Raw genomic sequence first — 115,343 nt, forward strand, 5'->3', positions numbered from 1 at the left:
GCTCCCGCCCCGCCCGCTCCCCGCCCGTTCTCGGCCGGCCCGCCCACGGCCCGTCGCCCACGGCCCGTCGCCCACGGCCCGTCGCCCACGGCCCGTCGCCCACGGCCCGTCGCCCTCAGCCGTCACCCTCAGCCGTCACCCTCGGCCGTCGCCCTCGGCCCGTTCCCCCGCCCGGCCTCGGCCCATCGCCCCGGCTCGTTGGTGCGGTCACCCGTCTGCGAGGCGGTTGGCGAAGGCCATGAGGTCTCTTCGTTCGATTGCGGCGGCCATGAGATCCGGGAACGCGTCGGGCGTACATGCGAAAGCCGGCACTCCCAGGGCCGCCAGCGCAGCGGCGTTCTCATGGTCGTAAGCGGGTGCTCCCTCGTCGGAGAGCGCGAGCAACACCACCACCTGGACACCAGCGGCGGTCATCTCGGCGACGCGGCGCAGCATCTGGTCGCGGACGCCGCCTTCGTACAGGTCGCTGATCAGGATGAAGATGCTGTCGCGGGGGCGGGTGATGAGCTGGCGGCTGTAGCCGATGGCGCGGTTGATGTCGGTGCCGCCGCCGAGCTGGGTGCCGAAGAGGACCTCGACCGGGTCGGTGAGCTGGTCGGTGAGGTCGACGACGGCGGTGTCGAAGACGACGAGGGAGGTTTTCAGGGAGCGCATCGAGGCCAGGACCGCGGCGAAGACGCCGGAGAAGACCACCGAGGCGGCCATCGAGCCGGACTGGTCGACGCAGAGGACGACGTCGCGTTGGATTGCCGTTGTGCGGCGGCCGTAGCCGATGAGGCGTTCCGGGATCACCGTATGGTGCTCGGCCTGGTAGTGCTTGAGGTTCGCGCGGATCGTACGGTCCCAGTCGATGTCGGTGAGTTTCGGGCGGTTGATCCGGGCTGCGCGGTTCAGGGCGCCGCTCACCGCCGTGCGTGTTTTCTGGCTGATGCGCTTCTCGAGTTCGTCGACGACCTTGCGGACGACCTGGCGGGCTGCGTCTTTGGTCTTCTCGGGCATCACGCGGTTCAGAGAGAGCAGCGTGCCGACCAGGTTGACGTCGGGTTCGACGGCGTCGAGCATCTCGGGTTCGAGGAGGAGGCGGGTCAGGTCGAGGCGTTCGATGGCGTCGGACTGCATGACCTGGACGACGGTGCTGGGGAAGTATTCGCGGATGTCGCCGAGCCAGCGGGCCACCTTGGGCGCCGAGCCACCGAGACCGGCCGAGCGGGATCTGCTCTGGCCCTCGGTCTCGCCGCCGCCGTCGTAGAGCGCCGCGAGCGCCGCGTCCATGCGTCCGTCGCGCCCGTCGGCCGTACCCAGCGAAGTCTCTGCCGGACCGCCCAGAACGAGCCGCCACCGGCGCAGGCGTTCGCGCCTCGAAGGATCTGTGTTGTCCGTCATCCGACCTCCCGGCCGAGCAGGGCACGCAGCGTGGGCAGCACCCGCGCGGCGCGTTCGTGGTCCAGCACCAGCGGTTCGCCACCGGAGCGGCTCGCACCACCCGCGACCCGCTCACCGATCGCGCGGCGTTCCCCGGTGGCAAAAGCACCGAACGTACGCCGGAGCAGCGGCAGCACGTCGTCGAAAGCATCCGCCGGAATGTCGGCGAGCCACTGGTCGAGCAGCTCCAGCAGCGCCTCGTCGTGCACGAGCAGCAGCCCGCCGCCGGAGAGGAATCCCTCCACCCAGGCAGCACCGTGCGCGGGCGGCGTACCGATGGTGAGCGACAGCCCGAGCCGGCGCCGCACCTCCGCGCCGTCGACCCGCCCCGCGTCGAGCAGCAACCGCGCCAGGCGCCCGGCAAGCAACCCGTGCAGGTCGCTCCGCCCCGCCGCCGAGGTGAGCGCGTTCAGCCACTGCTCGCGGGTAGCGTCGTCGTCGAGCAACCCGACCGCCTGATGCACGCCGTCGATATGCTCGCGCAACTCCTTCGCCGCGTCATCGGACAACGACCCAGCCGCCGCGGGCAACCCCACACAGACCCGGGTGAGCAGGCTCGAGGTGACAGTCTCCAACCCCGCCACATCGGTACGCCGGACATCGCCGTACCGCAGCGTCCGAGCCAGCGCCGGAATCGCCGCCATCAGGTGATTGAGGTCCGCATCGAGCGCGGCACGCGTGTCGAGCGCGGCGAGCACCGCCGGGAAAGCGTCACCCAGCTCGGCGAGCAGGCACACCTCAACCAGCGCGGTCACCTCACCGAGCGTCGCGGCCTCCCGCGCTGCTCCGGTCACCTTCGCGGTCGCCGCGCCGGCCACGGTCGTACCGTGCATGCTGCCCTCGACCAGCTGAACCTCGAAGTCCGGCAACCATCGCAACCGCCACTGCTCCCGGAAAGTCCCGGTGCCCCGCCGAGCGGCCTCAGCCTCACCCCACGGCACCCCGATCGCCCGCATCCGGTGCAGCAACCGGCTGCGCCCCAGATCAAGATCCTTCCGAAGGTCCAGCTCGAGAACCCGTTCCAAAGCCTCAGGCTTGAGCCGTACGGCCCGCTGCTGCACCGCAAGATCTTTCGCCAACGGTACGGTCGGCATGTCCTCAGGCACACCCCCGAGCCGCTCCCCGACAACCATCCGCCGCCCGATGAGCTCCACCCGCAACGGCTCCCCGTCACACATGACCGCCTCAGCCGCCTCGGTCACCTCAGCCAGCCCCGCAAGCGGCCGCCCCCGAACCGTCGCCAGCGCCTCCGCCAACCGCGTCGCCTCGATCACGTGCGCCGACGACGTCGGCACCCCTTCCGCCCGGAGCACCCCGGCAGCATCGACCAGCCACCGTGGAACGACCTCGTCCGCGGTGGTGAAAAGGTGGTGATACCACCCCGGTGACTGCACCCCCGCCCCATAACCGGACCACGCCGCCAGCCGCCCGTAGGTCCACGGAACCCAGGTAAAACTCACCTTGGTCTTCTTGCGCCCCCTGAGTAACGCCGCATCATCCTTGGCCGAGACTTTGCGGCTCAGCGCCGGCACATGCCAGGCCCCACACACCACAGCCACATTCTCATGGGTACGCCGAACCTCCCGAAGCACCGTCCGCATGTAGGCCTCCCGAACCAGATCCTCAGGATCCTCGGGCGACACCTCCCGGATAGCAGCCATAGCCTCCGCAATAGCCACGAACGCCGGCATCCCCCGATGCTCCACGACGTCCTCCCACCACCGCTCAGGATCGTCATACCCCGCCGCAGCCGCCAACTCCCCGATCGGATCAACCGGCCGAACCCGTCCGGACCGCTCCGGCGGCACCTCTCCATCTACATCGGACGGTGCTGTGGTGACCACCTCGCGCATGGCGGTGGACGTAACCACGGCTGAGGGCAGAACAGTCACCGGGCATGCGGACTGCCATGGCGCCAGCCCACCGACGCCACCGGAAGGCTCGCCAGGGGAAGGCTCGCCAGGGGAAGGCTCGCCAGCGAAGGAGCCGTCGGGGGAAGGCCTCCCAGCGAAGGAGCCGTCGGGGGAAGGCTTGCCCGCGGAAGGACCGTCAGGGGAAGGCTTGCCAGTGGAGGAACCGTCAGGGAAAGGCTTCCCAGAGGAGGAACCGTCAGGGGAAGAACCGCTAGGTGGAGCAGTCCCGAGGGAAGGACCGGCAGCAGAAAGTCGGCCGGCCGAAGGTTCGCAAGCGAACTGACCGTCAGCGAAAAGTCCGTCAGCAGAGAGCCCGTCAGCGGTAAGGACGCCGGCCGAAGAGACAGCGGAAGTGGCAGCAGCCGGGCCGACAACGGGAGAAGCAGCAGCAAAAGGATCGGCAGCAGCGGAAGCGAAAGGAGCAGGCTCACCAGCAGCGGAAGTGGTAGCAGCAAGCTCGGTAGCAGCGGAAGTGACAGCGGCCGGGCCCACAGCGGCCGGGCCCACAGCGGCCGGGCCCACAGCGGCCGGGCCCACAGCGGCCGGGCCCACAGCGGCCGGGCCCACAGCGGCCGGGCCCACAGCGGCCGGGCCCACAGCGGCCGGGCCCACAGCCACCAGGGCAGCAGCTGACGAGACGGCAGTGGGCGAGACAACAGCAGACGAGACAGCTGCAGGGCCGGGGGCAGGGGAGTCGTCGGTGGCGAGATCGCCGGCGGGAGGGGAAGCGGTGGCCGGAGCGTCCGCAGGGGAGTCGTCGGTGAGAGGTGTGGCGGGGGCGGGAGGGGTGTTGGTCAGGCGGTAGGCGTAGGGGAGGTCGAAGAAGCGGACCGGGATGTTGTTGGTGACGGCCCAGCGGATGGCTTGCCATTCGGGGGAGAAGATGGCGAAGGGCCAGAAGGCGGAGCGGCGGGGGTCGTCGGTTGCGTAGCCGAGGAGGGCTACGGGGGGTTGGAGGGCGGGGTCGGCTGCCCAGCGGACAAGGTCGTCGGCTTCGGGGGGGCCTTCGACCAGGAGGATGGTGGGTTGCTGGCGGTTCAGCTCGGTGACCACGGCGCGGGCTGAGCCGGGGCCGTGGTGGCGGATGCCGTAGTGGTGTTCAGGCATTGCGGGCTGCTCGGTAGAAGTCGCGCCAGTCGGGGCGTTCGCGGAGGACGGTTTCCAGGTATTCGCGCCAGACCACGGTGTCGGAGACGGGGTCTTTGATGACGGCGCCGACGATGCCTGAGGCGAGGTCGGCGGGCTGGAGGGTGCCGTCGCCGAAGTGGGCGGCGAGGGCGAGGCCGTTGGTGAGGACGGAGATGGCTTCCGCGGTGGACAGGGTGGCCGTGGGGGATTTGAGTTTGGTGCGGCCGTCCTCGGTCATGCCGCTGCGGAGCTCGCGGAAGACGGTGACGACGCGGCGGATCTCTTCGAGGGCGGCGGGGATCTCGGGGAGGTCGAGGGAGCGGCCCATCTGGGCGACGCGCCGGGCCACGATCTCGACCTCGTCGTCGGCGGAGGCGGGCATCGGGAGGACCACCGTGTTGAAGCGGCGGCGCAGGGCGCTGGAGAGCTCGTTGACGCCGCGGTCGCGGTCGTTGGCGGTGGCGATGAGGTTGAAGCCGCGCTGGGCCTGGACCTCGGTGTTGAGCTCGGGGACGGGCAGGGTCTTCTCGGACAGGACGGTGATCAGGGCGTCCTGGACGTCGGAGGGGACGCGGGTGAGCTCCTCGAGGCGGGCGATCGTGCCGGTCTGCATCGCGCGCATGATCGGGCTGGGGGTCAGCGCCGCCTCGGAAGGGCCTTCGGAGAGCAGGCGCGCGTAGTTCCAGCCGTAGCGGATGGACTCCTCGGCGGTGCCGGCCGTGCCCTGCACCAGCAGCGTGGAGTCGCCGCTGATGGCCGCGGCGAGGTGCTCGGACACCCAGGTCTTGGCGGTGCCGGGGACGCCGAGCAGCAGCAGGGCGCGATCGGTGACCAGGGTGGAGACGGCGACCTCCATGAGCCGGCGGGGGCCGACGTATTTCGGGCTGATCTTGGCGCCGTCGCCGAGCAGGTAGGTCACCACGGCCTGCGGGGAGAGCCGCCAGCCCGGCGGGCGCGGGCGATCATCGGAGGCGGCGAGCAGGGCCAGCTCGTCGGAATACTGGTCCTCGGCGTGCGGGCGCAGAGCGGTCACTCGAACTCCTGGAGCATCTCGTGGCGGAAGGTGAGGGTGCGGGCCAGCTCGGCCACCGGGCGAACCCGCGAGGGATCGGCGGCGGCCTCGTCCAGCTGGACCGCGAGCTTGGACAGGTGGGGCGCGTAGCGGGGTGGCATGGCGAGCGCCGCGGCCCGGCACAGCTCGGCGAGCTGCCAGCTGTGTTTGTCGGTACGGGCGCGGTGGGCGACGGTCTCGATGACGGCGACGGCCAGCTCGTCGGGCCACGCGCCGGGGTGCACGGCGAGCAGCCGATGGGCGAGGTGGTCCTCGCGCCGGAGGAAGTCGGCGGCTATCCGGGCCAGCTCGGCGGGTGGCAGCAGCAGGTGCAGGTCCCAGCGGACGGCCTCGCGCAGGCCTTCGTCGCGGACCAGCTCCGTGGCCCATTCCGGGGCCTGCTGGACGATGGCGGCCTTGGCGAACCCGTGCAGGAGCGGCGTCTCCCAGTCGTGGCCGCGGGCCAGGGCGATCACCTCGGCGGGGCTCCGCCCGAAGGCGAATGTCCAGGTCGTCAGCGGCGTCCCGGCGATGACCTCTTCCAGTAACCAGGCCTGCACGCCGGTGCCGCGCGCCGGTTGTGCGGCGAGCCCGTCACGGCGTAGCTCCGGGGTCAGCTCCGCGGGCGGGGCCACCACGAGCCGGTCACCTCGGAGAGCGACCGCTGCGAGGGCCCGCTCGGCCATCCGCCGGCCCAGCCCCGAATCGGGCAGGCGTTGCAGCAGCTCGAGGGCGGCCTCGCGGACCTCCTTGCGCCGGTCGTCGAGCGCGGCGTCGAGGAATGCGTCGTCGGCGGTGGAGAGCCCGTGTGTCAGCGCCGCAACGAACCGGGCCCGATCCTCGGCCGCCTCGGATCTCCACGTGCCCCGGAGCAGGGACAGCGCGGCGCCCGGGTCGGTCCTCCGGAGCCGGGTGAGGTGCTCGAGGCGCTCTCCGGGCGTACCCGTGTCCCAGGTCAGAGGGTCCGTCTCGCCCGGGGACTCGTCGCGCAACCAGCGCCAGTCGGGCCTCATCGCGGCCAGCCATTGACCGCGCCGGCCGCCCACCCGGCCGATCGCGGGACGGATCACGCTGTTGCGCCGGCCCGCGTCGAGCAGCGCGGGAAGCGTGTCGGGCGGCACGTGCCCGCCGTGGGACGCGGCCGCGGTCAGCCACTGGCTGAGCAGCTCCTGGGCCTGCTGGGTGCCGCCGGGTGTGCCGCCGTCGGAAAGCAGGCGCCGCAGTCGGATGCCCGCCGCACCCGGCAACGGACGGTCGGTCTCGGCGGGCGCGGGTGGCACGCCGGGCCGGTCGGTGGCGGCAGTGACGCCCGCCCGGGCGTAGATGAGGGCGGTCGCAGCGGCTTCCAGCAGCGACAACCGGGAGACCGGCAGGGACCGGTCGCCGACGTCGATGCCGGCCGCCGCGAACGGGCGGCGGGCCGTGCCGACCAGCGCCGCGGCGAGCAGGTCGGGGGGAAGCTCGGGGGAGCGTGCCACCCCCGCACCCGGCATGGGCGGGCCGGCCGGGATGAAGCGGCCGTTGACCCAGGCGGCGAGGGGACGCAGGCCGCCGGGGGTCCACTCGCCGGCGACGGTCGCCGGGGCGCCGCCGGAGAAGGCGAGCAGCCACCAGGGCTCGCGGTAACCGGCCGCGAGCGGTAGGGACGCACCGGCCGCGTCGGTGAGGTAGCCATCGGCGCTGGGCACGACGGCCGCGAGCAGCATCGGGGCGTCGGTGCGCCAGGGCTCGGCGGCCACGACATCGGTCCACCCGGCCAGGGCCGCGCCGATCCCGACCGCGCCCACCGGCTCAGGCAGCGGCCGCACCGGGCTGAGCCGGTCCTTGAGCAGGGCCCGCAGCGGGACGGCGCCGGGATAGAAGCAGAGCTCGCCGTCGAAGGACGTGCCTGGCACCAGGTCGGCGGCGAGGGACTGGCCGGGCGCGGCGAACGACAGGTGCAGCGCGAACCGGCCGGTGCCCGCACCGAGCAGCCAGCTGCGCCGGGTGGTGATCGTGCCGTCGTCGCTGTCGTGCTGACCGAGCACCTGCCAGTGATCGCGGACCGCCTCCCCGGCGAGCACCTCCTCGGTCGGGACCACAAAACCGATCCGGGACCGGACGGTGGCGGCCAGCGCGGGGGAGAGTTCGTCGAGCCGGTCGTGCCCGTCGACCAGCAACCGGAGCATCGCCAGGTCACCGAGGAGCCGGTCACCCCAGTGCGGCCCGATGCCCGCGACGCTGCCGAGGCGGCGCACCGCGGACGCGGCGCCCGGGGCCTGCGCGTCGACGAGGCGCGCGGCCATCGTCTCGTAGGGCTGGTGCCCGGCGCGCTCGGCGGTGGCGAGCCCCTGCTGCACCTGGTCGTCCAGCCAGCGGCTCAGCTCGGCCATGCCACCGGCGACCCGCTCGGCGCGCTGCTGGGCCCGTTTCTCCACGGCCGCGGGATCGGCGCTGCCGGTCGTCCTGGGGGCGGCGGCCCGGGTGGCCCGCGCCGACCGGCTCGCCTGCCACTCGGCGACGAAGGCGGGAGCCTCGGCGGCCTCCTCGATCGTGGCGCCCTCGGCCCAGACGAGCAGCAGGCCGAGTGCGTGTTTGCACGGAAACTTGCGGCTCGGGCAGGAACACTTGTAGGCGGGACCGGAAAGATCGACACAGACCTGGTAGGGATTCTTGCCGCTGCCCTTGCACAAGCCCCAGAGCACGTCGTCGAGCAGGCCGGACTCCTGCCACTTGGCAGGCGTGCCGACGCCCCGGGCGCCCTTCAGCGAGCTGGCATCGGGGGCGACGGCGTCGACCTGAGCGGGGGTCCATCGTTCAACGGGCACGGAGAGGACAGTAGGAGCGGGGTACGACAATTTCGCGGAGGTACGGCGGATGAAAGTGATCGTTTTCGGGGCGTCCGGCATGGTCGGCCAGGGCGTACTGCGGGAGAGCCTGCTGGCCGACGACGTCGAGGAAGTTCTGGTGATCGGCCGGCGCGCTCTGGGCGTACACCACCCGAAGTTGACCGAAGTCACCGTGACCGACCTCGGTGATCTTGCGCCGCTGGAAGATCGGCTCGACGGCTACGACGCGTGTTTCTACTGCCTGGGCATCTCGTCGTCGGGCGTGAGCGAGCAGCAGTACACCAAGATCTCCTACGACTACCCCGTCGCCGCCGCCCGGCTCCTCGCGAAACACAACCCCGAGATGGCCTTTGTGTACGTCTCCGGCGCGGGCACCGACGTCGACGGCCGCGCCGCCTGGGCCAGGATCAAGGGCCGGACCGAGGTCGAGATCATCAAAATCTTCCCCCATGGGTACGCGTTCCGCCCCGGATTCATCCAGCCGACCTACGGCGCACAGTCGAAAACCCGCAGCTACCGGCTCCTCTACACGCTCATGGCACCGGTCACGCCGCTGCTGGTTCGCTACGTCCCGAAATACACGACGACGACCGACCGGCTCGGGCGGGCGATGTTGCGGGCCGCCCGCCTCGGCTTCCCGGATCACGTCGTGGAGAACGCCGACCTGCGCTGATCAGGCCCGGGCACCGTGCTCCGCGGGCACAACCTCCGCCGGCACGGGCGGGGGCGGCGGGGTGCCGTCGCCGAACGGACGCCCGCCCAGTTTCTCCCGCCCGTGCTCGGTGAGCCAGTTGGCGAGATCCGGCCCGACCGGCACGATTCCGGTCGGATTGATGTCGCGCTGCACCTCGTAGTAGTGCTTCTTGATGTGCACGAAATCGATGGTGTCGCCGAACCCGGGCGTCTGGAAGAGATCCCGCGCGTACGCCCAGAGCACCGGCATCTCCGACAGTTTCGACCGGTTGCACTTGAAGTGGCTGTGATACACGGGATCGAAGCGCGCCAGCGTCGTGAAGAGGCGCACGTCCGCCTCGGTGATCGTGTCGCCGGCGAGGTATCGCTGCCCCGTGAGCAGGTCGGACAGGGCATCAAGCCGATCGAAGAGCCGGTGGTACGCCTTCTCGTACGCCTCCTGCGACCCCGCGAACCCGGCCCGGTAGACCCCGTTGTTGACGTCCGCGAAAACGAACTTGTTCACCTTGTCGATCTGCTCCCGCAACGCCTCGGGATAGAGCTCGGGGGCGCCCTCGCGGTGATACTGCCGCCATTCCAGCGACAGGTCGAGGGTGATCTGAGCGAAGTCGTTCGTCACCACCTGCCCAGTCGGGATGTCGACCATCGCCGGCACGGTGATGCCCTTGTCGTAGTCGGGGAAGCGCTTGAAGAACGCCTCCTGCAGCCGTTCGATGCCGAGCACGGGATCCTTTGCCCCGGGATCCAGGTCGAACGTCCAGCTCCGCTCGTCATGGGTCGGCCCGGCGATCCCCATCGACAGCACGTCCTCGAGGCCCAGCAGCCGCCGCACGATGATCGCCCGGTTGGCCCACGGGCACGCGCGGCTCACGATCAGCCGGTATCGCCCGGGCTCGACGGGGTATCCGTCCCGCCCGTCGGCGGTGATCCGGGTGGCGATGTAACGCTGGTCACGGGTGAACTCACCGGCTGTTGACACGTAAGGCATCCACCCATCTTGCTCCCAACTCCGCGTGCTGATCACGACACTTTCTGGCAGGGTTGTTTGATGGCTGCCAAAATCAGTTCGTATTTATCCCATTGGACGACCTACGTCCCAGTGATCGCTGTGGCGACCCTCATCCTCACCTGGGGCCGCGATCTTCCGCCGCCGCTGGTGATCATCAGCGCGCTGTTTCTCGCCGGTGCCGTGCTGGCCGCGGTACACCACGCCGAGGTCGTCGCACACCGCGTCGGTGAGCCGTTCGGCTCGCTCGTGCTCGCGGTCGCCGTCACGATCATCGAGGTCGCGCTCATCGTCACGCTGATGATCAGCGGCGGCGAGAAGGCCCAGGCCCTGGCCCGCGACACCGTCTTCGCCGCCGTGATGATCACCTGTAACGGCATTCTCGGCCTGTCCCTGCTGGTCGGAGCGTTGCGCCGGCGGGTCGCGGTGTTCAACCCCGAAGGCACCGGCGGCGCCCTGGCCGCGGTCGCCACGATCGCCGCACTCAGCCTGGTCCTGCCGAGCTTCACCACGAGCCGGCCCGGCCCGCAGTTCTCGCCCGCCCAGCTCGGCTTCGCCGCCGTCGCCTCACTCGGGCTCTACCTGCTGTTCGTGCTCGTCCAGACCCGCCGGCACCGCGACTACTTCCTGCCGATCACCACGGCCGGCAAAGTGATCGACGCCGAGGAACACCTCGAACCGCCCTCGACCCGCGCCGCGCAGGTCAGCCTCGGCCTGCTCCTGGTCGCGCTGATCGCCGTCGTCGGCCTGGCCAAGGGCGTCTCCCCGGCGATCGAGGACGCCGTCGCCGGCGCCGGCCTGCCACAGGCCGTGGTCGGTGTGGTGATCGCGCTGCTGGTGCTGCTCCCCGAGACGATCGCCGCCGTCCGCGCCGCCGCCCGCGACCGGATCCAGACCAGCCTCAACCTGGCCCTCGGCTCCGCCATGGCCAGCATCGGCCTCACCATCCCGGCCATCGCCATCGCCATGATCTGGCTGGACGGCCCGCTCCTGCTCGGCCTCGGCGGCACCCAGATGGTCCTGCTCGCGCTGACCGTGGCAGTCGGCACACTCACGGTGGTCCCCGGCCGCGCCAACGTCCTGCAAGGCGGCATCCACCTGGGGTTGCTGGCCGTCTTCCTGTTCCTTGCCGCCAGTCCCTAGGAGAGGAGCAGCCAGTCTCTGGAAACGGCTCAGCCCGGCCCCTTCCAACCGGGGGCCGGGCTGAGATAAGGCCTACTTGGCGGCCTGGAGCTGGTCGTGGGGGGCGGCGCAGGCGCCGGGTGGGACGACCGGGCTGCCGAGGATCGAGAGGGACTGGTTGACCTCGGTCGGGGTGGCGAGCTGGCGGTACAGGGTGCCGACGACCAGGTTGACCGTGGCGTCCGTACGCTTCGGGTCGTATTCGGATTTTGATTCGTTGAGGAAGAATGCCTGGATCAGCCAGGCCGAGGACAGGCCTTTCGGGCCGTACTGGACGAGCGCGACGCCGGTGAAGCGCTTCTTGCTCTCCGCGGGCTTCTGGGTCGTGAAGCCGCGGTTCTTCATGTCCTGCGTGAGAGCGGCAGCGAGCCCCGGCCGTCCCGTGCCGTTGAGCACCTTCACCGTGACGTCGGACGTGCCGCGGGGGAGGGTTACGTTGACCAGGACGGCGCCCTTGCAGGCGTCGGCGACCGGTCCGTTCTGGGTGTCCTTCGTGACGGCGACGATGACGACGACGAGTGCGGACACCATCAGCACACCGAGCACGAGAAACGCTCGGACGCGCGTAAGACTCATCTTGTTCACTCCGGGGGATCGTCCGGCACAACGCCGGTACCGGCGACGCTAACAACCGCCACCAAATCGATCCCCGTCTCAGGCTGAGCGGCGGGTGACCAGGATGGGCTCGTAGATGACCGCGGAGACCCGCATGCCGGGGTCCTCGATCCGGGCGAGCAGGAGTTTTGCGGCCTCCGCTGCCATGTCCTCGAGGGGGTGGCGGATGGTGGTCAGGGGTGGGCTGGCCGAGGTTGCCGCGCTGCTGTCGTCAAAGCCGACCAGGGACACGTCGGCGGGGACGTCGCGGCCGGCTTCGCGCAGGGCGAGCAGGGCGCCCAGGGCCATGACGTCGTTGGCGACGAAGACGCCGTCGAGGGCGGGGTTGCCGGCCAGGAGCGTACGCATGGCTGCCTCACCGCTCTCCTGGGTGAAGTTGCCGGCCGCGACCGGGACCCAGCCGTGGCCGTGGCGGGCCATGGCGTTGCGGAAGCCGGCGGTGCGGTCGTTGCTGGCGGGGACCTCGGGTGGGCCGGCGATCATGACGATCGTGCGTCGGCCCGTGGCGACGAGGTGGTCGGCGGCGAGGGCGGCGCCGCTGTCGTTGGCCAGGTCGACGTAGTTGATGGGGACCGGGTCGGCGGGGCGGCCGATCATCACCGCGGGGACGCCGGCGTCGGTGAGCATGCGGGGCAGGGGGTCGCGGCCGGGCAGCGACAGGACGATCGCGCCGTCCGCCTGGCCGTGGCGCAGGTCGCCGACGAGGCGGGTGCGCTGGTCGTCGGTGCCGGCGATCTGCAGGGCGAGCTGGATGCCGGCAGTGCGCAGGACGCTCATCAGGCCGCCGACGACCCGGCCGAAGTAGGGGTCGGCGAAGAAGCGGCCCATGAACGGGTCGTCGTCGTGCGCCTCGGAGTCGGAGACGACCAGGGCGATCGTGCCGGTGCGCCGGGTGACCAGGGACCGGGCGAGGCGGTTGGGGACGTAGCCGGTGCGGCCCACGGCGTCCCAGACGAGCTCGTGCAGCTGCGGGTCGACGTTGCGGATGCCGTTGACGACCCGGGACACGGTCGCGCGGGAGACGCCGGCGACCCGGGCGACGTCCTCCAGGGTCGGGAGGCGTTCGATGCGCCCGGTCTGCATACCAGACTTTATAGCACACCCCGGAGAGCGCTCTCCGGCATCGCGCTCCAAGGCCACGAAAACAGCGGGAAGTTCCGGAACCAGTGCGAGATATTGACGTACGTGCAATCGGGGCGTAACACTTCGGAAAGCGCTCTCCAAAGCCTCCGACGCCGGACCCCGAACCCGGCCCGGAGGCGACCCCTCCCGTGCACCGCGCGGGAACATCCCCGGGAGATCCCATGAGAACGAAGCTCAGACGTCTCGTCGCCCCGATCGGTGCCGCCGCGCTCGCGGGTGCGGCGCTGCTGGTCGGCATCCCGCAAGCACACGCCGCCGACACCCTGTTGTCGCAGGGCAGACCCGCTATCGCCTCGTCACTGGAGAACGGCGAGTCACCCGCCTCCGCCGCCGTCGACGGCCGCGCCGAGACCCGCTGGGGCAGCCAGTGGGCCGATCCCCAGTGGCTGCGCGTCGACCTCGGCAGCACCGCCACGATCACGCAGGTGGTGCTGCAGTGGGAGACCGCGTACGGGAAGGCGTACAAACTCCAGACCAGCCCGGACGGCACCGCCTGGACCGACATCTTCAGCACGACCACCGGCACCGGCGGCACCGAGACCCGCAACGTCACCGGCTCCGGGCGCTACCTGCGGATGTACGGCACCCAGCGCGGCACGACCTACGGCTACTCGCTCATCGAGTTCAAGGTCTACGGCTCCGTCGCCGGCACGCCGCCCTCCGAAGGACCGGGCTATGTGTACGCGAACCCGCCCGTAACCGGCGTCACCCCGTCAACGGCCACCCCACCCGCGACGAACCCGCCCACGACCCATCACGAGTTCCAGGCGAACTGCTCGGTGAGCCGCTCGAACCTGCCCGACGACCCGATCGTGTTCCCGAACATGCCGGGCGCCTCGCACTCGCACACGTTCATGGGCAACACGACGACCAACGCGGCGACCACGCTGACCAGCCTGCAGTCCGGCCAGACGTCCTGCATCACGCCCGGTGACAAGACCGGCTACTGGATGCCGACGCTGCTCAACGGCGACACCGCGGTGCAGCCGGTCGGCCGGCAGGTCATCTACTACAAGAGCGGCGTCATCGACTACCGCAGCGTGCGACCCTCCCCGCCCGGCCTGCGCTACGTCGTGGGCAGCCCGGCGGCGACGCTCGACGAGTTCCGTAACTCGCCCGGCGCGGTCGAGGGCTGGGAGTGCGGGGACAGCGTCCGCAACTGGGACTTCCCGGCCAGCTGTGTCGCGGGCAGCCAGCTCAACATCCGCTACCAGGCGCCGAGCTGCTGGGACGGCATCCACCTGGACACGCCCGACCACAAGAGCCACATGGCGTACCCGACGGTCGGGGTCTGCCCCGCCGACCACCCGGTCGCGGTCCCGATGATCGAGTTCAAGATGGCGTTCCCGGTCAGTGGCAACATGTCCGCGGTACGGCTGTCCAGCGGCCGGGCGTACTCGTTCCACTACGACTTCTACAACGCGTGGGACGCCCCGACGCTCGCGGCACTCGTCAGCCACTGCATCGACGGCGGGCTGCAGTGTGACCCGCGCGGCTTCGACCAGTACAAGCCGGATCGTGGCGCCGCGCTCAACGAGAACTACGTTCTCCCGTAATGCCGAGAAACGTCCGGGTCCCTCGCAATAGGGGCCCGGACGTTTTATCGGGACGCGGATAACAGAAACTCAGCCGAGATCTTCGAGATATTTCTGGCGCGTGGAGATCACCTTTACGGCGAGTTCTTTGGTACGCGGTTCAAGGCCCGCTTTCCCCTCGGAGCCGGCGAGACTCACGCCCTGCTCGAAGTGGGCCTTCAGTGCCTCGGTGAGGAGCTTGTCGAACGCCGTCCCCCGCACCTGGGCCGCCGCGGTGACCTGCTCGGGCGTCACCATCCCCGGCATCGGCATGCCCTTGTGCGGGTTCTCGGACGGCAGTTTGGCCTCGTCGTGCAGCGCCCTGAGCTGGGAGAGCTCGTCCTGGTGAAACGTCGTGAGCTCGGCGGCCAGCGCCTTGACCTGCGGACTCGAGCCGTTGGCGGGCGCGAGGGCGAGCAGCGGGAGCAACTCCTCGTCCATCGCGATGTTGATCTCGATCCAGGCGAGGTCGGTGCCGCCGAAGAAGCCCACGCCGCCCGCCGACGGCGCGGGTGTGGCGGCGGCGGAAGCGGGCGGCGCCGGGGTGTCACCGCTCCCGCACGCGGCTGTGCCGAGCGCGGCGGTAAGCGCCCATGCGGTCACAAAAGCGAGGGAGGAATGCCGATTCACACAGCGAGTCTCCGTGTCACCGACTGTTGTGTCAATTGGGCAAAGGCTTAGCCAGGTATTGACGGTCGGCAACATGGTTGTAACACTGCCCGCATGCTTCGGAGAGCGCTTTCCAAGCACCAGCGTCAGGAGTCCCCCGTGCTTCCATCCAAGATCCCCCTGTTGATAGCGCTCATGGTCGCCGCCCTCGTCGGCGTGCCGAGCCCGGCGCAGGCCGCCGATCCGTTGATCTCCCAGGGCCGCCCCGCCACCGCGTCCTCGCAGGAGGGCGCCGACGTGACCCCCGGCAACGCCGTGGACGGCAACACCGGCACGCGCTGGTCCAGCCAGTTCACCGACGCGCAGTGGCTGCAGGTCGACCTCGGCTCCACGTTCACCGTCTCCCAGGTCGTGCTGCAGTGGGAGGGCGCGTACGGGAAGGCGTACAAGATCCAGACCAGTGCCGATGGCAGCGCCTGGACCGACATCTACAGCACGACCACCGGCGCGGGCGGCACCGAAACGCTCGGGGTGACCGGCTCCGGGCGATATGTGCGGATGCAGGGTGTGCAGCGCAGCAGCGGCTACGGCTACTCGCTGTGGGAGTTCAAGGTCTACGGCTCAGCCACCGGTGGCGGTGGCGGCGACTGGTCGACCGTCTGGACCGATGACTTCACCGGTACGGCGGGCACCTCGCCGAGCGCCGCGAACTGGATCCTGCGCACCGGCACGCAGTATCCGGGTGGCGCGGCCAACTGGGGGACCGGCGAGGTGGAGACCGCGAGCGCCTTGACCGCGAACGTGTCCCTCGACGGCGCCGGCAAGCTGAACATCAAGGCGATCCGGGACGGCGCCGGCGCCTGGACCTCGGGCCGGATCGAGACGCAGCGCACCGACTTCGAGCCGCGGGCCGGCGAGCAGACCCGCTTCACCGCCGTGCTCAAGCAGCCCGATGTGGCGAACGGCGCCGGGTACTGGCCAGGGTTCCGCGCGACCGGGGCCGCCTACCGCGGCAACTACACGAACTGGCCGGGCGTGGGCGAGACGGACATCATGACCGACGTCAACGGTCGCAGCCAGCTGTCGCAGACGCTGCACTGCGGGTCCGCGCCCGACGGTCCGTGCGCCGAGTACAACGGCCGGGCCAGCGGATTCGCGAGCTGCAGCGGATGCCAGACGGGGTTCCACGAGTACTCACAGGTCGTCGACCGGACGCTGACCGACGAGGAGATCCGCTTCTCGCTCGACGGACGGCAGACCTGGGTGGTCAAGGAATCACAGGTCGGGGTCGCCGCCTGGCAGGCCGCGATCCACCACGGCTTCTTCCTGCGGCTCGACCTGGCCATCGGCGGGTCACTGCCGAACGCGGTCGCGGGTTACACCACGCCGACCGCGGCCACGACCTCCGGCGGGGTGCTCTCCGTCGACTCGGTGAGCGTTGCCCGCAAGACCGGGACCACCCCGGCGGCGATGACCGATCCGGCTACTCCGGCCGGGCCCAGCGTCGTACGCGTCACGGGCTCGCAGGGGAACTGGCAGCTCAACGTCAACGGGTCCGCGTACACACTCAAGGGTTTGACCTATGGCCCGCCGCAGGCAGCCGCGGATGGCTACCTGCGGGATCTGAAGAGCATGGGCGTCAACACGATCCGGATCTGGGGCGTGGATGATGCCAACACGCCGGGGCTGCTGGACAAGGCGGCGCAGCAGGGGCTGAAGGTCGTCGTCGGGCACTGGCTCAACCAGGGTGCCGACTATGCCAACGACACCGCATACAAGAATTCGGTGAAGGCCGAGATCGTCGCCCGGGTCAACGCGCTGAAGAACCGGCAGGGCGTGCTGCTGTGGGACGTCGGCAACGAGGTGATCCTGACGATGCAGGACCACGGGCTGTCCGCGGCCGAGGTCGAGGCCCGGCGCATCGGGTACGCGAAATTCGTCAACGAGCTCGCCCAGGCCATCCACGCGGCCGACCCGAACCACCCCGTGACCTCCACCGACGCGTACACGGGGGCGTGGCCGTACTACAAGCAGTACGCCCCCGACCTGGACCTGCTCGCCGTGAACTCCTACGGCGCGATCGGCAACGTCAAGCAGGACTGGATCAACGGCGGGTACACGAAGCCGTACATCGTCACGGAGGGTGGTCCGGCGGGCGAGTGGGAGGTGCCCAATGACGTGAACGGGGTGCCGACCGAGCCCACCGACCTGCAGAAACGCGCCGGATACACGGCGAGCTGGAACGCGATCAAGGCGCACCCGGGCGTGGCGCTGGGGGCGACCGAGTTCCACTACGGGCTGGAGAACGACTTCGGCGGCGTGTGGCTGAACACCTTCACCGGCGGGTGGCGGCGGCTCGGATATCACGCGCTGAAGCAGGCGTACACCGGGACGGCCTCGGCGAACACACCGCCCGAGATCACCGCGATGACGGTCGGTAACCAAACGGCGGTGCCGGCGGGTGGCACGTTCACCGTGAACGCCTCAGCCAGCGATCCGAACGGCGACCTGATCCGCTACAACCTGATGTTCTCGGACAAGCACATCACCGGAAACACCGGGCTGACCAATGTGGTCTTCACGGACAACGGCAACGGCGCTTTCACCGTACGCGCACCCGAGCAGCTCGGCGTCTGGAAGGTCTACGTCTACGCGTACGACGGCCAGGGCAACGTCGGCATCGAACAGCGCTCGTTCAAGGTCGTCCCGCCCACGATCCCGGGCACCAACCTGGCCCGGGGCAGAACGGTCACCGCGTCGTCGTACCAGCCGACCGGGACGAACGGGCCGCAGCTCCCGGCGTACGCCGTGGACGGCGACTACGGCACCCGCTGGGCCAGCGAATGGGTCGACACCGCGTGGGCCCAGGTGGATCTCGGCTCGGTCCAGTCCTTCAACCACGTGCAGCTCGCGTGGGAGGCGGCGTACGCCAAGGGCTACACCGTGCAGGTCTCCAACGACGGTTCGTCCTGGTCCACGCTCTACACGACGACGACCGGTAACGGCGGCTTCGACGACCTGGACCTCAACGGCTCCGGCCGCTACGTGCGCGTGAACGCGACAGGGCGCGCCACGGCGTACGGATATTCGTTGTGGGAGTTCGGGGTCTATCGCAGTTAGGAGTGGGTGCCGCCCTCGGCTGAGGGCGGCACCCACCCTCAGAACGCGTAGGGCCACGCCGAGGAGTCGAAGCCCAGCAGGTTGATGCCGAGCCGGGCGTCACCCGCGGCGGTGTAGTAGTGGTAGACCAGCACCGAGTCGGTGCCGTCCGCGAACACCGCCGGGTGGCCGGGGCCGTAGACGCTGCCGTGGCTCGCCAGGATCTCGGTGCCGCCGCCGGCCGTCATCGCCGTGCCCGCGCGGTCGACGTACGGTCCGGTGATGCTCTTGGAACGGCCGACCATCGTGCGGTACGTGCTCGCCGCACCCCTGCAGCACGCGTCGAACGCCACGAACAGGTAGAAGTAGCCGCCGTGCTCGTAGACGTACGGTGCTTCGATCGCCTTGTCCGTGGTGAACCGCTCGGCGATGGACCGGATGGTGGTGTCCGCCCGCTTGCCCGACGACGGGTTGAGCTTGACCATCTTGATGCCGCTCCAGAACGAGCCGAACGTCATCCACCACTCACCGGACGACGTCACGACGAGGTTCGGGTCGATGGCGTTGAAGCCGCTGGCCGCCGTGCTCTCGACGACGAGCCCCTGGTTGGTCCAGCTCCCGGCCGCGCCGGTCGTGCTGGTCGCCATGAAGATGCCCGAGACGCTCTTCCCGAAGGTCGACGCGGAGTAGTACATGATGTACTTCCCGCCCCGGTATGAGATGTCCGGCGCCCACAGGTTCGTGTCACCGCCGGTGTACTTGTCCGCCCACGGCGTGCCGTTGGGGAACGCCTTCCCGGCGTCGGCGAAGGCCGTGCGGTCGGCCGAGGTCTTCAAACCGATACCGGGCGCTGTGTACGCCAGCAGGTAACCGCCCGCCGGCCGTTTCACCATCGACGGGTCGTGCGCGAACGTCGACCCGGTCACGACACCCGGGTTCGGGTAGGTCGCCGCGTCGGCGTTCTCGAGGCCGTAGACGCCGGCCGCCACCGCCACCAGGCCGGTCGCCACGGTCAGCAGGATCTTGCGCAGAGGGGATTGGCTCACGCGCTCAAGTTGCCGCCCGGGCCGCAAAGGTTGCCCGGGCGGCACCGGAAAATTACAGGTCGCGGGCCCAGGCCAGGACCTTCTCCACGTCGTCGCGGGTCCAGCCCACCTCGGAGTCGATCGGCACGAGCAGGGTCGGCGCCGCGCGCTCGGCCGCCCAGCGGCGACCCGCCTCGGTGTGGTTGTCGTCGATCCAGGCGGCCGGCCGGTCCTGGACGACCTCGGCGATCGCCGGGACCTTCTGCTCGGGCAGGAACGGCAGTGGCGGGAACGGCACGAACGGCAACGGCTCGATGCCCAGCATCGGCGCGAACAGCGTATTGGCGTCGTCACCCCAGGCGGTCGCCCAGCGCAACTCCCCGGCGGTGGCCAGCTCACTGATCCACTCGCCGTGCGCGGGACAATATCGCAGGGGGCCCTCACCCGGGTAGAACTCGTGCTCCACGTAGCCCTCCGGGCAGGTGGACGCACCGAACGGGTTCAGCACGCCGTCAAGATCCAGCAGCATCACGGGTCGGTTCACCCATCTATGAAACACCCGACCCCTGACACTTTTGAACACACCCGGCCCGTACGTTCCCCGAACATCGCGCCGGTTGATTTCTGGGCACAATGATCGGGTGAGTGACAAGGGGCTGGTCCTGGTCGTGGAAGATGAGCGGCCCATCGCCGACCTGGTCAGGCTCTATCTGAGCCGGGACGGGTACGGCGTGCACGTCGAGCACGACGGTGCCGCCGGGCTGGCCGCCGCGCGTCGCATGCGCCCGGTCGTGTGCGTGCTGGACATCGCGCTGCCAAGCATGGAGGGCACCGAGATCTGCCGGCGGCTGCGCGAGGCCGGTGACTGGACCCCCGTGGTGTTCCTGACCGCCCGCGACGACGAGGTCGACCGGATTCTCGGCCTGGAGCTGGGTGGCGACGACTACCTGACCAAGCCGTTCAGCCCGCGCGAGCTGGTCGCCCGGGTGCGGGCACTGCTTCGCCGCGCGGCCGGGCCCGGCGAGGGTGAGCGGGTGAAGACGCTCGGGCCGCTGACCCTCGACCCGGGGCGGCGCCGGGTCACCGTTGAGGGCGATCCGCTGACCCTCACCCCCACCGAGTTCGACCTGCTGGGGCATCTGCTGGGCCGCCCGGGCCGGGTCTTCACCCGCGAGGAGCTGCTGGCGGCGGTCTGGGGGTACGCCTCCCACGCCGGCACCCGCACGGTCGACGTCCACGTGGCCCAGGTCCGCGCCAAGCTCGGCGCCGCCGCCGGTCTGATCCGCACGGTTCGCGGAGTCGGCTACACCGCCGATGCCTAGGACTTTTGCCGGGCGGGCTGTGCTCGTCACCGCGGCCACCGCCGTCATCTCCGTGATCATCACGGCGCTGGTGGCGCTGCCGATCGCCGTACGCTCGGCGAACAACGCGGCCCGCGCCGACCTGGTGGAGAAGTCCGCGATCGCCGTCGAGCTGCTCGCCACCGAGCGCCCGGCTGCCCGCGAGCGGATCGTCGCCCGGCTCCGCGACGACGGCATCGCCCTCTACCTGGTCCGGCGGGGCGTCCCCGATCACCCCGGGCTGCCCGCCCGGGTCGTCGCGCAGATCGCGGCAGGTCAGGTCGTCAACACCCGCGGCGTCGTCGGCGGTAAGGCGGTGCTGATCGCAGGAAGCCCCCTCAGCGGCAACAACGCCGGTGTGGTGCTGACCCGGAGCGCCGTCTCCGGCACCGCCGGCAAGGTGCTGGGCGGGGTCTGGATCGCGCTGCTCGCGGGCCTGCTCGGCGGGGTCGGCGCGGGGGCGCTGCTGGCCCACTTCATCGCCCGTCCGCTGCGTCAGGCCGCCTTCGCCGCGGGCCGGTTGTCGGCGGGGGACCGCACGGTGCGCCTGGCTGTCCGTCCACCTGTCGAGGCCGCCGAGCTCGCCACCGCGCTCAACCAGTTGGGCGCGGCGTTGCAGGTCAGTGAGGGCCGGGAACGCGAATTCCTGCTGTCGGTCTCGCATGAGTTGCGTACGCCGCTGGCCACGATCCGCGGGTACGCCGAGGCCCTCGCCGACGGTGTGGTCGAAGCGGACGGCGCGGCGAAGGCAGGCGAGACGATGCTGAACGAGGCGGATCGGCTCGACCGGCTCATCTCGGATCTGCTGGTGCTGTCCCGGCTCGAAGCTGCTGACCTGCCCGTACACATAGTCGCGGTTGATCTTGCAGACCTGACAGGCGCGGCGGGCGAGGCGTGGGCGCCGAGATGTACGCCGGACGGCCCGTCCCTCACCGTCGATCTGCCGGCCTCGCCGGTCCTGGTCGACACCGATCCCGGCCGGATCCGCCAGGTGATCGACGGACTCTGCGAGAACGCGCTGCGGGTGCTGTCACCCGGCACACCCCTGATCCTCGCCGTGCGAGCGGGGGAGCGCGGCGGCGTCATCGAGGTCCGTGACGGTGGCCCGGGTTTCACCGACGAGGACCTGGCCGTGGCGTTCGAGCGCGGCGCGTTGCAGCAGCGCTACCGGCACGTACGCAAAACCGGCAGCGGCCTCGGTCTTGCCCTCGCCGCCCGGCTCGTCACGCGGCTCGGCGGCACCATCGAAGCCGGCCATGCCCCGGAAGGCGGAGCGATGTTCTCGATCACGCTCCCTTACACAACCCGAACACAACGCTGATCGCCTCCGTGCAGGCGAGCCCGAAGCTGGCCGCATGACACGTTCCCGCATCGCATTCTCTCTGGGACTCGCCGGCCTGCTCGCGCTCGCGGGCTGCGGCGCCGCACCCACCACCGCGGATGTCGCCGCGGAGACCTACGCCCTCACCGCGATGGACGCCCCCTCGGCCTCGCCGTCGGAGGCGGCGGCCGCGAAGCCGCGACGGGCGTACCTGCGTAAGAACACCCTGCACGGCGAGATCACCGTGCAGGTCAAGGAGGGAACCAGGACGGTGGTGGTCCAGCGCGGCACGGTCACGGCGACCGACGCGAAGACCCTCAGCGTCAAGTCGAGCGACGGGTTCACCCAGACCTGGACGCTGGGCGACAAGGCCAAGGTGCAGGGGACGCTGAAGACCGGCGCCGAGGTCGGGGTCGCGGGCCGCAAGGACGGCGATGCCACCGTTGCGCGCCTGGTCAGGGTGAAGTAAATGGTGCAGGGCCCGCGCTCGGACGACCGAACGCGGGCCCTGCCCCGCCCCCTCAGTGAAGTCGTTACTGCAGGATCGCGCCCATCGGCGAGAGCAGCAGCTTGCCGAGCGACTCGGCGGCCCGGTCGAGGCGGGTGCGCTCCTGGGAGACGGCCTGCAGGTCGTGGCGTACGGCCCAGAGACGCTGGGCGTTGCGCCAAGCGACGTTGCGGGTGTACTCGACGACCTCGCCCTGCCACCAGTCGTCGAGGTCGCCGTTCATCATGTCGATGAGGAGCTGCCACTTTTCGAGGAAACCGCGCCGCAGACCGGGGATCTGCTCGGCGAAGATGTCGTTGATCTGCAGGTAGTCGCGGTGCTGGTCGCTGTCGTCGACCGGGTCGCAGCCCTGGAAGTCGAGCGTGGTGACCAGGGCGAACGGCAGGTCGTAGTTGATGTGCGCGTTGATGCCGGCGGCGGCGGACGGGAGTGGACGGGCGTCCGGGCCGGGGATGCGGTGGAACAGCACCATCCAGGAACGGGGGCAGCCGGCGCTCATGTCGGACCACTGGCGCAGGGCGTCGAAGTAGCGGGCCGCGAACTCGACGTCGAGGCGGGAGAGGAACGCGGGGTCGGCGAACTGGCCGGCGTAGAGCCGCTCCAGCACACTCGTGGTGATCGTGAGATACAGCTTGTTGAAGTCGGCGAGCGGGTTGCTGCCCATCAGCGGCGGCACGTGGGTGAGTACGTCCTGCAGGCGGGTCAGCTGGTCGACGACCGAGGGCACGTCGTCAGGGTGACCGGCGAGCACATCGGCCATGTCCCGTTGCACGGGTCCCCACACGGACGACTCGGTGATCATCGATCCCTCCACGGCGGACTGCGGGGCGGAGTGTTCCAGCACCGCCCGGCGACCCATGGCCCCCGTGGTGCGGGGCGGTCCGCCGGGCGGTGCTCCCCCGAACGGACCTCAGCTTTTCACCGCTCACCTACGCGCGGATCGGTAGAACTACGTATCCCTGCTACGTAGATAACGAATGAGTAACGGGAGGGCGGGTCACGCCGCACCCAGGTAGACCCGGCTGGCCTGGACCCGGGTGCGCACCTGGAGCTTGTCGAATATGTGACCGACGTGGACGCCGACGGTGCGTTCGCTGATGAACAACGCCTGGCCGATCTCGCGGTTGGTGAGACCCTCGGCGACCGCGGCCAGCACCTCGCGCTCCCGCTCGGTCAGCAGGGAGAGCTCGTCGGTGCCGCGCTCGGGCGCGACGGCCGAGCCGGGCGCCTCGACCAGGGTGACGCGGGCCCGGCCGGCGATCTGGACGATCTCGGCGGCGAAGGGTTTCGCGCCCATGGCCTGGGCTGTCGCGTACGCCTCGCGGATGGCCATCGTCGCGGCCGCCTTACGGACCCGCCGGGCGAACGAGGCCTCGGCCTGACGCAGCCGCGAGTAGGCCGCCGGATAGGGCTGTCCGCGCCGGTCCCACGCGCTCGCGGAGCGGGCCCACAGCTCGGGGTCGCTGCGCTGCTCGATGCGGCTGATCTCGGCGGTGCACAGGTCGAGATAGGCGTCGACGACCGCCCGGACCTGCGGGGCAGCGTCGCCGACCCCGCGGGCCATCCGCTCGACGATGCTGCGCAGCCGCCGGACGGCGGCCGGGTCGACCGGCACCTCGCCGCCGGCCTGGGCCTCCGCCTCGGCGCGCAGCCCGTGCCAGGCGAGCACGCCGAGCAGCACGAGGTCGTCGGAGCGGGTCTCGGTGAGGCCGCGCTGCACGGCGGCGCGGGCATCGGCGTGCCGGCCCTGCCACATGGCGAGCCCGGCGCGCAGCGTCAGCATCGGCAGCACGTGCCGGGCACCACCGCCGGCCAGGATGGTGGCGACGGCGTCCAGGTCGCGGTTGGCGGCCTCGATGTCGCCGAAGCCGACCCAGAGCCGGCAACGCGCGAGCAGGATGTCGACCGCGTCGGCGCCGGACGGGCGGTGCCGCATCGCGTCGTCGAGCACCTTGCGGGCCTCACCCCACTGGCCGACCCGGAAGAGACCGTTGGCGGCGATCGCGAGCAGCCGGGTCTGGTAGCTGCGGCCCTGCCCGATGGCGGCGAGTTTCTCCGCGCCGCGCCGGGCCACGAGGACACCCTCCTCCACGCTGCTGAGCGGGTTGGTGAGCAGCTCGGCGAGGTGCTGGTAGGCCACGCCGATGTCCTCGGGGTGCCCGGAGCGCTCGGCGATCTCCACCGCCTGCCGGACGATCGCGAGCCCGGCGTCGGGGTCCTGCAGGAAGGCGAGGCTGAACCCGAGCGCGGCGCTGGCCCGGACCAGGTCGGCGGTCGAGTCCTCGGTGCCGTCGGCCAGCTCCAGGGCCTCGCGGGCCCGGTCACCGGCGTCGGCGTACCGCCCGAGGTGCACGAGCAGCTCGGCCAGGTTGGCGGCGGCGGTGGCCTTCTCGCGAGGGGTGCACTCGTCGGCGGCGAGAACGAGCTCGTATTCGGTCTCGGCGGTCGCCGCCCGGCCCGCCGCGGCCAGATAGCGGGCCCGCCGCAGGTGGAGCTGGCACTCGCCGGGGGCGTCCGGGCGGGCCGCGAGCTGCTCCAGCGTGGTCAGCGCGCGCTGGTGCTCGCCGCACCGGTGGGCCGACTCGGCGGTGTATCCGAGCAGGGCGGTGCGCGCGGAGTCGTCCTCGGGGGTGAGGCTCAGCGCGAGCGCCCAGTAGCGGTAGGCCTCGGTGAAGCCGTACAGCTCCTCCGCGGCGCGGGCGGCGGCGATCACCGAAGGCAGCGCGCGGACCGGTTCACCGGCCTGCTGCCAGTGCCGGACCAGCCGGGCGTGGTCGTTGTCGCCGGGCGCGGCCTCGATCGCCTCGGCGTAACGGCGGTGCCGGGCGGCGTGCTCGGCGGGCAGCACCTCGTGCTCCAGCACCTCGGCCACGACCCGGTGCCGCAGCCGGTAGCCGTCGTTCGCGCTGGTCACGAAGCGGTGCGCGACCGCGGCACGGATGGCCTCGATCAGTTCCGTCTCGCCCAGCGGCAGCACCCGGGCCAACAGCGCGTGCTCGACCGGCTCCACCCCGGCGGCCACCGCGTGCACCACCTCGTGCGCGTGCGGGGGCAGCTCGTCGACGCGGGACAGGAAGATCTCGCGCAGGGTGTCGGACAGCTCCACGCGGCCGTCACGCAGGTCACGGGCCAGCTCCTCGGCGACGAACGGGTTGCCCCCGCTGCGCTTGAAGACCCGGTCGGCGTCCTCGGAGACGACGTCGTTGCCGGCGATCGCGGCGACCAGCTCGGCGGTGGCCTCACGGTCGAGGGGTGCCAGGTCCAGCACCCGTACGCTGCGCAGCCGCCGCAGCTCGGCCAGCACCCGCCGCAGGGGATGGGAGCCGTGCAGCGACTCCGAGCGGACCGCGGCCAGCACCGACAGGTTGATCTCGCCAAGCCCGGCGAGCAGGTAGAGCAGCAGCTGGCGGGTGCTGCGATCGGCCCACTGGAGATCGTCGAGCACCAGCAGGAGCTGACGGCCCTGCGCGAGGGTCTGCAGCTGATGCGAGACGCGTTCGAGCAGAGCGCCGGCGCCGTCGGAGGCGGCCGCGTCGGGCGAGCCCGGGCCGGGGTGCGCGCCGGCCTGGCGCAGCGCCTGCAGGACCGGGTGCAGCGGCGAGGCGTCACCGATATCCAGACACGCTCCGTAGAGCACGGCGGCTCCGGCCTCGCGCATCGCTTCTGCTGTTTCCCGCAACAGCCGGGTCTTGCCGACGCCGCTCTCGCCGGTGACGAAAACCGCCGCCGTCCCACCGGGACCGATGGCGGCCAGGTCGGCCTGAATCGACGTCAGTGTGCCGGTACGTCCGACAAGTGGCGCGTCGTCCCCCTCGCTGGCCATGCGTGGCAGCCTAGTGGGAAGCACCGCGGTGCTCTCTCGGCGGTTCGGACTGTTCTGCGTCACAAATGACAGGACGCCGGGGCGCCTGTCGCAGATACGTCATTCTGACGATCCGTTGTCCGCGAGCCGCTGGCACCGTTCTCTTCGCCTACCGGGAAGGGAGCGGATGACATGAACGCGACGTCCGCCGACGTTATCTGCCGACGACAGACAGTAACTATTCTCTTCGTCGACATCGTCGGATTCACCAGTCTCGTCGACCAGCTCGACTGCGCCGACGTGCGAGACCTGCAACGCGATTACTTCGGGACCGTCTCGGCCGTGGTGCGGGCCGCCGGCGGCATCGTGGAGAAGTTCATCGGCGACGCCGTCATGGCCGTCTTCGGGACCGCCGGTCCGGATGCTGGGACGCCGGCCGAGGTGCAGTGCGCGGCCGCGGCCGCGGTGCGTGCGGGGCTGCTGGTGCAGGAGTCGCTGCGGGGGCGCCTCCTGTCCGGCCGGTACGCCGTCAAGACCCGGGTCGGGCTCGCGACCGGCACGGCGATGGTCGATCTGGAGGCCGCCCGTGACGGCGGGTACGGCATGGTCAGCGGTAGCGTTGTGGCCACGGCTTCACGGCTGCAGGCGTACGCTCCGCACGACACCGTCGTTGTCTGTGCCGCCACTCAGCAGGCGAGCGCCGACGCGGTGGACTACCAGGAGCTACCGCCGGTTTCCGTACACGGCAAGCAATCCCCGGTGGAGCTCTGGCGTGCCCTGCACCCGCGCAACGCGGCAGTAAGTGCCCTCACGTTGCAGGCCTGCGGCTGACAATTCCTACAGCGAGCCCCGGACGCGCCGATAAAGGCGTCGTGGGTGCTTCGCCTTCCGTACCGGCAGAGCCGGCAGCGGTCCAGTGGGAGCTCGGCGACGTCGCCGAGCTTGAAGTGCTGGGCGAAATCGGGCGGGGCGCCCAGGCGGTCGTATACCGGGTCCGCCGGGACGGCACCGAGTACGCGCTGAAGTCGCTGCTGCAGGACGACCTCAGGCCCGAGCGGCTCCGCGAGTTCCGGCGCCAGGCCGCGCTGCTGGCGTCGTTCGCGAGCCCGAACCTGCCGAGGGTGCACAAAGCCGGCGAGTCGGGTGGCCGCCCCTACGTGATCATGGATCTGATCGACGGCGAGCCGCTCGCCCGGCGGTTGCTGCGCGGCCCGCTCGACGAGCGCGACGCGATCACGATCGGCGCCGACCTGGCCACGGCCCTGCGTACCGCCCACGCCCACGACCTGATCCACCGCGACATCAAGCCCGAGAACGTCCTGGTCACCGCCGCGGGCACGGCGTTCCTGGTCGACTTCGGCCTGGCCTCCGGCGCCACCGGCAGCGCGATCGGCCCCGACGACGCGATCGCCGGCACGCTGACGTACTGCTCGCCCGAGCAGGCCGGCATGCTCAACCGCCCGGTCGACGCCCGCTCCGACCTGTACGCCCTCGGCGCGGTCCTGTTCGAGTGCGTCACCGGTGCCCCGCCGTTCGCGGCCGACGACGTCGGTGAGCTGCTGCACCTGCACGCGACCGCCCCGGTGCCGGACCCCCGCGCCCTGGCACCCGGGCTCGGCGCGACCTTCGCCGCGGTCCTCGTCCGGCTGCTCGCCAAGGACCCGGACGACCGCTACCAGAGCGCCGCCGGTCTGCTCGCCGATCTGCGCCGGCTCGCCGGTGACCCCGCCACCGTCTTCGCACTCGGCGACGATGACGCTCCGGAATTGCCGCACGACGCCCCGATGACCGGCCGTGACGCCGAGTTCGAGACGCTGCGTGAGCACTGGGACAGGACCATCGCGGGCAGTGGCGGGTTCGTGCTGCTGCACGGGCCCACCGGCGCCGGTAAGACCCGGCTCGCCACCGAGCTGGGCAGACACGTCCGCGATTCCGGCGGCGTCGTGCTGCGTGGCGGCGCGTCGTCCAGTGACCGGCGCCCGATGGGGCCGCTGCGGGCTGCTGTGGACGCGTACGTGAAGGACCTGCTGCGTGCCCCGGGCGGCCGCGAGAGCGCCGCCGAGACCCTGCGTGCCGCGGCGGGGGAGAGCGCCGCCCTGGTCACCAGCCTGTCCCCGGCCCTGGCCGAGCTCCTCGAGGTTCCGCAGGTCAGCGGCGAGGTCGGCTTCGGCCGGCACGCCGCGGCGGTCGCCGACCTGTTCGCCGGTCTGGCCGCCACCGCGGGCCCGGTCCTGCTGCACCTCGACGACGCCCAGTGGTACGACGAGGGCACCGTGCGGGTCCTGGAACAGCTTGCCGCCCGTGCGGGTGAGCTGCCGCTGCTGATCGTGGCGACGGCCCGGCAGGACGACGCGAAGCCGTCCCCGGTGCTGTCCCGGCTCGCCGCCGCCCAGGTCCTGGAGATCACCCTGGCGCCGTTCGGCCCGCGGGAGGTCGCCGACCTGATCGCCATGCTGTCCGGCGGCATCCGGATCAACGAGCGCAGCGGCGAAGCGGTCGCCATGCTCACGGGCGGAAACCCGTTCGTGACCATCGGGTACGCCCGGGCCGTGATGGACGCCGGCCTGCTCACCCCCGACTGGGGCGTGTGGCAGATCGACCCGGACGGCATCCAGGACCTGGCGCTGCCCTCCGACTCCGCCGAACTCGTGCTGCGCCGCCTCGGCGGGCTCGACGTGGAGGCCCGGCGCCTGCTCGCCGTCGCCGCGGTGGTCGGCACGACCTTCGACGACGCGATCGTGGCCCAGGCGGCCGGGGTCGAGCCACGCGTCCTGGCCGACTCGCTCGCCGACGCCGCCCGCCAGGGCATCGTCGAGGCCCGCGACGGCATGTACCGCTTCCTGCACGAGAGCATCCGCACCACGCTGCTCGCGGGCCTCTCCGCGCAGGACACCCGCGAGCTGCACGGCAAGGTGGCCGACGCGCTGGACGCCACGGCCAGTTCCGACGTGTACGCGCTGGCCCGGCACTGCTCGCTGGGCGACCCGGCGAGCAACCCGCAACGGATGCTGCGCGCCTGCACCGAGGCGGGTGCCCGGGCCCTCGACGAGCACGCCCCGGACACCGCGCTGACGTACCTGGAGTTCGCCCGGGACGCCGCCGAGTCCGATGAGGTCCGGCTGGGCAGCCGGTTCAAGCAGCTGCTCGGCACGGCGTACCACCAGAACGGCCGGCTCGACGAAGCGGCCGCGACCCTGACCGAGGCGCTCGGGGAGACCACCGACCACATCGAGCGGGCCGGCATCCAGCTGCTGCTCGCCCGGGTGCACGAGAGCAACTGGAACGGCGCCGCGCAGCTCGAAGCCGTCGAGCTGGGCCTGGCCGAGCTGGGCCGCACCATGCCCGCCAGCCGGGCGATGCGGGTCTTCACCAGTTTCTGGATCCTGATCATCGGCGGTCTGTGCCGGTTCACCGGCCTGGGCTACGGCACGGCCAGGGGCAAGCACCGTGACCTGCTGCGGCTGGAGACCACCCTGCACCACTACGGCGTCTCGGGCAGCCTGCGGGACCTGCGCCCGAACCATGCCCTGCTGCACGGGATGCGGACCATCTACCCCATCAACCGGCTCGGCCGCTCCCCGGAACGGGCCCGTGACCTGGTCATGCTCGCCGTGACGCTGCGCATGGCGGGCCTGCGCCGCTTCGCCGACCGGATCACCACCAACTCGCTGAAGCTCGCCGCTGAGCTGGGCGACCCCACGATGACCGCCCGGATCGAGTTCCTGCACGCGATGGGCCTGCACGGCGCCGGCGCCGACTCGGGCGAACGGATCCGCCGGGTGCTGCACGAGCGCGAGCGCTTCCTCGACGTCGGCCTCGTGCTGGACTGCTACGCCGTACTCGGCTGGGACTGGCTGCTGCGCGGCGAGCTGGTCGAGGCCGAGGCCGCCGCTGCCGCCCGGCGCCCGTGGCTCGACGCGGTCGGGCACGCCGACCGGCCCACGATGGTCGCCCTCGACGCCGGGGTGCTCGCCCTGCGGGGGCGCGCCGGCGAGGCGATCGCCGAGCTCGGCCGGGCCGCCGAAGGGCCCAAGGGCGTCAACGAGGTCGTCGACACCATCATCGTGCGGATGCTGAGCGCGCTCGAACGCGACGACCTGGGCACGCCGTTCGACGACGCGGTGGCCGAGTTCGAGGGCCTCGGGCTGAACCAGCGCGACCTGCTGCCCGCGCACCACGGTTTCTACGTCTACCTGGCGTACGGCCGGCTCGAACAGGCCCGTCGTGCCGCGCCCGCCGAGCAGGACCGGGCGATGAAGGCCGCGCACGCCGCCGTCGCCGCCCTCGGCAGGATGACCCGCCGTCCGCTGATCACAGCACATCACCACATCGCCCGCGCGATGCTCACGGTGCTCACGCCGGGTGGCGCACCCAAGGCGCTGGCCATCCTGGCCGAGGCCGAGGACCTGCTGCGTGCGGTGGATGCGCCGCTCCCGGCCTTCGAAGCAGCACTGGTACGCGCCAGAGCGCTCGCCGCCACCGGAGTGTCCGGAGAAGCGGAGCGGCAGGCCCGTCTCGCCGCGGGGATCGCCGAGGACCGGGGCTGGCCGCACCGCGCCCGGCGCGCCGCCGCCGAGTTCCGCATCGACGCGGGGCGCCGCAACCGCGTACCCGTGGCTGCCGCCCGGGGCCGTGAAGGACAACGGTGGGCCGCGCTGGAGCAGCTCAGCAACGCCGCGTCGCGGGTCATCGACCCCGAACGGCTCACCCGGGTCGCGCTCGACGAGACCGTACGCCTGCTCGGCGCCGAACGGGCCATGCTGTTCCTCGTCGACTCGGCGAAGGGCCGGCTCACGCCGTACGTCGGGCGGGACGCCTCCGGCCGTGACCTGGCCGAACTCAGCGGGTACAGCACCACCGTCGTCACCAAGGTCCGCAAGAGCCGCGAGCCCCTCGTGGTCACCGGCACCGAGGAGGGCGCCGCGCTCGGCGCCGAGAGCGTCGTCCAGTACGGACTGCGCAGCATGCTCGTCGCCCCGCTCGAGCTGGACGACCGGCTGCTCGGCGTCGTCTACCTGGACAGCCGGGTCGCCAAGGGCGTCTTCACCGTCGACGACGTGGACGTCCTCACCGCGATCACCCACCACATCGCCGTCGGCCTGGAGACCGCGCGGGCCGCCCAGCTCGAGGTCGCGGTCGCCGCGGCCAACCGCCAGCGCGACCTCGCGGAGACGCTGCGCCGCGCGATGGCCCGCCTCACCGGCACGCTCGACCCCGAGCTCGTGCTGCGCCGGCTGCTGCTGACCGCCCGGCAGACCCCCGGCGGCGAACGCGGCTGGCTGCTGCTCGGCACCGCCGAATCGGACGAGGTCACCGTGCTCGGCGGCTCCGCGGGCCCGTCCAGCGTGGTCCTCGACGAGCACCCCGAGCTGCGCAAGCTGTTCGAGAACCGGCAGGCCGACCTCACCGCCGGGGTGCCCACCTGGGCGTCCGCGCTGGGCGACTACACCGGTGCCAGCTGGCTCACCGTGACGCTCGACGACCGCGAGGGCATGGTCGGTGTCCTCGTGCTCGCCTCCGAGCAGGCCGGCATCTACACCGCCGCGGAGCTCGGCGTCGCCGCCGCCCTCGTCGGCCAGGGCATGGTCGCCTATGACAACGCCCGCCTGTTCAGCCGGATCAACGAGCTGGCGACCACGGACAGCCTCACGGGAGTGGCCAACCGGCGGCGGTTCTTCGAGCTGGCCGAACGCTCCGTGACGGCGGCGCTGGACGCGCGCCGCCCGATCACCGCACTGATGATCGACATCGACCACTTCAAGCGGATCAACGACTCGCACGGCCACCAGACCGGTGACGACGTCATCAAGGGCGTGGTCGCGCGGGTGCTGAGCTGCGTACCGTCCGACGGGCTGGTGGCACGCTACGGCGGCGAGGAGTTCGCCGTGCTGCTTCCCGGCGTCGCCGACGACGGCTTCGCGATCGCCGAGAAGGTGCGCGCCGCGGTCGACGGCTCGCCGATCGAGACCCGGACAGGCAACATTCCGGTGACGATCAGTGTCGGGCTCTCCCGGTTGCGTCAGCAGGACAACACGCCGGATGCCCTGCTCGGACGGGCCGATGCGGGCCTCTACGAGGCAAAACAGGGTGGCCGCAACCGTGTCGTGGCTCACGACGAGTGACCTTGACGGTCCTCCCTCGCGGAATCTGTCGTACCAGCCCGGTAGGCTCGCCGCGTCGTTGACGGCTGTGACTGCTCGGGAGTAGTACCTAGTGACTGCGCAACAAGAGATCCTCTACGGGGCCGATGACCTCACGCATCTCGAGGGTCTCGACGCGGTGCGCAAGCGGCCCGGCATGTATATCGGCTCGACCGACAGCCGGGGCGTCAACCACCTCGCCAACGAGATCATCGACAACGCGACCGACGAGGGCGTTGCCGGCCACGCCGAGAACGTCGCGGTCTGCCTGCACGCCGACGGATCGGTGCAGGTCGACGATGACGGCCGCGGCATCCCCACCGACATCAACGCCAAGTCGGGGCTCTCCGGCGTGGAGCTGGTGCTCACCCGGCTGCACGCGGGCGGCAAGTTCGGCGGTTCGGGCTACAAGACCTCCGGCGGCCTGCACGGCGTCGGCGCGTCCGCGGTCAACGCGCTGTCGCTGCGCTACGACGTCACCGTCAAGCGCGAGGGCAAGGTCCACGAGATCTCGTTCCAGCGCGGCGTGCCCGGTGTCTTCGCCGGCGACGGCCCCAACGCCAAGTTCACCCCCGAGCCCGGCCTGCGGGTGGTGCGCCGGATGAAGCGCGGCGAGCGTTCCGGCACCTCGACCCGCTACTGGTACGACGCCCGCTACTTCGAGACCGGCGCGAAGCTCGACGTGGACGTGGTGCGCGCCAAGCTGCGCAACACCGCGTTCCTGGTGCCCGGCGTCGCGTACACGCTCGCCGACCTCACCGGTGAGGAGCCGGTCGAGGAGACGTTCGTCTTCCCGCACGGCCTCGCCGACATGGTCGAGTTCCTGACCCCCGCCTCGGACAAGCCGGTCTCCGGCATCCTGATCGTCAACGGCGAGGGTAAGTACAAGGAGAACGCCGCCGACGCCAACGGCGTGATGCAGTCCAATGTCGAGCGCATCGCCGAGATCGAGATCGCGTTCCGCTGGGGTACCGGCTACGAACGCACCGTCGAGAGCTTCACCAACACGATCCGCAACGCGCACGGCGGCACCCACCGCAAGGGCTTCGAGCGGGCGATGGTCCGCGCCCTGTCCGACGCGGTGCGCAACACCCGCGGGCTGCTCAAGGCCAAGGAGGAGCCGCCGGTCCTCGACGACTACCTCGAGGGCCTCACCGCCGTCATCCACGTCCGTGTCCCCGAGCCGCAGTTCACCTCGCAGACCAAGGACGAGCTCTCCACCGCCGGCATCACCCGCGTGGTGCAGGGCCTGGTCGAGCAGCATCTCAAGGCCTGGATCGACGACAAGCGCACCAAGGCCGAGGCCCGCACCATCCTGCAGAAGGTGGTCGACGCCGCGCGCGTCCGGCTCACCCAGAAGCAGCAGAAGGACGCGGCCCGGCGCAAGACCGCCCTCGAGGGCGCGTCGATGCCGCCCAAGCTGGTCGACTGCCGCTCGACCGGCATCGGCCGCAGCGAGCTCTACATCGTCGAGGGTGACAGCGCCCTCGGCACCGCCCGGATGGCCCGCAGCTCCGAGTACCAGGCGCTCCTCCCGATCCGGGGCAAGATCCTCAACGTGCAGAAGGCGAGTCTGCAGCAGGTCCTCGACAACGCCGAGTGCTCGGCCATCGTCCAGGTCCTCGGCGCCGGCTCCGGCCGCACGTTCGACATGACCACGATGCGCTACGGCCGCGTCATGATCATGGCTGACGCCGACGTCGACGGCTCGCACATCCGCACGCTGCTGATCACGCTGTTCGCCAAGTACATGCGCCCCGTCATCGAGGACGGCCGGCTCTTCGCGGCCATGCCCCCGCTGCACAAGGTCAGCACCAAGGGACGCAACGGCGAGGTCATCTACACCTACACCCAGCAGGAGATGGAGACCACGGTCGGCCGCTTCGAGAAGGCGGGCAAGTCCGTCAACAAACCGGTGCCCCGTTTCAAGGGCCTCGGCGAGATGGACGCCGACGAGCTGTGGGACACCACGATGAACCCCGCCACGCGTACGGTGCGGCGCATCACCCTCGACGACGCCGAACGCGCCGAGGCCACACTGGAGCTCCTGATGGGTGAGCGGGTCGAGCCACGCAAGAACTGGCTCATCGAGGCCGCCGGCCGCATCGACCAGGACACGATCGACGCCTGAGGAACGGGTCAACAGACATGGCACGCCGCAAAACCGAGCAAACCCGGGTGGACCTGTCGGCCTTCGACCAGGCCGGTGCCCGGGTCATCGACAACCCCCTCACCACCGAGGTCGAAGACTCCTACCTGGAGTACGCCTACTCGGTCATCCACTCCCGAGCCCTCCCGGACGCCCGCGACGGCCTCAAGCCCGTCCACCGCCGCATCCTGTTCTCTATGCACGAGCAGGGCCACCGCCCCGACCGCCCCTACGTGAAGTCCGCCCGGGTCGTCGGCGACGTCATGGGCCGCTACCACCCGCACGGCGATGTGGCGATCTACGACGCGATGGTGCGCCTCGCGCAGGACTTCTCCCTCAACGTCCCGCTGGTCGACGGGCACGGCAACTTCGGGTCCCCGGACGACGGACCGGCAGCGAGCCGTTACACGGAGTCCCGGATGTCGCGCGAAGCGATGCTGCTCGTGGGGGAGCTCGGCGAGGGCACCGTCGACTTCAAGGGCAACTACGACGGCTCCGAGCTGGAGCCCACGGTGCTGCCGGCGGCGTTCCCCAACCTCCTGGTCAACGGGACGTCGGGCATCGCGGTCGGCATGGCCACCAACATGATTCCGCACAACCTCGGTGAAGTCGTCGCGGCGGCGCGGCACCTGATCACGAACCCCGAGGCGGACCTCGACGAGCTCATGCGGTTCGTGCCCGGGCCGGACCTGCCCACCGGTGGGCAGCTGCTCGGGCTGGACGAGGTGCGGCGGGCGTACGAGACGGGTCGTGGTGTGGTCCGGATGCGGGCGCGCGCGCAGACCGGGCTGCTGGAGGGTGGCCGGGGCCGGCAGGCGATCACGGTTGTCGAGCTGCCCTACGGCATCGGCACCGAGAAGATCATCGAGGCCATCACCGAAGAGGTGAAGGGCAAGCTGTACGTCTCCGGACCGAAGAAGGGCCAGCGTCAGGCCGCCCGGCTGCAGGGCATCTCGGACGTCAAGGACCTCACCGACCGCGAGCACGGCACCCGGCTGGTCATCGAGTGCAAGGTCGGCGTCAACCCGCAGGCCCTGCTCGCCGATCTCTACCGGCTGACCCCGCTGGAGACGTCGTTCGGCATCAACAACCTGGTCCTGGTCGACGGGCAGCCGCGTACGCTCGGCCTCAAGGCTCTCCTCGAGGTCTTCCTGGCCCACCGCTACGAGGTGGTCACCCGGCGCACCACGCACCGCCGCACCAAGCGCCAGGACCGCCTGCACCTGGTCGACGGCCTGCTCATCGCCCTGATCGACATCGACCGGGTGGTCGCGATCATCCGGGGCAGCGACGACGCGGCCGCCGCCAAGGCCGGTCTGATGAGCGAGTTCGGGCTCTCCGACATCCAGGCGACGTACATCCTGGACACCCCGCTGCGCCGGCTCACCCGCTTCGACCGCATCGAGCTGGAGACCGAGCAGCAGCGGCTCAACGAGGAGATCGCCGAGCTGAGCCGGATCCTCGACAACGACGACGTCCTCAAGAAGCTGGTCTCCGACGAGCTGGCCGAGGTGGTCTCCGAGTTCGGGGCCCCGCGGCGCACCACGCTCATCGACGGCGACCTCAAGGAGGTCCTCGCGGCGTCGGCCCCGGCCGGCCCGCTCGAGGTCGCGGACGACCCGTGCCAGATCATCCTCTCCGCCACCGGCCTGATCGCACGCACCGCGGCGGAGAGCGAGGAGGCCACGGAAGGCCGTCGCCGCAGCGGCCGCGTCAAGCACGACGCCGTACGGTCCATCGTGCACGCGACCGCCCGCGGCCGCATCCTGCTGGTGACCAGCCACGGCCGCGCGTTCAAGACCGACGTCCTGCCATTGCCGGTCCTGCCCGAGCAGAGCGGCACGGTCTCCATCCGCGGCGGCATGTCCGCCTCGGAACTCATCCCGCTGGAAAAGGGCGAACGCGTCGTCGGCCTCGCACCCCTCAACCCGGAGGGCTCACCCGGCCTGGCGCTGGGCACCCGCCAGGGCGTCGTGAAGGTCTGCGCCCCCGAGTGGCCGGTCCGCTCCGACGAGTTCGAGGTCATCACGCTCAAGGACGGTGACGAGGTCCTGCAGGCCACCTGGCTCACCGACGGCGACGAGAGCCTGGTGTTCGTCACCTCCGACGCATCGCTGCTGCGCTTCCCCGCCAAACTCGTGCGCCCGCAGGGCCTCAAGGGCGGCGGCATGGCCGGCATCAACGTCACCAAGGACTCTCGGGTGCTCTCGTTCAACGCGGTCGACACCAAGGACGACCAGCACGGCGAGCCCATGGTGGTCACCTCGACCGGCACCCAGGTGAAGGTCACGCCGTTCGAGCTCTACCCGGCCAAGGGCCGAGCCACCGGTGGCGTCCGGGTCCAGCGCTTCCTCAAGGGCGAAACCCAGCTCGAGGTCGCCTGGGTCGGCCCCCGCCCCGTCGCCGCCGGCACCAACGGCGACCCGATCGAACTCCCCGCCACGGACCCCCGCCGCGACGGCTCCGGCGAACCCATGCCCATGGGCCCGCAACTCGTCGGCCACTTGATCGAACGCGGCTGACCACCACCCGGGCCCGGCCGATCAGGCCGGGCCCGGGTGCGGCCGGCTCCTCCCGGTGTCAGCTCAGCCGGTCGACGCGCGCGTGACCGCCAGCCCGGCCCGGTGATGCGAGCATGACCGTCAGCTCGGCCCGGTGATGCGAGTGCGGGCGTCGGTCAGCAGGATCGTCAGGAGATACAGGATGTTGCGGGGCAGGTCCCAGGATCGTTGGTCGGGGCCGGTGATCCGCAGGCTCCATCGACTGGTGGGCTCGTCCGGGTTGAGCACGTAGGCCACGGTTGAACCGTCCACCATGGTGGCCACCGTCAGCGTTGGCGGTGTGAGGTAACGCAGCATGCCGACCGTTGGGCCCGGCATCGGTGCGGGGAGCGCCGCGGGCGGGGTCAACGTCAGGTGATCGGCGAAGTGGGCGGGGTCGTAGTGCTCCATCAGCCAGCGGTAGTCCGCGGGCAGGTCGACGGCCACCGTGCCCCAGTCCACCGGCTCCGGGTGGTCGCGCGGGGTGGCGAGTTGCGCCAGTCGCCCGCACAGATCGGCACCGTACGTGAAGTCGACCTCCACCAGCAGCGGAAGGTCGGCGTCGTACTGGCCGCCGGTCACCGTCACGGCCCAGTGCCCCGCTCGCAGCCTGATCCGGCTCCCGTAGTCGACGAGTTCGTCGACGGCGAACTCGTCGGCCGGGGCGAGGCCGAGCCCTGCGGCTACCTCCTCGGCAAGCGTCTCGGCGGCACTGTGGAGCCGCTCGCGGAAGTCGTCCTCAGGGCAGCCGAGGTCAGCTACCAGGACCGTCATGCAGGTGGTGGCCCGGTCCGCGTTGATCCAGGCCATGAGGTCGCCCACCGTGTAGGTGTGCTCACGGACCGGGTGTGGCCCCCAGCCGAGCTCGGTCAGGAGTTCCGCCAGGTCCGAAGCGGCCGGGAGGTCGATCGCCTGGTTCAGCCGCTGGGCGAGGGCCGCGATATGCATCGCGGGATCGTAGCGGGAGCGCGTAAAGTCGCCCGCGGAACCCGAATTCTGTGCTCTGGATCGGCGTCGCAAGTGGGCACGGAGCCTCGTCGTGATCGGGGAGGGGTGGCGACAGTGATGGTTGCTGCCCACTTCACGGAGATGACATGGATCTCGGCCTCGGATTGCCCATCAGCGACGCCGGCCGGCTGGTCGATTGGGCCCGCCGCGCGGAAGCGCTGAATTTCGACACGATCGGCCTGCTCGACCGGCTCGTCTACGACAACCCTGAACCCCTCGTCGCGCTGTCGGTGCTGGCTGGGGCGACCAGCCGGATCCGGTTGCAGACCGAGGTGCTGCTCGGGCCGCTGCGGGCCACGCCGTTGCTGGCCAAGCAGGTCGCCACGCTCGACCGGATGTCCGGGGGACGGTTTGTTCTCGGCATCGGGGTCGGCGGTCGCGAGGATGACTTCGCCGCGGCCGGGGTGCCGCTGACCGCGCGGGGGCGCCTGCTGGACGAGCAGCTTGCCGGGTTGCGCGACATCTGGGCCGGTGAGTACATCGGGCCGCGGCCCAGCACGCCGGGCGGGCCGAAGATCCTCATCGGGGCGTTCGCGCCGGTCGCGCTGCGGCGGGTCGCGCGGCACGGGGACGGTTTCCTCTGTGCCGCGCCGCTCAGATGGGCAGGACCTCTGGTGCGTACGGTCCAGGATGAATGGGCCGCAGTGGGCCGGAGCGGCAGTCCGCGGTTGGTTTGCCAGGTGAATGTCGCCGTCGGCTCGGCCGAGACCGTCGAACGTGCGCGGCGGGCGATCGGCGGTTACTACGCCTTCACCGGGCGGACAGACTGGGGCGAACCGCTCAGCGATCCGGCGCAGATCACCGATGTCGTGGCCGCCTATCGGGACTTCGGCGCGGATGAGCTGATCATGTACTGCTACGGGGATGATCCGGCGCAGGTGGATGAGCTTTACGAATTGACGAAGTAGCATTCCTGCTCGTGCTGGAACCGTTGTCACCCACCGACCCGGCCGCCCTCGGCAAGTACCGGTTGCTGGGGCGTCTCGGTGCCGGTGGGATGGGCACGGTCCATCTCGCCGAGGCGCCCGACGGGGAGCCGGTCGCCGTGAAGTGTGTGCGGCCCGAGTTCTCCGCCGAGCCTGAGTTCCGGGGGCGGTTCCGGCAGGAGATCGAGCGTGCCAGGCAGGTGCCCGCTTTCTGCACGGCCGAGGTGCTCGACGCCGACGTCCGCGGTGAGCGGCCCTACCTGGTCACGGAGTACGTCGACGGGCCCGCGCTCGGTCAGGTCGTGCGGAACGGCGGGCCGCTGCGCCGCGGGAACCTGCACGCGCTGGCGCTGGGGGTTGCCGGTGCGCTGACCGCGATCCACGGGGCCGGGGTGGTGCACCGTGATCTCAAGCCGGGCAACGTGCTGCTCGGGCTGGGCAGTCCCAAGGTCATCGATTTCGGGATCGCGCGGGCGTTCGAGGCGACGACGCGGCACACCCGTACCGGTCAGATGATCGGCACCGTCGATTACATGGCGCCCGAGCGGTTCGACGAGCGTGCCGACGACGCGGGTGCGCCGGCCGATGTGTTCGCCTGGGGGGCCGTCATCGCGTACGCGGCCAACGGGAGCTCGCCGTTCGGTGGGGGCTCGCCGACGGTGACGGCCGCGCGGATTCTCACGGTGGAACCGGATCTCGGCTCGCTGAGCGGCCCGCTGCGTGACCTGGTCGCGTGGGCTCTGCGTAAGGAACCCGGCGACCGGCCGACCGCCGCGCAACTCGTGCAGGCACTGCTGACCGCACCCGGTGCCGCCCCGGTGCCGGCGTCGGACGATGACCGGGAGGGGGCCGCGCGGGTGTTGCAGCAGGCGGTCCATGACGGGCATCTCGGGCTCGACGAGTTCGACGGAAGGTTGCAACAGGCACTTGGTGCGCGTACCCATCGGACTTTGGGTAAGGCTGTCGCCGATCTGCCGATGGTCCCCCCGCCGGAGTTTCAGCCCGTGGAGATCCGGCGGGGGCCGATCGAGCGGAGTCTGCTCGCGGCCGGGCGGGGGTTGCGGTCCACCGCGCTGTTCCTCGCGCCCTCGGTCGCGGCCGGGGTGGGGGCGGAGATCGTCATCCCGGAGTACACGCCGGGTGTGGTGCTGGCCGCGCTGGTGGTCACGGGGCTGCGGAAGATCGTCCGCGCGGAACGCCGCCGCTACAACAAGCCGGTCACCGACCCCGTCACCAGGTCGGGCGAAGGCGGCCGGGGGTAGCCAGGCCGGTCAGGTCGGCGCGTAACGCTGCGAGCCGTTGTGGGCCGAGGCGGGCGGCCCAGGGTTCGAGGACCTCGGTGGCTGCTTCCTCGGCGGCGCGGGTGCAGGCGACGCCCCGGGCGGTCAGGGTGATGAGTTTGGCGCGGGCGTCGTCGGGGTGGGGGCGGCGTTCGACGTAGCCCTTGCGCACCAGTTCGTCGACCATCTGGCTGGCGGCCTGCTTGGTCACGTCGAGGTGCTCGGCGAGCTGGACGACCGTCGCGCCTGAGCCGGAGAGGCGGGCGAAGGCGTAGCCGTGGGCCGGGCGGAGGTCGGTGAAGCCGCGGGCGCGCACCCCCGCGTCGATGCCGTCCACCAGGGCCCGGGCCGCGCTGAGCAGCAGGAACGGTACGTCGAGGAGCTCACGGTTCACGAGCAGGAGTTTGACACATCCGACAAGCTGGTTGACTATATAGTCAAGCTGCTTGACTAAAACTGCTCTACTGAAACTGGAGGTGTCGTGGAAGTTCATCGGATGCACGGGGCGACGTTCCACTCGTACTTCTCGCCGTCGAGCGGGAGCCGGGAGCTGTGCGCGTGGCGGCTCGAGGTCGCGCCCGGGACGACCGGGGTGCCGCACCGGGTCAGCCGGGAGGAAGTGCTGCTCCTGTTGGACGGCGAGCTGACCGCAACCATCGACGGGGTGGCGGCCACGTTGCGGGCGGGGGAGGCGGCGATGGTGCCGGCGGGCTCGACGTTCGGCATCGACAACGTGTCCGGGCGGCCGGCGAGCGTGTGGGTGACGACCAGCGTCGGATTGGAGGCCACATTGGACAGCGGCGAGGTGATCCGGCCGGCGTGGACCCGGTGAAAAGAGGGCTGCCCGGCCGCCGTGAGGCGACCGGGCAGCCCCGGGGCGGGGGTGAAGGTCTACTTGGAGGGCTCGGGGATGTCGCAGGTGATCTTCGGGTTGACGCCGAGCCAGTTGAGCGGGCCCGCCACCACGGTGACGAGGACCGTGCCGGCCTCCGCGCAGCTGGTGTCGCCGCTGTCCTTGAAGTAACCGCGCTCGAACGCGGCCACACCGCCGAGCACGAGCCAGATGAGGAGAATGACTCCGCCAATAGATCCTGCGCGCATCGGGGCTCCTAAAGCTGGGTGGGCTGAGCATCATGTACCCCGCCTGCGGCGATCTCTAAACGGCGTTGCGTACGGCCTGCAGGGTGTAACTGTGCGGAAGGCGCCGCGGCCGATCGGTGACCTGCCACTCACCGTTCGCCACCTTCGTCATCTTGCCCGGCAGCGCGAGCCACGGGACCGTGTCGTGCTCGACGAGGCCGGTGATCGTCATCCCGGCCTCGAGCAGTGCGGTCACGATCTCGCCCATGCCGTGGTTCCACGAGTGGGTGACCGTGTGGACGAACTCGTGGTCGGTGGCGACGTAGGTGCCGCCCTCGTCCCAGACGAGCGGGTCCTTGTGTTCGAAGTAGTCGAAGTCGAGAGCCAGCACGTCGTCGTCGCGGCCGTCCTGCAACGACCACAGCACGGGGTGGCCCTCGCGGATGAAGAGCCGCCCGCCCGGGCGCAGCAGCGTCGCGACGACCTTCGCCCAGCGCCGGATGTCGGGCAGCCAGCCGATCGCGCCGATGCCCGTGAAGACGAGATCGAAGGCGGCGTTCTCCAGGACGTCCGGTGCGCTGTACAGATCCGACTCGACGAACTCGATGTCGGCCTTCGCCAGCGTGGCGAGCCGGCGCGCCTCGGTCAGGGAGACGGCAGAGAAGTCGAGGCCGGTCATGGTGGCGCCGAGGCGTGCGAGCGACACGGTGTCCGTACCGATATGGCATTGCAGATGGACCGCCCGCAGACCGGTGATGTCCCCGAGCAGCGGCCGGTCGAACGTGACCCCATCGCTGATGTGCTGGGGGTCGGCCGCGAAGGCGTCGAAGTTGTAGTCGGCCGATGCTGCGTGCGCCGGGGCTCGTTCGTCCCAGTTGGCCCGGTTGACGTCGAGATAGTCGTTCACGGCGCGACGGTAGCCCATGCGGGGCGCCCGCGTCGCACTGTTAACCCGGGATAGCGTTGAATGAGGAGATCGATGATCGAGAGGCTGGTGCGGGTTGGAGAAGAGGCGTACGACAGTGCGGGACGTGCGCCGCGCGAACCGGGCCAGCCTGCTGACGGATCTCTTCCACGGCGGCAGGCAGAGCCGGCAGCAGCTCGGTGACACCACCGCGCTCAGCCAGGCCAGCGTCAGCAACCTGATCGGCGAGATGATCGACGAAGGCCTCGTCGAGGAGGCCGGCCTGGTCGGCTCGGACGGCGGCCGGCCACGAGCGCTGCTGCGGGTCGCCCCGGGCTTCGGGTACGTTGCCGGCGCTGACGTCGGCGAGACTCGCGTGACGGTCGAGTTGTACGACCTCGCCATGTCCCGCCTCGGCTTCGCGCAGTACTCCCTCGGCAGCGACGGCATGGCCCCGGAGGCCGCCGCCGCGAAACTGCTCGAGGGCCTCGACGCCGTGATCGCCGAGGCCGGGGTCAGCGCCACCGAGGTGCTGGGCTTCGGTGTGGGCGTCCCCGGGATCGTCGACCGCAGCGGCCCCGACGCGGTCGTCCACTCGCAGACCACCGGCTGGGACGGCGCCGCGCTCGGCGAGATGCTGCGCGCCGGCACCCAGATCCCGATCCACGTGGAGAACGGCGCCAAGGCCGTCGGCCAGGCCGAGATGTGGTTCGGCGCGGGCCGTGGCGCGCGCGACGCCGTCATCGTCATGGTCGGCACGGGCGTCGGCGCTGCCGTGGTGATGGACGGGCGCGGATATCAGGGCGCCGCCAACAACGCCGGCGAGTGGGGCCACACCACCATTGTGTACGGCGGGGACGTCTGCCGCTGCGGGGCGCGAGGCTGTCTCGAGGCGTACATCGGGGCGGGCCGGATCACCGCTCGCCTCGCAGCCGTCACCGGTGCGGAGCCCGCCCGGGATCTGCTCGTCCGGGTGCTGAACGGGGACGGGCCGCTCGCCCCGGAGGTGACCGAGGTGATCACGCAGACGGTCGGCTACCTGGGCGCGGGGATCGCGAACCTCATCAACCTGTTCTCCCCGGAGCGCATCGTGCTCGGCGGGCCGGCTGGCTTGGCGCTGGGAGAGCGCTTTCTTCCTGACATTCGCGACGCAGCGTCGCAAAACGCTTTGCGGCAGCCGTACGCGCGAACCCGGATCGACCTGTGCCAGCTCGGGCCGGACGCCGTCGCGATGGGCGCGGCCACCCTGCCGATCGCCCAGTTGCTCGCCGAGGGTGGACTGCCGCCCGCCTCGGGGCCGGCGCCGCTCTCCCGCGCCGCCAGCCGCCGCTCCCTGAGCCGAAACCGCAGCTAGGCCCGGCTTGCTGAGCTGGAACCGCAGCCCGGCGTGGTCTCAGGCGGTGGCTGCTGCTTCCTGGAAGTCGGTGACCGCGGCGCCGTGGCGGACGGACCACGCGGTGAGGACCGTGATGGGCTCGATGAGGGTGCGGCCCAGGTCGGTGAGGCGGTAGTCCGAGTCGTGCGCGACGAGGCCGTAGTTCTGCAGGCGGCGCAGGGTCTGGGTGAGGACCTTGCGGGAGATGCCGCCGATGGCGCTGACGAGTTCGCCGTGGCGGCTGGGCCGGCGGTGCAGGGCCCAGAGGGTGACGATGGCCCATTTGTCGGTCATGATCTCGACCGCGAGCCGGGCGGGACAGTCGGAGACGAAGCCGGTCGGGCACAAGTCGTTCATGGTTCGAAGGTACCTATCGGTACCCGCGGCCGTCCTAGCGTCGTGATCATGGAAACGATTCTTGTGATCGGCGGCACCGGTGCGATGGGTGGCGCTGTGGTGCGCCGCCTGGTGCGGGACGAGGCCGTCGTCAAAGTTCTCACCCGCAGTCCCGGACAGCGGGAGAACGCCGTCAAGGGTGACCTCAACGATCCGGAAAGCCTGCGGGAAGCCCTGAGTGGCGTCGACCACGTCTTCGCCAACACCGACTTCTTCAATACGGGCAGTGTGCTCGGCGAGTTCCGGCAGGGGATCGCGGTGCTCGAGGCGGCGCGAGACGCGGGCGTGAAGCGCTTCATCTGGTCGTCACTCGACGGGGCGGCGGCGCTGACCGGGGGAAAGATCCCGGTTCCGCACTATGACGCCAAGGCCGCTGTCGCTGCGCACATCAACACGATGCGGTCCGAGGAGTTCATGCGTCAGGAGGAGGACGGCTGGTTCTCCGAGCACGTCCGGATCCTGACGACGGCGCCGTACTTCGAGAATCTCTACACGCTGGCGCCGCAGGACGGGCACATTTTCGCGCTGCCGCTGGGTGAGGGTAAGTGGCCGTTGATCGCTCTCGACGACATCGCCTGGTTCGCCGATCACCTGTTCGCGAACTGGGAAATCGGGGATCTGGCGGTTGTCGGTGAGAGTCTGAGCGGGGCGGAGATCGCGGCTGCTTTCGAGCGGGTGACGGGTACGCCGTCGCGGTACCAGCCGGTGACTGTTGAAGCTTTCCCCAGAGACCTCGCCGCCATGTTCCGGTTCTTCCAGGAGCGCGAGCTGGACCGGGATGTCAGCGCGTTGCGGGAGATCCATCCCAGCCTGATGACGTTCGAAGCGTGGCTCCGGGCAACAGGCTGGGATGGGTCACCGCGTTAGGAACGCAGGCGGGCGATGTTGTCGCGGAACCACAGCGCGGACTGCTTGGGCGTACGTTTCTGGGTCTGGTAGTCGACGTGGACGATGCCGAAGCGTTTGGCGTAGCCCTCGGCCCACTCGAAGTTGTCCATGAGCGACCAGGCGAAGTAACCGCGGATGTCGGCGCCCTGATCGCGGGCGGCCGCCACCGCGGCGATGTGCTCGGCGAGGTACGAGGTGCGGTTGTCGTCGGCGACGAAGCCGTCCGGGGTGGGCTGGTCGTCGAAGGCGGCGCCGTTCTCCGTGATGACCAGGGGGAGGCCGGGGTAGTCGCGGTGCAGGCGGACGAGGAGCTGGGTGAAGCGCTCCGGGGTGATCGGCCAGTCCATCGCCGTACGCGGACGGTCCAGCGGGATCGCGCGTACGACCGGGTGGCCGTCCTCGTCGAGCGGGTTGCCCGCCTCGTCCGTACCCGAGAAGTCCTGTCCGAAGTAGAAGTTGACGCCGAGGACCTCGAACGGGGTGGAGATGATGTCGAGGTCGCCGTCCTGGACCGGGAAGGCCGAGCCCCGGGCGGTCAGGTCGTCGACCATGTCCTGCGGGTAGGCGCCCTTGCGCAGCGGGTCGAGGTAGATGCGCAGGCCCATGCCGTCGGCCCGGCGGGCGGCGTCGCGGTCGGCTTCGGTGTCGGTGGCCGGGTCCGCCGTACCCATGTTGAGGGTGATCCCGAAGGTGTGCCCGGGTGAGGCGGCGGCCTTCATCCGCTGGGTGGCCAGGCCGTGGCCGAGCAGCAGGTGGTGGACCGCCGCGATCGCCGCGTCGAAGTCCTTGCGGCCGGGGGCGTGGACGCCGACGTTGTAGCCCAGCCACGCCGAGCACCACGGCTCGTTGAGGGTGGTCCAGTTCGTGACGCGATCGCTGAGCTTGTCGAAGACCAGCATCGAGTAGTCGGCGAACCGGTACGCGGTGTCGCGGTTGGGCCAGCCGCCGGCGTCCTCGAGCTCCTGCGGGAGGTCCCAGTGGTAGAGCGTGACCCACGGGTCGATGCCGGCCGCGAGCAGTTCGTCGGTGAGCCGGTCGTAGAACGCCAGCCCGGCCGGGTTCACCGGGCCGCGGCCGTGCGGCTGGACCCGGGGCCACGCCACCGAGAATCGGTACGTGTCCACGCCCAGGCTCTTGATCAGCGCGACGTCCTGTGGCATCCGGTGGTAGTGGTCGCAGGCCACGTCACCGTTGTCGGCACCCACCACGGCGCCGGGTACGCGGCAGAACGTGTCCCAGATGGACGGTGTCCGGCCGTCCTCCGCGGCAGCGCCCTCGATCTGGTAGGACGAGGTCGCGACGCCCCACTTGAACGACGGGGGGAAGTCGGCGGTGGGCAGCAGCAGGCCGGGCGCCGGGTTGGATGTCAAGAGACCTGCTCCTTAGCGGAAGCCAGAGCGGCGGCGGATCCGGCTGCGGGGTGCAGCCAGCAGGCCACGGTCCGGACGGACCCGTCCGGGGTCTCGGGGTGGCCGAGGATCGGGATGGTGTCCGCGCACGGGTCGAACGCCTTCGGGCAGCGCGGGTGGAACGAGCAGCCCGACGGCATGCCCTTGAGGTCGGGCGGGGAGCCGGGGATGCCGGTGAGCTCGCGACGCGGGCCGCGCAGGGCCGGGAACGAGCCGAGCAGCCCGGCGCTGTACGGGTGCAGCGAATCCTTGTACAGGGTGGCCGCCTGGGCCTCCTCGACGATCCGGCCGCCGTACATGATGGCGATCCGGTTGGAGAATTCCACCAGCAGCGACAGGTCGTGGGTGATGAAGATGACCGAGAAGCCGAGCCGCTCGCGCAGCTCGATGAGCTGGCCCAGGATCTGGCGCTGCATGACGACGTCCAGCGCGGTGGTGGGCTCGTCCATGATGACGACCTGCGGCTGCAGGATCAGCGCCATGCCGATCATCACGCGCTGACGCATGCCGCCGGAGAGCTGATGCGGGTACGCGTCCATCCGGTCCGCCGAGATCCCGACGAGCTTGAGCATCTCGCGGGCCCGGGCGGTGCGGCTGTGCGCGGACATCTTCGGCTCGTGGGCGGCGAGCACGTCGGTGAGCTGGGTCGAGATCTTGTGCACGGGGTTCAGGGAGTTCATCGCGCCCTGGAACACGATCGCGGTCTCGGCCCACCGGAAGTCGCGCAGTCCCCGGTCGGAGAGGCCGAGGACGTCGTACGCGTCGCCCTTCTCCGGGTGGTAGATCACCTCGCCGCCGGTGATGACACCGGGCGGGGGGAGGAGCCGGGTCAGGCCGTACGCCAGGGTGGATTTGCCGGAGCCGGACTCGCCGGCCAGGCCGAGCACCTCCCCGCGGTGCAAGGTCAGGCTGACGTCACGGACCGCGCGCACGGCCTGGTCGCCGAGGCCGTAATCCACATTCAAATTCTTGATCTCGAGTACGGGCTCAGCGCTCACTTCGCCGCCTCCTTGCTTCGCACTACCGGGGTGCTCTTGAGCACCGGCGTGAATCCGACCCGCATGCGTACCGTGTGGCCGGAAGCGGTTTTGATCTTGGTCTTGCCGGCACTGCGCAGGCGGGGGCTGACGAACTCGTCGATGCCGAAGTTGATCAGCGAGAGGGCGGTGCCCAGGAACGCGATCGCGAGACCGGCCGGGACGAACCACCACCACGCACCCTGCGCGAGGGCCTGCTGGCTCTGCGCCCAGAACAGGATCGTGCCCCAGTTCCAGCCGGTGTCGGCGCCGATGCCGATGAACGCGAGCGTGATCTCGGAGGTCACCGCGAAGATGACCGTGCCGACGAAACCGGACGCGATGATCGCCGTGAGGTTCGGCATGATCTCGAACAGGATGATCCGCCAGGTTTTCTCCCCGGTGGCCCGCGCCGCCTCGATGTAGTCCCGGCGCCGCAGCGACAACGTCTGTGCCCGCAGCACCCGTGCGTTCCAGGCCCACGACGTGGCACCGATGATCAGGGCGACCAGCACCGCGCCGCCGCCGGGTGCCGCGGCGGTCACGATGATGACCAGCGGCAGGGCCGGGATGACCAGGAAGACGTTGGACAGCGCCGACAGGCTCTCGTCGAGGCCGCCACCGAGGTATCCGGCGGTGACACCGATCAGCACCGACAGGATCGTGGCCATCGCGCCGGCGGCGAGACCGACGACCATGACCGTCCGGGTGCCGTCGAGGAGCTGGCTCAGGACGTCCTGACCGAGGTGGGTGGTGCCCAGCCAGTGCGCGCCCGACGGCGGCGACACCAGGTCCTTGCTGCGGGCGTCCGGGGCGTACGGCGCGACCCACGGTCCGATGATCGCGAAGAGGATGTAGATGCCCAGGATGACGATGCCGGTCAGGGCCTTGCCGCTGGAGACGAACCGGAACCGGCTGCGCTTCGCCTTGCCCGGCGGGGTGGCATCCGGCTGCGCCATCGCCCCCTGCTCGGGGATCACCTGCTCGATGCTGGAGGTCGGAATGGTCATCGCTCAGCCCTCCTTGCGGGTGCGCGGGTCGAGCAGCAGGTACGCGATGTCCGCGATCAGGTTCGCCACCAGCACCGAGATGGTGATGACCAGGAAGATGCCCTGCATCAGCGGATAGTCCTTGGCGGTGACCGCCCGGAAGAGCAGGAAGCCCAGCCCCGGGTACGAGAAGACGATCTCCACCAGCAGCGTGCCGCCGACGATGAAACCGAGCGACAACGCGAACCCGGAAACGTTCGGCAGCAGGGCGTTGCGCGCCGCGTAGCTCAGCGCCACCCGCTTCTCCGACAGGCCCTTGGCGTGCGCGACCGTGATGTAGTCCTCGGCCGCCACGGTCACCATCATGTTGCGCATGCTCAGGATCCAGCCGCTCACCGACGAGATGAGGATCGTCAGGGCGGGCAGCAGGCTGTGCTGGATGGCGCTCGGGATGAAGTACTGGTCCCACGCCGGGATCAGGCCGGGCGTGTAGCCGCCGCCCGACGGGAAGATGCTGTTCGGCCCGGCGAGCAGGAAGATCGCGAGCAGGCCCAGCCAGAAGTACGGCACCGACGACAGGAACGTCGTGGCCGGCAGCAGCCCGTCGACCCAGGAGCCGCGGCGCCAGCCGGCGAGCACGCCGAGCCCGGTGCCGAGGAAGAAGCTGATGATCGTGGTGATGCCGACCAGCGCGAGGGTCCACGGCAGCGCGCTGCCGATCACCTCGGACACCGGCGACGGGAACGCTGTGAACGACAGCCCCAGGTCACCGTGGAAGAGCTGCTTCCAGTAGTCGAAGTACTGCTCCCAGATGCTGGCGTTCTTGTCGAGGCCGAACAGCACGTAGAGCGAGTCGATCGCCTGGCTGCTCATCTGCCCCTGGAAGCGGGAGAGCAGGGACTTCACCGGGTCGCCGGGGATCATGCGGGGGATGAAGAAGTTGAGCGTGATCGCGGCCCACGCGGTGAACAGGTAGAACGCGATCCGCTGCAGGAGGTATTTCACTTTGCGGCCTCCGGCTCGGTGTCATACAGCCAGCACGCTGCCCAGTGGCCCGGCTTGTCGTTGATTTCGAGGCGTACGGGCAGATCGGTGCTGCACCGCGGCATGGCGACCGGGCAGCGTGGGTGGAACCGGCAGCCCGTCGGCGGATGGATCAGGCTCGGTGGCTCGCCGTCGCCACGGTCCGCGGTGTCCGCCGTCATGTTCGCGATGCGGTCCGGGTCGGGCGCCGAATCGATCAGCAGCCGGGTGTACGGGTGCGCGGGGTTCTGGGTGACCGTCTCGCTGTCGCCGCCCTCGACCATGCGGCCGGCGTACATCACCAGGGTCTCGTCGGCGAAGTAGCGCGCCGAGGCGATGTCGTGGGTGATGTAGAGGATCGCGAGGTTGAGCCGCTCCTTCAGGTCACGCAGCAGGTTCAGCACGCCGAGCCGGATGGAGACGTCCAGCATGGACACCGGCTCGTCGGCGAGCAGCGCCTCCGGGTTCGCGCCGAGGGCCCGGGCGATGGCCACGCGCTGGCGCTGGCCGCCGGAGAGCTCGTGGGGGAACTTGTCGAGGTACCGCTCGGGTGGCGTCAGGCTGACCCGGTTCAGGAGCTCGGTCAGGGCCTGCTCCAGCTCCTGCGCGTTGCCGCCGGCGTTGCCGTGGATCTTCAGCGCGCGGGTCAGGTGGTAGCGGATCGTGTGGACGGGGTTCAGCGAGGCGAAGGGGTCCTGGAAGATCATTTGGACCTTTTTGGCGTACGCGCGGAACTGCCTGCCGCCCTTGACCCTGCTCGATTCCCCGTGCAGCTGGATGTCGCCGTCCGTGCGCGGGTAGAGCTGCGCGAGCAGGCGCGCCACCGTGGACTTGCCGGAGCCGGACTCACCGACCAGGGCGACCACCTGGCCACGCCGCAGCGTGAGGTGGACGTCGTCGACGGCGTGCACGGCTTCGTGGGTGCGCTTGAAGATGTCGCGCAGGCTCCGGCGGACCGGGAAGTGCTTGGTCAGGCCGGTCGCCTCGAGCACCACCGCGGTAGGGGGCGCCGGCGCGTCGGGGGTCAACGTCATGCCGTGGTTCCTTCTGCTTCGGTAAACAGGGGGAGCCGCCCCGGGGACCAGGTCCCCAGGGCGGCGCGACGGATCAGGAGTTGGCGGGCTTGAGGTGCAGGATGACGTCGAGCGCGTTGGCCTGCGTGGGCTGACCGGCACCGTAGGGGTTGGTGTCGTCGGGCCAGCCGACCCAGTTCTTCGTGCTGTACGCCATGCCGACGTTGTCCGCGCCGACCGGGATCATCGGGACCTGCTCGACGAAGATCTTCTGGATCGTGGCGAGCGCGGTGGTCCGGGCGGCGTCGTCGGACGCGTTGGCGTACGCCTTGAGCGCCGCGGTCGCCTCGGGGCTGTTGAAGCGGCCGAAGTTGCCACCCGGGGAGGCGGTGCCGACCGGCTTGAGCGCCGTACCGTCCATGATCGTCTGGTAGATGTCGTACGGCGTGGAGCCACCGTTGGTCCAGCGGAACGTGGCGTCGAACTTGCCCTCTTCGACGTTGCGCGTCCAGGCGTCCTGGTTGGCCTTGTCGACCGTCGCCGTGATGCCGATCTCGGCGAGGTTGCTCTTCACGATCTCCAGCGAGGTCTGGTAGTCCGACCAGCCGGAGGGGTCGGTCAGGGTGAGCTTGACCGGCTTGCCGCTCGGGTCGTTCAGCGTGGTGCCGTTGAGCTTGTAGCCCGCCGACTCCAGCAGCGCCTTGGCGCCGGGCACGTCGACCGTGAGGTTCTTGCCCTTGTACGCCTCGGTCACGAACGCGTCACCGGCCGGCGAGGGCAGACCTGTCACGTTGGTGACCTGCGGGTGGAAGTAGCCCGCCTCGGCCTGGTTGAAGATGTCCTCGCGGTTGACGACCATGTTCATCGCCTGGCGCAGCTTCGGGTCGTCGAACGGCTTGATCGTGGTGTTGATGTAGACACCGTGGATGCCGAGCACCGGGGGAGCCCAGACCTTGTAGTGCGCCGGGTCCTTGTCGAGGAAGACCGTCTTGTAGTTCGGGATGAACACGAACGCCCACTCGTTGGAGCCGTCCGCGAGCGCGGTGGTCTGCGCGTTGTTGTCGGTGTACGACGTGTAGCGCAGCTCCTTGACCTGCGGGAGGTCCTGCCAGTAACCCGAGTCCTTCACGCTGAGCGTGATGGTCTGCGGGGTGAACGACTTCAGCTTGTACGGGCCGGAGCCGATCGGGTCCTTGATCGGGTCCTTGCTCGGGTCCGCGATGGACTCCCACTGGTGCTTGGGCACGATCGGGGTCTGGCCGAGGAACTTGTCCTTCAGCACGAACATCGACGCGGTGAAGTTCACGGTCACCACGTTGCCCGCGGCGGTGGCGTCCCCGATCGGGGCGGCGAGGGTGTTGAACGCCTCGACCTTCTTCAGCAGGTTCATGGTGAACGCGACGTCGTCACCGGTGACCTTCTGGCCGTCCGTCCAGGTCGCGTTGTCGCGGACCGTGATCGTGGCCTTCTTGAAGTCCGGGGTCCACTCGACGCCGGAGGCCAGCCACGGCTTCGACGGGTCGGCGGGCTTGACCGGGTTCCACATCAGCAGCGGCTCGTAGAGCGCCCAGCGGTAGCCCAGCGAGTTGGCGGCCGACGTGGAGACGAACGGGTTGTGGTTCTCGGTCTGCGGGCCGTTGGGCATGCCGACGGAGAGGAAGGTGCTGCCGCCGGAGCCGTTCTTGCTATTCGCGTTCGGCGAGTCGCTGCTGCAGGCAGCGAGACCGCCCGTGGCGAGCACGCCCGCGAGCGCGGCCGCGAACAGTTTCCTTCTCTGCATCTCTGAACTCCTTGAGGTGAAGCGAAATCGGGTGAGAGGGGTGCCCAGGGTGCAGGCGGGTAACGGCCGGTCGCTTTCGCGGCCGGGCCGAAGGTCTGTGTGTGTTTGTGCTACGAGCCCGTGGAGGCGCGGGCGGTGAAGGTCGCGGGGATTATGGTCGGCCGGTTGGGCAGGGGTGAGCCCTCGAAGTGCGCGAGCAGCGTGCGGGCCGCGGCCTCGCCCATCTCCCGCAACGGCTGGTGCACTGTGGTCAGTGGTGGCTGGGTGTGCGCCGCCATCGGGATATCGTCGAACCCGACGACCGCCACGTCCTGCGGGATGCGCCGCCCGCTGTCGAGCAGGGCCTGCATCGCACCCGTCGCGGACAGGTCGTTGTGCGCGAAGACCGCGTCGAATTCGAGCCCGGCGTCGATCGCCGAGTTCACCGCGTCGAAGCCGGAAGCGATGGTGAAGTCGCCGGGCAGGACGTGGTCGGCCGCGATCGCGTGCCCGGCCTCCGCGAACTCGGTGCCGAACCCGTCGAGGCGCTGCTGCGTGCACCCGAAACGCTCCGGGCCGGCGACCACGAGCGGCTTGGTGCGCCCGATCTCCAGCAGGTGCTTCGCCGCCGAGCCCGCGCCGGTGAAGTTGGTGGTGCCGACGCTCGGGATCTGCTCGGTCTTGACGTCCCGGTCGTCGATCAGCACCACCGGCAGGCCCCGGGCATGCAGGCCGGCGATGTAGTCGAGGGTGCCCTCGGGCTCGATCACTAGCAGCCCATCGAAGCTCTTGGCCGAAACCTGCGCCCCGAACTGCCGCATCGACTCGTCCCCACGGTTACAGGTGAAGAGCAGCAGCCCGTAACGCTCGGTCTCCAGCACGTCGACCGCACCCTGCAAGACCTCACCGATCCAAGGCCAGGTCAGCGACGGCACCAGCATGCCGACAACCCGGGTCCGCCCGCGAGCCAGCCCGACCGCCCGCGAGCTCGGCACGTAACCGAGCTCATCGATGACCGCCCGAACCCGGGCGGCGGTGGACTCGTCCAGCTCACCCTTGCCGTTGAGCACCCGGGACACAGTGGTCTTACTGACCTTCGCCCTGGCCGCAACGTCGGCGATGGTGATTGGCACGCGTCCTCCGACTGTGTCCACGCGGTAACACCGCAGTTTCGGAACCGGTTTCGGGACCGGTTCCGGCAGTTAACCCCCGTGAGCCGGGTCACGTCAACGCGTCGGAGTCTTTATTTAGGTTTCGGGTCTATAACCAAGCCACACCTGAAACGGTTAATGGCTTCGCGCTTCAGCCCAGACCGTGCAAAACGGTCCTACCCCCTGCTGGGTACGCCTGCCATGCCCGCCGAGCCTCGATCACGGCCCGTCTTCCCCTCGGGGCAGGTGCTTCCGGCACTGGTCTCGAGCGCTGGACCTGGCGGCGTTGGTCGAGCCGAGCACCGCGCCGACGCCGAGTTGCCGATACCGTCACCGTCTCGACGTGGCATGGGCACACCTGGCGGACGGCACCAGCGCAGGCAACGCCAAGGCCGGTGCGGTGCTGCTCGAACTCGGCAAGACCGCGCCGTCATGGATGCGGCAGCAGCGGTACGCCCGGGACCTGGTCGACACGATCGCGTCGTCACGGCGTCGGGCAATGGGCCAGGACCTCACGGAGCTCACTGCCCTGGTCGGCGCGAGCGGCGCAGGAAGCAGCCCCCACCCGATCAGTCTTTGATCCGTTTGCAGTGGTGGCGATGGCAGCTGTTGAGCGCAACCATTCAGCCTCGCGACGGGGCCCGCGGCCGACGGGCCGCGACAAGCTCCGGGTCGTCGTCTCGTCAGCCTTCTCCCGCCTGCCACAGCGATCTCAACTGCTGATGGGTACGCCTTCCACGTGCCGAACCAACGCCGGAAGCACTTGTCCGAGGGCGGCGTCCACAGTCAACTGTGCATACGGCTCGCCCCGGGTCACGCCCTGGTTGACGATGGCGACCCGGATCCCGTCCTTGGCGGCGCGGAGCACGAAGCGCCGCCCCGACATGACCGTCAGCGATGAGCCGAGCACGAGAAGGGTGCGGGCGCCGGCGACGAGGTCGAAGCTGCGGCTGACCCGGGCGGCGGGCACCGTTTCGCCGAAGTAGACGACGTCGGGCTTGAGCATGCCGCCGCAGCCGGTGCAGTCGACCACCGTGAAGCCGTCCAGCTCGGCGTCGTCGAGGTCCACGTCGCCGTCCGGGTTGACCGTCTCGATTGTCCTCGTCTCGGCGAATCCGGGGTTGGCGGCGTTGAGTCGGTCCTCCAGCTCGGCGCGCCCGGTGACCTCGCCGCAGGCCAGGCAGATGACGCGGGCGAGGTTGCCGTGCAGCTCGACCACGCCGTGGGCGCCGCCGGCCTGGTGGAGCCCGTCGACGTTCTGGGTGATGATGCCGTCGAGGCGGCCCAGCTCCTGCAGGCGTGCGACAGCCCGGTGCCCGTCGTTGGCGCGTGCGTCGCCGATCGTCCGCCAGCCGAGGTGGCTGCGCGCCCAGTAACGGCGCCGGGCGATCGGGTCCCGGGTGAAGACCTGGTAGGTCATCGGGGTCGCGCCACGCGCCACGCCCGACGGCCCTCGGTAGTCCGGGATCCCTGACTCGGTCGACAGGCCGGCGCCGCTGAGCACGACCACTCCGCCATCGGACACCCACTCGGCCAACTCACCCACTGATTCCACCCTTCCATGGTCCCTCACCAGGCCCTCTTCAGCCCAAGGGCAGTCGGTCACCCGGCTGAGTGGGACGAAGGACTCAGTCGATACCATCTGTGCATAGAGGCGCCGACCACGGTAAGTTAGGCATGTGGCCGCCGTTGCACGCCTACTTCCCCGTTACTGGGACGGGCGTCGCCTGCTGCAGTTTTTAGCCGGGATAGCGCTCATCGCGCTGGCATTCGCCATCCCGACGCTGACCGCGCCCGCGACGGTCCCCGAGCCGCCGGCGGTCGTCACGGTGGTCGACGCGCCCACGGCCACCACGGATCTCGCCGACCGGGTCGTGCAGCCGGAGCCGCTCGCGGACACGCTCGACGAGGACGTTCTCGAGGTCTCTCCGATCGACGCCGGCTCGGTCATCCCCGGTGGGCTGCGGCCGAACGCATTTGCCGGTCGCGCGCCGCCACTCGCCTGATCCTTCGCACTGCCCGTTTTCGCGACGCTCACGGCGTACTCAAATCGGGCCGGTCCTTAATCACAGCGAGTGACTTCCGACGTATGAGAGAAGCCGGTGCCAACCGTGGAACCCGCCGTCCTGATCTGGATGATCCTCCTGCTCGTCTTCGCGGGCGCGACAGCGATCTTCGCCGTGCCCCGCCGCGACCCCAACATCGACGGCCCGGCTCCGAGCGGCCGGCCGCGCAAGCTGGTGGCCCGTCCTGAAGCCGACAGGTACGCCGAAGAGGTGGCCGTTGCCGCCGAGCGGGCCGCCGTTACCGCGCGTAGCCGCCGCGAGGTCTGGGAACGGGCGCAGGAAGCGGCCGAAACGGCGTGGGCGGCGTTCGACGAGGCCGACCGGATCGCCCGGCGCAGCGCGGCCGCGGCCGTCTTTCCCGTCTTCAAGCAGCGCCGCACCCGCGCCGAGATCGCCGACCGCGAGCGTTTCCTGCACCGCAAGGCCCTCGCCGCAACCCGCCGCCGGGAGCTGTCGATGGACCAGCTCAACGTCGTGCTGGCGCATCGCGACGGCTGGAACCCCCGCAAACACCCGGTCGCCCAGGAAACCGCCCTGCGCGCCGCCGTCCGCGAGCACCGGTTCGCGGGCTACCGGGCTGCTACTGAGCGTGAGCGTTTGGCGTGGCAGGAATCGGAGAAAGCCGCCGCCACCCTCCGTGGTCTGCGCGCCGAGGCCCTGGCCGCGAAGATTCGTGCAGGCTCCGGCGTCGTCGCCGAACGCCGCCCCGCCCCGGTCCCCGCCGCCCGCGCGTCCCAGCCTCGCCTGGCCGTCCACTGAGTGCAGAGGTTGCACAGCAAGTTCCAGGTAGGCCAGGTACCGTCTTGAGGGCGCAGCTGGTGGATCACGACGGCCTGCGCCGGGCCCCAGCGTTGACGAGTAACGGCAGGAGGCCGACGTGTCAGTGACCCCGGCGGGCCGCACGCCCGCCGTGCGGCTGCATCGCGCCGCGCGCATCGAGGACGCCGTGCACGAGGTCATCGAGCGGAGGCTGCGGCAACGCGGCTGGCAGCCGGTGATCACCGCGTACACCGGGTACGGAGCCCCTGGCTGGGCCCGTGTGATGGCTCGGGTGGTGCTCACCCGGCGTAATCAGGTGAGCAAACGGCTGGAGAAGGTACGCGGCTGGCGCAGCTTCACCACCTCACCGGTGAACAACGCGGCCGTGCAGATCCAGATCGGCGACCGGATCCACGAGACCCGCACCGACCGCAGCGGATACGTCGACACCCGCGTGAAGGGCGACCTCGAACCGGGATGGGGCAGCGTCCGGCTCAGCACCGACGGTGCGGCCCCCGTGGAGGCCCCGATCCGGGTGGTGGACCCCGCCATGAAGTTCGGGGTGATCAGCGACATCGACGACACGGTCATGGTGACCGCGCTGCCCCGGCCGTTGCTGGCGGCGTGGAACACGTTCGTGCTGGACGAGCACGCGCGCAACGCCGTGCCCGGCATGGCGGTGCTCTACGAGCGGCTCGTCACGGCCAACCCCGGCTCCCCGGTCTTCTACCTGTCGACCGGCGCGTGGAACGTCGCCCCGACCCTGAGCCGGTTCCTGTCGCGCCACCTCTACCCGGCCGGCCCACTGCTGCTGACCGACTGGGGTCCGACCCCGGACAGGTGGTTCCGCAGCGGCCGGGAGCATAAACGCAACACCCTGGCCCGGCTCTCCAACGAGTTCCCGCACATCCGCTGGCTGCTCATCGGCGACGACGGGCAGCACGACCAGGAGATCTACTCGGAGTTCGCCAACGCGCACCCGGACAACGTCGCCGCCATCGCGATCCGCCGCCTGTCCGCGACGGAGTCGGTGCTGGCCGGTGCCATTCCTGGCCCGGCCGGCACCCCCGAGACGGTAGGTTCCGGAGGCAAGACCTGGTTCTCCGCGCCGGACGGCGCGGGCCTGTGGTCCCTGATCCGGGATTCCGATGTCGCCTAGTTACGGGCCTCAGTCGTCGTCGACGCTGACCGAGTCCCTCGACGTCTCCGACTCGGCGACCCGGGCATGCAGCCGGTCCCGGATCTCATCGGGCGTGTACGCCCGTCGTTTGCGCTCCTGTCGTGCCAGCACCGCACCCGTGGCGGCGACTCCCGCCAGCCCTGCCAATCCCGCTACTTTCCACCAACGCATCTGCCGAGGATAGACAAGTGGTTGCCGACATCAGCCTCGAAGAGGCCATCGACCTGACCCGCACGGGCGATATCTGGATATTCCGGGGGCGATCCGGGCCGGACCGCGCCATCCAGACCATGACGAACAGCCCCGTCAACCACGTAGGCATGTCGATCGTGATCGAGGACATGCCCCCGCTGATGTGGCACGCCGAGCTGGGCCGCTCCCTGCCCGACATGTGGTCCGGCACGTTCCAGCGCGGGGTGCAGCTGCACGACCTGCGCGACGCGGTGACGGTCTGGGCGCACCGCTACGGCCAGCGCGGCTGGCTGCGCCAGCTCGAACAGCCGGTCACCAAGGAGATGGAGGACCGCGCCCTCAAGACGGTCGCCCGCCTCGACGGCACACCGTTCCCGTCGAGCGCCCAGCTCGCATGGCGCTGGGCCCGCGGCCGGGTGCCGCAGCTGCGCCTGCCGTGGCAGGAGACCGAGGCGCCCGAGGGTGACCTCGAAACGGCCTACTGCGCCGAGGTGGTCGCGGTCACCTACGAGGACATGGGCCTGCTGCCCCGGGACCGCAAGGCCAGCTGGTACGACCCCGGCCGCTTCTGGAGCGGCGACGACCTCGAACTGCGCGACGGCTACCGCCTCGCCACGGAGCTCGCCGTCCGTACCCCCTGACCGGGGTCCGCGCTCCTGACCGGGGTCCGCAACCCCGATTGGGGTCCGCGCTCCCTGATCGTCAGGCAAAAAATCGGCGGTGCCCGCCCGGGCACCGCCGATCTGTCGTTTCAAGGGCCGGCCGTGGGAAAGGCCGGGTCGCTGAGCCCCGGCGGCCGCCGAAACGGCTGCCGGAGTTCGCTGGGGTCAGCGACCCCGGCGACCGCCGACGCGGGAGCCGGAGGAGAACGCCGCTGCGCCGCCGGTGCTGCTGCCGCCGCCGGTCTGGGTGCTGTGCACCGGCGTGGAGCCCGTGCCGCCACCCGTGCCACGCCGGCCGCGTGCCTGGCCGCCCGTGCCGCCACCGGCGGTCGTGGCCCGGGCGCCCTGCGCCCCGCCCCGGGAGCCGCCGCCCTGTGCGCCGCGGGTGCCGCCCTGCGAGCGTGCACCGCCCTGGCCGCCGGCAGCGCCACCCTCGTGGGCAGCACCGGTCGTCGGGCGGCTGGCGCCACGGCGACGTCCGCCGCCGGTGCCACCGCCGCCACCCGAGCCACCACGTCGTGCGCGCGGCGCGGCGTTCTCGCCGTCGCCGCCGTCGCGGCCCGCGGCGGGCTGTGCAGCGGCCATGGCAGCGTCGAACGCGGCGGGTTCGGTGTAGGTGCGCTCGCCCGGGGCCAGCTCGGCGAGCAGCGCGTCGCCCGGGCGGGTGCGCGTGGTCGTCGGCTTGATGCCGGCCTTGCGGGTGAGGTCGCGGACGTCGCCCTGCTGGTCGTCGGTCATCAGGGTGATGACCGTGCCCTGGGCGCCGGCCCGTGCCGTGCGGCCCGAGCGGTGCAGGTAGGCCTTGTGCTCGACCGGCGGGTCGGCGTGGATGACCAGTGCGACGTCGTCGACGTGGATGCCACGGGCGGCGATGTCGGTGGCGACCAGGGTCGCCGCGCTGCCGTCCGAGAACGCCGAGAGGTTGCGGTTACGCGCGTTCTGCGCCAGGTTGCCGTGCAGCTCGACCGCGGGCACGCCGGCCTGGATGAGCTGACGGGTCAGGGTTTTGGCGCGGCGCTTGGTGCGGGTGAACACGACCGTACGGCCGGGGGCCGCGACCAGGTCGACCAGCACCGGGAAGCGGTCGTCGTGCCGCACGTGCAGGACGTGGTGCGACATCTGGATCGGCGCCTCGGAGGCCGAGTCGACGTGGTGCGTGACCGGCTTGTGCATGAACCGCTTGACCAGGATGTCGACGCCGCCGTCGAGCGTGGCGGAGAAGAGCATCCGCTGGCCCTCGCGCGGGGTGAGGTCCATCAGCCGCCGGACCACCGGCAGGAAGCCGAGGTCGGCCATGTGGTCGGCCTCGTCCAGCACGGTGATCTCGATCGAGTCGAGGCTCGCGTGGCCGTTGCGCAGGTGGTCGTCGAGCCGGCCGGGGCAGGCGACGAGGATGTCGACGCCGTTCTTGAGCCCGCGGATCTGGGGGTTCGCGCCGACGCCGCCGAAGACGGTGAGGGTGCGCAGGCCGAGCTTGGTCGCCAGCGGCGAGAGCGCAGCCTCGATCTGGGTGGCGAGCTCGCGGGTGGGCGCCAGGATCAGCGCGCGGGGACGGCCCGGCTTGCGGGGAGCGCCGGAGGCGGCGAGACGGGCGACGACCGGGAGGACGAACGCATACGTCTTGCCGGAGCCGGTGCGGCCGCGGCCGAGCACGTCGCGCCCGGCGAGGGAGTCGGGCAGGGTCGCGGTCTGGATCGGGAACGGCTCGTTGATGCCGAAGCCGGACAGGACCGTTGCGAGCTCAGCGGGCACGCCGAGATCGGTGAACGAGGTCATCAGGTGGAAACTCCGTATGTCTGAGGGGTCGGTTCCTCCCGGCGCGGACCGCGCTTGAGGATGTGGCGCGTGAGTCGCTGCTCGTGGTGGCCGACCCTGAAGGCTGAGATCAAGTGTACGCGCCTACTCACCGCAACCCCGCTGCACCCGAACGTGACCCGTTCTGCACTCGACGGACCTCACCGTTCTCCTCAGCGCCGGAATTCTCCCCCCGATCCGGCTGGTACCCGAGGAGAAGCTTCCATGAGCGGTGTTGTCGAGACCGATCGCCGTCTAGGTGCGAGGGCTGTCGAGACCGATCGTCGTCGCGAGGACGTCGTCCGGTCGCACATGCCTCTCGTCGGCCACCTGGTGCGCGAGATGCTGGCCCGGGTACCCGCCCACGTGAACCGCGACGACCTGCTCTCCGCCGGTTACGCGGCGCTGGTGGCGGCGGCCCGTGGGTTCGACGACACCCGGGGTGTGCCGTTCGCACGGTTCGCCGCGGCCCGGGTCCGTGGTGCCCTGCTCGACGAGCTGCGCGGCCTGGACTGGGCGAGCCGTTCGGTGCGCCAGCGGGCCCGCCGCACCGACACCGCCCGCCAGGAGCTGACCGCCGAGCTGGGCCGTACGCCCACCATCGCCGAGGTCGCCGAGCGGCTCGGCTGTTCGCCCGAGGACATCGAGTCGGCCGACGACGACGTGCAGCGTGCCGTGGTCTTCAGCCTGCAGGGCTTCGCGACGGCCGGCGCCGACGACATGGTGACGGAGCCGAGTGCCGGGCCCGAGGAGATGCTGATCCGCCGCGAGCGCACGGGTTACCTGCGTCACGCGGTCGACGTGCTGCCGGACCGGCTGCGCGCGGTGATCACCGGCTACTTCTTCGAGGAGCGCCCGATGGCGGCCATCGCCGCCGAGCTCGGGGTCACCGAGTCGCGGGTGTCGCAGCTGCGGGCGGAGGCCTTGTCACTGCTCAAGGACGGTCTCAACACCCACCTCGAGCCGTCGCTGGCGGGCAACTCGAAGGACGGCTGTGTGGCTCGCCGCCGGTCGGCGTACTACGAGCAGATCGCGACCCACGGCACCCTGCGCGACCGGCTCGCGGTGACCGGAGTGGACGGTCTGACGGTCCCCGTCGCCGCCTGATCCGCTAACAGGTTCCGGCCTTCTTCTGCAGGGCGATGGCTTTGTCCGCACCCTTCGCGTACAAGGCCAGACCCTGTTTGGCCGGTGCGAGTTTCCAGGCGTTGTGCTCGTAGCGCATCGTGTACGACTGCGCGGCGCCCTTTTGCCTGGCGATTACGACGGCCTTGCCGGGGCCGTCCAGCCGGGCGCTGGTCAGCTCGATGGGCAGGCCGTGCCGGGCACAGGTCTCGTTGAGCTTGATGTAGTCCGCCCTGGTGATCGCGGCCTTGCCGGCGGCGGTGTAGAGCTCCCACGCGCCGCCGAAGTCACCGCCGCTGAACCGGTCGAAGACGGTCTGTGCCGCGGCCTTGGCGCCGTCGAGTGTTTTCGGCTCGCCGGAGGGTGTGGCCGCGGCGGCCGGTCCGGGCTGGTCATCGCCCGAACAGGCAGAGCTCGTGACGAGGGCGGCGACCAGAAGGGCCGCGGCGCCGAGCCGACGTCGCAACTGCTGGCTGTGCGTCATAACAGTGTTAATCAGCACGGCGGGCGTGGCGTAACGGGCACGCCCATGATGACGGATTGCGGACACCGGCCGGGAGAACGTCGTAACTTCGCTCACGGAGTCGCCGCGGGGAACGCGGGTCGGCTACTCTTTTCGTTTCTGCACAAACGAAAAAAGCGACCACAAATGGCCGCTGACCTGGCGAATGTTACCACAACAGGGAGCACTTTTGTCAAGCTCCGCCGACGGTAGGAACACGATGCGGAACGACGCCGATCTCCTCACCGACGAGCAGGCCTATCTCACGGCTCTCTATGAGCGCCTTGACCTGCTGCGCGACCAGGCCGCCGAGAGGCTGCGGGCAATTCTGCTCGAGGCCGGCGGCACCCCGCAGGGCCGCTCGCAGCGCGAGGCCACCCGCAGCCACTGGGCCGAGCAGGTCGCGCAGATGAATGCGGTCGAGAACGGCCTCTGCTTCGGCCGGCTCGACTTCGCCGCGGACAACCCCCGCTACATCGGCCGCCTCGGGCTCTTCGCCGAGGACCGGGACCAGGATCCTCTGCTCGTCGACTGGCGTGCCCCGGCCGCGCGCCCGTTCTACCTGGCGACCGCCGTCTCGCCGGAGGGTGTGACCCGCCGGCGCCACCTGCGCACCAGGGGCCGCGAGCTGACCGGCATCGACGACGAGGTCCTCGATCTCGCCGCCGCCGGTGCCGGTGGCCGGGAGGACGTGACCGGCGAGGCCGCCCTGCTCTCCGCGCTGACCGCGGGGCGCACCGGCCGGATGCGCGACATCGTCGAGACGATCCAGTCCGAGCAGGACGAGGTGATCCGCTCCGGGCTCGCCGGCGTGATGGTGGTCCAGGGTGGACCCGGGACCGGCAAGACGGCTGTCGCGCTGCACCGCGCCGCCTACCTTCTCTACACACATCGCGCCCAGTTGACCCGGCAGGGCGTGCTGATCCTCGGTCCTAACGCGACGTTCCTGCGCTACATCTCGCAGGTTCTCCCGTCCCTGGCCGAGACCGGTGTGCTGCTCGCGACGCTCGGTGACATGTTCCCCGGGGTGACCGCCCGCGCCGACGAGGCCCCCGCGGCCGCCGCGGTCAAGGGCGGTCTCGGCATCCTCGACGTGCTCGCGCAGGCGGTCGCCGACCGGCAGACCGTGCCTGACGACTACATCGAGGTCGACCACGACGGCTACCCGCTGCGCATCGAGCGCGGCGTCTGCGAGGACGCCCGCGAGGTCGCCCGGCGCTCCGGCCGCCCGCACAACGTGGCCCGGCAGCTCTTCGTCACCGAGGCGATCCACGCGCTGTCGCAGCAGATCGCCGATCGCATCGGCGCCGACCCGCTCGGCGGCGAGAACCTGCTCGAGGAGTCGGACCTCGCCGAGACCCGCCGCGAGCTGCGCGAGGACATCGACGTGCAGCAGGCACTCTTCGACCTGTGGCCGGTGCTGACGCCGCGCCAGGTCCTGCGGGACCTGCTCAGCGACGCCGACCGGCTGGAGTCGGCCGGGCTCGGCGAGGAGGATCGCGGCCTGCTGCTGCGCGCCCACGACGCGCGCTGGACCCCGGCCGACGTGCCGCTGCTCGACGAGCTCGCCGAACTGCTCGGTGTCGACGACACGCTGCGGGCCCGGGCGGTCGCGCAGGAGCGGCGCGAGGCGATCGAGTATGCCGAGGGTGTGCTCGAGATCGTCCAGGGTTCCCGCTCGCTCGACTTCGAGGACGACCGCGAGGAGGAGGTGCTCTCCGCGATCGATGTCGTCGATGCCAGCGCTTTCGTCGAGCGCCACGAGGTGCTCGACACGCGGACGGCGTCCGAGCGTGCGGCGGCCGACCGCACCTGGGTCTTCGGCCACGTGATCGTGGACGAGGCGCAGGAGTTGTCGCCGATGGCGTGGCGCCTGCTGATGCGCCGCTGCCCGAGCCGGTCGATGACCGTGGTCGGCGACGTCGCGCAGACCGGTGACCTGGCCGGCACGACGAGCTGGGACCAGGCGTTCGAGCCCTACGTCGCGCAGCGCTGGCGGCTGGCCGAGCTGACCGTCAACTACCGCACCCCCGCCGAGATCATGGCGGTCGCGGGGGACGTGCTGGCCGGCGTCGACCCGTCACTCCAGCCGCCCCGCTCGGTCCGGGAGGCCGGCGTCGAGCCGTGGGCGCGCCGGGTGCCGCCCGCCGAGCTCGCCGATCAACTGATTTCGACGGTACGCACGGAGTCCGCCCAGGTTTCCGACGGCCGGGTCGGCGTACTCGTACCCGATGCTCTTGAAGAGTCCCTGGGCGCCGAGCTGACCGCCGCTGTCCCCGGCGCGGCCGTGGGGGAGCAGCCCGACCTGCTGAACCACATCGTGCTGATGACGGTGAAACAGGCGAAGGGCCTCGAGTTCGACAGCGTCGTGGTCGTGCAGCCCGACGAGATCATCGCCGAGAGCCCGCGCGGGCTCAGTGATCTCTACGTCGCGGTGACCCGGGCCACCCGGCGCCTCGGTGTTCTGCACACCGCCGAGCTGCCCAAGGAGCTCGCCGCCCTGGCGTGACCGTTGCAGTTCCGGACACACGAAAAAGACCGGCGTGGGACGACGCCGGTCTTTTTCGTGTCAGGTAATCAGGCGACCTTCAAGGTCGAGTGACCGTGCGCGTTGGTCAGCGCGAGCCGCGAGTGCAGGTTCGTGTTGCCGGCGATCGTGGAGTAGTAGGACGCGCGGCGACGTGCCGTGATGCTGGCCGGGTTCTCCGGGGCCGGGGCGAGGTCGGGGTCGAGGTGGGTGTTCATGCCGTCCTTGAGCAGCGACAGCGCCTCGGCGCGCAGCTGCGACACCCGCGACTCGGTGACACCCAGGTCGGCGGCGATGTCCGCCATCGGGCGCTCCTTGAGGAAGTACTCGGTGATGACGAGCTGCAGGCGCTCGGGCAGCGACTCGATCGCGTGGTGCAGGTAGCCGATCTGCTCACGGCGGATCAGCATGTCCTCGGGGCCCGGGGCGGCCTCGGTGACCAGGTCGTCGGCGCTGCTGGTGGTGAAGCCCTGCAGCGACAGCACGGTGGCGCGCTGCACGTCGTTGTCGCGCTGGGTCAGGTCGGTCGTCGTGGTGCCGAGCGCCTGTGCGAGCTCCTCGTTGGTGGGCGTACGGCCCAGCGTCGTGGTCAGGCTCTGCCGCGTCGTGTCGGTGGTCCGCGCCTTCGAGCGCACCGAGCGGGTGGCCCAGTCGAGCGAACGCAGCTCGTCGAGGATCGCGCCGCGGATGCGGGTGGTGGCGAAGCGGTGGAACGGGATGCCGCGGTTCGGGTCCCAGCCGCGGCTCGCGGTCACCAGCGCGTGCAGGCCGGCGCTGGTGAGGTCGTCGCGGTGGATGTGGTTGGGGATGCGGGTGAGCATGTCGCGCACCAGGTGACCGACGAGCGGCATGTGCGAGCGGATCAGCTCTTCCTGCTCGGCGGCGGTCAGGGCCGGCACGGCGGTCACGGCGGCGGCGTCGGCGGTGAGGTCGGCAGCGGTCGTCATGGTGCTCGTCATGTCTTTTCCCCCGGATGTTGTCGGTAGCCCGCGGCAGTGGGCGGTACCGGCTGACAGGGAGAACTTTCCGTGACGTGGGGTATGCGTTCCGGTCGCACAGAGTTGCGTACCGGTTGCTTCGACTCTTTTCCTCAAGCCTCCTGAGGCGGATGATTTCCCTTGCGATTGAAGGGGTCTCAGCGACGGATGAGGTCCCATACGAAGCGGTCCGGAGCGAACGCCTCGGCGTAGCGGACCCGGGCCTGGGCGCCGAAGTGCCGGGCCGTCGCACTGGTCAGCTCCGGGTCGGTGGACACCTCGAGCTTGTCCTTGAGGTACGCCGTGATGTCGACGTACAGCGAAGGGTCGAACCGCAGCGTCGACTCCCCGGCGTAGTGCAGCACCCGGCTGCTGTGCCGCGCCGCGACGACCGTGGCCTCGGCGGCCTGCTGGCGATCGTCGTTCGCGTCCTCGGGTGCGTGCACGTAGATGACATCGGCGTCGACCCCGGTGAGCACGTTCTCGATCGCGGCGGTCGCGGGCGGGCGGCCGACCCCGGCCCGGCGGTCCTCGGCACCGCGGTCCCGGCGGCGCCGATCCGTGGCCTGCCGGCGCTCGGCGGCCTCGGGGCCCCAGAGCAGCAGACAGTCCAGCGCCTTGGCGGCGGCCTCCGTACGTTTGATCGACGGATGGTCGGGCCCGTCACAATTGAGCACGAGCATCGTGACGAAATCACCGGCGGCCCGGTGCGCGGCGAGCGTGCCGGCACAGCCGAGCTCGAGATCACCAGGATTCGCACCAACGGCGAGAACGCTGCGCGGGGTCACAGCTCACCCTCCAGAGACTCACGGCCCGGTCGGCGCATGTGGGTACCTCCGCGACTGACTCAGGGCGCCGCATCGGGGGTGGCGGCGCTGAGTGTCCATCGGTCGCGGGGCTCTCCGGTTGAGGACTTGTGCGCGACTACGGCAGTGTTGACACATGGACCTCAGCGACAGTGGTACGACGGTCAACCTCATCGCCGGCATAGCGATGGTGGTGGGCGTGCTCGGCGTGGTGATCCCGGTCCTGCCCGGACTGCTCCTCTGCTGGGGTGCGGTCCTGCTCTGGTCCCTGCTCGGCGACGCCGGCTCCGGCCGCTGGGTCGTCCTCGCCCTGGCCACGGTCATCGCCCTGGCCGGCACCGTCGTCAAATACCTCTGGCCGGGCAAACGCCTGAAGAGCACCGGCGTACCGACCACATCCCTGCTCGCGGGTGGCGTGCTCGGCCTGATCGGCTTCTTCGTGATCCCACTCGTCGGCCTGGTCCTCGGCTTCATCCTGGGCGTCTTCCTGGCCGAACAGCTCCGCCTCGGCTCGGGTCAGGCCTGGCCCTCCACGAAACGGGCCCTGGCCGCGGTCGGCCTCTCCCTCCTCGTCGAATTCACCGCGGCCCTGGGCGTCGCCGTCATCTGGCTATTCGGCCTGGTCTTCGCCTGATCCGGGCCCAGAGCGCGTCCAGGACAGCGACCCGAAGGAGAACCTCCTGGCTGTAAGGCATCACGACCTTGCGGCCGTGGGTGTCCCGAAGCGGAGAGTCACGTCTTGCGAGACGAAACCTGGACCTCGCCGCAGACTCGCCGTGATCCACCAGATGTGCCCTAGTAGAAAGCCTGCGGGTCGCTGGTGCCGCTGGTGCGGGAGCGGCGGCGGCGCACCCGGCGGCGGCGCTGGGTGAGGAGCAGCAGGAGTGGGGTGGCTGCCAGGACGATGGCCACGCCGGCCGCTGCCAGGAGCGGGAAGCCGTTGTCGTCGGCCGGACGGGCCGCGGCGGGGGCGGGTCTGGTGGCATCCGGCGAGGCGGGGGCGCCGCTTTCCCCGGTGGCCGTGCCGGTCGCTGTGCCGGTGTCGTCGGGGGTGACGAGTTTGCCGACCGAGGCGTCCTTGGGCAGGGAGAAGCCCCAGTCGAGCAGTGCCTCGCCCTGTTCGTACCCGCGCAGGGGGTTGTTCTCGGCGCCGAGCAGGGTGGCGACGAGGCGGCGGCCGCCGCGCTGGGCCGCGCCGACGTAGCTGTGCCGGGCCAGCTTGGTGAAGCCGGTTTTGCCGCCGAGGGCACCCTTGTAGTCGAAGATCAGGCGGTTTTCGTTCTGGATCTGAAAACCGCCTTTCTTCAGCTGCTTCTGCGCCGGGATCTGGGTGTTCTTCGTCAGGGCATACCTGCCGAAGTCGGCGGTGGCGAAGCAGTCGCGGGCGATCAGCGCCAGATCGTAGGCACTGGTGAACTGCCCCGGCCCGTCCAGGCCGGAAGGGGTCACGGCATGGGTTTGGTACGCACCCAGCCGTTTCGCTTCCGCATTCATCGCGGTCACCGTGCCTTGCACGCCGTCCGCGCCGCCGCCGAGGCGGGCCAGCGTATTCGCGGCCTCGTTGCCCGAGTTGAGCAGCAGGCCCAGCCAGAGCGTGGCAATGGTGTACTTCCCGCCCTTGAGCAGGCCGACCGCCGAGCTGCCGGGCTCGATGTTCAGGTCTTCCTGGGTGACCGTGATCGTCTTCTTGGGGTCGAGCTTGTCCATCACCGTCGCGGCGAGCAGCAGCTTCTGCACGCTGGCCGGGGTGCCGTAGACGTGCGGCCCGCAGCCGCCCAGCACCTCGCCGGTGTCCAGATCGGCGACCAGCCAGCTCGTGGCGGTCAGGGCCGGGGGCTGCTTGGCGCCCTGCGGGACGATCAGCCCGTCGGTTGCGAGGTCGTCGCCGCCGACCGCGCGCAGGACCGGGTCGTCCGCGGGCGGGACGGGCCGGGCAGGTCGCCCGGCGGGCGGCTTCACGTCGGGCTTCGGGCACGGCACCTCGGCCTTGGCCGAAGCAGCTCGCAGAACGCCCGTCGGAGCCCCTGCTGAGGGAGACGCCGAGGCGGGCGTGGGGATGGACAGGGCGCCGGCGCCGAGGGCGAGGGCGCAGAACGTCGCCAGGGTGCGGCGCCGGGTCGTGGGTGTGGTGTCGCCAGGGATCACGGCCAGACGGCTCCTGCGGTGAGGCGGCGCTCGAGCAGCTGCGCCAGGGGGATGGTTTCGCCGTCGCCGCCGCCCGCGCCGACCACCAGCCGGGGGGAGCTGGGTGACACGGTCGCGCCTGTGAAGCGTGCGCGAAGGGAGGTCGGGACGGTCAGGACGTAGTAGCCGCCGTCTGCGCCGACAGCCACCGAGCGGTTCGATTTCAGATACCAGCCGCGCAGCGCAGTGCGGAACGTGGACCGGCCGTCGAAGGCCACCGCGCGCAGGGCGTGCGGTGCCAGGCCCTGCTCGGCGGCCCGGCGCACGAAGCTCGCGAGCAGCGCGCCGGCCTTCTCCGCCTCGGCGGCCCGGTCGGCGGCCAGCGCCGCCGCGTGCCCGTCGACGGCCTGCCGGCGCTGCTCGCGCCAGGTGGCACGGTCGTCGCCTGCGTCCATGGACCCGACCCTAACGGCATCTCCTGGCCGCTGCCCACCCGGGTTTTGCGCGCCTCGTGCGGATCGGCGCGCACCGGCCACCGATTCGCCGACAATAGTGGTGGCGCAATTAGTGGCCCCGCTCGCCGTTAATTGCCCGGCCTCGGCGATATTCTGTGAAATCCTGCGAAACTGTTGCGCGTGCAGCGGTTCACAGTCCATGCTTAAGCCCGTTATTCGGATTCTTCTCAGGAGTCGTTATGGCGCGGCAGGTAATCACCACCCTCATCGACGACCTCGATGGAAAGCCAGCCGATCGCACGGTCGAGTTCAGCCTCGACGGCACGGCATACACCATCGACCTTTCCGAGGCCAATGCCGGCAAGTTGCGCAAGGCCCTGGATCCGTTCATCAACGCGGGCACGCGAATCGGCCGCGCGGGTGCGGCCCGGGCAGCGGGCCGGCCGGCACCGGTGCGCACTGCTGGGAGCCGCGACGAGAATCGGCTGATCCGCGAGTGGGCGGCCGAGCACGGGCACCAGATCTCCGAGCGTGGCCGCATCCCGCAGGGCGTCAGTAGCGCCTACCGGGCCGCGCACGGTCGCTGATCCCCCTTCGAACCGCATTGCCGCGGCCGACCGGTGACCCGGTCGGCCGCAATGCTGTGTGCTGCGGGGGCAGGCTTGTCGGCGGCGGAGGCTGCACGAGCCAGGCTGTTTAGCTCTTTGTGGTGACGTGGATGCTGAAAGTGATCAGCAGGCGGGTGGCAATGGCGATCGGGCCAGGGCCGGCGCGGATCCCGGCACCGCCCGTAAATGGTGATCAAGGCGGCCCGCAAGCGATGTCCGTGGGCTCCGGGCTATGCCCAAGTGATGACTAAAGGGGCGGCCGGCCCAGGAAAGGCCGCCGAAGCGCATGCCTAAAGGCGGGGATCGGCCCGCGCCGAAAGTTGCCGGCGCGATCGCAGGGTACTACGCGAAAAGGCTAGGACTTTCCCGAGATACGCATCGCTCATCGTCGCTGCGTGCCGGAAAGATTGCGGTGCGTCGCGGGCGGTGGCTCAGGATTCGCGGAGCGCGGGCAGCGCGGCGGCGACCGTTTCGAGAACCTTCTCATCACCGGCATACCAGCTCGATGCCCGCGGCCAGTGCGCGAGAACGTCGGTGAAACCCAGTTCGCGGGCCCGGCCGATCGCGTCCTCGAATGCCTGCGGGCTGCTCAGCGAGAAGACCGGCGACGAGTCGAGGTTGAGGTAACGGTCGACACCGCTGCGGCCGGCCTGCTCCAGCGCCGCGCCGAAACGCTCGCTGACCTCGGCCACCGAGCGCCACCACGCGTTCTCGTCGTCGACCGCCTGGGCGCCGGTGGTCACCCAGCCGTCGCCGTGCCGCGCCGCGAGGCGCAGTGCCCGGGGCCCGTTCGCCGCCACGATCAGCGGGGGATGGGGCTGCTGGAGCGGGCCGGGGAGCGTACGCGCATCCACCGCCTGGTAGTAGGTGCCGGAATACGAGACGTGGTCCTCGGTCAGCAGCCGCCCGAACAGGTCGAGGAACTCGGCGAATCGGTCCACCCGCTCACGCGGCGTCAGCGCGGGCCCGCCGAGCACGTCGGAGTCGAAGCCGAGGCCACCCGCGCCGACCCCGAGCAGCAGCCGGCCGCCCGAGATGTCGTCGACGGCGAGGGTCTCGCGGGCGAAATGCACGGGGTGCCGGAAGTTCGGCGAGGCGACGAAAGTGCCCAGCCCGATCCGGCTGGTCACGCCCGCAGCTGCGGTGAGCGTCGGCACGGCGTCGAACCATGGGCCGTCGACGAGGTCGCGCCAGCCGAGGTGGTCGTAGGTCCAGGCGTGGTCGAAACCGTACTCCTCCGCGCGCCGCCAGCGGTGGCTCGCTTCGGACCAGCGCTGGTCGGGGAGGATGACGATGCCGATACGCATCGGGGGAACCTATCGCACCGCCGGCCCAGCACGGCGGGCACCGGGCTGATCAGGCCGTACGTAGCCCGTCGCTGTCATCCTCGGCGGCCGAGCCCGCGGCGATCGAGCCCGCGGCGGCGTCGAAGGCCGCGAGGGCCCGCACCAGTTCGGCGCGCCGGGCCGGTGGCATCCGTTCCAGGACCTCCGCGAGCGCCGACTGCCGCCTGCCGCGGAGCTCGTCCAGCAGCCTGCGGGCCGCGGGGGTGGGCAGCAGGCGCACCTCGCGACGGTCCCGGGGGTCGGGCACGCGGCGCAGCAGGCCGGTCGCCTCGAGGCGGTCGCAGAGCCGGCTCGCGGAGGACGGCACGACGTCGAGAGTCTCGGCCAGCCGGCTCATGTTGACGTGCTCGTTACGCGAGATGATCGTGAGGACACGTAGCTGGGCCGGGGGGACAGCCGGGGACTGGGCGAGCCGGGCGCTCTCAAAGACGCCCAGCATCGACTCCACCGTCGACTCCACAGCCGCGGCGACGTCAGTGACGCGCTCCATGCCGGTCCTCTGCACTCGGGGACTGGGGGTTTCTCTTGCGGTGCCTGCGTACCCGATCGCCCCGGGTTTGAAGCGTCATCGCCGCCAGTCGAGGCAGACGGTGACCGCGTCGTCGTCGGGGTCCGAACCCGCGTGGTAATCCCGGAGGCCGCGCATCACCGTACCCACTGCCTCGGTCGCGGGCTGCAGCCGCGTCCTCCGCAGTGCGGTCAGCAGGGCTGCTTCACCATAAGGGGTACGCCCACCCGGCGCAGCCGCGTGCACGCCATCGCTGACGATGAGCAGCCGGTCAGCGGGTTCGAGCGAGAAGTGCTGGGTCTCGTAACGCGTCTCGCCGAACATGCCCAGCGGCAGTTGCTGCTCCAGCGTGACCGGCCGAATCTCGCGTTCGCGGGCGATGACGGCCTTCGGTGAACCGGCGTCGACCGCGGCCACCTGCCCGCTGACGAGGTCGATTTCCAGCAGCAGCGTCGCGGTGTGCAGGACGCCGCCGTAGCGCGCGTAGATCGCGTCGGACGCCAGCTCGGCCTGCTCGACGATGTTGGCGCCGGAGCGGCGGGCGTTGCGCATGGCGTTGACCGCGACCGTGCTGAGCACCGAGGCTTCGAGGCCGTCGCCGGAGCCGTTGAGCACCGTGACGGTGAGGCGGTTGCCGGTGAGCTCCCAGTCGAAGTGGTCGCCGTACACCGCGTACGCGGGTTCGAGCTGCCCGGCGATCAGGAAGCGGTCGTCACCGAGGGAGCGGCCGGGCAGCAGCTCCCACTGCAGCTCGGCGGCCATGGTGAGACGCTGGCGCCGGGTCACCTGCCGGTAGCGGTCGGTGACCACGTCGGCGGCCCTTAGCGCGATGGCCAGTTCGTCGGCGACGGCCGAGAGCTGCTCGGTCAGGCCGGTGCCCGACGGCAGCGAGGTTTCCACGACGAGGACGCCGAGCCGTTCACCCCAGACGCTGAGCGGCAGGTACGCCCGGTTGAGCTCAGGGGTGATGTCGACAACGGGGCGCTGGCTGCCGAAGCAGCGCGGGGCCAGGGTGCTGACGTCCTGGACGCCGGGGTCGATCAGGGGCCAGAGGCCGGTAAGGGTGAGGTCACCGAGCAGCACCTCTACCCGGCCGGCGGCATGATGCCGGCGCAGGTGTTCGGCCACCACTTCGGGCAGCCGGTCGGGTGGCGCCGCACGCAGCAGCACTCCCAGGGGTGTCGGACGGTCGGACAATGTGCAGCCTCTTTCCTTTGTGTGAGCTATAGCAATATTTGCCGTAGAGCAAAGATGATAGGGGTGACGCGTGGGATCCCCGCGCGGGGTCGCGCGGTCTTTACTCGTGGTGAAGGCGTGCGGCTCTTCCCCGGGGCGGAACCGGGGAAGTCGATCAGTGCGCGGCGGCGAAGGCCTTTTCGAAGTGGATCAGGCTGCCCCGGCGCGGGGTCGACTGCATGCGCACGTTCTCGCTGAGCGCCCGGATGAGGAACAGTCCGCGCCCGTGCTCGGAGCTCTGGACCGGGTCGTCCACGGCGTCGGCGTCGAAGCCCTCGCCGTTGTCGCTGACGTCGATGGCGCAGCGGTCCTCGCCGACGTCGAGGCGCACCTCGAGGCTGTCGGCGCCCTCGGCGTGCCGCACGACGTTGGCGCACGCCTCGGTCAGGGCGATCTCCAGATCCTCGCCGACCTCGCGGTCGACATGGAAGACGGCCAGGGCGCAGCGGAGCAACCGCCGGACAGCGGGAACGCTGTCGACCTCACGCGGCAGGTTCAGATGAAGCGAGACACGCATGGCGCCGACCTCCTCCGCTGCTCGTATGATCGCGATCGCTGACGACGGTGGAGTGCCCGCCCCGGGCACCGGCTAACCCCCGGTGTGGCGGCAATCGCGGTCTCGAGGCTGCGAAAGAACGCGCCGAAGTTCCTGTTATCGCAGGCCGTCCGGGCAGTCTCCCTATCCGTGGTCGGCAAAACCGCTGCCGCGAGCAATGATCGATGCTCCACGGAGAGGTCCTCACACAGATGGCGTTTCAACCGGACACCGCGACGGTGGTGGCCGCCCGGGAGGGCGACGCGGCCGCGATCGACCGCCTCGTCGCCGGGTACCTGCCGCTCGTCTACACGATCGTCGGGCGGGCCCTCGACGGGCACGCGGACGTCGACGACGTCGTGCAGGACACGATGCTGCGGGTCCTGCGCAACCTCGGTGACCTGCGCGATCCCGAGGCGTTCCGGTCCTGGCTCGTGGCGATCACCGTCCGTCAGGTCCGCGAGCGCTACCGGGTCCGCCGCGGTACGCCGGACGCGCTGCTGCCCGACGACGTGCGCGACCCGGGCGCCGACTTCACCGACCTCGCGATCACCCGGCTCGAGCTGGCCGGTCAGCGCAAGGAGACCGCGGAGGCGACCCGCTGGCTCGACGAGGACAACCGCGAGCTGCTCTCGCTCTGGTGGCTGGAGGCCTCCGGCGAGCTGACCCGCGACGAGATCGTTGACGCCATCGAGGTGACCCGTCAGCACGCCGCGGTCCGGATCCAGCGGATGAAGGGCCAGCTCGAGACGGCCCGGGTGGTCGTGCGGGCGCTCGACGCGACCCCGCCCTGCGCGGAGCTGGCGTTCGTGCTGACCGAGTGGGACCGGCGGCCGAGCCCGCTGTGGCGCAAGCGCATCGCCCGGCACACCCGCGACTGCCGCCAGTGCTCCCCGGCCTGGTCGGGTCTCGTCGCCGCCGAGCGGTTGCTGGTCGGGATGGCGCTGGTGCCGATCCCGGCGTCGCTGGGCGCCCACTTCGGCGGCTACGGAGCCGGTGCGACGGCCACGAGCCAGGTCGCCGCCCACGCGGCAGGCGGCTCCGGCAAGGCGCTCGCCACCAAGATCGCGATCAAGGGCACGGTCGGCATCGGCCGGCGGGTCCTGACTGCGGTGCTCGCGACCGGTGCGGTCGCCGGTGGTGGCGCGGCGGCGGTCGTCTACACCCACGACGACAAGCCGGTGAACAGCGCGGCGGTCGTCACGGCTGCCTCACCGACCCCGCGGCTCACGCTGCCCCCGTCCGCGACACCGAGCACGTCGCCCTCAGCGAAAGCGTCGGTCAAGGCGTCACCCAGTAAGACGAAGACGAAGACCAAGGCGGTCACCCCGGTGCCGGCCACGGCGACGTCGGCCAAGAAGGGCGTCGGCAGCTGGGAGTTCAGCGGTGCCAAGGGCGCGCTCGCCGACGTCGGCGCCGGCTGGTACTACAACTGGTCGACGAACAACGACAGCATGCCGGGGCCCGCGGACGTGGAGTTCGTACCCATGATCTGGGGTAAGGCGAACGTCACCACCGCCGACCTCGCCAAGGTCAAGAAGGAGGGCGACGTTCTGCTCGGCTTCAACGAGCCGGACATGGGCGGGCAGGCGAACATGAGCGTCGAGGACGCCCTCGCCGACTGGCCCGAGCTGCAGGACACGGGGATGCGGCTGGGCAGCCCGGCGGTCGCCTACGGCGCGGACACCGACGGCGGGTGGCTCGACCGGTTCATGACCGGCGCCAAGGACAAGAACCTGCGGGTCGACTTCATCACCCTGCACTGGTACGGCTCCGACTTCAGCGACGCCGCCGTGGGCCAGTTCCTCGGCTACGTCGACGCGGTGCACAAGAAGTACGACCTGCCGATCTGGGTCACGGAGTACGGCCTGATGAACTTCTCCGGCTCCCCGAAGTACCCGTCGGCCGCGCAGGAGGTCGCGTTCATCCAGGGCAGCACGAAGGGCATGGAGTCGCGGTCCTGGCTCGAGCGCTACGCCTGGTTCGGCCTGCCCGCGGTCGGGGACAGCGTCGACTTCGGCCTCTACAAGGACGCGAGCACCCCCACGGAAGCCGGTAAGGCGTACAAGGCCGCGGGATAGGGTCGGTTCATGATTCGGTTCGGCTACAAGGCCTCGGCGGAGCAGTTCGCCCCGCGCGAGTTGCTCCGCTACGGCATCGACGCGGAGCAGCAGGGATTCGACTCCGTCTTCGTCAGCGACCACCTCCAGCCGTGGCGGCACGACGGCGGGCACGCGCCCGCCGCGCTGCCCTGGCTGGGCGCGCTCGCGACCAGCACCGAGCGGGTGCTGATCGGCACGAGCGTGCTCACCCCGACGTTCCGCTACCACCCCGCCGTGGTCGCCCAGGCGTTCGCCACCCTCGGCTGCCTCGCCCCCGGTCGCGTCGTTCTCGGCGTCGGCTCGGGGGAGTCGCTCAACGAGGTGCCGCTCGGCCTGGCCTGGCCGGACGGCAAGGAGCGCTTCGCCCGGCTCAAGGAGGCGGTCCAGCTGATCAAGCAGCTGTGGTCCGAGGACCGGGTGACGTTCGAGGGCAACTTCTACCGAACCGAGGTCGCGACGATCTACGACAAACCGGAGCAGCCGGTGCCGATCTACATCGGCGCCTCCGGCCCGGCGGCCACCCGGCTCGCCGGTCGTATCGCCGACGGCTTCATCACGACCAGCGGAAAGGGCCACGAGCTCTACACGGACACGCTGCTGCCGGCCGTCAAGGAGGGTGCGGAGAAGGCGGGCCGCTCGCTCGACGACCTGGACCTGATGATCGAGGTCAAGGTCTCCTTCGACCCCGACCTCGAACGGGCCCGCAACGACACCCACTACTGGGGTGCGCTGGCCCTCTCCCCGGAGGAGAAGACCGGCGTCGAGGACCCGATCGAGATGCAGCGCCGCGCGGATGCGCTGTCGGTCGACCGTACGGTCACCCGCTGGATCGTCTCCTCGGACCCGGACGAGCACGTGGCGAAGGTCGCCGAATACCTCGACATGGGCTTCAAGCACCTCGTCTTCCACGCGCCCGGTCCGGACCAGGACCGTTTCCTGCGCGTCTACGGCGAGGAGATCCTCCCGAAGCTGCGCAACCGTTAGCCGCTGCGGCGCCGGGGCTCCTCCCAGCCGGAGCCCGTCTCGCTGCCGCCCTCGCCACGGATGACCCTGAGGTCTCCCCGGCGGCGAGGGCGCGACGGCGGCGGGACGGAGTGCCGGCCGGTCTGCTCTGCGCTGCCGGCGAGGGGGAAGTCGGTGCGGCGCGGGCGCTGGATCTGGGATTCCGGCAGCTCGGCGGCGCGGGGGACGACCCGGCTCGGGGTGCTGCCCCAGCGGCGGGCGTATTCGGTCAGGACCGTGCGGAGCACGCGCAGCGCCGCGGGGAAGAACTGCCGGGGCCGGTCGCCGTGGATGCGGGGATAGCCGACGGTCGCGACCTCGACCACGCGCAGCCCGCGGGTCGCCATCCGGACCGTGATCAGGGTTTCGATCTCGGCGCCGTCGCCCCAGGCCGGGCGGCCGCGCTTGAGGCCGCGCTGCACCGGAGCGGGCAGGTCGAGCACGGGCAGCAGCTCCCGCCAGTACGCGTTGTAACCGCAGCTCAGGTCGGTGAACCGGGTGCGGAACAGGATGTTGACCACGCGGCTCAGCGCAGCGTGCCCGAAGCGCTCGGCCGGCAGGGCGTCCCGGTGGTCGCCGCCGGACCGGAACCGGGAGCCGTGTGCGGCCTCGGCGCCGGAGAGCAGGGCGTCGACGAAGCGCGGGATCTCGCCCGGGTCGGCCGACCCGTCGGCGTTGAGCGTCACCACGATGTCGCCGGTGGCGGCGGCAAAACCGCAGGCCAGGGCGTTTCCTTTGCCGCTGCGGGTCTGCCGGACCACGATCACGTCAGGGCGCACCTCACGGGCGACCGCGACGGTGTCGTCGTCCGAGCGGCCGTCGACCACGATCACCTCGTCGACGGCCGGGAGGTTCTCGAGCACGAGCGGCAGGTTGTGTTCCTCGTTGAGGGCCGGGATGACAACGGTCACGCTCGGTGACCAGTTTGCGTGCGACGGGGGCGGTCGTCGCGACGAGGGAGGCATGGCGGTGGCTCCTCGGCGGCGGGGCGATTTCTGGGGCGGGACACAACTTACCAATCGACTACGTTCGGTCTACCACGCGGGCACGTTGTGATTAACCGGTTCAGGCGTGGTCACGATCCACTACGGACGGTTATTAGGCTGATCCGGCCCATCGAGCGGGTCTAGGGTTTTGGGGGGAATCTTCCACGGATCCCACGGAGAGGAAATCTCGTGAAACTGGGTCTGCACATCGCCGACTTCACCTGGCCCGACGGATCGGCCGGGATCGGGTCGCGACTGGCCGACATCGTGACCGCCGCCGACGAGGCCGGTTTCGAGCGGATCAGCGTCATGGACCACCTCTGGCAGATCTTCGGCAACCCCGAGGCCGAGATGCTCGAGGCGTACACGGCGCTGGGCTTCATCGCCGCGCACACCAAGCGGGCGAAGCTGCTCACGCTGGTGACCGGCGTGACCTACCGTGATCCCGGCCTGCTGGCCAAGGCGGTCACGACGCTCGACGTGCTCTCCGGCGGCCGGGCGATGCTCGGCATCGGCGCCGCCTGGAACGAGGACGAGTCCCGGGGGCTCGGCCTGTTCTTCCCGCCCACCGCCGAGCGTTTCGAGCGCCTGGAGGAGACGCTGCAGATCTGTCTGCAGATGTTCCACGGCGACGAGCGGCCGTTCGTCGGCAAGCACTACAAGCTGGGCCGCCTGCTGAACCAGCCGCTGCCGTTGTCGAAGCCGCACCCGCCGATCCTCATCGGTGGCGGCGGCGAGAAGAAGACGCTGCGGTTCGTCGCGAAGTACGCCGACTCGTGCAACCTGTTCGACAGCCCGGAGATCGGCCGCAAGCTGGACGTGCTCCGCGAGCACTGCACGAACGAGGGCCGCGACTACGACGCCATCGAGAAGACGGCCACGCTCGCGCTCGACCCCGGGGCGAAGGGCGAGAAGGTCGACGAGCTCATCGCCAACGCCACCCGGCTGGCCGGGCTCGGCTTCACCGTCTTCCACGGGATGGTCGCCGGGGTCTGCGACCTGAACAAGATCGAGATCCTGCGGACCGAGGTCATGCCCGCGATCGAGGCCCTGTGAGCATCGAGGCGGTCGTCTTCGACCTGGACGGCGTCATCATCGACACCGAGGAGGTCTGGGAGGAGGTCCGCCGCGGTTACGTCGCGGAGCACGGCAGGGAGTTCCTGCCCGACACCCAGACCCGGATGATGGGCATGAGCACCGGCGAGTGGTCCACCCACCTCAGCGCGGAGGTGGGCGTGCCCAGGGCGCCGGAGCAGGTGGCCGCGGACGTGCTCGCCCGGATGGCCGAGCGTTACCGGGCGGACCTGCCGTTGATCCCGGGCTCGGTCGACGCGGTCCGCCGGCTGGCCGCGGACTTCCCGATCGCCCTGGCCAGCTCCTCGGCGCGCCTCCTCATCGACCAGGTCCTGGAGACGGCAGGGATCACCGGTCTCTTCCGCACGACGCTGTCGACGGAGGAGGTCCCGCGTGGCAAGCCGGAGCCGGATGTCTACCTCGAGGCCACGAAGCGCCTCGGGCTGTCCCCGGAGGTCTGCGCGGCCGTCGAGGATTCCAGCAACGGGCTGCGGTCGGCCGGCGCGGCGGGCCTGAAGGTCATCGCGGTCCCGCACGGCGTCTACCCGCCCGCGGACGACGCACTGGCCCTCGCGAGCCTGGTCATCAAGAACCTTGACGAGCTGACGGTCGAGGCTGTGCGGAAACTGGGCTGAGATCGATCTTCGCGCCCCGGTCGTTCGCGATCCGCAGGCTGAGCCGGATGAACCACTCCTGGTTGTTCATCCAGTTCCGCATGCGGATCCCGCGGGCGGTCCGGGGCGCCAGGAACCGCCCGGCCATGTCCCCGCCCTTCTGCGCGCGCCGGGCGAACGGTCCGACCAGCTCCTCGTAGCGCTTGAAGGCCGTCGTGTGATCCGGGCTCGTGGCGAGGGCGCCGGCCAGCGCGTAGGCACCGATCAGCGCGTTGCTGGCGCCCATCCCACCGATCGTCGCCCCGCACGCCGCGTCGCCGACCAGCGCGATCCGGCCCCGGGACCACGGCTTGATGTCGACCCGGCAGATCTGGTCGAAGTACAGGTCGGAGGCGGTGTCCAGCGCGGCGAGCATGCGCGGCACCTCCCAGCCCAGCCCGGCGAACCGGGAGCGCAGGATCGCTCGTACGGCGTCGAGGTCGTGGCGGTCGTAGGACAGCTCGTCGCAGGAGAACGCCACGAACGCCCCGCCGTCGCCGAGCGCCGCGAGCTTCCCCGGCACGTTGTAGTTGAGCGAAACTCCCGACGGGGAGGAAGACGGCATCTCCCACCCCGCGACGTAATAGCCGAGATGGCTCACGAACGACGGGCCGAAAGCCAGCCGCCGCACCGTCGAGTGCACCCCGTCGGCGCCGACGACCAGGTCGAACGTGCGCTGCAGGCCGCTGCGGAACGTCACGTCGACACCGGAGTCCGTCTCGTGCAGCGCCGTGATCGTGTCGCCGAAGATCCACTCGGTGCGGTCGCCCGAAGCGTCGGCGAGGATGCGGGACAGCTCGCCGCGCGGCACCTCGATGTCACCGCCCGCGAAGTCCGAGGGCATCTCCATCAGTCGCTCGCCGCGTTCGTCCACGAACCGCATCGTCGTGCCGCCGGTCTGGACCGCTCGTAGCTGGTCGAGCACTCCCATCTGTGCGAGCAGGTCCTGCGTGACCGGGCCGCGGTAGTCGACTGCGCCACCGCCGGGCCGTAAGGCCGGGGCGATCTCGACAACGGTCGGCCGGTAACCGTGGTGGTCGAGCCACCAGGCGAGCGCCGGCCCGGCGATGCTGGCGCCCGAGATCAGAACGGTCTTCTGCATGACGTCTCCAAAACTGTGTCCGGTGGAATCAGTTGCTTCCGTGTACGGTAGACACAGTTTTCGAAAGGTGCAAGAGGATGACGATCGACTGGCTGTGGGGCGGGCGCCCGGCACCGAAGCGTGGCCCGAAGCCGACCATGACCCTGGAGGGCATCGCCGACGCCGCGATGAAGGTCGCCGACGCCGAGGGGCTGGCCGCCGTCTCGATGCAGCGGGTCGCCGCGGAGCTCGGCTTCACGAAGATGTCGCTCTACCGCTATCTGCCCGGCAAGGCGGAGCTGGTCGCGGTCATGGTGGAGCGGGCGATCGGGGAGCCGCCGACGATGTCCGAAAATGACTGGCGGCCCGCGCTGGAGCAGTGGACGCGGCAGCTGCTGGCCCGGTTCCTCGAGCACCCCTGGGCCGTCGAGGCCACCGCGGGGCGCCGGCCGCTCGGGCCGTACGAGATGGGCTGGATGGAGCAGGCACTGGCCCGGCTGGAAGGGCTGCCCCTACAGGGCGCGGAGCGGCTCGACACCATCGCGGTTCTGGCCGGGCACGGCCGGATGCTGGCACAGCAGGCCGCCGCCATGGTTGACGAGGCGGGGATGGTGGACGCCATGGGTGAGGTCATCCGGGTGCACGGTCACCGGTTCCCGCACCTGATCGCGGCGATGGGCGAGGGCGGTGCGGACCAGGCCTTCGAGTTCGGCCTGGCCCGCATCCTCGACGGGGTCGAGGTGCTGATCAGGCAGCGCAGCTGAGCCGCGCGAGCGCCCAGTCGGCGTGGTCGAAGTTCTTGCCGTCGCCGCCGTCCGTGGCGCGCAGGGTCAGGATGCGGACGCCGGTGACGTCGGCGGTCAGCGCTGCCGGTGGATCAGCGCTGCGGACAACGCCGGAAGCCGCCAACGGGACGCCGTCGCCGAGCACCTGGAAGTCGACCGAGCCCGGGGATGTCACCTCGTCGTCGATGCCGACCCGCGCCGAGAAGCCGTCGCACGCCCCGCCGAGCCAGACGGTCACCTCGCCGGGTGCGTGCATGCCCAGCCCGGTGTCGTAGACCGTTCCCCGCATGGTGAGCGGATTGCCGTCGCCGCCGTCCGCCTCGCCGTTCGACCGGTCGCGTTCCACCGGCCCGTAGCCGTTGCTCTCGGTCAGGAACGGCAGCGCGCTGACGTCCGGGGTGCCGGTCGGGTCGGGCGGCGGGACCAGGGTGTGCACCACCTGCTCGACGTGGACGCGCTGGGCACCGGGGCTGTCGGGATAGCCCGGGTCGCCGGCGAAGGTGAACGTGGCCGCGATCGGGAGATCCACCGGGCCGGGCGGGACGTCGGGGCCGGGGGTGAACGTCCAGGTGCCGGTGATCGATTCGCCGCCGCGCAGGGTCGCCGCCGTCACTGGTGCGCCGGTCGTCGACCATCCCCGCGGTGCGCGCGGCTCCAGGCGTACCGAACGAAGGGGACCGCCGGCCGGAAGCGTGAAGACGGCCTTGACACTCTCCGGGCCTCCGGAAAGAGCGAGGGTGGTCGCGGGCACCTGTCGGACCGGCTCGTCGCAGCTCGCCGACCCGGTGTACGCGCACAGCACCGTCACGAACCCGCCGTTGCCCGCGACCGGCACGCTCAGGGTGTCGCCCCGCCGGACGATCCGGCTTGTCCGTTCCAGCCCATGGTCGCCGTCGGTCAGCGTTTCGGCGAGATAGCGTCCATCGCCGAGCATCCCGAGGCCCGCCGGGACGGTGTGCGCGGGCAGCGCGGAGATGCCACCGACATACCACCGGTCACCGTGCCGGCGGGCGATCACCGTCTCCTGCCCGGGAGCGCCGGAGAGCAGCCGGGACTCGTCCCACGTGGTCGGCAGCCGGCTGAGGGTCCGCAACGCGAGCGGGTGCGACTCGTACGTCTCCGGCTTGTCGGCCAGATGCGTCCAGCCGGACTCGTAGACGAGCGCCAGCGCCACCTCGTGCGCGTCGGTCGTGTCCCTGTCGGTCACCGCCCAGGTCACCGGGGTGTAGTCCATGCCGCCCGGGACATTGCGGGTGTACGGGAAGATCGTGTTGGTCGCTGCCCGGGTCGTGAACTGCTCGGCGCCGCGCACGGCCTCCATCGTCATCACGTGCGGCCAGGTGCGCTGGATGCCCCGGGGGATCGTCGCGCCGTGGAAGTTGACCATGAGGTGCTGGGCCGCGGTGGCGGCAAGGATCTCGTCGTACCAGCGGAACCGTTCCTGGCTGTCGGAGTCCATGAAGTCGACCTTCACGCCGGCGACGCCCCACGAGCGCAGTTGCGGCAGCCGGGTGGCGCGCTCCTGCTCGGTGTCGAGGTCGGTCCAGCGCAGCCAGAGCAGCACGTCGACACCGCGGGCGCGGGCGTAACGGACGACCTCCGGAACCCAGGCGTCGCTCCAGCCCTCGTCGATCAGCACGAACGGCCAGCCGTTGCGGGCGGCGAAGTCGATGTACTGCTTCTGGCGGTCGGGATCGGCGGGACTGCTGTGCTCCGAGAGCCAGGACCACGCGACCATGCCGGGCCGCACCCAGGACGTGTCGCTGAGCCGCGATGCCGGGGCCAGATCGTCCACCAGCATCGACCCGGTCACGGTGGCGAGGTCACCGACGACGGCGACCCGCCACGGGGTCGAGAGCGGTCCGGCCGAGGTTATGAGCGGGTCGGCCAGGCTCACTGTGTACGCCCCGGAGCCCGGCGCATGCGTCAGGCGCCCGCCGTCGTAGCGGCCATCCACGTCGGACTCGGTCAGCAACGCGTAGTTGCTCCTGACCCGGAACAGCGAGGGGAACCCGTAGTCACCCGCGGCCGCGGGGCCCGCCGTCGTCGGGACCCGGGACTCCTCGTAGTTCGGCGTGTAGGGGAGCAGCCACGCGGGGGCGTCCACCGGCAGCGAGTACGACGACGCCTCACCGGTGATCGTCGCGCTCGCCGGCAGGACGTAGCGGTAGGCGGCGCCCTCGCCGGAGACGCGGACGACCACGTCGAGCCGGGTGCCGTCCCGGTCGAACCTGAACGTGGATTCCGTGAGGGTCACGTCGCGCTCGAGCTGTTTGCCGGTGGTGCGGGTGTAGCGCTCCCGCACCGTACGGTTCCCGCGGCCGAGGAAGCTCAGTCCGGCGCTGAGGTCGGCGGCGGTCGTGGTCAGGCCGATCGGGGCGGGCGCGAGCACCACCGCGCCCTGCCGGTCGACGCCGAAGCTGAGCCGCCCGGCGTCGTCGAGGCCGAGCCGGGCGGTGACGGCACCACCCGGCCCGGTGACGGACCAGCTCCCGGGTTCTCGCAACGGCGCGGGTTCTCGCAACGGCGCTGGCACCGTAGCTGTCAGGGTCAGGCTCAGAATGATCGAGAGCAGCTGCATTCATTCATTATCATCGATCAGGGGCGTTCCCGTTCGGGTCGTACGCCACCGGTGAGGCCGCTGGTGGTCCTCGGCTTCGCGGCGGTCGGGGTGAGGGTCGCGGGGCCGCTGACCGGCAGGACCAGCGTGCTGCGCGCCAGGTCGACCTCGACGGTGGCACCCGTGTCCGGGGCCTCGGTGGCGCTGTCGCTCTGCGTCAGGACCAGGCCCAGCGTGTGCCCGGCCGGGACGATCGCGTCGTAGGCGTTGACCGGCACGGTGATCGAGTACCACCGGCCGGGCTGCAGCGGCGTCGTCAGGCGTAGCGACACGTGGTGTGCCGCGTCCTGGTAGCCGCGGGTCAGCACGGCGTAGTCCGTGGTGGCGACGCGCTCGGTGACGTCGAAGTAGCAGGCGTCGTCCGCCGCGGTCGACTCTCCCCAGCAGGACTCGGTGCCCGTCGTCTGCACGCCCTCACCGCGGTTGTACTGGACGCGGGCCGCGGTGCCGTAGTCGACGAGCTTGGCCGTGAGCTGCGTGGTCGGCTGGTCCACGCGTACGCGCAGCCGCACCGACGGCGAGCCTGAGATGCGCAACGGCCTGGTCAGGGGGCCGTACTGAAAGGCAAGCCGGCCGGCCACCGGTGTTCCCGGGTCGGTCACGGCCGCGGCTTCGGAAAGACCCTGATCCGTGTACGCCGCCACGCCCGTCCCCAGCTTCGCCGTCACATTCCGCGTTCCCGGCAGCGGCCAGTCCCGGGCCTGACTGAACACGCCCGGAGCGGTCTCGATCGTCGCCCGCGGCTCGTGGTCCACGCCGTTGTGCAGCCCCTGCAGCCACCGGTCGAACCACTCGTGCAGGGTGTCCACCCACTCGGCGCGGCGCAGGTCGAACGGGTCGACGTGCCCGGTCTGGTGCAGCCAGATCTTGCGCGGCACGCCCGCGTCGGCCAGTTCGTCCCACCACTTCGCGAACTGCGGGGTGGCGACGTTGAGGTCGTTCACGCCGTGCACGACGAAGACGCTGGCGTGCACCCTCGACGCCGACGGCCGGTAATCGCGGGCCGCCCAGAACGCGTTGTAGTCGGCGGTGTCCTCGGCGCTGTCGTTCGCGAGCGACTCGGTGACCGCCGCGCACTCCGCGATCCGGTCGCTGACGACGCCCTGCAGGTAGTTCGGGTAGTCCGTGGAGCGCAGGGTGCCGTTGTAGCGCATGTAGTCGTACCAGCTGGAGATCGCCGAGATGGGCACGATCGTCTCCAGGCCCTTGACGCCGGTCGCGGCCACGCCGTTGGCGATCGAGCCGTCCCACGACTTGCCGATCATGCCGACCTTGCCGGTGGTCCACGCCTTCGCGGTGACCGGTGAGCCGTCGGCGGCGAAGCCCCGCGCGCGGCCGTTGAGCCAGTCGATCGCCGCCTTCGCGCCGGCCACCTCGTGCGGGCCGCCGACGTCCTCGCAGCCGGTGGAGCGGTTCGTGCCGGTGAGGTCGACGCCGGCGAACGCGTACCCGCGGGGCACGAAGTAGTTGTCGTAGAACAGCGGCTCCTTGCTGATCACGCCGTTCTCGTCGTACTCCTTGAGCTCGCTCTCGTTGCCCCGCCCGCAGCACGCGTAGTACGGCGAGGCGTCCATGATCACCGGGACCTTGACCCCGGGTGCGGTGCGGGGGCGGACCAGATCGACCGCGACCCGGTCCGGCACGCCGTCCTCGTCGGCGTCGTCGGGGGTCTGCACCCAGACGCTCTCGTGGATCGCGTCGGCATAGCTGTAGGTCGGGACGGTCTGCCCGCCTCGGACATAAGGTCTTTTGTCCGAGGCATGGGCGGGGGAGGGAGCGACCAAAACGCATGTTAAGGCCGCAATGAGGACTCGGAGCGCGCCAGAAGACATGCACGTCATTCGATACCAGATATAGATCGAATCTGTGAGCCGCGGCTCAATTTTTACCTGATGGATACAAGTGGGTGTGAGGGATCTTCGCGTCGGGTAAGCGGCGAGCCGACATGCACAGGAGGTGCCCATGGGCGGACTCGTGGCTGAAGGGCCCGGGCTACGGCTCGATCTCGACGTATTCGACTACCTGATCCTCGCGATCTACTTCGCGACGGTGCTGGGGATCGGATTCGCCGCTCGCAGAGCGATCACATCAAGCTCCGACTTCTTTCTCTCCGGCAGATCCATGCCGGCCTGGGTGACGGGCATCGCCTTCGTCTCCGCCAACCTGGGCGCGCTCGAGATCATCGGCATGGCCGCCAACGGCGCCCAGTACGGCCTGATGACCCTGCACTACTACTGGATCGGCGCCGTGCCGGCCATGGTCTTCCTCGGCATCGTGATGATGCCCTTCTACTACGGGTCGAAGGTCCGCAGCGTCCCCGAGTTCCTGCGGCGGCGCTTCAACACCCCGACCCACCTGCTCAACGCGGTCATCTTCGCGATCGCCCAGGTCCTCATCGCCGGCGTGAACCTCTACGCCCTCGCGCTGATCCTGGACGCGCTGCTGAACTGGCCGCTCTGGCTGTCGATCGTCATCGGCGCCGCGATCGTGCTGACCTACATCAGCATCGGCGGGCTCTCCTCGGCGATCTACAACGAGGTGCTGCAGTTCTTCGTGATCCTCGCGGGGCTGCTGCCGCTCACCATCGTCGGCCTGGTCAAGGTCGGCGGCATCGACGGGCTGTTCGACAAGGTCCGCAACAGCGACCTCGGCGACGCCGCACTGCACACGTGGCAGGGGACGGCGAACTCCGGGAACCCACTGGGCGCCAACTGGATCGGCATCGTCTTCGGCCTGGGCTTCGTGCTCTCCTTCGGGTACTGGACGACGAACTTCGCCGAGGTACAGCGGGCGCTCTCGGCCAAGGACATGAGCGCGGCTCGGCGTACCCCGATCATCGGTGCCTTCCCGAAGCTGCTGATCCCGGCCGTGACGGTCATCCCCGGCCTGGTCGCCGTGGTCACCGTGAAGGGCCTGGGCGCCTCCTCCGGCGACCTGACCTACAACAACTCGATCCCGCTGCTGATGCGGGACCTGCTGCCCAACGGTGTGCTCGGCGTCGCGGTCACCGGTCTGGTGGCCTCGTTCATGGCCGGTATGGCCGCGAACGTCAGCGGGTTCAACACGGTCTTCACGTACGACCTGTGGCAGACCTACGTGCGCAAGGGCCGCTCTGACGAGTACTACCTGCGGGTCGGCCGGTGGGCCACGGTCGGCGGCATCATCATCAGCATCGGTACGGCGTTCATCGCGTCCGGCTACGACAACATCATGAACTACATCCAGGCGCTGTTCTCGCTGATCAACGCCCCGTTGTTCGCGACGTTCATCGTCGGCATGTTCTGGAAGCGGATGAGCGCGCCGGCCGGTTTCTGGTCGCTGCTGCTGGGCACGCTGTCCTCCCTCACGCTCTACCTGCTCTATCTCGGCGACGTGGTGAAGTTCAACTCCGACCTGTCGGAGAGCTTCTGGGGGGCCGGGCTGGCGTTCACCACCGCCGTCGTGGTCGCGGTGCTGGTCACCCTGGTCACCAAGCCGAAGCCGGAGAACGACCTGCGCGGCCTGGTCTACGGTCTCGCCGGCACCTCCACCTCGGGTGACGCGGTGCTCGCCGCCGACAAGGTCTGGTGGCGCAACCCGGCGCTGCTCGGCGGCATCGCCGTCGTGCTCGCGCTCCTGCTGTACATCCCGGTCTGGTGAGAGGAGCTGTCGTGACTGAAGACGAGGAACTGAAGAAGAGGTCGGCGGCCGCCAAGCTCTTCGACATCCGCCGGGTGATCGGTGCCCTGTTCGTCGTGTACGGCGTGATCGTCACTTTGCTCGGCATCTTCGACAACCAGTCGGAGATCGACAAGGCCTCGGGCGTCCGCATCAACCTCTGGATGGGGCTGGCGATGCTGGCGCTGGGCGGGGTCTTCCTGGCCTGGCAGTGGTGGCGCCCGCCGGTCCCGCCGACCGACGAGGACCTGCGCACCTCGGATGAGACCCCTACCGGCACCTGAACGGTGACCCGCCCCGGCCGTTTGATGGATGGATCGGTGCGGGTCGGGTGCAGCTCAGTTGCACAGCCTCCTCATACCTTCCAGTGAGGGGGCTGTGCTTCCGATACTCAGGGCATGGAACCCCTCGCCTCAGTGAGCCTCGCCAGCAGCGCCTCGCCGCGCCCGGCTGGCTGGCAGATGCAGCTTCGCGTCGACTATGTCGTCAACAAGGTCATGCAGACGCATCGCGGCCAGTCCGAGGATGCGATCTCGCGGGCCATTCAGGATCAGCTCCGCAGCGTCGGCGTGGTGCCGAACGGGAGGCAGATCGCCCAGTACGCGGCGGTGATCAGCCAGTTGCCGCTGCTGCCGCCCAACAACCGCGCGTGAGACCGCGGTTCCCCTCCCGCAGCCGTCAGCGGGAGGGGAACCGCGGTACTCCGCATCGAAATGCTTGACACGGTCTCTTCAAGGCCGGGATGGTCCACATACGACCTTCCCATCCATGGAGGCCCCACAGATGACAACAGCCCGCTGGGCGACCGCCTGCGCGCTCTCGATCGTGACCGCGGCCGCCGCGGTCATGCCCGGGATCGCACCGGCCGCCGCGGCCCCGACCGACGACACGCTGGGCGTGTATGTCGGTACTTTCGACGCCGCGCAGTTCCAGAAACTGCGTGATTCCGGAATCGACACCGAGGAGACCGCGGTAACCGCGGCCGCCGACGGCAAACTCACCGTGGAAGCGATCCTCGGCACGAGCCAGGCCCAGGCACTGATCAAGGGTGGCCTGCCGCTGACCGCCAAACGGGTCAGCGCGAAGGCCAAGGCCAAGGCAGCCGCCGGGCCGACCGTCTTCCGGCCCTACAACACCAAGGGCGGCATCCGCGAGGAGCTGGTGGCCACGGCCGCCGCCAACCCGCGGATCGCGAAGCTCGAGACGATCGGCGAGTCGGTCAACGGCGTGCCGATCCAGGGCATCAAGCTCACCAAGGACGCCCGTACCGTCAAGGACGGCCGCCGTCCTGCCGTGCTCTACATGGGCACCCAGCACGCGCGTGAGTGGATCACCCCGGAGATGACCCGCCGGCTGATGCACTACTTCATCGACGGGTACGGCAAGGACAAGACGATCACGAAGCTGGTCGACACGACCGAGCTCTGGTTCTTCCCGGTCTCGAACGTCGACGGTTACGATTTCACGTTCACGCCGGGCCATCGCCAGTGGCGCAAGAACCTGCGCGACAACAACGGCGACGGTGTCATCACCACCGGCGACGGCGTGGACATCAACCGTAACTTCCCCGAGAAGTGGGGTTACGACAACGAGGGCTCCTCGGACAAGCCGGTGAGCGAGACCTACCGGGGCACCAAGCCTGCCTCCGAGCCGGAGACCCGGGCCTTCGACGGGCTGTTCAGGCGGGTCGGCTTCGAGTTCATGATCAACTATCACTCGGCCGCGGAGCTGCTGCTCTACGGCGTCGGATGGCAGGTAGACACGCCGAGCCCGGACGACGAGATCTCGGTGGCACTGGCCGGCGACGACGCGCACTCCGCGATCCCCGGGTACGACCCCGACCTCTCGGCCGAGCTGTACCCGACCAACGGCGAGACCGACGGGCAGGCGCAGGTGCGGTACGGCACCATCTCCTTCACCCCGGAGATGAGCACCTGTTCGACCGCGTCGGATCTCGACCCCGCCGACGCCTGGAACGCCGCCGACTGCGAGAGCATCTTCACGTTCCCGGACGACGAGAAGCTGATCCAGGACGAGTTCGCGAAGAACATCCCGTTCGCGCTCTCGGTCGCGAAGTCGGCGAAGGACCCGGCGAACCCGGTCTCCTCGGTCGGGCGCACGACGCCGGACCTGAAGGCCGACCCGTTCACCGTCTCCTACGGCACCAAGCAGCAGGTCGCGGTCACGGCCAAGCGCAGCCTCGGCCCGGTCACCCTGCACTACTCGATCAACGGCGGCCGCGCGAAGACCACCGGCACCAAGGAGTGGAGGGGCGGCGAGCGCTACGGCGACGGTATGGACAAGTACTTCGCCGAACTGCGCGGCACGGTGAGCGCCAAGCCCGGCGACCGGGTGAAGGTCTGGTTCACCGCCCGCAGGGCGAGCTCCGCGAGCTTCCAGTACCAGGTCGAGCGCAAGATCGGCGGGGACGTGCTGGTGCTCGCCGCCGAGGACGTCACCGGCATCTCGCCGGCCTCGACCGACGGTGCGACCAGCGCCCGCTACGCCGACGAGTACGTCGCGTCGCTGCGCAAGGCCGGCAAGAAGGCGGACGTCTACGACCTCGACACCCATGGCGGCGAGGCACCGCACCCGCTCGGTGTGCTCTCGCACTACAAGGCCGTCGTCTGGGAAACCGGTGATGACGTCATCCCGCGCCGCACGGGGCAGCCCGGTGGCACGCTGTCCCGCGCCGCGGTCCAGACCGAGCTGGCCGTGCGGGACTACCTCAACGAGGGCGGCAAGCTGCTCTACGCGGGTCAGAACGCCGGCCTCGCCGAGGGCACCAACGGGTCGTACTTCTACCAGCCCGAAGGCCCGGGGGAGTGCCTCGACCGGACGAGCCCGGCCTGTCTGCCGCTGGTCAACGACTTCCAGCAGTACTACCTGGGAGTGAACACCTACGTCGACGGTGGCACCGACACGCACCCGGTGAACGGGACCAACGGCAGGTTCACCGGCTTCAAGGGTACGCAGTCCGGGCACAGCGCCCTGCTGCTGTCCACCGCCAGCTTCCTGCCGCCGGCGGAGTTCCCGCAGTTCGCCAGCGTCCCGGTGCTGGCGTACGAACTGCCGGGCGCCCAGCCGTACTCGCCGTACGACGGTGCCTGGTATCTCTGGAGCGGTCAGGCGGACGCGTCGTACAAGCGGCTCACCAAGACGGTCGATCTGAGCGCCGCGACAGCCGGCCGGCTCAAGTTCCAGACGTCGTTCGACACAGAGGCGGCCTGGGACTTCGTCTTCGTCGAGGCGCACGAGGTGGGCACCGACAACTGGACGACGCTGCCGGATGCCAACGGGCTGACCGACACGTCGACCGGCGACAGCTGCCCCGAGGGGATCGCCGGCCTGCACCCGTTCGTCGCCCACTACCAGGGCGCGGACTGCTCCTCCACGGGCACGACCGGTACGTGGAACGCCGCGAGCGGTAACAGTGGGGGATGGAAGGAGTTCGATGCCGACCTGTCCGCGTACGCGGGCAAGAAGGTCGAGCTCTCGATCTCCTACATGACGGACTGGGGCACCCAGGGGCTCGGCGTCTTCGTCGACAGCCCCCGGATCGAGGCCGGCACCACGGTCGTCGACCAGACGTCGTTCGAGATCGACCTCGGTGGCTGGAGCGTCGCGGGTCCGCCGGAGGGCACCTCGCCCAACGGCAACGACTGGGAGCGCAGCCAGCAGGCGTTCGAGTCCGGTGCCGCGATCGCCACCGCCGACACCGTCTATGCGGGCTTCGGCCTGGAGACGCTGACGGCCACCCAGCGCGATGATCTGATCCGCCGGGCCCTGAAGCACCTGAAGGTGTGACCCGGGGGCGGTGAATCCGCCAATCGGCAGTCCGCGCCGCGCGCTTCGTCTAGACATGAGGCGCGCGGCGCGGCTGTCGTGCAGGGCGGAGACATCTCGGTGCGAGCATTCACCCGGCCGTTGCTGGCCGCGTTCCTTGTCGTCGCGAGCGCGGCTCTGGGGATCCAGCCGGCGAACGCCGCCAGGAAACCGGCGTGGAAGCCGTGCCCGGAGGACAGGACCGCACAGTGCGCCACGGTGCGCGTACCCGTCGACTGGGCCGACCCGTACGGCGCCTCGACCACGATCGCCCTGGCCCGCCGCCCGGCGACCGACCCGAAGTCGCGGATCGGCACGCTGCTCGTCAATCCAGGCGGCCCAGGCGGCTCGGGCGTCGACTTCGCGCTGGACAGCGACTACTTCTTCAGCGCGCAGCTGCGCCGGCGTTTCGACATCGTCGGGTTCGACCCGCGCGGGGTGTCCCGCAGCAACCCGGTGGTGTGCTCCTCGGGGCTGATGGCCGCGGCGCCGCCGATGTTTCTCTCCGACGCGGTCCGCTACAACCGCAACGTCGCGTTCAACCGCCGGCTCGCCGCGGACTGCGCGAAGCGGACCGGCCCCGTCTTCGGCCACCTCGACATGCTGAGCGTCACCCAGGACATGGAGGCGGTCCGCGCTTCCCTCGGCGAGCGGCGGATCAGCTTCTACGGCGCGTCGTACGGCACCCTGCTCGGCGAGCAGTACGCCGAGCGCTACCCGTCCCGGGTCCGCGCCCTGGTGCTGGACAGCGTGATGGACCACAGCGGCACCACCAGCGGCTTCCTGACCGACGAGACCACCACAGCGCAGGATTCCTTCGACGAGTTCGTAAAGTGGTGCGCCCGCAGCACCGAGTGCGCCCTGCACGGCAGCGATGTGCGGCGCGTCTGGGCCGCGCTGCTGAAACGGGCCCGGCTCGGCACCCTGCTCGATCCGTTCGAGCCGGAATACCGGATCCGGGTGCTCGACCTGCTCGACGTTGCGTTCAGCTCGTTCTACGACCCGCAGTGGCACGCGCTCGCCCTCTACCTGAAGGAAGCGACCTCCTTGAAGGAACCGGCCGCCGTCCCGAAGCCGGGCGGCCGGCACTCCGTGGTGGAGATCGAGAACAGCTTCCCGGCGATCTTCTGCTCCGACTGGACGATGCGGGTCTCCGGGTGGACCGAGCTGCGGGTACGCCTGGCGCGGCTGGCGAGCACCCATCCGCAGATGCCCGTGTCCCCGCTCGCCATGACCGCGCTCGCCGGTTGCCTGGGCGCGCCGGTCGCGACGGCGAACCCGCAGCGCCGGCTCAGCCCGGCCCGGACCGGGGGCCGGGTGCTGCTGATCAACTCCCGGCACGACCCGGCCACCCCGCACGTCTGGGCGGAGCGGGTCGCCGCTCAGCTCGGCCCGGCTGCGACGCTCGTCACGTACGAGGGGTGGGGGCACGTCGCCTACGGCCGCAGCAAGTGCGTGAATGCCCTGGTGGATGGGTATCTGCTGACCGGGCGCACCCCGGCTGCGGGCACGGCCTGCCCGGGTGTGGAACCGGCGGCCACCGGCGTGGGCAGGAGAGGGGTATCGTTAGCCAGGCTAAATACCTGGTCACCGGAGGAGGGCGTGGTTGAGCCGCCGAGCGCCCAAGGCGTCCATCGATCCCGATACCCGTAAGACGTGGCTGCGCCGCGCGTTGCCGCTGGTCAAGGCGCATCGCGTAGTTCTCGCCGCCTCGCTGCTGCTGTCGTTCGCCGGGCTGGTCGTGCAGGTGCAGATCCCCAACCTGCTACGCATCGGCATCGACAAGGCCATCGTCGACCGCACCGCACAGCTTTCCACGTATGTGTGGTGGATCGCCGGTCTCGCCCTGCTCCAGGGGCTGATCAACTATCTGGCCCGGCTCTACCTGCTGCGCACCGCGTACGAGATCGAGTACGACCTGCGCAACATCGTCTACAGCCACCTGGTCCGGATGCCGTTCGGCTTCTTCGACCGGGTCCAGTCCGGTGAGCTGATGTCGCGGTCCAGCTCCGACATCCGGGCCGTGCAGATGTACCTGTCGTTCGGCCCGTCGATCCTGGTCCAGTGTCTGATCGCGGTGGTGGCGTTCGGGCTGATGCTCTCCATCGACGTGCCGCTGGCGATCGTCGCGATGGCGACCATGCCGATCATCGGATTCCTCGGCGTCGGCATGCGCAAGGCGATCTTCCCGATCTCCTGGCTGATCCAGGCGCGGCTGGCCGGGATGGCCACGATCGTCGACGAGAACATCCAGGGGGTGCGGATCGTCAAGGCGTTCGCCGCCGAGGGCCGCCAGCTGCGCTCGCTCGGGGAGTCCGCGGACAAGATCCGGTGGGCCTATCTGCAGGACGCGCGGATCCGCAGCCGGTGGACGCCGGTGCTGGACAACCTGCCCCGGCTCGGCCTGGCGCTGGTGCTGCTGGTCGGCGGCATCATGGTCATCCGCGGCGGCACCACGGTCGGCACGATCGTGGCGTTCAACTCCTACGTGCTGATGCTCCAGCCGCCGTTCCGGCTGCTCGGCATGATGATCATGCTGGGGCAGCGGGCATCGGCGTCCGCGCGGCGCATCTACGAGATCCTCGACACGCCCAGTGACATCGTGGACGGGCCCGAGCCGCTCGACGTGCCGTTGAAGGGTGATGTGCGGTTCACGGGGGTGCGGTTCGCGTACCCCAATGGAACGCCCGCGCTCGACGGCCTGGACCTGCACATCCGCCCTGGAGAGACGGTGGCCGTGGTCGGTGCGACCGGCAGCGGCAAGTCCACCCTGGGCCGGCTGCTCGGCCGCTTCTACGACGTCACCGACGGCAGCGTCACCATCGACGGCCACGACGTCCGGGAGCTGCGCCTGGCGTCGCTGCGCGAGCAGGTCGGCATCGTGCCGGACGAGCCGTTCCTGTTCAGCCTCTCGATCCACGACAACATCGCCTATGGCCGCCCGGCTGCGACCCGCGACGAGGTCATCGAGGCGGCCCGCGCGGCCGGCGCCGACGACTTCGTCCGCAAGCTGCCGGAGGGCTACGACGCCGTGGTCGGCGAGCGCGGCTACACCCTCTCCGGCGGCCAGCGCCAGCGGCTCGCGATCGCCCGCGCGCTGCTGGTCAATCCGCCGATCCTGGTCCTCGACGACGCCACCAGCGCCGTCGACGTCACCGTGGAGCAGGCCATCCACGAGTCGCTGGCGCAGCGGATGGCGGGCCGCACCACCCTGATCGTGGCGCACCGCCTCTCCACCATCGGCCTCGCCGAGCGCGTCGTGCTGATGGCGGGCGGCCGGGTGATCGCCGACGGCACCCACGAGTCCCTGCTCGCCACCGAGCCCCGCTACGCCCGGGTCCTCGCGGTTTTTGAAAAGACGGAAGCATGAGCATGTTCGGCGGCGGGTTCGGTGGCTTCAACGCCGGTGGGCATTCCTCGGTCGGCGCCGCCGGGAAGAAGGGCAACGGTCTCCCGTTCTCCGGCATCCCCACCGAGCTCGCCGAGGGCGTGGCCAAGCTGGAGAGCCGCGAGCCGGAGCACGGCGACCCGGATGTCAGCTTCGACCCGGTCGCCGACCGCGGCGGCCGGGTGGCCATCGTGCGGCTGCTGGCCGGCCGGCCCCGGCTGCTGATCGCCGCCGCGGTCGCCGTCGTCGTGGAGACGCTGCTGCTGCAGGTCGGCCCGTTCCTGCTGCAGATCGGCATCGACCACGGCATCACCGGCCGCAACATGCCGATCCTGATCGCCGCGACTGTGGCCTTCGTCGCCGCCGTGCTGCTCACCGGCGTGGCGACCGCCGCCCGGATGCGCCAGAGCGGCAAGCTTGCCGCGTCGACCACCCGTGACCTGCGGATCCGCATCTTCGCGCACCTGCAGCGGATGTCGCTCGACTACTACACCACCGAGAAGGCCGGCGTCACGATGACCCGGATGACCTCGGACGTAGAGGCGTTGCAGAGCCTGATCGGCGACGGGTTCGCGCAGTTCGGCATCCAGGCGCTGACCATGGTCGTGGTCACCGCCGTGCTGTTCCACTACAACGCCGAGCTGGCGATCATCACGTTGCTGCTGGTCGTGCCGCCACTGCTGCTGCTGTCGCTGTGGTTCCGCCGGGCCGCCGACAAGGGCTACGAGCGGCAGCGCGACGCGATCGCCACGATGTTCGCCGACCTGTCCGAGAGCCTCAACGGCGTGCGGGTGGTCACCGCCCACAACCGGCAGGACCGCAACATCGTCGCCCACCGCGAGGTGGTCGGCGCCTACCGCGACGCGAACGACTTCACCGGCCGGATCAACGCGATCTACGGCCCCGGCTCGTCGGTCGTCGGCCTGCTCGGGATGGCCGCGCTGCTGTTCCTCGGCGGCCGGATGGTGCTGCGCGGGTCGCTGACCATCGGCGAGCTCAGCGCGTTCGTGCTCTACCTCAACGCGTTCTTCGCGCCGGTCCAGCAGCTCGTCCAGCTCTACACGCAGTACCAGCAGGCCCGCGCCGCCGTCGGCAAGATCAATACCCTGCTCACCACGGCCCCGTCGGTCCGGTCGGCCCCACAAGCCACCCCCCTTCCGTCGGTACGCGGTGAGCTCGTCTTCGACGACGTGACGTTCGAATATCTCCCCGGACGCCCGGTGCTCAGCCACGTCAACCTGCGCATCGAACCCGGCGAGACGGTCGCCTGCGTCGGGCCCACCGGCGCCGGCAAGTCCACGCTCGCGAAGCTGGTCACCCGGCTCTACGACCCGACCGGCGGCCGCATCCTCATCGACGGCCACGACCTGCGCGACATCACCCTGGAATCCCTGCGCGCGCAGATCGGCGTCGTCCCGCAGGAGCCGTTCCTGTTCGCCGGCACCCTGCGGGACAACATCGCGTTCGCCCGCCCGGACGCCACCGACGCGCAGGTGTGGGCCGCCGTCGACGCCGTAGGCCTGCGCGAGCTGGTCGAACGCTCCCCGGACGGCCTGCTCACCGCCCTGCACGAACGCGGCCAGTCGGTGTCGTCGGGGGAGCGGCAACTGCTCGCGCTGGCCCGCGCGTTCCTGGCCGAGCCCCGGGTCGTGGTGCTGGACGAGGCGACCTCCAGCTTGGACCTGCGCAGCGAGCTACGGGTCGAGGCCGCGCTGGACCAGCTGCTCGAGGGTCGCACGGCGATCCTCGTCGCGCACCGGCTCTCCACCGCCATGCGCGCCGACCGGATCATCGTCGTCGACGACCTCGGCATCATCGAGTCGGGCAGCCACGCCGCCCTGGTCGCCGCCGACGGCCGCTACGCCGAGATGTACCGGACTTGGTCATCGGGCGTGTCCCGGGTTGTGCCCGACGGCTCCTGACGGTAGGCAGGTGGTGACTGTCCACTCTCCACCCAGCCTTCCGGAGGCCCGATGAGGTTCACCCTCGCGCTCGCCACCACTGTCACCCTTGCTGCGACCTTCGTCTTCCCCGCCGCTGCGTCCGCGGCCGCCGTCTCCTCCACCGCCGTCGGGTACGGCGGGGCCGTCGCCACGGTCGATCCCACGGCCACCGCCGTCGGCCTGGAGGTGCTGCGCAAGGGCGGCAACGCGGTCGACGCCGCCGTTGCCACCGCCGCGGCGCTCGGCGTCACCGAACCGTTCTCCGCGGGCATCGGCGGCGGCGGGTTCTTCGTCTACTACGACGCCAAGCACAAGACGGTCAGCACCATCGACGGGCGCGAGTCCGGGCCCGCCACGATGACCGAGAACATCTTCGTCGATCCGGCGGACGGGTTGCCGTACGACTTCCAGGAGGCCCGGGTCAGCGGCCTCTCCGTCGGCACCCCCGGCAGCCTCGCCACCTGGGAGGCCGCCGCGAAGAAGTGGGGCACCAGGTCGCTGAGCAGCCTGTTGCAGCCGGCCGCCGCGGTGGCCGACAAGGGCTTCCCGGTCGACGCGACGTTCCGTCAGCAGATCACCGACAACGCGGCCGCGTTCGGGCAGTTCGACGCGACCAAGAAGCTGTACCTGCCCGGTGGCGCGCCGCCCGTGGTCGGCAGCACCCAGCGCAATCCCGACCTCGCGGACACCTACCGGCTGATCGCCAAGCGCGGCACCGACGTCTTCTACAAGGGTGCGGTCGGCGCCGACATCGTGCGTACCGTCCAGCATCCGCCGGTCTCGTCGACGCCGGTCGGCACGTGGGCGTACCCGATCCGCCCCGGTGACCTGCGTCTTTCCGACCTCGCGAAGTACAGGGTGAACTTCCCGGCGCCCACCAGGTCGGACTACCGCGGGCTCACCGTCTACGGCATGTCGACCCCGTCCAGCGGCGGCACCACGGTCGGCGAGGCGCTCAACATCCTCGAGAAGACCGACCTGTCGAAGGTCTCCACCACCCAGGCGCTGCATCAGTACGCCGAATCGACCGCACTCTCGTTCGCCGACCGGAACCGGTACGTGGGGGCGTACACCTCGCAGTCGGTCCTGAAGAAGCTCCTGAGCGACCGGTGGGCCGGACAGCGGGCCTGCCAGATCGACCCGGCACACGCCCTCGTCAAGCCCGTCCCGCCGGGTGACCTCAACGCCACCGGCTGCACCCCGGCGAAGGCCGGCGCCCCGGTCGAGGAGGGCCAGAGCACCACGAACCTCACGGTCACCGACCGCTGGGGCAACATCGTCGAATACACGCTCACCATCGAGCAGACCGGCGGCAACGCCATGGTCGTCCCCGGCCGCGGCTTCCTGCTCAACAACGAACTGACCGACTTCAACTTCACGGGTACGCAGGGCACGGCACCGGACCCGAACCTCCCCGGCCCGAACAAGCGTCCCCGCAGCTCGATGTCCCCGACCATCGTCCTCAAGCACGGCAAGCCGTTCCTCGCCCTCGGCTCCCCCGGCGGCGCGACCATCATCACCACGGTCCTGCAGATCCTGATCAACCGGGTCGACCTGGGCCTGACCCTGCCGCAGGCCATGGCGGCGCCCCGCGCGTCGCAGCGCAACAGTGCGGGCATCCAGGCCGAACCCGCCTTCCACCAGCAGTACGGCCCGGGTCTCGAAGCCCTCGGCCACACGTTCGGCCCTGACGTCGCCGAGCTGGGCGCTGCCACCGCGATCGAGTTCACGGGCTACGGCGGCGTCATCGCCACCGCCGAGCCGGTGCGGCGCGGTGGCGGCTCGGCCGCTGTGGTCAAGCCGCAGCGCTGACGTTCCTGCCCGGGGCGCCCTTGCCGCGGCGTCCCGGGCCCTGCGTAACTGCCCTGCCAGCCGGTCGTTCTCGGCCGGCGTGGCCCCGCTCCGGTCTACCTGCCGGCGGCGTAGCCCTGCATCCCGCGGGGGTTCGCGGCTGCGGAGAGCAGGCCGGTCTCCGGGTCGCGCAGGACGGCGGACAACCGGCCCAGACTCCACGGCCCGGCAACCGTGACGTCATGCCCGCGCCGGCGTAGACCCTCGATCACGTCGTCGCCCAGACGGTCCTCGACGACCACGCCCTTCGGCGTCCAGTGCCGCGGCCAGAACGACTGGGCGACGGCCGTGGTGTGGAACATCGGCGCCTCGATCGCCTCCTGCGGGTCGTATCCACCCACGAGCGTGCGCAGCAGATAGACGAGCTGCCACTGGTCCTGCTGATCCCCGCCGGGCGACCCCAGCGCGGAGACCGCCACGCCGTTCCTGCTGAGAACCGTCGGCGACAACGTCGTGCGCGGACGTCTGCCGGGTGCGAGGGCGGACGGGCTCGCCGGGTCCAGCCAGGTCATCTGCAACCGGGTCCCGAGACAGAACCCCAGCTCCGGGATCGTCGGGTTCGACTGCAACCAGCCACCCGACGGCGTCGCCGACACCATGTTGCCGTGCCGGTCCACCACGTCGATGTGCGAGGTGTCGCCCTTGGTCACACCGGTCGGCCGTACGGTGGGCTCACCCGTGCCCGTACCCTCCGGCTCTCCGGTTCCTGCACTTCTCAACGGCGGACGGTACGGCTCGACTCCCCGGATCACGCCGGGCCGCCACACCCCGGACGCCTCGCCGGTGATCAGGGCAGCGCGCGACCTGGCGTACTCAGGGGTGAGAAGTTGCCGTAGCAGTTCATGGTTGTCCGCGGCATCGCCGTAGTACGCATCCCGGTCGGCCATCGCGAGCTTGAGCGCCTCGACGACGTTGTGCACCCCGATCTCCGTCGACGGATCAAGCTCGGCATCACCAAAGGTGTCAAGAATCGCCAACGCCTGAAGCAGAACCGGCCCCTGCGCCCAGAACGAGGCCTTGGCCACGATGTGCCCGCGAAACTCGATCTCCAACGGCTCCTCAGTCACGACCACAAAGTCCGCAAAATCCGCCGCCTCGATCACCCCGGCATAGTCACCACCGTCGGAATGCCGATGAACCCGCCCCGCAAACGCAGCCGCCGCATCCGCCACGAACCCCGTCTTCCACTCCCGCAGCACCCCGTCAATCCGCGCAGCCCTCCCCGCGTCGGGGTCGGCGCTCCTCCCGCCGGTCGCCACGTCGCCGGCCGCCTCGACCAGGCGCCGGAGCGTCCGCGCGTAGGCCGGAAGCTTCATCACGTCCCCGGCAGCCGGCACCTCCCCGTCGACCAGCCACGTCGCCGCGGAACTCGGCCAATGCTCCTGAAAATGGCCCGCCATCGTCGCGACGGTCCGCGCCGCCGCCGGCCCGAGAGGCTGCCCCACCTCGGCATAGTGAATCGCATACGCGAGCACATCGGCGACATCCCAGCTCCCGTGCTCCCGCAACATCCACAGCCACGCCTCAACAGCCCCCGGCACAGCCGCAGCCAACGCCCCGGACCCAGGAACCGCCGAAAGCCCCTCCCCGAGATAGTGCTCAACCGTCGCCCGCCGCGGCGCCGGCCCCTGCCCCCCGACAACAGCCACCTCCGCCCCGGCAGGCGCGACCATCGCCACCATGTCCCCGCCCGCCCCATTGAGATGCGGCTCGACCACATGCATGACAAACCCCGCCGCCACCGCCGCATCGAACGCGTTCCCACCACGCTCGAGAACCGCCTGCGCCACCGCGGTCGCCACCCAGTGGGTAGTCGCCGCCATCCCGAACGACCCCTGCAACAACGGCCGCCCCAACTGCCCGGCCGCCCTGACAAACTCCGAGTCCTCCCGCATCGAAGCGACACTAGACCGCCGCAGCGACGGTGAGGGCGCCCACGGCCGGGTTGCCATCGACGCAATGCATGTGAAAACTTGACTTATGCCTAGCTGTCACGAATCCAGTGCCGACGAGTTCGATCGCCGCGAGTCTCCTTTGAGTCTGCGGCGGCCCCACACGCCTGCACTGCGTCGGCGTTTCTCAGCCGACCTATTCCCGCATTGAGAACGGTGACCCGGACCCTGAAGGGTGGCGAGCTCATTCGACTCGCGGACTGCTTCGGTATTCGCGCGGCCGCGATCACCGGGCTGGCCGTGGTGCGCGAGCGTGCCTCAGTCGCGGCTCGGGCGAAGGGGGACGCGTCTATGGCAACAGTGCGCGAACGTCTCTATGCCTATCTGGAGCTGGACTCATACCTGACGGGCCAGGGAATTCCCGGGGAGCCGCGCGGAAACGGGAAGCGTGCTCTGCGGCCGGCTGATCAGATCCGGGCCGAACGTGGACTGGGCGACAGCCCCGTCAAGGACATGTATGAGTTCGTGCACGTCACCGAGGGCATCGACGTGATCAGCATGCAGGCGCCGGACGCAGGACACGGCATCTCCATGTGCGACCCGGTAACCGGTCGCGTCGTGATCGCGGTCGTGACGACCTCGCATGTCATCTGCTCCTCCCGCTGAACGCTGTGCGGCGCCGATTTCCCTCCGGCAGCCGCCTTGCCCTCTCGGATCTTTCCGCCCTGGTCCAGGAGTTCGAAGTGTCGCCACACATGGCTGCGACTCAACTGCGCAGGCTCGACCTGATCGATGCAGGCACGTATTCGATCTGGAGCGCACGGTCCGCGGCGAGCCTGGCGATGACATTCGGCTGGGCCAGCCAATATCGCAGCCTCGCTACGGACTCATCGACTCCCAGGTCGCCGCAGGCCCTGATGACCCGGGCAGTCGAGGACTACCGGCGTGAGGTTCTCAGCATCCAAGAGCTGGCCTCCTGGTACGGCCAGGGCTCGGACCGTCTCCAGGAGGAGCTCGGCCCACCGCACCCGGCCGATGAGATCGACGAGTGGGACGACGACGCCCCGCTCTTCCCCGACGATGAGCCGAGGAGCCCGGCCTTGTGAGCGTGCCGTTCGGACCGTTTGGACAACACTGAAGGCTTCGCACCGCGTTGACATTCTGCCCGACGAACTCACCGACCCTCGTTTTTCGAATGCGGTCACCATGGTTGCTGGCATGCCCGCCCGGGATCGTATCCGCAACAAAACGAGCCCTCAGTTTTTGTTCAGGAGGGCCACGACGTGTTCGTTCTGATCGATGATGGCGACGGGCGTCTGCGAGCAGGCCGGGAGGCTCGATGGCTGCGCGAGCAAGGGCACGGGAATCGTTGGTGCTCTGGTCCACGCGCCGGGTGTTGCAGGAGGCGGGCCGGCGCGACGGCGCCGTGGGCCGAGGACGTCGGGTGGTTTTCAGCGGGCGTCGAGGGGGAGTTTGACCAGGACTGTTGTGCCGGGGCCCTCGTGGGGGACCAGTTCGACGGTGCCGTGGTGGCGTTGGACGACCGCGCGGCTCAGGGTCAGGCCCAGGCCGCTGCCGGGGATGGCGCGGTCGCGGGCTCTGCTCGTACGGTAGAGGCCGGTGAACATTTTGTCCCGTTCGTCGGGGGAGACGCCGATGCCGGTGTCGGCGACGGCCAGTTCCGCGCAGCGTCCCGTCACGCGGAGGGTGACCGTGATGCGGCCGCCGTCGGGGCTGTATTTGACCGCGTTGCCGAGCAGGTTGTCGACCACCTGGCGGAGTCGTTTGCGGTCGCCGGGGAGGATCAGCTCGGTGGGGAGGTCGGTGGCGATCGTCAGCGGCTCACCTGCAACAGCTTCCCGCGTACGGTCAACTGCTTCTTGCACCACCTCGGCCAGGTCCAAGGGGGTGAGGTGCACGTTGGCGTGGCCGGTGTCGAGCGCGGAGAGCTCGAGCAGCTCGGTGATGATGTGCCGCAGCTGGGTGGTGTTGCGGTCGATCACCTCGAGCATGGCCGGGCCGTCCTCGGCCAGCGTGCGGGCGTCCGCCTCGCGCAGCAGCTCCGTGTAGGCGCCGATCGAGGTCAGGGGCGTACGCAGCTCGTGGCCGATCAGGGCCAGATACTCGTTCTTCGTCCGGGTCAGTTGTCGCTGCAGGTCCTCGACGAGCCGGCGCTCGACGAACTGGCCGATGTGCGCGACTATCCCGGACATCAGCGCGACCAGTTCGTCGTCGGCGTTCTCGGCGCTGCCCGCGAAGACGGTGAGCACGCCGAACGCTTCCAGGCCGTGCCGCACCGGGATGGCCAGCGCGGCGTGCAGCTGGGACTCGGCGGCGGTCTCGGGGGAGATCAGGCTCTGCGGGCTGCCGACGTCGCGGATCCACAGCGGTTTCCCGGCCTGCCAGGCGCGGCCGGCGAGGCCCACACCGTACGGAAGCTCGGCCGGGACCTCGATCTCGGCCTCCCAGCCCGGGGCGCTCCACTGCGCCGCCGACCGGATCACCGCGGTCTCGGCGGCCTCCGACGCGGAGTCGTCCACCAGCCACAACTCGGCATGCGTCCAGCCCAGGGTGCGGACGATGGCCTCCAGCACGCGCGGGCCCGCCGCCTCGATGCCCGGCGCGTCGGCCAGCGCGGTGATGACGCTGAGCTCACAGGTGCGGAACCGTTCCGCGCGCTTGCGGCGGGTGACGTCCTGCACGGCCTGGACTGCTCCGAGCGTACGTCCATCGGGTCCGATGATCGGCTGGGCGTCAACGATGTAGTGGCGTGCGGGCCGGCCCCGGCCATGCACGATCAGTTCGTCCCCGCGCAGCTTCTCGCCCCGCAAAGCCCGCAGCAATGTGATGTCGTCATGCCCGAGCGGCTCGCCCTGCGCATCCGTGAGCCCCGCCACGGTCGCGTTCTCGCCGAGGTTCTGGGGCACCCGCGCATCGCCCCACAGCTTGTGCATCCGCCGGTTGACCAGCACGATCTTGCCGTCCGCGTCGCAGGCGGTGACCCCGTCGTGCAGGCTGTCGAGCACCGCGTCGAGAAAACGCCGCTGCCGGTCGACCTCGTAACGCGCCAGCTGCTCGGTGATGAGCAACGTCCCGACCTTGGCGGCCTCGTCGACGGCGGCCAGGTCCTCGGCGCTCCATCGGCGGGGGCCGGCCTCGAAGGCGCAGCACACGCCGAGGACGGTGCCCTGGTCGTCGAGGATCGGGCGGCCCAGGAACGCGCCGGGGCGGCGGCTCGCGCCCTTCGGCAGCATCACCGAGCCGCGCGGGTCGGCCGCGAGATCGTCGATGACCACTTCGCGGCCCAGCGTGACCACCAGGCCGGAGAGGCTGTTCGCGATGGGGATGTCGGCGATGACCTCGCGCGGGGTCTCCAGGCCGTACTCGCCGTACAGCCGCAGGCGGTCACCCTCCACAAAATGCACGAGGCCGCAGCGGGCCTGGACGGAGCGGGCGAGCAGGGCGGCGAGGTGATCTGCCGCGCCGCTGGTCAGAACGCCGCGATGCAACTTCGGGCTGTGCTCCGGCTTTTGCGCGCTGTGCTCCGGTTTTCGCGCGTCGGTGCCGCGTTCGTCGGCGGTGGTGCGTGCCTCGGCGCTTTCGCGGGACGAGATGCGCTCGAGGTCAAGATCGCTTCGTGGCATGCTCCGACCTCCGCATCCCAGCCTACGGGAACGAAAGCGATAAAACAGGCAAATCGCCTAGTCGTGCGGGGCCTCAGCGCGGGGTCTCAGTGCGGGGCTTCAGCGCCGTCGGTAGACAAGATCAAAGATCTCACGGCCGGCTTGTACGCCACGCTGCTCGAACTTCGTGACCGGCCGATGCTGCGGGCGGGGAGCGTACCCGTCGAAGGTGTTCTCCAGGCCGGGATCGGCGTCCAAGGTCTCCGCCATCGCCTCGGCGTAATGCGCCCAATCCGTCGCGCAATGCAGCGTGCCACCCGGCCGCAGCCGCTCCCGCAACAGCGCGACATAGGCGGGCTGAATGAGCCGCCGCTTGTGATGCCGCGCCTTCGGCCACGGATCAGGAAAGAAGGAATGAACGGCGTCGAGACTGCCCGGCGCGATCCGGCGCACCAACTCGATGGCGTCACCATGCGCCACCCGCACATTCGTCAGCCCCTGCTCCCCGACAAGGGCCAGCAGATTCCCGATCCCCGGCGTATGCACCTCAACCCCGAGATAATCCCGCCCAGGATCGGCCGCCGCCATCATCGCGGTCCCCTCACCCATCCCGAAACCAATCTCGAGTACGCCCGGAGCCCGCCTCCCGAACAGTTCCGTCAGATCGATCGGAGTCCGGTCCCCGTCCTCGATCGTGATCCCCAGCGTGGGCCACAACTCGGCAAACGCATCAGCATGCCGATTCCCCATCCGCCCCCGCCGGGGATGAAAGGTCCGGATATGCCGTTCAGCAGTCGTCTCACTCATCAGAGCGCCAACGATAGTGCCTACCCCTCGGGCCGCCCGAGCGCCTACTTCCCGTGCTGTTACTTCCCGGGCTGCACGCTCGGCTGCGACCCCCGGTGGAACGCGACCCGGCCGCCCCCGTCGAGGTCCACGATCATCACCCAGGACCCACCCTTGAAACTCCCGGTGACAACACCCCGCGACTCATCCAGATACGCGAACTCCCGGTCCTGCGCCACCCCGACATCCCGCCGAACCCCGCTCACGGTGTCGTACTCGACCACATGCAACGCCCGTTTCCCCCTCTCATACGCGGTCCAAGCCAGCCGCCCCCCATCACCACGCCAACTGGGCACCACAGCAAACCCAGCATTCTCCAACCCCCCACCGCCGTACGCCGCGACGGTCCTCTCCCCGCCGGAGGCAACATCCCCGACGCTGAGGCAGGAGTCGTACACCGATTCGCAGTCCCCGCCCCGAAAAGCGACCTTGCTCCCGTCGGGCGACCAGGCAACAGCGTCATCAACCCGCAGCCGCTCCTTGACCGACCCCCCGGTCTTGGCGGCTACCACAGGCTCCGGCGGCAATTGCTCACCCCGGCAGTAACTGGGAAACAACACCTCAGGAACCGCACCACGCTCGGTGGCCGAGATCGCATAGACCCCCGGCCCACCGGAACACGAAACCGACGAAAACGCGATCGACTCCCCATCAGGCGCCCAACTCGGCCCCGAAGCAGCCCGGCTGGTCACCCGGCGCTTACCCGTCCCATCAGCCTTCATGGTCCACAACTGAGACCCCTTCAGCGCAGCGATCAACTCCCCGTCAGGAGACCACCGCGGCCGTGACCACCCCCGCCCGCCGGCCACCCTGACCTCAGCCTTTCCCCTGCTGACGAACACGCTCCCGTCCCGCACGTAAGCAACCAACGTCTTGAGCGCCCGCGCACTATCAACCGCGGCGCTGTTCCCGACAGCCGAGACCCCGCTCCGGCCGGCAGGCATTTTGCCTCCTGCAGCCGCCGCGCCAGCTCCGGCCGCTCCCGCCCCACCAAATCCGGCCGCACCAACTCCAGCCCCGGCAACCCCCGCCACCAGAACCGCGACCAACCGACCAACCCGCATTCCCCACGCCCCCCGACGCCGTACCCACCTACATCGCAGACATCGTCGCAACCAGCCTGCACCTAAGAACTTCCGCGACCGAAACCAAAGCAAATCCCCACCTTTCAGCCACTCCCGCACCCCGCCCGGACGACACCGAACGGCTGACCGTGGGCGTCGGCTGCGGGTGAGCGGAGTTTCTGGCGTTGGGTTGGTGCTGCTCGGTCACCCGACCGGCGGCCACCGAACACACGCAGCGGCGTGGGCGGCGCGGCGCGCGGCGGGTGCGGTGCGCGGCGGGTGCGGCGCGCGGCGGGTGCGGTGCGCGGCGGGTGCGGTGCGCGGCGGGTGCGGTGCGCGGCGGGTGCGGTGCGCGGCAGGTGCGGTGCGCGGCGGGTGGGGCGAGGCGGCGTGGCGCGGGGCTCATGAGCAGGTGGGTGGCACAAGGCGGCGTGGCGCGAGGCTCGTGGGCAGGCGGTGGCGCGAGGGTGCGTGTCGCGGGGGCGCATAGTGCGAGGCCGCGGGGCGTGGTGGCAGCCGTTGCGTTGAAGCCAGGCGGTCGGCGCGACGCCATGGCGGTGACGCCGCGCCGAGTCATCCCTTCCTCGTGCCGACCCGATGCCCACCTCGCGGCCCTGGCCTGCGGTCCAGCTCGGCTCGACCCAGTCCAGCTCGGCTCGACCCAGTCCAGCTCGGCTCGACCCAGTCCAGCTCGGCTCGACCCAGGCCAGCTCGGCTCGACCCAGGCCAGCTCGGCCAGCTCGGCCAGCTCGGCCAGCCCGATAGCCCGGCCAGCCCGGCGGCCCGGCCAGCTCGGCCAGCTCGGCCAGCCCGATAGCCCGGCCAGCCCGGCGGCCCGGCCAGCCCGGCCAGCCCGATAGCCCGGCGGCCCGGCCAGCCCGGCGGCCCGGCCAATCCGACGGCCCAGTCAGCCCGACAGCCCGACGGCCCGACAGCTCGGCTCAGCCAAGCCCGGCAAAGGCCAGCCCAGCCGAGCCGAGCCCGGCCTCACCCACCCGCGGCGGGCCGGGGGACGGCGCGTCGCTGGCGGCTCGGGTGGGAGGGGGAAGGCTCCCGTGCCGGGCCGGGGAGGGTGGGTGAGGGGATCGGTCAGGCGGCGCCGGTGCCCCACATGCTGGTGAAGGCGGCTGCTTCGCCGGCCAGCCAGCGTTCGACGTCGGCGGTTTTTGTGGTGGGGGCGGGGCGGTGGATCTGGGCTCGGCGGATGTCGATGAGGACCGGCTCCGCGTTGGGGAGGATCTGGTCCATGTGGCGGGTCATGAGGTGGAGGGTGGCGGTGATGACTTCGGGGGTGGGGGGTTCTTCGTCGAAGTGGAGGCGGACGGCTTCGCGGCGGTTGTCGGCGTACCTGAGGCCGAAGTGGGGGTTGATCTTTACGGCCAAGGGGCCGACGGAGGCCAGGGCTTCGCGGGTTTGGGCGAGGCCGACGTCGGTGGGGTCGCCGAGGGAATGGAGGTAGGTCAGGGCGCCGGTGCTCACCGCTTCGTAGAGCGGCTTCCAGCGGGGCTTGACGAGGTCGGTCACGCCGTTGAGGTAGGTGCCGCCGGTGCGGAAGGCGATGTCCGCCTTGAGGGCCTTGACGAGCTGGCTGTGCGGGTTGAAGCCGGTGCGGCGTTCGCGCTGGCGGCGCAGGCCACCGACGAACGTCGCCTTGGCAGGCCCGGTGCGGGCGACATAGCGGGTGAAGCCCAACATCGTTGCGTACGGCGGAAGGGTGGACAAAACGGGCGTTGTCACGATGATCTCCCCGCAGGTCAGTAGCCCTTTTAGTACACACATTCTAATCGACGGGTACGACATTCCACAGAGGTGTGGTGATCAACTGGGTGTCGCGTTCTCGCGAATGCTGCATGCCGTGGTGGGCGGCGGTCCGGGGCCGGAATCACCCTTCGAGATACTTGTCCCAGTCGGGGCCGGTCTCGTGGGAACCGGGTGCTGCGTTCTCGCCCGCGGTCCTCTCCCGGAGGTCGTCCACCCAACCGGCTGCCCACATCCGAAGCTCGTGCAACTCGTTCTCGGACAGGCCGTAGTCGAAGAACCGGGCATCGGCGCGCAGCTCGGCCGCGCCAAGACGGTCCATGAGGTCAGCCAGAGAGAATTCTGGTAGGTGCGCGGCGCCGAGGCGTTCCAGATCTCTGAGGGAATATCCGCCGCGGATGTGAGCGGCGTAGACGTCGATGAAGTCCCGGTGCATGGCCCGGTCGTGCAGCGCACCGACCTTCAAGCCAACGGCGTCATCGAGGGCAAGCACTGGACCGATGTCCAGCAGGACCGGGGGTCCGATGGCTTCTTTCAGCAGATCGACCTCACACATCTCGCCGCCGGTGGTGACCTCGAGCCGAGCCATCAGCGGAGACGATTCCACGACAGCGACGGTGAAGCCCTCGGCCCGGTACGCGTCAGCGAGCCGATCGGTGATGTCGCCGAGCGGTAATGGGGACGCGGTGGCCAGGTCCAAGTCGCGTGACGGGCGTTCGGTGAGCCGGTGTGCGCTGATGGCGTAGCCGCCGGCGAGGACCAGGCCAAGCTCATCACCCGTGTTGAAGGCGATCCGGGCCAACTGCTCGTGTAACCGGTCCACCTGGTCAGGCCGCGGCAAGCGCAGGAAGGCGCGACTCCCAGACGCTGATCAGATTTCGCGCCGTCAGACGCCGGATGCTGGGCCAGTCGGCTACAAGATGCTGGGTATGCACCCACCGGGCGAGGTCCTCGCGCCGACCTTCGCCGAGCAGCGTCGTGTACAGGGTCAGTCGTTCGTGCTGGTCACTTACATCGAACGAGGACCGGCCCGACCAGGACAACCGATTGGGCAACGCGACAACTCCGGCCGCCGGACCGGTGAACTCTTCCCAGGCCGGGATTCGGCCCGCCATCTGCCCGGTCCTGGCCAGCGTCTGGTTGATGCTCACCCGGGCATTATCCACCGTCCGGAGGCGGACCGGGAACCGTCGGCCGGGATGATGGGCTTCATGAAGGCCGAGGATGTCCACTTCCTGATCCTGTATCGGACTCCGGAGCGGTGGCGGACCACCGTCGCCGGGCCGGGTGGGATGGCCTGCGGCGGGTTGGCCGGCACCCCGCCTGATGCGCCGTTCGAGGAGGCCGAGCGGGAGTTCCGCGAGATCCTCGCCGAGGTGTGGGGCGTGGAGCGGGAGATCGCCTGGACCGAGACCAGGCCCGGCTGGTGGAACGCCGATTTGAAGGGGTGATTTATGGCTTTGATCCGATGTGACTTCTACTCCGAGGCGCTCGAGGTGAGCACCTCCATGACCGTGCTGCTCCCTGGGCAGGCCCGTAGCCAGATCGGCATCGAGGGCCACGCGGGCGACGCCGCGCCGCCGGTGCTCTATCTGCTGCACGGGCTGACCGATGACGACACCGCCTGGACCCGATACACCAGCATTGAGCGGTACGCCGCCGCCAAGGGGCTCGCCGTGGTCATGCCGCAGGTGCATCGCAGTTTCTACGCCGATGAGCGGCACGGCATGAAGTTCTGGACGTTCCTGTCGGAGGAGCTGCCCGCCGTGGTGAAGTCCTTCTTCAACGTGTCGACGGCGCGGGAGGACACGTTCGTGGCGGGGCTCTCGATGGGTGGCTACGGCGCTTTCAAGTGGGCGCTCCGGCAGCCCGAGCGGTTCGCGGCGGCGGCCAGCCTGTCGGGGGCGCTCGATACGGCGTACATGTATGAGCATGACAAGCGCGCGCACATCACCGTACTGATGGAACGGGTTTTCGGTGGCAGGCCGGGTGAGGGGGACGACTTGCTGGACCTGGTCAAGGCCGCGCCGAAAGACCTGCCGCAGCTGTTGCTGCGGTGCGGGACAGAGGATCACCTGCTGGTCCACAACGAGCGGTTCGTCGAGGCGGCGCGGAGCGGCGGAGTCGAGATCGACGCGGAGTTCGGGCCGGGTGAGCACGAGTGGGGCTACTGGGACACGCAGATCCAGCAGGTGCTCGACCGGTTACCGATCAAGCGTTAGAACTGCAGCGCCGAGGCCATCTTGGCTTGCTCCTCCAGGACGTCGTTCATGCGTGCCTGGACAGCGTCCATCTGCCCGATCGTGTCGCTGGTGGTAAGGATGCCGGCGGAGACCGTACGCGCGCTGTTCTGAATGCCGGTGATCTGTTCGGCGACGCGCTGGGTGGCCTCGGCGGTCTCCCGTGCCAGGTCCTTGACCTCGCCGGCGACGACCGCGAAGCCCCGGCCGACCTCACCCGCCCGGGCGGCCTCGATGGTGGCGTTCAGGGCGAGCAGGTTGGTCTGGTCGGCGATCGACGAGATGATTTTGATGACGTCGCCGATCGCGGTGGAGGCCTGGCCGAGGGCTTCGACCTCCTGGGTCATGTCGGAGGCGCGGGCGACGGCGTCCTGGGCGACCCGGGTCGCGTCGTCGCTGGCCGCGCGCAGGCGGGAGACGGTGTCGAGCAGGTCGCGGGAGTTGGCTGAGGAGATCTCGTTGCCGCGGACGATGTCGAGCCGCTGCGACACGAGCTGCTGGACGTTGCGCAGCGCGGAGGCGCGGGAGTCCGAGAGCTCGATGAAGTTGGTGGTGAAGAAGTCCATCGTGCCGATGATCTTGCCGTGGCTGAGGATCGGGAAACAGACGCCGGAACGTACGCCGGCCCGCTGCGCGGCGGGTGCGCGTACGCAGTCCGTGAGCTCGCCGATGTCGCGTACGAAGACCAGGTCCTTCGCCCGCCACGCGCGTCCGGAAAGTCCGACGCCCTCCGCGAACGTCGCGGCGAGGGTGACCTTGCGGAACTCGTCACCGGCGGAGCCCGACTCGACCTTGAACTTGAGGACGTTGTCGTCCTCGTCGATCTCCCAGAATGATCCGTACGCCCAGCCGAACGCCGTGCGGACCGACTCGAGGGCGATCCGCAGTGTCGATGCGGAGTCGACGGCCTCGCCCAGCGCGGTGACGACGCTCGTGACGGCGAGCCGGTCATCGGCGACCTGGCGCAGCTCGGCGGAGGCGAGGGCGGTGAACCGGGCCTGCTCGGCGATGCGGGCGATCGAGGCCCATTTCTCGCTGCGGGGGCCGTCGATGTAGAGCGGCTCGGCGGAGTAGTACTCGAGCACCGCGATGATCTTGTTGTCGCGCAGCACGGGGCTGATGATGGCGGCGTGCATGCCGTGTTTCGACGCGGCCTGGCAGCGCTGGCAGTCCTCGCACCGGGTCATGTCGTCGACGTAGACCGACTGCTTGGTGCGGACCGCGCGCCCGACCAGTCCCGCGTCGGCCGGCACCGGCTTGCCCTGGATGACGTTCTGCATCTCGCGGATCAGCGTGCCGGTCTCGTACGTCACCGTCATCTGGCCGTTGCCGGTGGGCAGCCAGACCGCGCCGTAGCTGAAGTTGTGCGAGCTGACCGTGCTGTCGACGGTGATCTGCCAGGCAGCCTGCTCGTCCTCGGCCGCGCCGAGATCCATGATCAGCTTCTCGAGGCTCTCGACGTCCCGCGGAATGGCACGCGTCTGGTCGACCTTGCTTGCGGCCGACCTCGACCGGAATGAGACCACCACGAACTCCTGTCACTCGAAACGCGTTCGCGTTCCCACATCATCGGACAGGAAGGACGTTGCGGACGGCGGAATGCCAGAACCCGGGCGCTACCCCTCAACCGGCGCGGCAAAAGACCGATCTGTTGCGTTGACACCGCAGCAGTGCCGAGGAATGGAGTGCAGGATGCCGCGCGCCGCCGCCCGAGCGACGACGACGACCTTCGCGGTCCTGCTCGTCGCCCTGATAACGCTGTTGACGGGTGCCCATCCGGGGTTCGCCGCGGCCGGGGACGAGCCCGAGGAGATCGCCGACACCCAGCCCCACGTCGGCGGTTACATCGCCAGCACCGAGCTGCAGGCCGCCACCCCCGGCACGGCGCAGGGCGTTCCCGCGAGCGTCGACCTGCGGCCGTACGCTCCCGCGGTCGGCGATCAGGGTTCCGTCGGCCAGTGCGTCGCATGGACGATCTCGCGCAACCTCATGGGTTACTACGCCGGCCGCAGCGGTGGCGTCGACACCCCGTACGCCCCGCTCTTCCTCTACATGCGCAACGTCACCGCCGGCGGCGCTCCGAACCGCGGCCTCAACCCGGACACGGTGCTCGCCAACGTGCAGGCGAACGGCGTCGACAGCCAGGACGACTACTTCCAGGGCACCAGCAACTACAAGGTGGCCCCGACGTCGTCGCAGATCTCGAACGCCACGAACTACCGCGTGACCGGCTGGACCCGGCTGTGGAGCGGCGCGAACCAGGGCGCCAACGCGCAGACCGCCGTCCAGCAGGCGCTGGCCGCCGGCACCCCGGTCGCCATCGGCTTCTCGGTGTTCCAGGACTTCATGGATCTCGGGGCGCACAGCCTCTACAGCACCACGAGCGGCACCAGCCTCGGCGGCCACATGGTCACCGCGTTCGGCTACGACGCGGACGGCGTCTACCTGCGCAACCAGTGGGGAACCGGCTGGGGCAACGACGGTGATGCCCACGTCTCGTGGAGCTTCATCGAGACGGTGGTCTCCGGCGCGTACACCATCTCCGGGGTCTCCACGCCCTCCAGCCCGATCGGCGTGACCCCGCAGGTCACCGCGCTCTCGACGAGCAAGGGCCCGGCCGGCACCTCCGTGACCATCACCGGTGGCGGTCTGGTCAAGGCGACCGCGGTCCGCTTCGGCGGCACCTCGGCGACGTTCTCCAGGAGCACCACGAACGGCGTCACGCGGCTGCTGGCCACGGCACCCGTACACGCCGGCGGTCCTGCCGATGTCACCGTCACGAACCCGACCGGTACCAGCGACTCGAGCGGGACGGGCGACGACTTCACGTTCACCCAGTCGCCGCCGACGCTGTCCGGGATCGCGCCCAGCACCACGAGTCAGGCGGGCGGCGCGACCATCACGCTGACCGGCGCCAACCTGAGCGGCGCGACGGTGAAGGTCGGCACGACGGTGGTCACGCCGGGCTCCGTGACCGACACCAGCATCACGTTCGTCGCCCCGGCGCGGACCACGGGCAACGTCCCGGTCACGGTCACCACGAGCGGCGGCACCAGCAGCGCCCGCTACCTCACGTTCGTCGCCGGCAGCGTCCCCACGATCACCACGCTGACGCCGAGTTCGGGGGCCAGCACGGCGACCACGATCGTCGTCGTCACCGGCACCAACCTCAGCAACATCCGATCGGTGAAGCTGGGTACGACCACGCTCAGCTACACCGTGGTCAGCTCCACCTCGCTGAAGATCTTCGTGAAGGCCCGGCCCTCCGGCGCGGCGTCCCTGGTCGTGACGACCGCCGCGGGCACGAGCAACGCGCTGCCCTGGACCGCGGTCACCCCGACGCGCCCGGCGATCAGCTCGCTCAGCCCCGCCACCGGCCTGACCACCACGTCGACCGTGGTCACCGTCAACGGCTCCGGCTTCACCGGCGCGACGCGACTCTCGCTCGGCGGCAGGGCGCTGTCCTTCACCCGGCTGTCCGCCACTCAGCTGCGCTTCACCGCCCCTGCGCGCCGCGCAGGCAAGGTCAACGTCGTCGTGGTCGGGCCGGGCGGCACCAGCGCCGGCAAATCCTTCACGTACGCCACCAGCGTCGCCCCCGTGATGAGCTCGCTCAGCCGCACGACGGGCAGCACGAAGGGCATGACCACCACGACGGTGACCGGGCGTTACCTGAGCAAGGTCACCGTCGTCACCTCGGCGGGCAAGCGCACCAGCTTCAAGCGCGTCAACGACACGAAGATGACGGTGACGCTGGTCCGCCACGCCGCCGGGGCCGTCACCATCCAGGCGACGTCGGCCGGCGGCAGGAGCAACGGACTCAGGTTCACCTACGTGAACTAGCGCTACTCACTGTCGCGGCTCTGCTCGGCGAGGAAGCGCTCCAGCTCGGCACCCAGCTCGTCCGCGCTCGGCAGGCTGCTGCCCGGCTCGGCGAGCAGGCTGGCGTCCCGGCCGCGCAGGAACGCGTCGTACTGAGCCTCCAGCGACGTGACCAGCCGACTGGCCTGCTCGTCATCGGCGACCTGCTTGTCGACCTCGTCGCGGACCTCGTCCGCCGCCTCGTGCAGGGCGGCGGTCGGCAGGACCAGCCCGGTGGTGTTGGCCACCGACTCGATCAGCAGCTCGGCCGCGGCGGGATACGTGGTCTGGGCGAGGTAGTGCGGGACGTGGGCGGCGTAGCCCATGGCGTCGTGACCGGCCTCGCCGAGCCGGAACTCGAGCAGGCTGCCGACGCTGGCCGGGACCTGGACCCGCTGCAGCCAGGACTCGTGCTCGCCGAGGAGACGCTTCTCGGTGGCGTGCGCGGTGACGCTGACCGGGCGGGTGTGCGGCACCGCCATCGGGATCGCGTTGAGCCCGACGGTGACGCTGACCCCGAAATGCTCGATCAGGGTTTGCACGGCCTTGATGAACCGTTCCCACTGCAGGTCGGGCTCCGGGCCGGCGAGCAGCAGAAAGCTCGTGCCGGTGAGGTCCTTGACCAGGTGGAGGGCGAGGCTGGGCTGCTCGTAGCTCTCCCAGTGGTCCTCGACGAAGATCATCGGGGGCCGCCGCGACCGGTAGTCGAGGAGCTGGTCGAGGTCGAAGGTCGCGACGACCTCGTTCTCGAAGTGCTCCAGCAGGTGTTCGCGGGACAGCTGGATGGCGCTGCCGGCGTCGACGAACCCGGTGAGAGCCTGGACGAGCACCACGCCGTCCAGGTCAGGCAGGTCGTCGGCCAACTCGTAGAGCCCGTGTGGGTCGAGCACGCTGCGGACCTCCTCATGACAATGCCCGTTGGACGCGGGCATTGTCTCTGCAACAACCGGCCGTCCGGGTTCATTCCGTAATGACGATGATCTTCCACTAAAGGTGCGACCCGCTCGGAACTGGGCGGACCGGTGAGGGTTCCGGTGAGTCACGGCCCTGCTGCACAAAGTTCTGTACGCCACCACGTTGCCGTGCACGTGCATCTGCAAGGCACAATGGTGATCAGGTCCACTCTTCGTCCCTCGGAGCGATCTGGTGAACGATTCCGCCGTACCCCCGTCACCGACCATGTCCGACGACGACACCGGCCCACCCGGGTCCCTCTGGACCAGGATGAAAGCCGATCCCCAGTACGCCCCCGAGCACCTCGCCCTCGAAGCGGTCCGCCGCCTCGGCCCCGAGGCCCAGCACTGGGCCGACCATGCCCGCCTGGAGCACCCGGACGTCACCCCCGACGCCCTGGCCCAGCAGGCCGCCCGCCGTTTCATCAACCACGCCCGCCTCTCCGGTGCCGTCTCCGGCGCCACCGGTCTGCCCGGCGCGGTCGTCGACGTCGGGGTCCTCGCCTGGACCCAGTCGCGGATGGTGCTGCACATCGCCGCGGCGTACGGCATCGACCCTGCCGATCCGGAGCGCGCCACCGACCTGCTCATCCTGCAGAAGGTGCACAAGCTCGCCACGACCGCGCGGCTCGCCCTCGGCGTCGCCGCGGGCCGGGAACGAGCCAGCAGGCTCTTCGCCGACACCGCGGCCCGCCCGCTCACCGGCATGATGGTCAAACTGAGCGTCAAACTCGCCCAGATGGCCGGCGTCCGCGCGGTCAAGCGGATGTTCGCCAAGGTGATCCCCGGCGCCGCGGTGATCCTCGGCACCTGGGTCAACTCGGCGGCAACCAAAGACCTCGCCACTCGCACCCGGCAGCTCTACAGCCCCGCCTAAAGAGTCCCCTCCGACGGTCGATGGGTCCCGGGTAACGGACGGGATCCACCTACCGCGGGGAGACAGGAATGACGCACCGCAAGCGCTGGCTGCTGCTCCTGGCACCCCTGCTGCTCACCGGCTGCGGCGTGCTGACCGGCTCGTCGGCCACCACGCCGGGCAGCGGCACGACCGGCAGCGCATCCGGGAGCACCAACCCCGGCCAGCCCTTCCTGGTCATCGCCCGGGGCAGCGCCACGCCGACCCCCACCCCGAGCAGCGGCGTCCCGCCCTACCCGATCCCCACGGCAACGGGCTTCCTCCCGATCACCGGTGGCGGCGCCCGGGTCACCCCGACCCCCACCTGCGGCCTGGACACCGTCAACTTCTCCCGGATCAACTCGCTCACCGTCGTGCCGGGCACCACCAGCGCGACCGCGACCTGGTACGACGTCGGCGGCTACAACCTCGTCGAATACCGCCTCACCGCGATCAGCCAGGACCTCGTCCACGGCCCCCAGCGCGACGTCGGCTGGAAGGTCGTCAAGCCCTCGACCGCCTGCGGCCCGATGACCG

94 protein-coding genes (1 of these 94 running past the window's edge) are annotated in these 115,343 nt (G+C 70.2%); 45 read left to right on the forward strand and 49 right to left on the reverse strand.

The window, feature by feature from the left end:
- Positions 1-207 precede the first annotated feature (207 nt).
- Genes Aco04nite_RS38745 through Aco04nite_RS38760 form a run of 4 tightly spaced genes read right to left on the reverse strand, consistent with a single transcriptional unit; the run spans position 208 to position 8,321 of the window.
- Entirely contained in the window at positions 208-1,383 is a 1,176-nt protein-coding gene (locus tag Aco04nite_RS38745) for a VWA domain-containing protein (protein ID WP_213002212.1), read from the reverse strand.
- The gene (locus Aco04nite_RS49265) at positions 1,380-4,442 is read right to left on the reverse strand and encodes a DUF5682 family protein (RefSeq protein WP_244876614.1); all 3,063 of its coding nucleotides are present in this window, start codon (positions 4,440-4,442) and stop codon (positions 1,380-1,382) included. The genes Aco04nite_RS38745 and Aco04nite_RS49265 overlap by 4 nt, the downstream gene beginning before the upstream one ends.
- On the reverse strand, positions 4,435-5,496 hold the full coding sequence (locus Aco04nite_RS38755; RefSeq protein WP_213002213.1) for an ATP-binding protein: 1,062 nt from the start codon (positions 5,494-5,496) through the stop codon (positions 4,435-4,437). The genes Aco04nite_RS49265 and Aco04nite_RS38755 overlap by 8 nt, the downstream gene beginning before the upstream one ends.
- Positions 5,493-8,321: an SWIM zinc finger family protein gene (locus Aco04nite_RS38760; RefSeq protein ID WP_213002214.1), complete on the reverse strand. Its 2,829-nt coding sequence runs from the start codon at positions 8,319-8,321 to the stop codon at positions 5,493-5,495. The genes Aco04nite_RS38755 and Aco04nite_RS38760 overlap by 4 nt, the downstream gene beginning before the upstream one ends.
- Before the next feature lie 49 nt (positions 8,322-8,370).
- Between Aco04nite_RS38760 and Aco04nite_RS38765 the strand changes: the two genes are divergently transcribed.
- Positions 8,371-9,015: an NAD-dependent epimerase/dehydratase family protein gene (locus Aco04nite_RS38765; protein ID WP_213002215.1), complete on the forward strand. Its 645-nt coding sequence runs from the start codon at positions 8,371-8,373 to the stop codon at positions 9,013-9,015.
- Here Aco04nite_RS38765 and Aco04nite_RS38770 read toward each other — a convergent pair whose 3' ends face one another.
- Complete coding sequence (locus Aco04nite_RS38770) at positions 9,016-10,023, reverse strand: glutathione S-transferase family protein (protein WP_213002216.1); 1,008 nt, start codon at positions 10,021-10,023, stop codon at positions 9,016-9,018.
- A 60-nt stretch (positions 10,024-10,083) separates the two neighbouring features.
- Here Aco04nite_RS38770 and Aco04nite_RS38775 point away from each other — a divergent pair, with 60 nt between their 5' ends.
- Complete coding sequence (locus tag Aco04nite_RS38775) at positions 10,084-11,184, forward strand: calcium:cation antiporter (RefSeq protein ID WP_213002217.1); 1,101 nt, start codon at positions 10,084-10,086, stop codon at positions 11,182-11,184.
- Positions 11,185-11,256: 72 nt separating this feature from the next.
- On the opposite strand, the gene Aco04nite_RS38780 is transcribed toward Aco04nite_RS38775, so the two are convergent.
- Complete coding sequence (locus Aco04nite_RS38780; RefSeq protein WP_213002218.1) at positions 11,257-11,799, reverse strand: LytR C-terminal domain-containing protein; 543 nt, start codon at positions 11,797-11,799, stop codon at positions 11,257-11,259.
- Positions 11,800-11,877: 78 nt separating this feature from the next.
- Positions 11,878-12,921, reverse strand: coding sequence for a LacI family DNA-binding transcriptional regulator (locus tag Aco04nite_RS38785; RefSeq protein ID WP_213002219.1), 1,044 nt, complete (start codon positions 12,919-12,921; stop codon positions 11,878-11,880).
- Positions 12,922-13,142: 221 nt separating this feature from the next.
- On the opposite strand from Aco04nite_RS38785, the gene Aco04nite_RS38790 reads away from it, so the two are divergent.
- Entirely contained in the window at positions 13,143-14,537 is a 1,395-nt protein-coding gene (locus tag Aco04nite_RS38790) for a DUF1996 domain-containing protein (RefSeq protein WP_213002220.1), read from the forward strand.
- A 69-nt stretch (positions 14,538-14,606) separates the two neighbouring features.
- Here the strand turns inward: Aco04nite_RS38790 and Aco04nite_RS38795 are convergent, their stop codons facing one another.
- A complete protein-coding gene (locus Aco04nite_RS38795; protein WP_213002221.1) occupies positions 14,607-15,185 on the reverse strand; it encodes a DUF305 domain-containing protein in 579 nt (192 codons plus the stop codon).
- 174 nt (positions 15,186-15,359) lie between these two features.
- Here Aco04nite_RS38795 and Aco04nite_RS38800 point away from each other — a divergent pair, with 174 nt between their 5' ends.
- On the forward strand, positions 15,360-18,284 hold the full coding sequence (locus Aco04nite_RS38800) for a galactose-binding domain-containing protein (protein ID WP_244876636.1): 2,925 nt from the start codon (positions 15,360-15,362) through the stop codon (positions 18,282-18,284).
- 38 nt (positions 18,285-18,322) lie between these two features.
- Here Aco04nite_RS38800 and Aco04nite_RS38805 read toward each other — a convergent pair whose 3' ends face one another.
- Positions 18,323-19,309, reverse strand: coding sequence for an arabinan endo-1,5-alpha-L-arabinosidase (locus Aco04nite_RS38805; protein WP_244876615.1), 987 nt, complete (start codon positions 19,307-19,309; stop codon positions 18,323-18,325).
- A 52-nt stretch (positions 19,310-19,361) separates the two neighbouring features.
- Entirely contained in the window at positions 19,362-19,832 is a 471-nt protein-coding gene (locus tag Aco04nite_RS38810; RefSeq protein WP_244876616.1) for an HAD domain-containing protein, read from the reverse strand.
- 97 nt (positions 19,833-19,929) lie between these two features.
- Between Aco04nite_RS38810 and Aco04nite_RS38815 the strand changes: the two genes are divergently transcribed.
- The 3 genes from Aco04nite_RS38815 to Aco04nite_RS38825 are packed head-to-tail and all read left to right on the forward strand — an operon-like array spanning position 19,930 to position 22,418.
- Positions 19,930-20,610 (forward strand): response regulator transcription factor, encoded by a 681-nt coding sequence (locus Aco04nite_RS38815; protein WP_213002222.1) that lies wholly within the window; start codon positions 19,930-19,932, stop codon positions 20,608-20,610.
- Positions 20,603-21,949, forward strand: a complete 1,347-nt coding sequence (locus Aco04nite_RS38820) for a HAMP domain-containing sensor histidine kinase (protein WP_213002223.1) — start codon at positions 20,603-20,605, stop codon at positions 21,947-21,949. Before Aco04nite_RS38815 ends, Aco04nite_RS38820 begins: the two co-directional genes overlap by 8 nt.
- 34 nt (positions 21,950-21,983) lie before the next feature.
- Positions 21,984-22,418 carry a hypothetical protein gene (locus Aco04nite_RS38825; protein ID WP_213002224.1) on the forward strand — a complete coding sequence of 145 codons (435 nt, stop codon included), beginning with the start codon at positions 21,984-21,986 and terminating at the stop codon, positions 22,416-22,418.
- Between the two features lie 64 nt (positions 22,419-22,482).
- On the opposite strand, the gene Aco04nite_RS38830 is transcribed toward Aco04nite_RS38825, so the two are convergent.
- Both Aco04nite_RS38830 and Aco04nite_RS38835 read right to left on the reverse strand, forming a co-directional pair.
- Entirely contained in the window at positions 22,483-23,259 is a 777-nt protein-coding gene (locus tag Aco04nite_RS38830) for a DUF5995 family protein (RefSeq protein ID WP_213002307.1), read from the reverse strand.
- 195 nt (positions 23,260-23,454) lie between these two features.
- Positions 23,455-26,280 (reverse strand): helix-turn-helix transcriptional regulator, encoded by a 2,826-nt coding sequence (locus Aco04nite_RS38835; protein ID WP_213002225.1) that lies wholly within the window; start codon positions 26,278-26,280, stop codon positions 23,455-23,457.
- Between the two features lie 171 nt (positions 26,281-26,451).
- On the opposite strand from Aco04nite_RS38835, the gene Aco04nite_RS38840 reads away from it, so the two are divergent.
- From Aco04nite_RS38840 to Aco04nite_RS38855, 4 genes are all read left to right on the forward strand, one after another.
- The gene (locus Aco04nite_RS38840) at positions 26,452-27,090 is read left to right on the forward strand and encodes an adenylate/guanylate cyclase domain-containing protein (protein WP_213002226.1); all 639 of its coding nucleotides are present in this window, start codon (positions 26,452-26,454) and stop codon (positions 27,088-27,090) included.
- 41 nt (positions 27,091-27,131) lie between these two features.
- Complete coding sequence (locus Aco04nite_RS38845) at positions 27,132-32,381, forward strand: diguanylate cyclase (RefSeq protein WP_213002227.1); 5,250 nt, start codon at positions 27,132-27,134, stop codon at positions 32,379-32,381.
- Positions 32,382-32,472: 91 nt separating this feature from the next.
- Positions 32,473-34,530, forward strand: a complete 2,058-nt coding sequence (locus Aco04nite_RS38850; protein ID WP_213002228.1) for a DNA gyrase/topoisomerase IV subunit B — start codon at positions 32,473-32,475, stop codon at positions 34,528-34,530.
- A 17-nt stretch (positions 34,531-34,547) separates the two neighbouring features.
- The gene (locus tag Aco04nite_RS38855; protein ID WP_213002229.1) at positions 34,548-37,070 is read left to right on the forward strand and encodes a DNA gyrase/topoisomerase IV subunit A; all 2,523 of its coding nucleotides are present in this window, start codon (positions 34,548-34,550) and stop codon (positions 37,068-37,070) included.
- A gap of 120 nt (positions 37,071-37,190) precedes the next feature.
- Here Aco04nite_RS38855 and Aco04nite_RS38860 read toward each other — a convergent pair whose 3' ends face one another.
- Entirely contained in the window at positions 37,191-38,036 is an 846-nt protein-coding gene (locus Aco04nite_RS38860) for a hypothetical protein (RefSeq protein ID WP_213002230.1), read from the reverse strand.
- A gap of 146 nt (positions 38,037-38,182) precedes the next feature.
- On the opposite strand from Aco04nite_RS38860, the gene Aco04nite_RS38865 reads away from it, so the two are divergent.
- Positions 38,183-39,004: an LLM class flavin-dependent oxidoreductase gene (locus Aco04nite_RS38865; protein WP_213002231.1), complete on the forward strand. Its 822-nt coding sequence runs from the start codon at positions 38,183-38,185 to the stop codon at positions 39,002-39,004.
- Between the two features lie 11 nt (positions 39,005-39,015).
- Positions 39,016-40,284 (forward strand): protein kinase domain-containing protein, encoded by a 1,269-nt coding sequence (locus Aco04nite_RS38870; protein ID WP_213002232.1) that lies wholly within the window; start codon positions 39,016-39,018, stop codon positions 40,282-40,284.
- Here the strand turns inward: Aco04nite_RS38870 and Aco04nite_RS38875 are convergent.
- Positions 40,253-40,696, reverse strand: a complete 444-nt coding sequence (locus tag Aco04nite_RS38875; protein WP_244876617.1) for a MarR family winged helix-turn-helix transcriptional regulator — start codon at positions 40,694-40,696, stop codon at positions 40,253-40,255. The genes Aco04nite_RS38870 and Aco04nite_RS38875 overlap by 32 nt on opposite strands.
- 87 nt (positions 40,697-40,783) lie before the next feature.
- Here Aco04nite_RS38875 and Aco04nite_RS38880 point away from each other — a divergent pair, with 87 nt between their 5' ends.
- Positions 40,784-41,134: a cupin domain-containing protein gene (locus Aco04nite_RS38880; RefSeq protein ID WP_244876618.1), complete on the forward strand. Its 351-nt coding sequence runs from the start codon at positions 40,784-40,786 to the stop codon at positions 41,132-41,134.
- 59 nt (positions 41,135-41,193) lie between these two features.
- On the opposite strand, the gene Aco04nite_RS38885 is transcribed toward Aco04nite_RS38880, so the two are convergent.
- Both Aco04nite_RS38885 and Aco04nite_RS38890 read right to left on the reverse strand, forming a co-directional pair.
- Positions 41,194-41,403 (reverse strand): hypothetical protein, encoded by a 210-nt coding sequence (locus Aco04nite_RS38885; protein ID WP_213002234.1) that lies wholly within the window; start codon positions 41,401-41,403, stop codon positions 41,194-41,196.
- A gap of 55 nt (positions 41,404-41,458) precedes the next feature.
- Positions 41,459-42,289 (reverse strand): class I SAM-dependent methyltransferase, encoded by an 831-nt coding sequence (locus tag Aco04nite_RS38890; protein ID WP_213002235.1) that lies wholly within the window; start codon positions 42,287-42,289, stop codon positions 41,459-41,461.
- Between the two features lie 124 nt (positions 42,290-42,413).
- On the opposite strand from Aco04nite_RS38890, the gene Aco04nite_RS38895 reads away from it, so the two are divergent.
- Positions 42,414-43,640 (forward strand): ROK family protein, encoded by a 1,227-nt coding sequence (locus Aco04nite_RS38895; RefSeq protein WP_244876619.1) that lies wholly within the window; start codon positions 42,414-42,416, stop codon positions 43,638-43,640.
- A gap of 39 nt (positions 43,641-43,679) precedes the next feature.
- Here Aco04nite_RS38895 and Aco04nite_RS38900 read toward each other — a convergent pair whose 3' ends face one another.
- On the reverse strand, positions 43,680-44,018 hold the full coding sequence (locus Aco04nite_RS38900) for a winged helix-turn-helix transcriptional regulator (RefSeq protein ID WP_213002237.1): 339 nt from the start codon (positions 44,016-44,018) through the stop codon (positions 43,680-43,682).
- Between the two features lie 48 nt (positions 44,019-44,066).
- Between Aco04nite_RS38900 and Aco04nite_RS38905 the strand changes: the two genes are divergently transcribed.
- Positions 44,067-44,924: an NmrA family NAD(P)-binding protein gene (locus tag Aco04nite_RS38905; RefSeq protein WP_213002238.1), complete on the forward strand. Its 858-nt coding sequence runs from the start codon at positions 44,067-44,069 to the stop codon at positions 44,922-44,924.
- Here the strand turns inward: Aco04nite_RS38905 and Aco04nite_RS38910 are convergent.
- The 7 genes from Aco04nite_RS38910 to Aco04nite_RS38940 all read right to left on the reverse strand — a co-directional run bounded on the left by Aco04nite_RS38910 (position 44,921) and on the right by Aco04nite_RS38940 (position 53,287).
- Entirely contained in the window at positions 44,921-46,315 is a 1,395-nt protein-coding gene (locus tag Aco04nite_RS38910) for a GH1 family beta-glucosidase (RefSeq protein WP_213002239.1), read from the reverse strand. The genes Aco04nite_RS38905 and Aco04nite_RS38910 overlap by 4 nt on opposite strands.
- Entirely contained in the window at positions 46,312-47,352 is a 1,041-nt protein-coding gene (locus Aco04nite_RS38915; RefSeq protein ID WP_213002240.1) for an ABC transporter ATP-binding protein, read from the reverse strand. Before Aco04nite_RS38915 ends, Aco04nite_RS38910 begins: the two co-directional genes overlap by 4 nt.
- Entirely contained in the window at positions 47,349-48,380 is a 1,032-nt protein-coding gene (locus Aco04nite_RS38920) for an ABC transporter permease (RefSeq protein ID WP_213002241.1), read from the reverse strand. Before Aco04nite_RS38920 ends, Aco04nite_RS38915 begins: the two co-directional genes overlap by 4 nt.
- A 3-nt stretch (positions 48,381-48,383) precedes the next feature.
- Positions 48,384-49,364: an ABC transporter permease gene (locus Aco04nite_RS38925; RefSeq protein WP_213002242.1), complete on the reverse strand. Its 981-nt coding sequence runs from the start codon at positions 49,362-49,364 to the stop codon at positions 48,384-48,386.
- Positions 49,361-50,416, reverse strand: coding sequence for an ABC transporter ATP-binding protein (locus Aco04nite_RS38930; protein WP_213002243.1), 1,056 nt, complete (start codon positions 50,414-50,416; stop codon positions 49,361-49,363). Before Aco04nite_RS38930 ends, Aco04nite_RS38925 begins: the two co-directional genes overlap by 4 nt.
- 73 nt (positions 50,417-50,489) lie before the next feature.
- A complete protein-coding gene (locus Aco04nite_RS38935) occupies positions 50,490-52,175 on the reverse strand; it encodes an ABC transporter substrate-binding protein (RefSeq protein ID WP_213002244.1) in 1,686 nt (561 codons plus the stop codon).
- Positions 52,176-52,285: 110 nt separating this feature from the next.
- Positions 52,286-53,287 (reverse strand): LacI family DNA-binding transcriptional regulator, encoded by a 1,002-nt coding sequence (locus Aco04nite_RS38940; protein WP_213002245.1) that lies wholly within the window; start codon positions 53,285-53,287, stop codon positions 52,286-52,288.
- Positions 53,288-53,648: 361 nt separating this feature from the next.
- Here Aco04nite_RS38940 and Aco04nite_RS38945 point away from each other — a divergent pair, with 361 nt between their 5' ends.
- On the forward strand, positions 53,649-53,885 hold the full coding sequence (locus Aco04nite_RS38945; RefSeq protein ID WP_213002246.1) for a hypothetical protein: 237 nt from the start codon (positions 53,649-53,651) through the stop codon (positions 53,883-53,885).
- 132 nt (positions 53,886-54,017) lie between these two features.
- On the opposite strand, the gene Aco04nite_RS38950 is transcribed toward Aco04nite_RS38945, so the two are convergent.
- Positions 54,018-54,860, reverse strand: coding sequence for a Sir2 family NAD-dependent protein deacetylase (locus Aco04nite_RS38950; RefSeq protein ID WP_244876620.1), 843 nt, complete (start codon positions 54,858-54,860; stop codon positions 54,018-54,020).
- A gap of 124 nt (positions 54,861-54,984) precedes the next feature.
- Here Aco04nite_RS38950 and Aco04nite_RS38955 point away from each other — a divergent pair, with 124 nt between their 5' ends.
- From Aco04nite_RS38955 to Aco04nite_RS38965, 3 genes are all read left to right on the forward strand, one after another.
- Complete coding sequence (locus Aco04nite_RS38955; RefSeq protein ID WP_213002248.1) at positions 54,985-55,311, forward strand: hypothetical protein; 327 nt, start codon at positions 54,985-54,987, stop codon at positions 55,309-55,311.
- A gap of 96 nt (positions 55,312-55,407) precedes the next feature.
- On the forward strand, positions 55,408-56,130 hold the full coding sequence (locus tag Aco04nite_RS38960; protein WP_213002249.1) for a hypothetical protein: 723 nt from the start codon (positions 55,408-55,410) through the stop codon (positions 56,128-56,130).
- Positions 56,131-56,248: 118 nt separating this feature from the next.
- Positions 56,249-57,289, forward strand: coding sequence for an App1 family protein phosphatidate phosphatase (locus tag Aco04nite_RS38965; RefSeq protein WP_438874979.1), 1,041 nt, complete (start codon positions 56,249-56,251; stop codon positions 57,287-57,289).
- Between the two features lie 9 nt (positions 57,290-57,298).
- Here Aco04nite_RS38965 and Aco04nite_RS38970 read toward each other — a convergent pair whose 3' ends face one another.
- Entirely contained in the window at positions 57,299-57,481 is a 183-nt protein-coding gene (locus Aco04nite_RS38970) for a hypothetical protein (protein ID WP_203837671.1), read from the reverse strand.
- A gap of 17 nt (positions 57,482-57,498) precedes the next feature.
- On the opposite strand from Aco04nite_RS38970, the gene Aco04nite_RS38975 reads away from it, so the two are divergent.
- Positions 57,499-58,143: a hypothetical protein gene (locus Aco04nite_RS38975; RefSeq protein WP_213002250.1), complete on the forward strand. Its 645-nt coding sequence runs from the start codon at positions 57,499-57,501 to the stop codon at positions 58,141-58,143.
- Between the two features lie 186 nt (positions 58,144-58,329).
- On the opposite strand, the gene Aco04nite_RS38980 is transcribed toward Aco04nite_RS38975, so the two are convergent.
- Complete coding sequence (locus Aco04nite_RS38980; RefSeq protein WP_213002251.1) at positions 58,330-59,940, reverse strand: DEAD/DEAH box helicase; 1,611 nt, start codon at positions 59,938-59,940, stop codon at positions 58,330-58,332.
- Between the two features lie 243 nt (positions 59,941-60,183).
- Between Aco04nite_RS38980 and Aco04nite_RS38985 the strand changes: the two genes are divergently transcribed.
- Positions 60,184-61,065, forward strand: a complete 882-nt coding sequence (locus tag Aco04nite_RS38985; RefSeq protein ID WP_213002252.1) for a sigma-70 family RNA polymerase sigma factor — start codon at positions 60,184-60,186, stop codon at positions 61,063-61,065.
- 4 nt (positions 61,066-61,069) lie between these two features.
- On the opposite strand, the gene Aco04nite_RS38990 is transcribed toward Aco04nite_RS38985, so the two are convergent.
- On the reverse strand, positions 61,070-61,567 hold the full coding sequence (locus tag Aco04nite_RS38990; RefSeq protein ID WP_213002253.1) for a hypothetical protein: 498 nt from the start codon (positions 61,565-61,567) through the stop codon (positions 61,070-61,072).
- A gap of 238 nt (positions 61,568-61,805) precedes the next feature.
- On the opposite strand from Aco04nite_RS38990, the gene Aco04nite_RS38995 reads away from it, so the two are divergent.
- Positions 61,806-64,094 (forward strand): HelD family protein, encoded by a 2,289-nt coding sequence (locus Aco04nite_RS38995; protein ID WP_244876621.1) that lies wholly within the window; start codon positions 61,806-61,808, stop codon positions 64,092-64,094.
- Between the two features lie 68 nt (positions 64,095-64,162).
- Here the strand turns inward: Aco04nite_RS38995 and Aco04nite_RS39000 are convergent, their stop codons facing one another.
- Together Aco04nite_RS39000 and Aco04nite_RS39005 are read right to left on the reverse strand one after the other, a co-directional pair.
- On the reverse strand, positions 64,163-65,071 hold the full coding sequence (locus Aco04nite_RS39000; protein WP_213002255.1) for a sigma-70 family RNA polymerase sigma factor: 909 nt from the start codon (positions 65,069-65,071) through the stop codon (positions 64,163-64,165).
- A gap of 176 nt (positions 65,072-65,247) precedes the next feature.
- Complete coding sequence (locus tag Aco04nite_RS39005) at positions 65,248-65,877, reverse strand: PIG-L deacetylase family protein (protein ID WP_213002256.1); 630 nt, start codon at positions 65,875-65,877, stop codon at positions 65,248-65,250.
- A 154-nt stretch (positions 65,878-66,031) separates the two neighbouring features.
- Between Aco04nite_RS39005 and Aco04nite_RS39010 the strand changes: the two genes are divergently transcribed.
- Positions 66,032-66,529 (forward strand): DUF456 domain-containing protein, encoded by a 498-nt coding sequence (locus Aco04nite_RS39010; protein ID WP_213002257.1) that lies wholly within the window; start codon positions 66,032-66,034, stop codon positions 66,527-66,529.
- A gap of 161 nt (positions 66,530-66,690) precedes the next feature.
- On the opposite strand, the gene Aco04nite_RS39015 is transcribed toward Aco04nite_RS39010, so the two are convergent.
- Positions 66,691-68,040, reverse strand: coding sequence for a D-alanyl-D-alanine carboxypeptidase family protein (locus Aco04nite_RS39015; RefSeq protein WP_244876622.1), 1,350 nt, complete (start codon positions 68,038-68,040; stop codon positions 66,691-66,693).
- Positions 68,037-68,474 (reverse strand): hypothetical protein, encoded by a 438-nt coding sequence (locus Aco04nite_RS39020; protein ID WP_213002258.1) that lies wholly within the window; start codon positions 68,472-68,474, stop codon positions 68,037-68,039. The genes Aco04nite_RS39015 and Aco04nite_RS39020 overlap by 4 nt, the downstream gene beginning before the upstream one ends.
- A gap of 239 nt (positions 68,475-68,713) precedes the next feature.
- Between Aco04nite_RS39020 and Aco04nite_RS39025 the strand changes: the two genes are divergently transcribed.
- Entirely contained in the window at positions 68,714-69,061 is a 348-nt protein-coding gene (locus tag Aco04nite_RS39025; RefSeq protein WP_203837681.1) for a histone-like nucleoid-structuring protein Lsr2, read from the forward strand.
- 452 nt (positions 69,062-69,513) lie between these two features.
- Here the strand turns inward: Aco04nite_RS39025 and Aco04nite_RS39030 are convergent, their stop codons facing one another.
- The 4 genes from Aco04nite_RS39030 to Aco04nite_RS39045 form a co-directional block, all read right to left on the reverse strand.
- Positions 69,514-70,389: an LLM class flavin-dependent oxidoreductase gene (locus Aco04nite_RS39030; protein ID WP_213002259.1), complete on the reverse strand. Its 876-nt coding sequence runs from the start codon at positions 70,387-70,389 to the stop codon at positions 69,514-69,516.
- 49 nt (positions 70,390-70,438) lie between these two features.
- Entirely contained in the window at positions 70,439-70,918 is a 480-nt protein-coding gene (locus Aco04nite_RS39035; protein ID WP_213002260.1) for a MarR family winged helix-turn-helix transcriptional regulator, read from the reverse strand.
- A 75-nt stretch (positions 70,919-70,993) separates the two neighbouring features.
- On the reverse strand, positions 70,994-72,133 hold the full coding sequence (locus Aco04nite_RS39040; RefSeq protein WP_244876623.1) for a PP2C family protein-serine/threonine phosphatase: 1,140 nt from the start codon (positions 72,131-72,133) through the stop codon (positions 70,994-70,996).
- A gap of 154 nt (positions 72,134-72,287) precedes the next feature.
- Entirely contained in the window at positions 72,288-72,689 is a 402-nt protein-coding gene (locus Aco04nite_RS39045) for an ATP-binding protein (protein ID WP_213002261.1), read from the reverse strand.
- A 230-nt stretch (positions 72,690-72,919) separates the two neighbouring features.
- Between Aco04nite_RS39045 and Aco04nite_RS39050 the strand changes: the two genes are divergently transcribed.
- Both Aco04nite_RS39050 and fgd read left to right on the forward strand, forming a co-directional pair.
- Positions 72,920-74,788, forward strand: a complete 1,869-nt coding sequence (locus Aco04nite_RS39050; RefSeq protein ID WP_213002262.1) for a sigma-70 family RNA polymerase sigma factor — start codon at positions 72,920-72,922, stop codon at positions 74,786-74,788.
- Between the two features lie 9 nt (positions 74,789-74,797).
- A complete protein-coding gene (fgd, locus tag Aco04nite_RS39055) occupies positions 74,798-75,793 on the forward strand; it encodes a glucose-6-phosphate dehydrogenase (coenzyme-F420) (RefSeq protein ID WP_213002263.1) in 996 nt (331 codons plus the stop codon).
- Here the strand turns inward: fgd and Aco04nite_RS39060 are convergent.
- Positions 75,790-76,722: a glycosyltransferase family 2 protein gene (locus tag Aco04nite_RS39060; protein ID WP_244876624.1), complete on the reverse strand. Its 933-nt coding sequence runs from the start codon at positions 76,720-76,722 to the stop codon at positions 75,790-75,792. The two genes, fgd and Aco04nite_RS39060, sit on opposite strands and share 4 nt — an antisense overlap.
- Before the next feature lie 264 nt (positions 76,723-76,986).
- Here Aco04nite_RS39060 and Aco04nite_RS39065 point away from each other — a divergent pair, with 264 nt between their 5' ends.
- Positions 76,987-77,853 (forward strand): LLM class F420-dependent oxidoreductase, encoded by an 867-nt coding sequence (locus Aco04nite_RS39065; protein ID WP_213002265.1) that lies wholly within the window; start codon positions 76,987-76,989, stop codon positions 77,851-77,853.
- A complete protein-coding gene (locus Aco04nite_RS39070) occupies positions 77,850-78,506 on the forward strand; it encodes an HAD family hydrolase (protein ID WP_213002266.1) in 657 nt (218 codons plus the stop codon). Before Aco04nite_RS39065 ends, Aco04nite_RS39070 begins: the two co-directional genes overlap by 4 nt.
- Here the strand turns inward: Aco04nite_RS39070 and Aco04nite_RS39075 are convergent.
- Complete coding sequence (locus tag Aco04nite_RS39075; protein ID WP_213002267.1) at positions 78,457-79,626, reverse strand: FAD-dependent monooxygenase; 1,170 nt, start codon at positions 79,624-79,626, stop codon at positions 78,457-78,459. The two genes, Aco04nite_RS39070 and Aco04nite_RS39075, sit on opposite strands and share 50 nt — an antisense overlap.
- Before the next feature lie 77 nt (positions 79,627-79,703).
- Between Aco04nite_RS39075 and Aco04nite_RS39080 the strand changes: the two genes are divergently transcribed.
- Positions 79,704-80,369 (forward strand): TetR/AcrR family transcriptional regulator, encoded by a 666-nt coding sequence (locus Aco04nite_RS39080; RefSeq protein WP_203837691.1) that lies wholly within the window; start codon positions 79,704-79,706, stop codon positions 80,367-80,369.
- On the opposite strand, the gene Aco04nite_RS39085 is transcribed toward Aco04nite_RS39080, so the two are convergent.
- Both Aco04nite_RS39085 and Aco04nite_RS39090 read right to left on the reverse strand, forming a co-directional pair.
- Positions 80,353-82,971: an NPCBM/NEW2 domain-containing protein gene (locus Aco04nite_RS39085; protein WP_213002268.1), complete on the reverse strand. Its 2,619-nt coding sequence runs from the start codon at positions 82,969-82,971 to the stop codon at positions 80,353-80,355. The genes Aco04nite_RS39080 and Aco04nite_RS39085 overlap by 17 nt on opposite strands.
- Before the next feature lie 17 nt (positions 82,972-82,988).
- Entirely contained in the window at positions 82,989-84,794 is a 1,806-nt protein-coding gene (locus Aco04nite_RS39090) for a CocE/NonD family hydrolase (RefSeq protein WP_244876625.1), read from the reverse strand.
- Between the two features lie 178 nt (positions 84,795-84,972).
- Between Aco04nite_RS39090 and Aco04nite_RS39095 the strand changes: the two genes are divergently transcribed.
- From Aco04nite_RS39095 to ggt, 8 genes are all read left to right on the forward strand, one after another.
- Positions 84,973-86,649, forward strand: coding sequence for a sodium:solute symporter family protein (locus tag Aco04nite_RS39095; protein ID WP_213002270.1), 1,677 nt, complete (start codon positions 84,973-84,975; stop codon positions 86,647-86,649).
- Positions 86,650-86,660: 11 nt separating this feature from the next.
- A complete protein-coding gene (locus Aco04nite_RS39100; RefSeq protein ID WP_244876626.1) occupies positions 86,661-86,951 on the forward strand; it encodes a hypothetical protein in 291 nt (96 codons plus the stop codon).
- 114 nt (positions 86,952-87,065) lie between these two features.
- Entirely contained in the window at positions 87,066-87,320 is a 255-nt protein-coding gene (locus tag Aco04nite_RS39105) for a hypothetical protein (protein ID WP_244876627.1), read from the forward strand.
- A 130-nt stretch (positions 87,321-87,450) separates the two neighbouring features.
- Positions 87,451-90,474 carry a M14 family metallopeptidase gene (locus tag Aco04nite_RS39110; protein WP_213002271.1) on the forward strand — a complete coding sequence of 1,008 codons (3,024 nt, stop codon included), beginning with the start codon at positions 87,451-87,453 and terminating at the stop codon, positions 90,472-90,474.
- A gap of 99 nt (positions 90,475-90,573) precedes the next feature.
- A complete protein-coding gene (locus Aco04nite_RS39115) occupies positions 90,574-92,145 on the forward strand; it encodes an alpha/beta hydrolase (protein ID WP_213002272.1) in 1,572 nt (523 codons plus the stop codon).
- Positions 92,099-93,862: an ABC transporter ATP-binding protein gene (locus Aco04nite_RS39120; RefSeq protein ID WP_213002273.1), complete on the forward strand. Its 1,764-nt coding sequence runs from the start codon at positions 92,099-92,101 to the stop codon at positions 93,860-93,862. The genes Aco04nite_RS39115 and Aco04nite_RS39120 overlap by 47 nt, the downstream gene beginning before the upstream one ends.
- Positions 93,859-95,802 (forward strand): ABC transporter ATP-binding protein, encoded by a 1,944-nt coding sequence (locus tag Aco04nite_RS39125; RefSeq protein ID WP_213002274.1) that lies wholly within the window; start codon positions 93,859-93,861, stop codon positions 95,800-95,802. The genes Aco04nite_RS39120 and Aco04nite_RS39125 overlap by 4 nt, the downstream gene beginning before the upstream one ends.
- 51 nt (positions 95,803-95,853) lie before the next feature.
- A complete protein-coding gene (gene ggt, locus Aco04nite_RS39130; RefSeq protein WP_213002275.1) occupies positions 95,854-97,635 on the forward strand; it encodes a gamma-glutamyltransferase in 1,782 nt (593 codons plus the stop codon).
- Positions 97,636-97,730: 95 nt separating this feature from the next.
- Here the strand turns inward: ggt and Aco04nite_RS39135 are convergent, their stop codons facing one another.
- Entirely contained in the window at positions 97,731-99,569 is a 1,839-nt protein-coding gene (locus tag Aco04nite_RS39135) for a gamma-glutamyltransferase family protein (protein ID WP_213002276.1), read from the reverse strand.
- 213 nt (positions 99,570-99,782) lie between these two features.
- Between Aco04nite_RS39135 and Aco04nite_RS39140 the strand changes: the two genes are divergently transcribed.
- Positions 99,783-100,232, forward strand: a complete 450-nt coding sequence (locus Aco04nite_RS39140) for a hypothetical protein (protein WP_213002277.1) — start codon at positions 99,783-99,785, stop codon at positions 100,230-100,232.
- 89 nt (positions 100,233-100,321) lie between these two features.
- The gene (locus tag Aco04nite_RS39145; RefSeq protein WP_213002278.1) at positions 100,322-100,672 is read left to right on the forward strand and encodes a hypothetical protein; all 351 of its coding nucleotides are present in this window, start codon (positions 100,322-100,324) and stop codon (positions 100,670-100,672) included.
- Between the two features lie 345 nt (positions 100,673-101,017).
- Here the strand turns inward: Aco04nite_RS39145 and Aco04nite_RS39150 are convergent, their stop codons facing one another.
- The 6 genes from Aco04nite_RS39150 to Aco04nite_RS39175 form a co-directional block, all read right to left on the reverse strand.
- Complete coding sequence (locus tag Aco04nite_RS39150) at positions 101,018-103,210, reverse strand: ATP-binding protein (RefSeq protein WP_213002279.1); 2,193 nt, start codon at positions 103,208-103,210, stop codon at positions 101,018-101,020.
- Positions 103,211-103,309: 99 nt separating this feature from the next.
- Positions 103,310-103,996 (reverse strand): tRNA (guanosine(46)-N7)-methyltransferase TrmB, encoded by a 687-nt coding sequence (gene trmB / locus Aco04nite_RS39155; protein ID WP_244876628.1) that lies wholly within the window; start codon positions 103,994-103,996, stop codon positions 103,310-103,312.
- A gap of 59 nt (positions 103,997-104,055) precedes the next feature.
- On the reverse strand, positions 104,056-104,562 hold the full coding sequence (locus Aco04nite_RS49270) for a TolB family protein (RefSeq protein WP_244876629.1): 507 nt from the start codon (positions 104,560-104,562) through the stop codon (positions 104,056-104,058).
- Positions 104,563-106,188: 1,626 nt separating this feature from the next.
- Positions 106,189-106,836, reverse strand: coding sequence for a hypothetical protein (locus Aco04nite_RS39165; RefSeq protein WP_213002281.1), 648 nt, complete (start codon positions 106,834-106,836; stop codon positions 106,189-106,191).
- 145 nt (positions 106,837-106,981) lie between these two features.
- Positions 106,982-107,680 (reverse strand): nucleotidyl transferase AbiEii/AbiGii toxin family protein, encoded by a 699-nt coding sequence (locus Aco04nite_RS39170; RefSeq protein WP_213002282.1) that lies wholly within the window; start codon positions 107,678-107,680, stop codon positions 106,982-106,984.
- Between the two features lie 4 nt (positions 107,681-107,684).
- A complete protein-coding gene (locus Aco04nite_RS39175) occupies positions 107,685-108,089 on the reverse strand; it encodes a hypothetical protein (RefSeq protein WP_244876630.1) in 405 nt (134 codons plus the stop codon).
- On the opposite strand from Aco04nite_RS39175, the gene Aco04nite_RS39180 reads away from it, so the two are divergent.
- Together Aco04nite_RS39180 and Aco04nite_RS39185 are read left to right on the forward strand one after the other, a co-directional pair.
- Positions 108,069-108,308, forward strand: coding sequence for a hypothetical protein (locus tag Aco04nite_RS39180; RefSeq protein WP_213002283.1), 240 nt, complete (start codon positions 108,069-108,071; stop codon positions 108,306-108,308). The two genes, Aco04nite_RS39175 and Aco04nite_RS39180, sit on opposite strands and share 21 nt — an antisense overlap.
- Before the next feature lie 3 nt (positions 108,309-108,311).
- Positions 108,312-109,079, forward strand: a complete 768-nt coding sequence (locus tag Aco04nite_RS39185; protein WP_213002284.1) for an alpha/beta hydrolase — start codon at positions 108,312-108,314, stop codon at positions 109,077-109,079.
- Here Aco04nite_RS39185 and Aco04nite_RS39190 read toward each other — a convergent pair.
- Positions 109,076-110,623, reverse strand: coding sequence for a GAF domain-containing protein (locus Aco04nite_RS39190; protein ID WP_308161718.1), 1,548 nt, complete (start codon positions 110,621-110,623; stop codon positions 109,076-109,078). The two genes, Aco04nite_RS39185 and Aco04nite_RS39190, sit on opposite strands and share 4 nt — an antisense overlap.
- Before the next feature lie 166 nt (positions 110,624-110,789).
- Here Aco04nite_RS39190 and Aco04nite_RS39195 point away from each other — a divergent pair, with 166 nt between their 5' ends.
- Positions 110,790-112,940, forward strand: coding sequence for an IPT/TIG domain-containing protein (locus Aco04nite_RS39195; protein WP_213002285.1), 2,151 nt, complete (start codon positions 110,790-110,792; stop codon positions 112,938-112,940).
- Between the two features lie 2 nt (positions 112,941-112,942).
- On the opposite strand, the gene Aco04nite_RS39200 is transcribed toward Aco04nite_RS39195, so the two are convergent.
- Positions 112,943-113,848, reverse strand: a complete 906-nt coding sequence (locus Aco04nite_RS39200) for a proteasome assembly chaperone family protein (RefSeq protein ID WP_213002286.1) — start codon at positions 113,846-113,848, stop codon at positions 112,943-112,945.
- A gap of 289 nt (positions 113,849-114,137) precedes the next feature.
- On the opposite strand from Aco04nite_RS39200, the gene Aco04nite_RS39205 reads away from it, so the two are divergent.
- Together Aco04nite_RS39205 and Aco04nite_RS39210 are read left to right on the forward strand one after the other, a co-directional pair.
- Positions 114,138-114,788, forward strand: a complete 651-nt coding sequence (locus Aco04nite_RS39205; protein WP_213002317.1) for an EcsC family protein — start codon at positions 114,138-114,140, stop codon at positions 114,786-114,788.
- Positions 114,789-114,856: 68 nt separating this feature from the next.
- Positions 114,857-115,343, forward strand: partial view of a hypothetical protein gene (locus tag Aco04nite_RS39210; RefSeq protein ID WP_213002287.1) — the 5' portion only. 128 nt of this gene lie beyond the right edge of the window; 487 of the gene's 615 nt are visible here — the first part of the coding sequence; it begins with the start codon at positions 114,857-114,859; its stop codon lies beyond the right edge, outside the window.

The organism is Winogradskya consettensis, assembly GCF_018332715.1.
GTDB lineage: Bacteria > Actinomycetota > Actinomycetes > Mycobacteriales > Micromonosporaceae > Actinoplanes > Actinoplanes consettensis.

Bases quoted from the DNA above. Each gene is read 5' to 3' on its own strand.
- Aco04nite_RS38745 (WP_213002212.1), bottom strand. From the start codon at position 1,383: ATGACGGACAACACAGATCCTTCGAGGCGCGAACGCCTGCGCCGGTGG.
- Aco04nite_RS49265 (WP_244876614.1), bottom strand. From the start codon at position 4,442: ATGCCTGAACACCACTACGGCATCCGCCACCACGGCCCCGGCTCAGCC.
- Aco04nite_RS38765 (WP_213002215.1), top strand. From the start codon at position 8,371: ATGAAAGTGATCGTTTTCGGGGCGTCCGGCATGGTCGGCCAGGGCGTA.
- Aco04nite_RS38770 (WP_213002216.1), bottom strand. From the start codon at position 10,023: ATGCCTTACGTGTCAACAGCCGGTGAGTTCACCCGTGACCAGCGTTAC.
- Aco04nite_RS38775 (WP_213002217.1), top strand. From the start codon at position 10,084: ATGGCTGCCAAAATCAGTTCGTATTTATCCCATTGGACGACCTACGTC.
- Aco04nite_RS38780 (WP_213002218.1), bottom strand. From the start codon at position 11,799: ATGAGTCTTACGCGCGTCCGAGCGTTTCTCGTGCTCGGTGTGCTGATG.
- Aco04nite_RS38785 (WP_213002219.1), bottom strand. From the start codon at position 12,921: ATGCAGACCGGGCGCATCGAACGCCTCCCGACCCTGGAGGACGTCGCC.
- Aco04nite_RS38790 (WP_213002220.1), top strand. From the start codon at position 13,143: ATGAGAACGAAGCTCAGACGTCTCGTCGCCCCGATCGGTGCCGCCGCG.
- Aco04nite_RS38800 (WP_244876636.1), top strand. From the start codon at position 15,360: ATGGTCGCCGCCCTCGTCGGCGTGCCGAGCCCGGCGCAGGCCGCCGAT.
- Aco04nite_RS38820 (WP_213002223.1), top strand. From the start codon at position 20,603: ATGCCTAGGACTTTTGCCGGGCGGGCTGTGCTCGTCACCGCGGCCACC.
- Aco04nite_RS38825 (WP_213002224.1), top strand. From the start codon at position 21,984: ATGACACGTTCCCGCATCGCATTCTCTCTGGGACTCGCCGGCCTGCTC.
- Aco04nite_RS38830 (WP_213002307.1), bottom strand. From the start codon at position 23,259: ATGATCACCGAGTCGTCCGTGTGGGGACCCGTGCAACGGGACATGGCC.
- Aco04nite_RS38835 (WP_213002225.1), bottom strand. From the start codon at position 26,280: ATGGCCAGCGAGGGGGACGACGCGCCACTTGTCGGACGTACCGGCACA.
- Aco04nite_RS38840 (WP_213002226.1), top strand. From the start codon at position 26,452: ATGAACGCGACGTCCGCCGACGTTATCTGCCGACGACAGACAGTAACT.
- Aco04nite_RS38855 (WP_213002229.1), top strand. From the start codon at position 34,548: ATGGCACGCCGCAAAACCGAGCAAACCCGGGTGGACCTGTCGGCCTTC.
- Aco04nite_RS38860 (WP_213002230.1), bottom strand. From the start codon at position 38,036: ATGCATATCGCGGCCCTCGCCCAGCGGCTGAACCAGGCGATCGACCTC.
- Aco04nite_RS38865 (WP_213002231.1), top strand. From the start codon at position 38,183: ATGGATCTCGGCCTCGGATTGCCCATCAGCGACGCCGGCCGGCTGGTC.
- Aco04nite_RS38885 (WP_213002234.1), bottom strand. From the start codon at position 41,403: ATGCGCGCAGGATCTATTGGCGGAGTCATTCTCCTCATCTGGCTCGTG.
- Aco04nite_RS38900 (WP_213002237.1), bottom strand. From the start codon at position 44,018: ATGAACGACTTGTGCCCGACCGGCTTCGTCTCCGACTGTCCCGCCCGG.
- Aco04nite_RS38905 (WP_213002238.1), top strand. From the start codon at position 44,067: ATGGAAACGATTCTTGTGATCGGCGGCACCGGTGCGATGGGTGGCGCT.
- Aco04nite_RS38920 (WP_213002241.1), bottom strand. From the start codon at position 48,380: ATGACCATTCCGACCTCCAGCATCGAGCAGGTGATCCCCGAGCAGGGG.
- Aco04nite_RS38930 (WP_213002243.1), bottom strand. From the start codon at position 50,416: ATGACGTTGACCCCCGACGCGCCGGCGCCCCCTACCGCGGTGGTGCTC.
- Aco04nite_RS38935 (WP_213002244.1), bottom strand. From the start codon at position 52,175: ATGCAGAGAAGGAAACTGTTCGCGGCCGCGCTCGCGGGCGTGCTCGCC.
- Aco04nite_RS38970 (WP_203837671.1), bottom strand. From the start codon at position 57,481: ATGCGTTGGTGGAAAGTAGCGGGATTGGCAGGGCTGGCGGGAGTCGCC.
- Aco04nite_RS38980 (WP_213002251.1), bottom strand. From the start codon at position 59,940: ATGACCTCGTTCACCGATCTCGGCGTGCCCGCTGAGCTCGCAACGGTC.
- Aco04nite_RS38985 (WP_213002252.1), top strand. From the start codon at position 60,184: ATGAGCGGTGTTGTCGAGACCGATCGCCGTCTAGGTGCGAGGGCTGTC.
- Aco04nite_RS38990 (WP_213002253.1), bottom strand. From the start codon at position 61,567: ATGACGCACAGCCAGCAGTTGCGACGTCGGCTCGGCGCCGCGGCCCTT.
- Aco04nite_RS38995 (WP_244876621.1), top strand. From the start codon at position 61,806: ATGCGGAACGACGCCGATCTCCTCACCGACGAGCAGGCCTATCTCACG.
- Aco04nite_RS39000 (WP_213002255.1), bottom strand. From the start codon at position 65,071: ATGACGAGCACCATGACGACCGCTGCCGACCTCACCGCCGACGCCGCC.
- Aco04nite_RS39010 (WP_213002257.1), top strand. From the start codon at position 66,032: ATGGACCTCAGCGACAGTGGTACGACGGTCAACCTCATCGCCGGCATA.
- Aco04nite_RS39020 (WP_213002258.1), bottom strand. From the start codon at position 68,474: ATGGACGCAGGCGACGACCGTGCCACCTGGCGCGAGCAGCGCCGGCAG.
- Aco04nite_RS39025 (WP_203837681.1), top strand. From the start codon at position 68,714: ATGGCGCGGCAGGTAATCACCACCCTCATCGACGACCTCGATGGAAAG.
- Aco04nite_RS39030 (WP_213002259.1), bottom strand. From the start codon at position 70,389: ATGCGTATCGGCATCGTCATCCTCCCCGACCAGCGCTGGTCCGAAGCG.
- Aco04nite_RS39035 (WP_213002260.1), bottom strand. From the start codon at position 70,918: ATGGAGCGCGTCACTGACGTCGCCGCGGCTGTGGAGTCGACGGTGGAG.
- Aco04nite_RS39045 (WP_213002261.1), bottom strand. From the start codon at position 72,689: ATGCGTGTCTCGCTTCATCTGAACCTGCCGCGTGAGGTCGACAGCGTT.
- Aco04nite_RS39050 (WP_213002262.1), top strand. From the start codon at position 72,920: ATGGCGTTTCAACCGGACACCGCGACGGTGGTGGCCGCCCGGGAGGGC.
- fgd (WP_213002263.1), top strand. From the start codon at position 74,798: ATGATTCGGTTCGGCTACAAGGCCTCGGCGGAGCAGTTCGCCCCGCGC.
- Aco04nite_RS39075 (WP_213002267.1), bottom strand. From the start codon at position 79,626: ATGCAGAAGACCGTTCTGATCTCGGGCGCCAGCATCGCCGGGCCGGCG.
- Aco04nite_RS39080 (WP_203837691.1), top strand. From the start codon at position 79,704: ATGACGATCGACTGGCTGTGGGGCGGGCGCCCGGCACCGAAGCGTGGC.
- Aco04nite_RS39085 (WP_213002268.1), bottom strand. From the start codon at position 82,971: ATGCAGCTGCTCTCGATCATTCTGAGCCTGACCCTGACAGCTACGGTG.
- Aco04nite_RS39095 (WP_213002270.1), top strand. From the start codon at position 84,973: ATGGGCGGACTCGTGGCTGAAGGGCCCGGGCTACGGCTCGATCTCGAC.
- Aco04nite_RS39105 (WP_244876627.1), top strand. From the start codon at position 87,066: ATGGAACCCCTCGCCTCAGTGAGCCTCGCCAGCAGCGCCTCGCCGCGC.
- Aco04nite_RS39110 (WP_213002271.1), top strand. From the start codon at position 87,451: ATGACAACAGCCCGCTGGGCGACCGCCTGCGCGCTCTCGATCGTGACC.
- Aco04nite_RS39125 (WP_213002274.1), top strand. From the start codon at position 93,859: ATGAGCATGTTCGGCGGCGGGTTCGGTGGCTTCAACGCCGGTGGGCAT.
- ggt (WP_213002275.1), top strand. From the start codon at position 95,854: ATGAGGTTCACCCTCGCGCTCGCCACCACTGTCACCCTTGCTGCGACC.
- Aco04nite_RS39135 (WP_213002276.1), bottom strand. From the start codon at position 99,569: ATGCGGGAGGACTCGGAGTTTGTCAGGGCGGCCGGGCAGTTGGGGCGG.
- Aco04nite_RS39145 (WP_213002278.1), top strand. From the start codon at position 100,322: ATGGCTGCGACTCAACTGCGCAGGCTCGACCTGATCGATGCAGGCACG.
- Aco04nite_RS39150 (WP_213002279.1), bottom strand. From the start codon at position 103,210: ATGCCACGAAGCGATCTTGACCTCGAGCGCATCTCGTCCCGCGAAAGC.
- trmB (WP_244876628.1), bottom strand. From the start codon at position 103,996: ATGAGTGAGACGACTGCTGAACGGCATATCCGGACCTTTCATCCCCGG.
- Aco04nite_RS39180 (WP_213002283.1), top strand. From the start codon at position 108,069: ATGAAGGCCGAGGATGTCCACTTCCTGATCCTGTATCGGACTCCGGAG.
- Aco04nite_RS39185 (WP_213002284.1), top strand. From the start codon at position 108,312: ATGGCTTTGATCCGATGTGACTTCTACTCCGAGGCGCTCGAGGTGAGC.
- Aco04nite_RS39195 (WP_213002285.1), top strand. From the start codon at position 110,790: ATGCCGCGCGCCGCCGCCCGAGCGACGACGACGACCTTCGCGGTCCTG.
- Aco04nite_RS39205 (WP_213002317.1), top strand. From the start codon at position 114,138: ATGTCCGACGACGACACCGGCCCACCCGGGTCCCTCTGGACCAGGATG.